Source organism: Limnobacter sp. CACIAM 66H1, from assembly GCF_001601825.1.
GTDB lineage: Bacteria > Pseudomonadota > Gammaproteobacteria > Burkholderiales > Burkholderiaceae_B > Limnobacter.
Window position 1 is genome coordinate 1 of sequence record NZ_LUJK01000004.1, and the last position, 99,229, is coordinate 99,229.

The 99,229-nt window shown below is 53.2% G+C and carries 106 protein-coding genes, 2 tRNA genes and 4 pseudogenes; 63 read left to right on the forward strand and 49 right to left on the reverse strand.

The features are described from left to right. Positions 1 to 372: 372 nt before the first annotated feature. From A0129_RS01760 to A0129_RS01790, 7 genes are all read left to right on the forward strand, one after another. Positions 373 to 1,512: a polysaccharide biosynthesis/export family protein gene (locus A0129_RS01760; protein ID WP_291711866.1), complete on the forward strand. Its 1,140-nt coding sequence runs from the start codon at positions 373 to 375 to the stop codon at positions 1,510 to 1,512. A gap of 1 nt (position 1,513) precedes the next feature. Next, positions 1,514 to 3,841 (forward strand): polysaccharide biosynthesis tyrosine autokinase, encoded by a 2,328-nt coding sequence (locus A0129_RS01765; RefSeq protein WP_291711868.1) that lies wholly within the window; start codon positions 1,514 to 1,516, stop codon positions 3,839 to 3,841. A 2-nt stretch (positions 3,842 to 3,843) separates the two neighbouring features. Then, positions 3,844 to 4,302, forward strand: coding sequence for a hypothetical protein (locus A0129_RS01770; RefSeq protein WP_291711871.1), 459 nt, complete (start codon positions 3,844 to 3,846; stop codon positions 4,300 to 4,302). Positions 4,303 to 4,439: 137 nt separating this feature from the next. Then, the gene (locus A0129_RS01775) at positions 4,440 to 4,724 is read left to right on the forward strand and encodes a hypothetical protein (protein ID WP_291711874.1); all 285 of its coding nucleotides are present in this window, start codon (positions 4,440 to 4,442) and stop codon (positions 4,722 to 4,724) included. A 117-nt stretch (positions 4,725 to 4,841) separates the two neighbouring features. Further along, positions 4,842 to 5,534, forward strand: a complete 693-nt coding sequence (locus A0129_RS01780; protein ID WP_291711877.1) for a hypothetical protein — start codon at positions 4,842 to 4,844, stop codon at positions 5,532 to 5,534. Next, on the forward strand, positions 5,531 to 8,479 hold the full coding sequence (locus A0129_RS01785; RefSeq protein ID WP_291711879.1) for a YjbH domain-containing protein: 2,949 nt from the start codon (positions 5,531 to 5,533) through the stop codon (positions 8,477 to 8,479). Before A0129_RS01780 ends, A0129_RS01785 begins: the two co-directional genes overlap by 4 nt. Positions 8,480 to 8,903: 424 nt before the next feature. Next, positions 8,904 to 10,151, forward strand: a complete 1,248-nt coding sequence (locus A0129_RS01790; RefSeq protein WP_291711881.1) for a glycosyltransferase — start codon at positions 8,904 to 8,906, stop codon at positions 10,149 to 10,151. A gap of 199 nt (positions 10,152 to 10,350) precedes the next feature. On the opposite strand, the gene A0129_RS01795 is transcribed toward A0129_RS01790, so the two are convergent. The 6 genes from A0129_RS01795 to A0129_RS01820 all read right to left on the reverse strand — a co-directional run bounded on the left by A0129_RS01795 (position 10,351) and on the right by A0129_RS01820 (position 15,797). Continuing rightward, positions 10,351 to 10,773 (reverse strand): hypothetical protein, encoded by a 423-nt coding sequence (locus A0129_RS01795; RefSeq protein ID WP_291711884.1) that lies wholly within the window; start codon positions 10,771 to 10,773, stop codon positions 10,351 to 10,353. A 236-nt stretch (positions 10,774 to 11,009) separates the two neighbouring features. After that, positions 11,010 to 13,586, reverse strand: a complete 2,577-nt coding sequence (locus A0129_RS01800; RefSeq protein WP_291711888.1) for a choice-of-anchor U domain-containing protein — start codon at positions 13,584 to 13,586, stop codon at positions 11,010 to 11,012. A gap of 165 nt (positions 13,587 to 13,751) precedes the next feature. Further along, entirely contained in the window at positions 13,752 to 14,597 is an 846-nt protein-coding gene (locus A0129_RS01805; protein WP_291711890.1) for a hypothetical protein, read from the reverse strand. After that, positions 14,594 to 14,869 carry a helix-turn-helix domain-containing protein gene (locus A0129_RS01810; RefSeq protein ID WP_291711893.1) on the reverse strand — a complete coding sequence of 92 codons (276 nt, stop codon included), beginning with the start codon at positions 14,867 to 14,869 and terminating at the stop codon, positions 14,594 to 14,596. Before A0129_RS01810 ends, A0129_RS01805 begins: the two co-directional genes overlap by 4 nt. Next, entirely contained in the window at positions 14,866 to 15,285 is a 420-nt protein-coding gene (locus A0129_RS01815; protein ID WP_291711897.1) for a hypothetical protein, read from the reverse strand. Before A0129_RS01815 ends, A0129_RS01810 begins: the two co-directional genes overlap by 4 nt. A gap of 59 nt (positions 15,286 to 15,344) precedes the next feature. Next, on the reverse strand, positions 15,345 to 15,797 hold the full coding sequence (locus tag A0129_RS01820; protein WP_291711899.1) for a nucleotidyltransferase domain-containing protein: 453 nt from the start codon (positions 15,795 to 15,797) through the stop codon (positions 15,345 to 15,347). Positions 15,798 to 16,130: 333 nt separating this feature from the next. Between A0129_RS01820 and gmd the strand changes: the two genes are divergently transcribed. Genes gmd through A0129_RS01850 form a run of 6 tightly spaced genes read left to right on the forward strand, consistent with a single transcriptional unit; the run spans position 16,131 to position 20,983 of the window. Then, positions 16,131 to 17,249, forward strand: a complete 1,119-nt coding sequence (gmd, locus tag A0129_RS01825) for a GDP-mannose 4,6-dehydratase (protein ID WP_291711902.1) — start codon at positions 16,131 to 16,133, stop codon at positions 17,247 to 17,249. 12 nt (positions 17,250 to 17,261) lie between these two features. Next, complete coding sequence (locus A0129_RS01830; protein ID WP_291711905.1) at positions 17,262 to 18,236, forward strand: GDP-L-fucose synthase; 975 nt, start codon at positions 17,262 to 17,264, stop codon at positions 18,234 to 18,236. Continuing rightward, on the forward strand, positions 18,236 to 18,724 hold the full coding sequence (locus tag A0129_RS01835; protein WP_291711908.1) for a GDP-mannose mannosyl hydrolase: 489 nt from the start codon (positions 18,236 to 18,238) through the stop codon (positions 18,722 to 18,724). Before A0129_RS01830 ends, A0129_RS01835 begins: the two co-directional genes overlap by 1 nt. A gap of 14 nt (positions 18,725 to 18,738) precedes the next feature. After that, the gene (locus tag A0129_RS01840; protein ID WP_291711910.1) at positions 18,739 to 20,241 is read left to right on the forward strand and encodes a mannose-1-phosphate guanylyltransferase/mannose-6-phosphate isomerase; all 1,503 of its coding nucleotides are present in this window, start codon (positions 18,739 to 18,741) and stop codon (positions 20,239 to 20,241) included. A 47-nt stretch (positions 20,242 to 20,288) separates the two neighbouring features. Further along, on the forward strand, positions 20,289 to 20,678 hold the full coding sequence (locus A0129_RS01845; protein WP_105027438.1) for an HI0074 family nucleotidyltransferase substrate-binding subunit: 390 nt from the start codon (positions 20,289 to 20,291) through the stop codon (positions 20,676 to 20,678). A gap of 2 nt (positions 20,679 to 20,680) precedes the next feature. Further along, positions 20,681 to 20,983, forward strand: coding sequence for a nucleotidyltransferase domain-containing protein (locus A0129_RS01850; RefSeq protein WP_240605753.1), 303 nt, complete (start codon positions 20,681 to 20,683; stop codon positions 20,981 to 20,983). A gap of 3 nt (positions 20,984 to 20,986) precedes the next feature. Here the strand turns inward: A0129_RS01850 and A0129_RS01855 are convergent, their stop codons facing one another. Further along, positions 20,987 to 22,732, reverse strand: a complete 1,746-nt coding sequence (locus A0129_RS01855; RefSeq protein ID WP_291711913.1) for a hybrid sensor histidine kinase/response regulator — start codon at positions 22,730 to 22,732, stop codon at positions 20,987 to 20,989. Positions 22,733 to 22,912: 180 nt separating this feature from the next. On the opposite strand from A0129_RS01855, the gene A0129_RS01860 reads away from it, so the two are divergent. The 3 genes from A0129_RS01860 (at position 22,913) to rfbA (ending at position 25,031) form a co-directional block, all read left to right on the forward strand. Further along, a complete protein-coding gene (locus A0129_RS01860) occupies positions 22,913 to 23,773 on the forward strand; it encodes a hypothetical protein (RefSeq protein ID WP_291711915.1) in 861 nt (286 codons plus the stop codon). Further along, positions 23,760 to 24,083: a hypothetical protein gene (locus A0129_RS01865; protein WP_291711917.1), complete on the forward strand. Its 324-nt coding sequence runs from the start codon at positions 23,760 to 23,762 to the stop codon at positions 24,081 to 24,083. Before A0129_RS01860 ends, A0129_RS01865 begins: the two co-directional genes overlap by 14 nt. Before the next feature lie 69 nt (positions 24,084 to 24,152). Beyond that, positions 24,153 to 25,031, forward strand: coding sequence for a glucose-1-phosphate thymidylyltransferase RfbA (gene rfbA / locus A0129_RS01870; protein WP_291711919.1), 879 nt, complete (start codon positions 24,153 to 24,155; stop codon positions 25,029 to 25,031). On the opposite strand, the gene A0129_RS01875 is transcribed toward rfbA, so the two are convergent. Further along, the gene (locus A0129_RS01875; protein ID WP_291711921.1) at positions 24,998 to 25,315 is read right to left on the reverse strand and encodes a nucleotidyltransferase family protein; all 318 of its coding nucleotides are present in this window, start codon (positions 25,313 to 25,315) and stop codon (positions 24,998 to 25,000) included. The genes rfbA and A0129_RS01875 overlap by 34 nt on opposite strands. Beyond that, complete coding sequence (locus A0129_RS01880; protein WP_291711922.1) at positions 25,312 to 25,716, reverse strand: nucleotidyltransferase substrate binding protein; 405 nt, start codon at positions 25,714 to 25,716, stop codon at positions 25,312 to 25,314. The genes A0129_RS01875 and A0129_RS01880 overlap by 4 nt, the downstream gene beginning before the upstream one ends. A 26-nt stretch (positions 25,717 to 25,742) precedes the next feature. Between A0129_RS01880 and rfbC the strand changes: the two genes are divergently transcribed. Further along, positions 25,743 to 26,294 (forward strand): dTDP-4-dehydrorhamnose 3,5-epimerase, encoded by a 552-nt coding sequence (rfbC, locus tag A0129_RS01885; protein ID WP_291711924.1) that lies wholly within the window; start codon positions 25,743 to 25,745, stop codon positions 26,292 to 26,294. Here rfbC and A0129_RS01890 read toward each other — a convergent pair whose 3' ends face one another. Then, on the reverse strand, positions 26,295 to 28,430 hold the full coding sequence (locus A0129_RS01890) for a TonB-dependent siderophore receptor (protein ID WP_291711926.1): 2,136 nt from the start codon (positions 28,428 to 28,430) through the stop codon (positions 26,295 to 26,297). It lies immediately after the preceding gene. Between the two features lie 117 nt (positions 28,431 to 28,547). Between A0129_RS01890 and A0129_RS01895 the strand changes: the two genes are divergently transcribed. After that, positions 28,548 to 29,087 (forward strand): transcriptional activator RfaH, encoded by a 540-nt coding sequence (locus A0129_RS01895; protein WP_291711928.1) that lies wholly within the window; start codon positions 28,548 to 28,550, stop codon positions 29,085 to 29,087. Here A0129_RS01895 and A0129_RS01900 read toward each other — a convergent pair. Both A0129_RS01900 and A0129_RS01905 read right to left on the reverse strand, forming a co-directional pair. Further along, positions 29,069 to 29,449, reverse strand: coding sequence for a response regulator transcription factor (locus A0129_RS01900; protein ID WP_291711930.1), 381 nt, complete (start codon positions 29,447 to 29,449; stop codon positions 29,069 to 29,071). The two genes, A0129_RS01895 and A0129_RS01900, sit on opposite strands and share 19 nt — an antisense overlap. Positions 29,450 to 29,553: 104 nt before the next feature. Then, positions 29,554 to 29,952 (reverse strand): hypothetical protein, encoded by a 399-nt coding sequence (locus A0129_RS01905; protein WP_291711932.1) that lies wholly within the window; start codon positions 29,950 to 29,952, stop codon positions 29,554 to 29,556. A 138-nt stretch (positions 29,953 to 30,090) separates the two neighbouring features. On the opposite strand from A0129_RS01905, the gene rfbB reads away from it, so the two are divergent. Together rfbB and rfbD are read left to right on the forward strand one after the other, a co-directional pair. Next, positions 30,091 to 31,119, forward strand: a complete 1,029-nt coding sequence (gene rfbB / locus A0129_RS01910; protein ID WP_291711934.1) for a dTDP-glucose 4,6-dehydratase — start codon at positions 30,091 to 30,093, stop codon at positions 31,117 to 31,119. 301 nt (positions 31,120 to 31,420) lie between these two features. Beyond that, positions 31,421 to 32,368: a dTDP-4-dehydrorhamnose reductase gene (gene rfbD, locus A0129_RS01915; RefSeq protein ID WP_291711936.1), complete on the forward strand. Its 948-nt coding sequence runs from the start codon at positions 31,421 to 31,423 to the stop codon at positions 32,366 to 32,368. Positions 32,369 to 32,383: 15 nt separating this feature from the next. Here the strand turns inward: rfbD and A0129_RS01920 are convergent, their stop codons facing one another. From A0129_RS01920 to ftsY, 3 genes and pseudogenes are all read right to left on the reverse strand, one after another. Continuing rightward, positions 32,384 to 33,292, reverse strand: coding sequence for an ABC transporter permease (locus tag A0129_RS01920; RefSeq protein WP_291711938.1), 909 nt, complete (start codon positions 33,290 to 33,292; stop codon positions 32,384 to 32,386). Positions 33,293 to 33,313: 21 nt separating this feature from the next. After that, positions 33,314 to 34,048 carry a cell division ATP-binding protein FtsE gene (locus A0129_RS01925; RefSeq protein WP_291711940.1) on the reverse strand — a complete coding sequence of 245 codons (735 nt, stop codon included), beginning with the start codon at positions 34,046 to 34,048 and terminating at the stop codon, positions 33,314 to 33,316. After that, positions 34,045 to 34,985 (reverse strand): annotated as a pseudogene (gene ftsY, locus A0129_RS01935) (signal recognition particle-docking protein FtsY). Before ftsY ends, A0129_RS01925 begins: the two are co-directional and overlap by 4 nt. 116 nt (positions 34,986 to 35,101) lie before the next feature. On the opposite strand from ftsY, the pseudogene A0129_RS01940 reads away from it, so the two are divergent. The 6 genes and pseudogenes from A0129_RS01940 (at position 35,102) to A0129_RS01965 (ending at position 40,215) form a co-directional block, all read left to right on the forward strand. Continuing rightward, a pseudogene (locus A0129_RS01940) lies at positions 35,102 to 36,515 on the forward strand (M16 family metallopeptidase). Between the two features lie 63 nt (positions 36,516 to 36,578). Then, positions 36,579 to 37,928 carry a pitrilysin family protein gene (locus A0129_RS01945; protein ID WP_291711946.1) on the forward strand — a complete coding sequence of 450 codons (1,350 nt, stop codon included), beginning with the start codon at positions 36,579 to 36,581 and terminating at the stop codon, positions 37,926 to 37,928. Between the two features lie 30 nt (positions 37,929 to 37,958). Next, positions 37,959 to 38,564, forward strand: a complete 606-nt coding sequence (gene rsmD / locus A0129_RS01950) for a 16S rRNA (guanine(966)-N(2))-methyltransferase RsmD (protein WP_291711948.1) — start codon at positions 37,959 to 37,961, stop codon at positions 38,562 to 38,564. A 59-nt stretch (positions 38,565 to 38,623) separates the two neighbouring features. Beyond that, positions 38,624 to 39,127 (forward strand): pantetheine-phosphate adenylyltransferase, encoded by a 504-nt coding sequence (gene coaD / locus A0129_RS01955; protein WP_291711950.1) that lies wholly within the window; start codon positions 38,624 to 38,626, stop codon positions 39,125 to 39,127. Positions 39,128 to 39,136: 9 nt separating this feature from the next. After that, complete coding sequence (locus tag A0129_RS01960; RefSeq protein ID WP_291711952.1) at positions 39,137 to 39,415, forward strand: YfhL family 4Fe-4S dicluster ferredoxin; 279 nt, start codon at positions 39,137 to 39,139, stop codon at positions 39,413 to 39,415. A gap of 239 nt (positions 39,416 to 39,654) precedes the next feature. Next, on the forward strand, positions 39,655 to 40,215 hold the full coding sequence (locus tag A0129_RS01965) for a hypothetical protein (protein ID WP_291711954.1): 561 nt from the start codon (positions 39,655 to 39,657) through the stop codon (positions 40,213 to 40,215). Here A0129_RS01965 and A0129_RS01970 read toward each other — a convergent pair. The 5 genes from A0129_RS01970 to leuA form a co-directional block, all read right to left on the reverse strand. Further along, positions 40,212 to 41,441 carry a hypothetical protein gene (locus A0129_RS01970; RefSeq protein ID WP_291711956.1) on the reverse strand — a complete coding sequence of 410 codons (1,230 nt, stop codon included), beginning with the start codon at positions 41,439 to 41,441 and terminating at the stop codon, positions 40,212 to 40,214. The two genes, A0129_RS01965 and A0129_RS01970, sit on opposite strands and share 4 nt — an antisense overlap. 95 nt (positions 41,442 to 41,536) lie before the next feature. Beyond that, a complete protein-coding gene (gene ychF / locus A0129_RS01975) occupies positions 41,537 to 42,628 on the reverse strand; it encodes a redox-regulated ATPase YchF (RefSeq protein ID WP_291711958.1) in 1,092 nt (363 codons plus the stop codon). A 46-nt stretch (positions 42,629 to 42,674) separates the two neighbouring features. Then, the gene (locus tag A0129_RS01980) at positions 42,675 to 43,787 is read right to left on the reverse strand and encodes a patatin-like phospholipase family protein (protein WP_291711960.1); all 1,113 of its coding nucleotides are present in this window, start codon (positions 43,785 to 43,787) and stop codon (positions 42,675 to 42,677) included. Beyond that, the gene (gene pth / locus A0129_RS01985; RefSeq protein WP_291711962.1) at positions 43,784 to 44,383 is read right to left on the reverse strand and encodes an aminoacyl-tRNA hydrolase; all 600 of its coding nucleotides are present in this window, start codon (positions 44,381 to 44,383) and stop codon (positions 43,784 to 43,786) included. Before pth ends, A0129_RS01980 begins: the two co-directional genes overlap by 4 nt. Positions 44,384 to 44,427: 44 nt before the next feature. Beyond that, a complete protein-coding gene (leuA, locus tag A0129_RS01990; RefSeq protein ID WP_291711964.1) occupies positions 44,428 to 46,110 on the reverse strand; it encodes a 2-isopropylmalate synthase in 1,683 nt (560 codons plus the stop codon). 141 nt (positions 46,111 to 46,251) lie between these two features. On the opposite strand from leuA, the gene A0129_RS01995 reads away from it, so the two are divergent. After that, complete coding sequence (locus A0129_RS01995) at positions 46,252 to 46,719, forward strand: Lrp/AsnC family transcriptional regulator (protein WP_291711967.1); 468 nt, start codon at positions 46,252 to 46,254, stop codon at positions 46,717 to 46,719. Positions 46,720 to 46,728: 9 nt separating this feature from the next. On the opposite strand, the gene A0129_RS02000 is transcribed toward A0129_RS01995, so the two are convergent. From A0129_RS02000 to A0129_RS02030, 7 genes are all read right to left on the reverse strand, one after another. Further along, a complete protein-coding gene (locus A0129_RS02000; RefSeq protein WP_291711969.1) occupies positions 46,729 to 47,361 on the reverse strand; it encodes an exopolysaccharide biosynthesis protein in 633 nt (210 codons plus the stop codon). 106 nt (positions 47,362 to 47,467) lie between these two features. Beyond that, entirely contained in the window at positions 47,468 to 48,055 is a 588-nt protein-coding gene (locus A0129_RS02005) for a 50S ribosomal protein L25/general stress protein Ctc (protein ID WP_291711971.1), read from the reverse strand. 119 nt (positions 48,056 to 48,174) lie between these two features. Continuing rightward, positions 48,175 to 49,128 carry a ribose-phosphate diphosphokinase gene (locus A0129_RS02010; protein ID WP_105027407.1) on the reverse strand — a complete coding sequence of 318 codons (954 nt, stop codon included), beginning with the start codon at positions 49,126 to 49,128 and terminating at the stop codon, positions 48,175 to 48,177. Positions 49,129 to 49,201: 73 nt separating this feature from the next. Further along, a tRNA-Gln gene (locus tag A0129_RS02015) sits at positions 49,202 to 49,278 on the reverse strand. A gap of 15 nt (positions 49,279 to 49,293) precedes the next feature. Beyond that, positions 49,294 to 50,211 carry a 4-(cytidine 5'-diphospho)-2-C-methyl-D-erythritol kinase gene (gene ispE, locus A0129_RS02020; protein ID WP_291711974.1) on the reverse strand — a complete coding sequence of 306 codons (918 nt, stop codon included), beginning with the start codon at positions 50,209 to 50,211 and terminating at the stop codon, positions 49,294 to 49,296. 3 nt (positions 50,212 to 50,214) lie between these two features. Then, positions 50,215 to 50,784 (reverse strand): hypothetical protein, encoded by a 570-nt coding sequence (locus tag A0129_RS02025; RefSeq protein WP_291711976.1) that lies wholly within the window; start codon positions 50,782 to 50,784, stop codon positions 50,215 to 50,217. A 4-nt stretch (positions 50,785 to 50,788) separates the two neighbouring features. Beyond that, the gene (locus A0129_RS02030; RefSeq protein WP_291711978.1) at positions 50,789 to 52,567 is read right to left on the reverse strand and encodes a tetratricopeptide repeat protein; all 1,779 of its coding nucleotides are present in this window, start codon (positions 52,565 to 52,567) and stop codon (positions 50,789 to 50,791) included. 77 nt (positions 52,568 to 52,644) lie between these two features. Here A0129_RS02030 and mutM point away from each other — a divergent pair, with 77 nt between their 5' ends. Continuing rightward, complete coding sequence (gene mutM / locus A0129_RS02035; RefSeq protein ID WP_291711980.1) at positions 52,645 to 53,463, forward strand: bifunctional DNA-formamidopyrimidine glycosylase/DNA-(apurinic or apyrimidinic site) lyase; 819 nt, start codon at positions 52,645 to 52,647, stop codon at positions 53,461 to 53,463. 7 nt (positions 53,464 to 53,470) lie between these two features. Next, positions 53,471 to 54,592 (forward strand): A/G-specific adenine glycosylase, encoded by a 1,122-nt coding sequence (gene mutY, locus A0129_RS02040; RefSeq protein ID WP_291711982.1) that lies wholly within the window; start codon positions 53,471 to 53,473, stop codon positions 54,590 to 54,592. Here mutY and rapZ read toward each other — a convergent pair. The 10 genes and pseudogenes from rapZ to A0129_RS02090 all read right to left on the reverse strand — a co-directional run bounded on the left by rapZ (position 54,545) and on the right by A0129_RS02090 (position 62,325). Next, positions 54,545 to 55,414, reverse strand: a complete 870-nt coding sequence (gene rapZ, locus A0129_RS02045; protein ID WP_291711984.1) for an RNase adapter RapZ — start codon at positions 55,412 to 55,414, stop codon at positions 54,545 to 54,547. The two genes, mutY and rapZ, sit on opposite strands and share 48 nt — an antisense overlap. Next, positions 55,407 to 56,390, reverse strand: a complete 984-nt coding sequence (gene hprK, locus A0129_RS02050) for an HPr(Ser) kinase/phosphatase (protein WP_291711986.1) — start codon at positions 56,388 to 56,390, stop codon at positions 55,407 to 55,409. Before hprK ends, rapZ begins: the two co-directional genes overlap by 8 nt. Before the next feature lie 4 nt (positions 56,391 to 56,394). Beyond that, positions 56,395 to 56,865 (reverse strand): PTS sugar transporter subunit IIA, encoded by a 471-nt coding sequence (locus tag A0129_RS02055; RefSeq protein WP_040512070.1) that lies wholly within the window; start codon positions 56,863 to 56,865, stop codon positions 56,395 to 56,397. Positions 56,866 to 56,975: 110 nt separating this feature from the next. Further along, entirely contained in the window at positions 56,976 to 57,305 is a 330-nt protein-coding gene (gene raiA / locus A0129_RS02060) for a ribosome-associated translation inhibitor RaiA (protein ID WP_105027399.1), read from the reverse strand. Positions 57,306 to 57,345: 40 nt separating this feature from the next. Continuing rightward, the gene (locus A0129_RS02065; protein ID WP_291711988.1) at positions 57,346 to 58,866 is read right to left on the reverse strand and encodes an RNA polymerase factor sigma-54; all 1,521 of its coding nucleotides are present in this window, start codon (positions 58,864 to 58,866) and stop codon (positions 57,346 to 57,348) included. Positions 58,867 to 58,878: 12 nt separating this feature from the next. Continuing rightward, a pseudogene (lptB, locus tag A0129_RS02070) lies at positions 58,879 to 59,635 on the reverse strand (LPS export ABC transporter ATP-binding protein). Further along, a complete protein-coding gene (gene lptA / locus A0129_RS02075) occupies positions 59,632 to 60,213 on the reverse strand; it encodes a lipopolysaccharide transport periplasmic protein LptA (protein ID WP_291711990.1) in 582 nt (193 codons plus the stop codon). The pseudogene lptB and the gene lptA overlap by 4 nt, the downstream one beginning before the upstream one ends. Next, on the reverse strand, positions 60,210 to 60,797 hold the full coding sequence (gene lptC, locus A0129_RS02080) for an LPS export ABC transporter periplasmic protein LptC (protein WP_291711992.1): 588 nt from the start codon (positions 60,795 to 60,797) through the stop codon (positions 60,210 to 60,212). The genes lptA and lptC overlap by 4 nt, the downstream gene beginning before the upstream one ends. Further along, on the reverse strand, positions 60,794 to 61,333 hold the full coding sequence (locus tag A0129_RS02085; RefSeq protein ID WP_291711994.1) for an HAD family hydrolase: 540 nt from the start codon (positions 61,331 to 61,333) through the stop codon (positions 60,794 to 60,796). Before A0129_RS02085 ends, lptC begins: the two co-directional genes overlap by 4 nt. After that, positions 61,333 to 62,325 carry an SIS domain-containing protein gene (locus A0129_RS02090; RefSeq protein WP_291711996.1) on the reverse strand — a complete coding sequence of 331 codons (993 nt, stop codon included), beginning with the start codon at positions 62,323 to 62,325 and terminating at the stop codon, positions 61,333 to 61,335. The genes A0129_RS02085 and A0129_RS02090 overlap by 1 nt, the downstream gene beginning before the upstream one ends. 106 nt (positions 62,326 to 62,431) lie before the next feature. Between A0129_RS02090 and A0129_RS02095 the strand changes: the two genes are divergently transcribed. After that, a complete protein-coding gene (locus tag A0129_RS02095; protein ID WP_291711998.1) occupies positions 62,432 to 64,432 on the forward strand; it encodes a monovalent cation:proton antiporter family protein in 2,001 nt (666 codons plus the stop codon). Positions 64,433 to 64,441: 9 nt separating this feature from the next. Here A0129_RS02095 and A0129_RS02100 read toward each other — a convergent pair whose 3' ends face one another. Next, positions 64,442 to 65,086, reverse strand: coding sequence for a type II secretion system protein (locus A0129_RS02100; RefSeq protein WP_291712000.1), 645 nt, complete (start codon positions 65,084 to 65,086; stop codon positions 64,442 to 64,444). Between the two features lies 1 nt (position 65,087). Then, positions 65,088 to 65,540 (reverse strand): hypothetical protein, encoded by a 453-nt coding sequence (locus A0129_RS02105; protein ID WP_291712002.1) that lies wholly within the window; start codon positions 65,538 to 65,540, stop codon positions 65,088 to 65,090. Positions 65,541 to 65,671: 131 nt separating this feature from the next. Here A0129_RS02105 and A0129_RS02110 point away from each other — a divergent pair, with 131 nt between their 5' ends. The 23 genes from A0129_RS02110 (at position 65,672) to tatC (ending at position 81,359) form a co-directional block, all read left to right on the forward strand. Further along, on the forward strand, positions 65,672 to 66,460 hold the full coding sequence (locus A0129_RS02110) for an ABC transporter ATP-binding protein (protein WP_291712004.1): 789 nt from the start codon (positions 65,672 to 65,674) through the stop codon (positions 66,458 to 66,460). Then, entirely contained in the window at positions 66,457 to 67,242 is a 786-nt protein-coding gene (mlaE, locus tag A0129_RS02115) for a lipid asymmetry maintenance ABC transporter permease subunit MlaE (RefSeq protein ID WP_291712007.1), read from the forward strand. The genes A0129_RS02110 and mlaE overlap by 4 nt, the downstream gene beginning before the upstream one ends. Before the next feature lie 12 nt (positions 67,243 to 67,254). Next, positions 67,255 to 67,728, forward strand: a complete 474-nt coding sequence (mlaD, locus tag A0129_RS02120; RefSeq protein WP_291712009.1) for an outer membrane lipid asymmetry maintenance protein MlaD — start codon at positions 67,255 to 67,257, stop codon at positions 67,726 to 67,728. Between the two features lie 21 nt (positions 67,729 to 67,749). Further along, on the forward strand, positions 67,750 to 68,640 hold the full coding sequence (locus A0129_RS02125) for a VacJ family lipoprotein (protein WP_291712011.1): 891 nt from the start codon (positions 67,750 to 67,752) through the stop codon (positions 68,638 to 68,640). 72 nt (positions 68,641 to 68,712) lie between these two features. Further along, positions 68,713 to 69,336, forward strand: a complete 624-nt coding sequence (locus A0129_RS02130; protein WP_291712013.1) for a phospholipid-binding protein MlaC — start codon at positions 68,713 to 68,715, stop codon at positions 69,334 to 69,336. A gap of 1 nt (position 69,337) precedes the next feature. Then, positions 69,338 to 69,589, forward strand: a complete 252-nt coding sequence (locus A0129_RS02135) for a lipid asymmetry maintenance protein MlaB (RefSeq protein WP_291712015.1) — start codon at positions 69,338 to 69,340, stop codon at positions 69,587 to 69,589. 33 nt (positions 69,590 to 69,622) lie between these two features. Continuing rightward, positions 69,623 to 70,531, forward strand: coding sequence for an ABC transporter ATP-binding protein (locus A0129_RS02140; protein ID WP_291712017.1), 909 nt, complete (start codon positions 69,623 to 69,625; stop codon positions 70,529 to 70,531). Then, positions 70,528 to 71,283 carry an ABC transporter permease gene (locus tag A0129_RS02145; RefSeq protein ID WP_291712019.1) on the forward strand — a complete coding sequence of 252 codons (756 nt, stop codon included), beginning with the start codon at positions 70,528 to 70,530 and terminating at the stop codon, positions 71,281 to 71,283. The genes A0129_RS02140 and A0129_RS02145 overlap by 4 nt, the downstream gene beginning before the upstream one ends. Positions 71,284 to 71,313: 30 nt before the next feature. Beyond that, positions 71,314 to 71,559, forward strand: coding sequence for a BolA/IbaG family iron-sulfur metabolism protein (locus tag A0129_RS02150; RefSeq protein WP_040512074.1), 246 nt, complete (start codon positions 71,314 to 71,316; stop codon positions 71,557 to 71,559). 17 nt (positions 71,560 to 71,576) lie between these two features. Then, entirely contained in the window at positions 71,577 to 72,833 is a 1,257-nt protein-coding gene (gene murA / locus A0129_RS02155; protein WP_291712021.1) for a UDP-N-acetylglucosamine 1-carboxyvinyltransferase, read from the forward strand. Continuing rightward, positions 72,830 to 73,465: an ATP phosphoribosyltransferase gene (gene hisG, locus A0129_RS02160; RefSeq protein ID WP_008247881.1), complete on the forward strand. Its 636-nt coding sequence runs from the start codon at positions 72,830 to 72,832 to the stop codon at positions 73,463 to 73,465. The genes murA and hisG overlap by 4 nt, the downstream gene beginning before the upstream one ends. Positions 73,466 to 73,485: 20 nt before the next feature. Further along, positions 73,486 to 74,808 (forward strand): histidinol dehydrogenase, encoded by a 1,323-nt coding sequence (hisD, locus tag A0129_RS02165; protein ID WP_291712024.1) that lies wholly within the window; start codon positions 73,486 to 73,488, stop codon positions 74,806 to 74,808. Between the two features lie 7 nt (positions 74,809 to 74,815). Further along, positions 74,816 to 75,916, forward strand: a complete 1,101-nt coding sequence (gene hisC, locus A0129_RS02170; RefSeq protein ID WP_291712026.1) for a histidinol-phosphate transaminase — start codon at positions 74,816 to 74,818, stop codon at positions 75,914 to 75,916. Between the two features lie 14 nt (positions 75,917 to 75,930). Next, positions 75,931 to 76,518 carry an imidazoleglycerol-phosphate dehydratase HisB gene (gene hisB / locus A0129_RS02175; RefSeq protein ID WP_291712028.1) on the forward strand — a complete coding sequence of 196 codons (588 nt, stop codon included), beginning with the start codon at positions 75,931 to 75,933 and terminating at the stop codon, positions 76,516 to 76,518. After that, a complete protein-coding gene (gene hisH, locus A0129_RS02180) occupies positions 76,515 to 77,147 on the forward strand; it encodes an imidazole glycerol phosphate synthase subunit HisH (RefSeq protein ID WP_291712030.1) in 633 nt (210 codons plus the stop codon). The genes hisB and hisH overlap by 4 nt, the downstream gene beginning before the upstream one ends. 51 nt (positions 77,148 to 77,198) lie before the next feature. Next, positions 77,199 to 77,948 (forward strand): 1-(5-phosphoribosyl)-5-[(5-phosphoribosylamino)methylideneamino]imidazole-4-carboxamide isomerase, encoded by a 750-nt coding sequence (gene hisA / locus A0129_RS02185; protein ID WP_138515702.1) that lies wholly within the window; start codon positions 77,199 to 77,201, stop codon positions 77,946 to 77,948. Next, positions 77,948 to 78,712 carry an imidazole glycerol phosphate synthase subunit HisF gene (gene hisF, locus A0129_RS02190; RefSeq protein WP_291712032.1) on the forward strand — a complete coding sequence of 255 codons (765 nt, stop codon included), beginning with the start codon at positions 77,948 to 77,950 and terminating at the stop codon, positions 78,710 to 78,712. Before hisA ends, hisF begins: the two co-directional genes overlap by 1 nt. A 14-nt stretch (positions 78,713 to 78,726) precedes the next feature. Further along, on the forward strand, positions 78,727 to 79,152 hold the full coding sequence (gene hisI / locus A0129_RS02195; RefSeq protein ID WP_291712034.1) for a phosphoribosyl-AMP cyclohydrolase: 426 nt from the start codon (positions 78,727 to 78,729) through the stop codon (positions 79,150 to 79,152). Between the two features lie 13 nt (positions 79,153 to 79,165). Beyond that, positions 79,166 to 79,504 (forward strand): phosphoribosyl-ATP diphosphatase, encoded by a 339-nt coding sequence (locus A0129_RS02200; protein WP_291712036.1) that lies wholly within the window; start codon positions 79,166 to 79,168, stop codon positions 79,502 to 79,504. A gap of 22 nt (positions 79,505 to 79,526) precedes the next feature. Further along, on the forward strand, positions 79,527 to 79,883 hold the full coding sequence (locus tag A0129_RS02205; RefSeq protein WP_275270366.1) for a histidine triad nucleotide-binding protein: 357 nt from the start codon (positions 79,527 to 79,529) through the stop codon (positions 79,881 to 79,883). Between the two features lie 36 nt (positions 79,884 to 79,919). After that, positions 79,920 to 80,156 (forward strand): Sec-independent protein translocase subunit TatA, encoded by a 237-nt coding sequence (tatA, locus tag A0129_RS02210; RefSeq protein ID WP_138515691.1) that lies wholly within the window; start codon positions 79,920 to 79,922, stop codon positions 80,154 to 80,156. Between the two features lie 24 nt (positions 80,157 to 80,180). After that, on the forward strand, positions 80,181 to 80,606 hold the full coding sequence (tatB, locus tag A0129_RS02215; protein ID WP_291712039.1) for a Sec-independent protein translocase protein TatB: 426 nt from the start codon (positions 80,181 to 80,183) through the stop codon (positions 80,604 to 80,606). Positions 80,607 to 80,621: 15 nt separating this feature from the next. Further along, on the forward strand, positions 80,622 to 81,359 hold the full coding sequence (gene tatC, locus A0129_RS02220; RefSeq protein ID WP_291712041.1) for a twin-arginine translocase subunit TatC: 738 nt from the start codon (positions 80,622 to 80,624) through the stop codon (positions 81,357 to 81,359). A gap of 41 nt (positions 81,360 to 81,400) precedes the next feature. On the opposite strand, the gene A0129_RS02225 is transcribed toward tatC, so the two are convergent. Further along, the gene (locus A0129_RS02225; protein WP_291712043.1) at positions 81,401 to 82,555 is read right to left on the reverse strand and encodes a S1C family serine protease; all 1,155 of its coding nucleotides are present in this window, start codon (positions 82,553 to 82,555) and stop codon (positions 81,401 to 81,403) included. 32 nt (positions 82,556 to 82,587) lie between these two features. Between A0129_RS02225 and A0129_RS02230 the strand changes: the two genes are divergently transcribed. From A0129_RS02230 to A0129_RS02265, 8 genes are all read left to right on the forward strand, one after another. Next, the gene (locus tag A0129_RS02230; RefSeq protein ID WP_291712068.1) at positions 82,588 to 83,340 is read left to right on the forward strand and encodes a Nif3-like dinuclear metal center hexameric protein; all 753 of its coding nucleotides are present in this window, start codon (positions 82,588 to 82,590) and stop codon (positions 83,338 to 83,340) included. Positions 83,341 to 83,485: 145 nt separating this feature from the next. Then, on the forward strand, positions 83,486 to 84,091 hold the full coding sequence (petA, locus tag A0129_RS02235) for a ubiquinol-cytochrome c reductase iron-sulfur subunit (protein WP_291712045.1): 606 nt from the start codon (positions 83,486 to 83,488) through the stop codon (positions 84,089 to 84,091). A 25-nt stretch (positions 84,092 to 84,116) separates the two neighbouring features. Next, positions 84,117 to 85,382 (forward strand): cytochrome bc complex cytochrome b subunit, encoded by a 1,266-nt coding sequence (locus A0129_RS02240; RefSeq protein ID WP_291712047.1) that lies wholly within the window; start codon positions 84,117 to 84,119, stop codon positions 85,380 to 85,382. Between the two features lie 50 nt (positions 85,383 to 85,432). Continuing rightward, the gene (locus tag A0129_RS02245) at positions 85,433 to 86,191 is read left to right on the forward strand and encodes a cytochrome c1 (protein ID WP_291712048.1); all 759 of its coding nucleotides are present in this window, start codon (positions 85,433 to 85,435) and stop codon (positions 86,189 to 86,191) included. 75 nt (positions 86,192 to 86,266) lie between these two features. Then, positions 86,267 to 86,869: a glutathione S-transferase N-terminal domain-containing protein gene (locus tag A0129_RS02250; protein WP_105029704.1), complete on the forward strand. Its 603-nt coding sequence runs from the start codon at positions 86,267 to 86,269 to the stop codon at positions 86,867 to 86,869. Between the two features lie 46 nt (positions 86,870 to 86,915). After that, the gene (locus A0129_RS02255) at positions 86,916 to 87,458 is read left to right on the forward strand and encodes a ClpXP protease specificity-enhancing factor (RefSeq protein WP_291712049.1); all 543 of its coding nucleotides are present in this window, start codon (positions 86,916 to 86,918) and stop codon (positions 87,456 to 87,458) included. Between the two features lie 14 nt (positions 87,459 to 87,472). Continuing rightward, positions 87,473 to 87,548: transfer RNA gene (locus tag A0129_RS02260), tRNA-Thr, on the forward strand. Positions 87,549 to 88,446: 898 nt separating this feature from the next. Further along, positions 88,447 to 89,352: an SAM-dependent methyltransferase gene (locus tag A0129_RS02265; RefSeq protein ID WP_291712051.1), complete on the forward strand. Its 906-nt coding sequence runs from the start codon at positions 88,447 to 88,449 to the stop codon at positions 89,350 to 89,352. 32 nt (positions 89,353 to 89,384) lie between these two features. On the opposite strand, the gene A0129_RS02270 is transcribed toward A0129_RS02265, so the two are convergent. The 7 genes from A0129_RS02270 to A0129_RS02300 form a co-directional block, all read right to left on the reverse strand. Next, complete coding sequence (locus A0129_RS02270; RefSeq protein ID WP_291712052.1) at positions 89,385 to 89,987, reverse strand: UbiX family flavin prenyltransferase; 603 nt, start codon at positions 89,985 to 89,987, stop codon at positions 89,385 to 89,387. Positions 89,988 to 90,040: 53 nt separating this feature from the next. Beyond that, on the reverse strand, positions 90,041 to 90,373 hold the full coding sequence (gene grxD / locus A0129_RS02275) for a Grx4 family monothiol glutaredoxin (RefSeq protein ID WP_291712054.1): 333 nt from the start codon (positions 90,371 to 90,373) through the stop codon (positions 90,041 to 90,043). Positions 90,374 to 90,476: 103 nt separating this feature from the next. Further along, positions 90,477 to 91,340: a peptide chain release factor N(5)-glutamine methyltransferase gene (gene prmC, locus A0129_RS02280; RefSeq protein ID WP_291712055.1), complete on the reverse strand. Its 864-nt coding sequence runs from the start codon at positions 91,338 to 91,340 to the stop codon at positions 90,477 to 90,479. After that, positions 91,337 to 92,419, reverse strand: a complete 1,083-nt coding sequence (gene prfA, locus A0129_RS02285; protein ID WP_291712057.1) for a peptide chain release factor 1 — start codon at positions 92,417 to 92,419, stop codon at positions 91,337 to 91,339. Before prfA ends, prmC begins: the two co-directional genes overlap by 4 nt. Beyond that, the gene (gene hemA / locus A0129_RS02290; protein WP_291712058.1) at positions 92,420 to 93,688 is read right to left on the reverse strand and encodes a glutamyl-tRNA reductase; all 1,269 of its coding nucleotides are present in this window, start codon (positions 93,686 to 93,688) and stop codon (positions 92,420 to 92,422) included. It abuts the gene before it with no gap. A 54-nt stretch (positions 93,689 to 93,742) separates the two neighbouring features. Continuing rightward, entirely contained in the window at positions 93,743 to 94,486 is a 744-nt protein-coding gene (locus A0129_RS02295) for a response regulator transcription factor (RefSeq protein ID WP_291712060.1), read from the reverse strand. A 131-nt stretch (positions 94,487 to 94,617) separates the two neighbouring features. Then, positions 94,618 to 95,259 carry a TetR/AcrR family transcriptional regulator gene (locus A0129_RS02300; RefSeq protein WP_291712061.1) on the reverse strand — a complete coding sequence of 214 codons (642 nt, stop codon included), beginning with the start codon at positions 95,257 to 95,259 and terminating at the stop codon, positions 94,618 to 94,620. A 180-nt stretch (positions 95,260 to 95,439) separates the two neighbouring features. Between A0129_RS02300 and A0129_RS02305 the strand changes: the two genes are divergently transcribed. Together A0129_RS02305 and A0129_RS02310 are read left to right on the forward strand one after the other, a co-directional pair. Beyond that, positions 95,440 to 96,642: an alkane 1-monooxygenase gene (locus tag A0129_RS02305; protein WP_291712063.1), complete on the forward strand. Its 1,203-nt coding sequence runs from the start codon at positions 95,440 to 95,442 to the stop codon at positions 96,640 to 96,642. A 12-nt stretch (positions 96,643 to 96,654) separates the two neighbouring features. Beyond that, positions 96,655 to 97,728, forward strand: a complete 1,074-nt coding sequence (locus A0129_RS02310) for a 2Fe-2S iron-sulfur cluster-binding protein (protein ID WP_291712064.1) — start codon at positions 96,655 to 96,657, stop codon at positions 97,726 to 97,728. 83 nt (positions 97,729 to 97,811) lie between these two features. Here A0129_RS02310 and A0129_RS02315 read toward each other — a convergent pair whose 3' ends face one another. Next, the gene (locus tag A0129_RS02315; protein ID WP_291712066.1) at positions 97,812 to 98,639 is read right to left on the reverse strand and encodes a hypothetical protein; all 828 of its coding nucleotides are present in this window, start codon (positions 98,637 to 98,639) and stop codon (positions 97,812 to 97,814) included. A 115-nt stretch (positions 98,640 to 98,754) separates the two neighbouring features. Then, positions 98,755 to 99,229 (reverse strand): annotated as a pseudogene (locus tag A0129_RS02320) (hypothetical protein); the annotation flags it as partial.

Here is a 99,229-nt window from a genome sequence, read left to right on the forward strand (position 1 = left end):
CTCAACACAGCTACATCAAAACGGAGAACCCCACCCCTTGGCAAGGCTTTTGTCAGATTAAGTCGGAACTACTGAAAATCAGGACGTCGGCCCTACCGTACGAACCCTTTAAGCTTCACAAACTCAGCATGTTCAGGCCTCACGACAAGTTAAACACGCTCGCATGTCACAAACTATCAATATCGTCTTCGCTTAATTCTCCTGATAAGGCGTTTTCAGCATGATGCAGTTCATGGCACCAATGTTGCTTACAAATTTCAAACCAGCCTGCATCCAAAACACACCGTAAGTGGTTAGCTGGTAAAGTATGATGTTGGCTAACGTATATTTCCAATCAGTATTATCGTTCCTTATACAGGAAGACAATTTCAAATGGTGTTTGCAAAAAAGTTTAGCCGCAGCGTGCTGTGGTGCCTGCCCCTGTTAAGTGCCTGCGCATACCCAGGGCAATATTTCGGAATTGACAACAAAGAGACAACCCAAGACACCGCGCCCAACGGGGTGGATTACCGCCTTACGCCCATTGATGCTATTTCAATCAAGGCGTTAGAGTCCGTCTATTTAACTAGCACACAAAACTTACCCGTTTCAACCAGCAATGATGTTGGCACCTATCAGTACAAAATAGGTGTGGGGGATTTGGTCCGAATCACAGTGTGGGATCACCCGGAGTTGACCAACCCTGCGGGAAATACCACAGGTCAACTTCAAGGCCAAGTGGTTTTACCCGACGGTACCTTTTACTTTCCGTTTTTAAACAAGGTAAGGGCTGTCGGCCGCACAACCGAAGAAATTCGCATCGAGATGACAAAAAATCTTGAGCAGTTTATTCGCAGCCCGCAGGTGGACGTCACAGTGCAGCAAGCAGGGTTTCGGTCTCAAAAATTTTATGTCAGCGGTGAAGTGGGCCAGCCCGGGTTTTTCCCGATCACCGATGTGCCCACCCGCTTAAGCGACGCGATTGCGCAGGCCCGTGGCTTAAACCGTGAAGCTGATTTAGACAACATTACCTTACAGCGAAACAATCAAACCTACGTGCTAAATGCCTACAAACTGTTGTACCAAGGTGACTTGTCGCAGAACATACTTTTGCAGGATGGCGACGTGTTAAACATTCCCGATCGCAGGCTTCGCAAAGTGTTCTTGATGGGCGAAGTAATTAAGCCTTCGTCTGTAGTTATGCCTGTAGGCAAGCTAACTTTGGCTGAAGTGTTAAGCGACGTGGGTGGCATTAACCAAAACACGGCCAACGCGCAGCAGGTGTACGTTATTCGGCAAAGAAATGCTGAGCTGGGCAATAGCGAGGTGGCGTCGCTTGACATTTTCCACTTGGACTCGACAAGCCCAACCAGTGTTTTGTACGCGGACCAATTTGAATTACAACCCCGAGACGTGGTGTATGTAGACCCAGTTAGGCTGGTACGCATTAATCGTTTGTTGGGCACCATATTGCCAAGCTTGCAGGTGTTGCCAGCGGTACGTTCCAACATTCGCGTGTTGGAAGGCGAGTAAATTGAACAAGCAGAACGACTCTATGAATATGCCTTTTGAAAATACGCGCAACGGTGGTACTTTTCAGTCCGCCGCAGCACATCCCGAGCTGGCGCAAGAATCTGGTGAAATTAACCTGCTCGACCTGTGGTACAACTTGCTCGATTTTAAGTGGGTCGCCGCTGCAATTGTTGCGGTGGCCACCGCAATTGGCCTGCTTTACGCCACGGTAGCCACGCCTATTTATTCTGCAGACGTGTTGCTGCAAGTGGAAACCAAGCAAACCGGTGGTTTGGCAGCGCTGGAAGACGTAAGCGGCGTGCTTGCTGCAGGTGGCAGCAATGTAACAGGCGAACTTGAAATTATCAAAAGCCGCACAGTGGTAGAAAGCGTGGCCCAAACATTGGGTTTGGCGCAATCTATTACTCCGCAGTATTTCCCGGTATTCGGCCAATGGCTGGCCAACCAACATGAAGCCGCTCTGGGCTTGGCTCAGCCTTTCATGGGTTTGAATCAATATGCCTGGGGTGGTGAACAATTAAAGTTGGCACAATTTAGTGTGCCAACCGAATTTACCGACCAAGCTTTTGTGGCGGTTAAAGGCGAGGGAAACACCTTCAGCTTGTACAGCCCCTTTGAGGAGCCATTGGGCCAAGGCACGGTAGGCCAACCCCTTACTTTCAAAATTGGATATGGCAGTGGCAGCATTACCATTTCTCAATTCGAAGCCAACCCGGGCATGCAAGCCAATGTGGTACGCCGGCACCCATTGAGTTTGCACAATGGTTTGGTGGCCCCACTCACGGCCGGTGAAGTGGGCCGAAACAGCAGCATGATTCGCGTAAGTTATGAAAGCCCCAACCCCGCGTTTGCAGTGCAGTTTTTGAATGAATTGGCCAATGCTTACTTGCGCCAAAACGTGGAGCGCAAGGGCCAGGAGGCCGAGCAGCAATTGGTGTTTTTGGACGAACAACTGCCCAGTATTAAAGAGCAGCTGCGCAAGGCCGAGGAGGCCTTGAATAACTTTGTGCAAAGTAAGGGTACCATCGACCCGACACTGGATACACAACGCATTTTGACCCAAGATGTGGCGCTGGAAACCAAAAAGGTAGAGCTAAACCTGGAGCGGGAAAAGCTGCTCCAACGCTTTCAACCCGGCCACCCTTTAATTCAGGCTATCGACGATCAGCTTGCACAACTGCGCAGTGTGCGTGGCGGCGTAGCAAGCCAAACTCAAGCCTTGCCTGAAGTGCAGCAAGAGTACTTGCGCCTGCGGCGCGATGTAGAGGTGAACCAGGCTTTGTATACTTCACTGCTAAACGGTGCGCAGCAATTGAAGGTGGCCAAGGCCGGTACCGTGGGTAATGTGGCTATAGTCGATTATGCCCAGCAACCCAAACGCCCGTTTAAACCTAATAAAGGCCAAGTAGTGGCTTTGGCGGTATTGGCGGGCATTTTTTTGGGTGTATTGGCCGCCCAAGCCTTGGCCATGCTACGCAGCGCTGTGCGAGACCCAAGCAAATTGGAACAAGCCACAGGTTTGTCGGTGTACTCCATTGTGCCACTTAGCCAGCAACAAACTGCTGCTGAAAAAGGCTTGCGCCGCCGTACCGACAAAGTTGGGTTACTTGCGGTTTCTGCGCCCAACGACCCTTCCATTGAAGCCTTGCGCAGCTTCCGCACGGGTTTGCAGTTTGCCACCATCGATTCGCCCAACAAGCGGGTGCTCATTACCGGCCCTGTGCCTGAAATTGGCAAGTCGTTTGTATCGGCCAACTTTGCGGCCATTATGGCCCAGGCCGGCAAGCGAGTGTTGTTGATTGATGGCGACATGCGTAAGGGCACGTTAAGCCGTTATTTCATCCAAGAAGAGCGGGGTGATGCCAAACACCCCGGCTTAAGCGATGTGGTGGCGGGTACTGTTGGCTTTGACAAAGCACTGATCAAAACTGAGTTGGAGGGCCTGCATGTGTTGGTGTCTGGCTCGGTGCCGCCCAACCCCAGCGAATTGCTGTTGCACCCCAACTTCATTGCCCTGCTTGAAAAAGCGGATGTGGAATACGACTATGTAATCATCGACAGCCCACCCGTGCTGTTGGTAAGCGATGCTTCCGTAATGGGCCAACACTGCTCCGCCACATTCATTGTGGCGCGCTACGGTGCAAGCAATGTGCGGCAGGTTAGCGACTCGCAAAAACGCCTGGCCCAAGCTGGCGTGCGGGTGAATGGCCTTATTTTCAACGGCTTTATTGCAAACAGGTCGGGCTATTATTACGGTTATGGCTATGGGTACGGATACAAGAATGCATACGGCACCTATGGCGATCCAGTGCAAGGCAAGAAGGCATAACAATGGCAACACCACTGGTAACCGTCATTTGCACTGCCAACATTTGCCGCAGCCCCATGGGCCAAGCCATATTGCAAACCAAAGCCGATGCCGCTGGTTTAAAAATAAATGTAAACAGTTGTGGCGTGCAGGCTTTGACGGGTAAGCGGCCTGACAAGCAGGCCTTGGGCGCCTTGGAGCGTGCGGGCTACTCAATTGGCGATGAAAAACGCGCCGAGCAGTTGTTGATGCCACAGGCCAATGCCGCCCAGCTAATGCTGGTGATGGAAAACCGGCACAAGCAGTGGATTATGCAAAACTTCCCAGCCTATTCGGGCAAGGTTTGGTTGATGGGGCATTGGAATGGGCAAACCGAAGTGGACGACCCCATTGGCAAAGGCCCAAGCGATTTTGACACTTGCCTGAAAGTGCTGGAACAAGATATTGACCTGTGGCTGCCCAAGCTGAAGGCAATTTTGTAGTGCATCGCAGTGTGTTTATTGCGTAAAACCCTTGATTTCAATTGGCATTGTTAAAAAATGTCATGGAAAAAAGGTGGCGCAATCAGGGTTTTTTGTTATACAGTTAAGTGAAGTTAAATTCTTTGGGGGTATTTATCATGAAAAAATTCTTGGCAATGTTGGCCATGGTGAGTTTGTCGGGCGTAGCCATTGCCCAGTCTGCAACCGGTGAAGCTGCTTCTGGTGGTCAAGCTGGCGGCGCTGGCGCTGGTGCAGGTGGTGGCGCGGGTGCCGGAGCTGGTGCTAGCGCAGGCGCAGGCGCAGCCGCTGGTGGTTTGGGCGTGGCTGGTGCCGTTGGCGTGGCCGCTGCTTTGGGTACAGTAATCGCCGTTTCTAACGACGACAACAACACCACAGGCACTACAGGTACTGTTACTCCTTAATTGAAGTAGTCTGTATCGAAAGCCCCTTCTTGTAAGGGGCTTTTTTATTGATACGCTAGGCACAAGCTGTGCAAATTTACACGCTTTAAAAGTTTTATTTTTCTGGATTAAACCCACATGCGGAATTGGCTTAAGTATGGGCCCGGCTGGCGGCTGTGCGCTCAATCGTTTTTGTGCGCCATGGCTGTGTTGGTATTGCCTGCCTGCACTGGCCTGAACCAAGCCGCGCTGAATAGCCTGCAAGCCGCATACCAAGGCCCCAACCGAAACTTTGAGGCGGTACCCCGCAACCCCGCTTACCAATACATGCAGGTGGAAGTGCCCGGCGCGGCATCGCTAACTGTGCTGGGCTATGTGTACCCCAACAATGTGCAGGTGTGGTACGCCGCGAAGGGTGAGGTGGTGCGCTTGCAAGGCAACCGGCTACTGGACACAACTGGTTTGAATGTGAACTTGGCCAATGTGCAATACACGCAAGGTGCACAGGCGCAGCAAACCAATGCCAGGTTTGATGTGCCCGAGCTGGGTTTGTTCAATGTTCAAGCCACGCTGCAATTGCAAGCCACCCAGCCACCCAAAAGCAATTTGGCTAAACGTGCCAGTGAGCAGGCCAACGCGGGAAAGGGTTTGTATTGGTACACCGAGACAGTGGCTGGCCCCTTGCCTGCCGCACTTGAAAACCTGCCGCCCGCCATTTACGGTTTTGCGCATCCCTTGTCCGAAGGTACCAATGCAAGCCAATTGCCGCTTGCTGTGTATGGCAAGCAATGCCTTGCCCCCACGTATTGCCTGGAATGGCACCGCCAATGAAATTGAAACGCAAACCCCTGGTGTTGGCCATTTGGGCCACTTTACTCAACTTACCGTTGGTACCCGCTGCGCATGCAGCAGGAACAGCGACAACATCCCTGCAAGCTGCACCGCAAGGCACAGAGCGCCTGTCGGCCCTGCTGGTTCGCCAAGGCTGGTTACCCGGTGTATTGCCCCCCGAATACCGGCTAAGCAGCCTCTTGGTGCTTGCCCCTGCAAGCGCTGATGCCATAGAGCAACAAATGGCCCGCGACAGAGCCATTCAGGCCCTGCGTTTGGCCAACCGCAACAACCCGGCATTGCAGCAGGTGTTGCAACGTGTGGGCGCCATGCCGGTGAATGGCCGCTTGAAGCTTGAAAGCACGGACGCCAATTACCTGGAGGCACGCCCCGAATTCGACCCCGTGTTGAAAAGCACCTACACCGTGGTGCTGCCCCTGGCCTCGAACACGGTGACCGTGCTGAGCGACCTTGGCACCTGTGTGGTTCCGCACCAGGCCACCGCACCTGCCAAGGCCTATATTGAAGCCTGTATTGGCAAGCAAAGCGCCTGGAAAAGCTGGCTGGGTGTAGACACCCCCGTGGACTGGGCCTGGGCTGCGCACCCCAATGGCACTGTGGAAAAGCTGGCCGTGAATGGTTGGAACCAACAACCCCAGGGTGGCCCAGCGCCCGGCAGTTGGCTTTGGGCACCCAGCCGCAAAGTAGAAGGCGAGCATAAACAGCATGACACCATTGCCGGTTTTTTGGCCACGCAGGGTGAGTTTGTGCAGCTTGTACAAACATCGGCGGCAGTCGATGTCTCCGCCGAGAATGCACCGATCCCGTTGGTGGAAAGCCGAGCTGATACCGCCTTGACACAGAAATCCTTGCTGCCTGAATTTGAGCCAGCCGATCCCAAACCGCTTGAAACCGGCGAGCCTTGGTACCTCAGCAGCAGCGACTGGGGTGTAGTAGGCCTGTTGCAAACACCCACAGCGCGCATGCGCCCGGCAGGCAGCTACAGCGCTACTTTTAGCCGTACCAGCCCTTACAGCCGCTACAGCTTTATGTTGCAGCCTTTCGATTGGATGGAGGCGGGTTTTCGCTACAACAATTTGACCAACCGGCGCTTTGGTGTTTCAACCACCAACCCTGATCAAAGTTTTAAAGACAAAAACTTTGACGTGAAATTTCGCTTGATGCAAGAAAGTGCACACCTGCCAGAATTGTCAGTCGGTTTTCGGGATGTGGCTGGTACAGGTTTGTTCAGCGGTGAATATTTGGTGGGCAGCAAGCGAGTGGGTGCAGTCGATTTCAGCTTGGGCATAGGTTGGGGCAGCTTGGGTGCAGGCGGTGGCATTACCAACCCATTCAAAGCCTTGGGTGATTCTTTCGAAACCCGCCCCAACGCCAGTTTTGGCCTTGGCGGCACCGTGGACACCAATACCTTTTTTAAAGGCCCCGCCGCCTTGTTTGGTGGTGCCCAGGTTCAATTGCCTTGGGAAGACTGGGTGTTAAAGCTGGAAGTAGAAGGCAATGATTACCAAAGCGAGCCCTTTGGCGACAACCAGGAACAGAAAACCAATGTGAATGTGGGCCTGCTGCACCGCGTAAACGACTACATGGACTTTACCCTGGGGTACGAGCGCGGCACCGAGGTAATGGTGGCCCTGAGCTTTCATGAAAAGCTGAACACCTTTGGTACACCCAAGCTAAGCGACCCGCCCAGCCCCAAAGTGAATGAAGCGGCGCCCACTGGCCCCGTGAGTTGGCCCACAGTGCTTGAGGAATTGAAGCAGCAAACCGGCTGGGTGGCCACCCAAGTGCAGGGCGACGAAGGCGAGCTGAAGCTGATTATTGATGAAGCCGATGCAGGTTACTGGCAATACACCATCGACCGTGCAACCGCTGTGCTGCACAAGCACGCGCCTGCGGAATATGCCTGGTTCAACTACGAGTACCGAGCCAAGGGCCAGAAAATCAGCCAGCACATTGTTGACCGCAACCTGTGGGTGCGCCAACGCACCACCTTGTTGCCCAACGCCTGGAGAGACATGCCCGCCACCAAGCAGCGTGAGCGTGTTAAATACCCGTACCAAACTTTGCACCTGAACCCGCAAAGCCCTTGGAACACCAGCGTAAGCGCAGGTTACCGCCAAATTTTGGGTGGGCCTGATGGCTTTATTCTTTACCAGCTTTCAGCCCTGGGCAATGTGAGCTACGAAATCACCGAGAGCACAGTGGCCAGTGGCCGTGTGCGCGCTGCGCTGTTGGACAACTTCGACAAGTTTACGTACACCGCGCCTAGCAACCTGCCGCGGGTGCGCACCTTCCAGCGCGAATACGCCACTACATCCGATTTCACCATTCCAAACCTGCAGTTAACCCATTACGGCAAACTGGGCAGTGATGTGTTTTACACCGCGTATGGCGGCTTGCTGGAAGACATGTTTGCTGGTGTGGGTGGTGAGGTGTTGTACCGCCCCATGAACAGCACGGTGGCTTTGGGCTTGGACATTAACAGCGTGAAGCAGCGTGACTTTGAGCAAGACTTTGGCCTGCGTGACTACCAGGTGAACACGGGCCACGCCACCCTGTATTGGGACACTGGCTTCGAAGACATTTTGGTGAAAACCAGTGTGGGCCAGTACCTGGCTGGCGACAAAGGCGCCACCGTGGACCTTAGCCGTGTATTCGACAACGGCGTAAAAATGGGTGCATTTTTTACCCGCACCAACGTAAGTGCTGAACAGTTTGGCGAAGGAAGTTTTGACAAAGGGGTGTATGTCACTTTGCCGTTTGACGCCTTCTTCACGCAAAGTGTGGCGGGCACGGCCAACCTGGTGTTTAACCCGCTGACGCGTGACGGTGGCGCAAAGTTGAGCCGCAGTGTTGAACTTTACGATTTCACCAATGCCCGCGACCCACGGTTGTTGACCTACCGAAACCCGGCGGCGCAATAAGCCTCATGCAAAAAGACTAGGCTTTCTGTATGATGCGTTGCAATATATTTCTGGAGTGTTTCCTCTAAGCCCTATAATTTGCAATAGGTTTGAGGTTACGCTAGCGCAATAAATTGTGGCGCTACCCCCTATTCATGGGGTGCTGTGAAGGCGGGTTTACTATTAATATTTAGCTTGAATATTTATGCAGGCTGAACCCAACGCGCCAATTTCGCTTTCAGTTGTGCGGTACTGGTGTTGTGGCCCAGCAGTTTGCTCAAGGCAAGTAAACCGTTAAACAACATATTTTTTTACTCCTGCAAATTGGTCGAATTTGTACTGATTGCAGTTTATAAAGTTGCGTAATTTTCAATGCCGGGAATAAAGGGTGTTTGTGCCCCTTAATTAAACAGCATTGGTCAAATAAGACAGGGACAGGTGCTTCATGAGTACCCCGATAAAAACACAGTCGCCCGGCTTTGGCGGGCGTGTCAGCTTGGTGTTCACTTCTCGCCTGTGGGTGTGGAGCGCATTCGCCGCATTTGTGGTTCTTGTATTGTCTGGAACCATTCACATCGCCAACCACATCAAGCTGACCGGTTCAACTACAAGCCCCATTCTATTGTTCGGTGGTTTGTTTGGGGTGAGTGTATTGGGTTGTGTGTCCGTTCTGCTGACTAAACAATGGCACGCCCGTTTTAGCCTTGACAATGACCTGAACGGGGTACAAAAGCTGCACCAGGTAGCAGTGCCCAGAATTGGTGGTTTGCCGATTTTCTTGGCTGTGGCTGCTGGTGTGGCCTGGATGGGGTTTCGCAATCACCCCCTGTTTGAGGTGAACTTGCTGCTGTTGGTGTGCGGTTTGCCTGTGTTCATGATCGGCTTTGCAGAAGACATCACCAAGAAAATTTCAGTCAAACTGCGTTTGCAGGCCACCTTTCTAGGTGGCTTTTTGGCATGTGCAGCCTTGGGCGCTGTAATTACATCGGTTAGCTTGGGGCCAGTGGACAAACTGTTGGCCTTTGCACCGGTGGCGTGGTGCTTTACTGCATTTGCGATGAGCGGTTACAGCAACGCCATTAACCTGATCGACGGTTTGAATGGTTTGGCTGCTGGCGTGGTGTGTATTTTGGCCCTGGGCTTGGGCCTGTTGGGCTTGCAGCACCAAGCCATGGACATGGCTTTGTATTCGCTGTTGCTAACCGCAGCTGTGTTGGGCTTTTGGGTGTTCAATTTCCCGGTGGGTCGCCTGTTTTTGGGCGACGGCGGCGCGTATTTTCTGGGCTTTGCCTTGGCCGTGTTGGCGGTGCTATTGCAGGCCAACTACAACGATGTAAATGCTTGGGCGGTGTTGTCGGTGTTGGCTTACCCGGTCATCGAAGTGTTGTACTCCATTTTGCGTCGCAAGCTTGTAAACGCCGACCCGGGGCAACCTGACCGATCACATTTCCATCAGTACTTTCAGCGCAGCCTGCAAATTATGGTGCGCAAGCGTGGCGGTGCGCACGGTATGTGTGTGAATTCTCAAGCCTCGCCTTTTTTGTGGTTGTTCGCCGCTGTGTCGGTGGCCATGGCGCTGTACTTTGACCATGCAGGCTTGCCTGCAATGGGTTTTGCATTGACTGCGGTGTTGTACGTGGTGTCGTATCAGGTACTAGGGCGCTACATTGCCAAGAATGCAGAGTGGGAATAACTAATAGAGGGTGTTGCACAGAATAATGGTGTTGATACCAAGTAACTTCGAATTAAGTGCGAATTAAGTGTTGAGTGTGCGTTTTTAAATAGGCTGTTTTAATGAAAAATTAAAGCGGTTATTTAGTTGCGCCTTTGAAAAATAAACATTAAAAAAGCCCTGTATTTTACGGGGCTTTTTTAGTTTGCTTAATACCTGTTCAAGCTGCAGATTTTTCCAGTTGAACAAACTGACTGGTGAAACGTTGGAATTTGTTTTGCGCGCTAGGCTTCAGGGTAAAGTCGCCGATGGTGGTGCGTAAAAATTCAGGGCTGGCTTTGCGTTGTACATGAACCAGCCGGTAAACCTTATAGCCCGCCTTGTCCAAGCCTTTATTCATGGGCCTGTGGCCGATGGCGAATGCAAACAGATCAATGTCGCTGGTGTGAAGTTTGATGTCAAACTTGTCAGTGAGCAAGCCACCGGTTGCCTTCAGGTGCAGTTCGCCTGTGGGCAGCTTTTTAAACCGCACGTTGTGCGTGATAAATTTCTCCCCATTGGCCAACAACAGCCCACTTTGTAGAATTTGCCTGCCGATTAACAGGGCCACAATTAACCCGGCCGCAATCGCAATAAGAGTCATGGCAATAACCTGGAATAATAAATGTTAAAAAATGTTTAATAGTGTTGTCAGGCATATTCTTACCCTTTGCTGTTAATTATGAAGTAGATTTTTAGAGGTGTTTGTTAAATTTTCAGTGATTTAGTCCCCATTCCGGGATTTGTCACGTATTTAGGGTACTACTAATTTTAAATTGTAAAAACAAGCCCGGCTTAAGCGCTTCAAGCCGGGCTTTTTTTACTACAACAAAGCTGGGTTTAACCAGCCTTGCGACGTACTCGCCACAACAGAAAACCAACCAGTGGCAACAGCATGGCATTCAAGCTGCCACCCCCACCGCCACCCACGCTGGCGCTACCCGGGGCCGCCGCCGGTGTTACAGCCGGTGCACCAGGGTCGCTAATGAAGCCCTCGCGTGGGTCGGTGTCACCCGCGCCATTGTCAGTCAGGGTTAGCACCACCACATTGTTGTTAAAAGTGGCACCCGCAAAGTCGGCGCAACTGCTGCCGTCTGCATTGCACTTCACATAGCTGGTGGGGCGTGCATCGGCCGGCAAGGTAATAGTTACGGTGACCGTGCTGTTGGCAGTCACATTATCAATGTTGAAGGCGAAGAAGCCGTTGGGGTATTCACGCGTGCTGGGCGCGCCCATCGGCGTGGCCACGGTGCGTAGGTTGTTCAGTGTGCCCTCGCTGCTCATGAACTCAACCGGGTTGTTGTCAACATCATCAACCATGGCGGTGGATGCACCGTCTGGCATGCGGGTGGTGACCGAGAAGTTGGTTGAAAAATCACCCACTGTCACTGTAGCCACCACGGTTTCGCCCGGCTCAGCAGAGGCAGTAACCCGCAATCGTAAAGTCTGCCCATTGCTGATGGTGCCCGCGGCCGAGGTGAATTGCGAGCCGTCGATACTGTAGGTACCACCGGTGATGCTCAGTGGCGCCGCAGCGTTCAAGCCAGCAATCGTGATGGTGTTGGATTGTGTGTCCAGCGAGGGGTTGCTGTCGGTAACTGCAGTAAAGCTGAAGGCATCGGGTGTGGTGTCGCTGGCCACGGTCACATCCACCGACTGCGTGGCGAATGGCCCGTTTTGGTTGCGGCAGGTAAGGGTGTATGTACGAGAGCCCGCGGTGGCAAAGGGCCCAACTGTTTCACTGCCATTCACGGCTTTGCTGCCAGTCCATTCACCACTTGCATCACAGGTGGTGGCGTTGGTGGTACTCCAGCTGAGCGTAGATGTTGCATTGCCCTGAAGGTTGGCGGGTGTGGCGGTGAAGTTGATGGTGGGCGTGGGTAGGGGTTGTTCGTTACTTTGAACATTCAGTGTCACCGACTGCCGCAGGTCGCCTGGGCCACACAGCAAGCCATAAGTACGGTCGCCAGCCACGGTGAATGTGCCCAGGTTTTGTTGGCCCGTGGGTGCCCGCAGGCTGCTGCCGAGATTAAATTCACTTTGGCAAGTGCCTCCTGCAGATGGGCCTATCGCATTGCTGATCCAGCGCAACACAATTTGATCGTCTGCACCTGCAACAATCGGGTTGCGGCTTAGCTGCATGTCCAGTTTCAGGGTGCCTTGCGGGCCGCCGTAGCGCAGCACATGAAGCAAGGTGGAGTCGTCGGTATCGCTTCGGTTATAAAGCACTGCGTAGTTGTTGCCGGGCAGGGTGGGGCTGATGGCCAAAGGCACAGTTTGCCAAAAGCCGTTGTTGTACACATTGGTGCCTTGGCGTATTTCACCGGCCACGCCTGCATCGCTGAAGCGATAAATGGTCCATGCGTCCTGGTTTTCCCTGCGGGTGAAAATTGCGTAATCGCCATCGGGTTCGGTGCTTAAGCCCAACAGTTCAGAACCGTTGACCAGCGCTACAGGCGATTCACTGAGCGCAGTGTTGTTGGAGTCGAAGCTGCGCATGCGCACGGCTGGGGCGCTAAATGTGCTGGTTTGGCCATCGAATGTGGCTGCTTGCCATACAGCTGTGGCGGTACCGCTGGTAGACCGATGCACAGCGAGTTGCCGAGAGCTGAAAATTCGAGCCTGAAATGTGGCCACATTCACCGTGTTTTGCTGTACGGTGCCGTTGTAACGGAACAGGGTCAATGTTTGATTGCCTGCTGGCAAACCAGTGCCGATGATGGTCACTGTACTGCCTTGGATATCAACAGCGGAGTAACGTGTGCGAGGTTCGGTATCGGTGGCGTCGGCTGAAGCAAAAGCCAAGGGTTCGGAGGCCGGGGCGCTTTTGGGCATGTAGCGGTATACCGCTTGGTTGCGTTGAATCACAGTGCCGCAATAGATCGCAGCATCGAATACCAGTGCAACATTGCCAGCAGTGTCCATATCCATGGCGGGCGCGCTGGTGCCCACTCGTCTGTCGCCACATTCGGGCAGGCCGACAACGCTGTAGGGGCGCATGCTTTGATTGTCGTACTCAATGGCCTCGGGGCTGCCATCGGCCAGAAATCGCCGGAAGTACACCACCGCATCGCGATCAAAACCCTTGGTGTAAGCCAGCGCAAAATTGGCGTCATTGTCCATCGCCACCAACACATCACGAACCTCACCAGTGCCCACTGCGTTGGCGTTAATCCGCGTGCCGTTGGCGGTGCCGTCGGCATTCAGCCTTTGCAGGTAAACAAAGCCACCTTCGGCCCAGGCCAGAATGCCGCGACCATCCGGGGCGGTGGCAATGTCGGCCGTGAAAATGCGCAACTGGTCGGGGTTTACTGGTGATATTACTGTGGGCGTTGAAAGCTGCGGGCCAGGTAATGTGTGGGCAACAAGGGGGGCAATGGTCAGCAGCATTGCTGACAATAGACGAGCGAATTTCATGGCGGTGCGGGCCTATTTAAAAATAAGTCAGATTTATGACAACATGGCGGCCCGGCTTGTTTTCGCCGGATAGTGATTGCTTTAATGATTGGAAAAATAGCAAATGATTTTGCTGTTCAACACCCCGCATTTAAAGGGTGTAAAAATACTGACTTTTTGCTGCCTTCAAGAAGGAAGGTACTCGATTCCCAATACTTTGGGCCGAGGCGGTTTGGTGTGTGCGGTGGCTTGTTCATACACAAGGTAGGCACTCAACTGGCTTTGCTGAATGTAGGGCAGCAAGTGTTGCAACAGGTCAATTTCAGCTGAAAAGTTTTTGCAGTAGGTGCGTGCAACTTCTTGCAGCACCAAAGCAAACCGGTTGCTGTTTTGCGTCAGTGTTGTGAACTGTTGCGGGTTTTGCTTGAGCACGGCGTGTAGTGCCTCGAAGCCATACAGGTGCTGATGATAAGGGGCCAGGTCAGGCCGAGGGTGTTGGACCCATTGGCCAGTGTGTAGAGCTTGATATGCCCAGCGAAGGCCGTGCAGGCGATTGTTGGGGTCGGTTTGCTTTTTGATGTGCAACAGGTTTTGAATCAGTGGCCAGGCGCTGGTGTGATGTACCAATGTATCAGCAAAGGGCCTGCGGGCTTGTGCAGTACTGGGGTTTGCAATCAGTGCGTGTTTTCCTGAAGCAAGCGTTGGCGGTGTGCGCAGCGGTGGAATGACCACGGGGTTGTCTGGGTTGGCGAAACTGAGTGAACCCAGTTGTTGACCATTGAGTTGGAGCAATTGGCTGAGCGCATCGGCCTCGGAGCTGGCACTTGCACCAAGGTGTTGAGCAAACACCGGAAACAAATCGCTTTGCTGATAAAAGTTGATGCGGGGTGGCATCAGCAAACTGACCCAGTGCTGTTGCGGATTGTTGCTGGCATAGTGAAACCAAAAGCCTGAGGGTGTTTGCCCCAACCAGCCGCAGGGTTTGCCGCCATTGAACACCTGCAGTGTTTGAATTCGTTGACGCGTTGTCACAGGGTTTTGAAATGTTCTTGTGCGCTGTTCAAGGTGGGCCATTCCACGGGCGCGGCACTGAGCCCCATGCCAAAAACCCGCAGCACAGCCATGGCTGTGGAAAAGGAAACATCTTCCCCGCGTTCAATGCGAAAAATCGTATCGCGGCTAACGCCCGCCATTTCCGCCAGCATGTGGGCCGTCATTTTCCCGCCTTTGGGGCCTGCTTGCAGGCGGTGGGTGCGAACCAGGGCGGCCAGGTCGAGTTGGTTTTTGAGAATTTCCTTGTTCAATTATTGTTCCTCAATATCAAATTGAGCTTCTCAATCGCATTGATCAGTGCCTCTAGCAATGACGATTCAATCTCAGTGAAACCTTCGTACTCTGCAAGGTTTCTTTTTTGATGCGCTGCGGCGAATATTCGCCAAATAGACGCTGGCAGACCAGCGGTACTCTCGAGTAACTGAAAAACGGTGTATTTGTTTTCTGAGCGATATCCAGCCTTGCGAAGCGCTGCCAGAGCGAGCGAGTGTGCGGCGTTGTAAGCAAGATCGAAGCGACTGTCTTTCGACAAGCTGGCGTTTTTGGAATCGTGGAGCTTACGATTTGCGGTGCTAATGAGTCCGTCAAATTCTGCTTGAATAAAAGCCTCTCGTTTTAGTTGCCCTATTTTGAGCAAATTATCAAACGGGTTGTTTTCTTTGTTCATTGATTACATCGAAGATGGAAATGGTTGGTGCGTCAAAAATTCGGCGCATAAATTCGGTGTCATTTTTTTTCTGCGAATTCTTGTGTGCGATACAGCGTGGGTTGAATGGTTCGCCCAAGTAGTTGTTCCGCAGGTTGCAGCAGGTCAAAAAGGTCATGGAAGTGAAGTTGATCGCTAACTACCATCAAATCAATGTCGCTTTTTGAATTGTCTGTTCCCTTCGCGATAGACCCGAATATGAAAGCACGGTCTATCTTGGTGGCGTGATTTTGCAGGCAGTTCGCGATTACTTCCCGTATGCCAAACGTTTTGATGATCAAGGAGCGGAGATCAGAAAAAACCGGATTCTGCCTGTTGGCCTGAAAGTGTTTTTGGTTGCCTTGTGGCGTTGAAAGAACAAGCCCGGAGGATTCCAGTTTAAGCAGCTCACGCTGCACGGCGCCTTTGCCAGCATTGGCATGTCGAACTACTTCATTGACATAGAAAGACCGTTCGGGATGCAAGAAAAGCAAGCCCAACACCTTTTGCTGTGTTTTGGAGAACAGACTATCTGATATTGAAATTGGAGTCATAATGGGTACGATAATACCTATTTTGGGTACTTATTGCAAGATTCGCCCTAAAATTCCCTCGACCTTGCCAGGATGGGTGAGTCAATATCTCTTTAAACACTCCTTGGCGATGCATCGACTTATTCCGAAAAAGTATTGTATATCCATCATATGTTGGAAATAAATAATAAATAAGCATATTCAATACTAAATTATGTGGTGCACTACTTGGAATTCAAATCTGGTTCACCTAAGCTTTCGCTTTGAATTCAATTAAAGCAAGGCACCCCTGCAATGACTAAAGTGGCGTTGATCACCGGTGTAACCGGGCAAGATGGTTCGTATTTGGCGGAATTTTTGTTGAGCAAAGGCTATGAAGTGCATGGTATTAAGCGCCGTGCATCGTTGTTCAACACCCAGCGCGTAGACCACATTTACGAAGACCCGCATGTTGAAAACGCTCGCTTTAAATTGCACTACGGCGACCTCACTGACAGCTCTAACCTGACCCGCATTATTCAGCAAGTGCAACCCGACGAGGTGTACAACCTGGGCGCGCAAAGCCATGTGGCGGTGAGTTTCGAAAGCCCGGAATACACCGCCGATGTAGATGCCATGGGCACGCTGCGTTTGCTGGAAGCGATCCGCTTTTTGGGCCTGGAAAAGAAGACCCGTTTTTACCAAGCCAGTACTTCAGAACTGTATGGTTTGGTGCAGGAAATTCCGCAAAAGGAAACCACGCCCTTTTACCCCCGCAGCCCGTATGCAGTGGCCAAAATGTACGCCTACTGGATTACGGTGAACTACCGAGAAAGCTATGGCATGTATGCCTGCAACGGCATTTTGTTTAACCACGAAAGCCCCCGCCGTGGCGAAACTTTTGTAACCCGAAAAATTACACGTGGCATGAGCAACATTGCAGTGGGCCTTGAGCAATGCCTGTACATGGGCAATATGGACGCGCTGCGCGATTGGGGCCATGCGAAAGACTACGTTGAAATGCAATGGCTAATGCTGCAACAGGACACACCTGACGATTTTGTAATTGCCACCGGTGTGCAATACAGTGTGCGCCAGTTTATTGAAATGACCGCCACTGAGTTGGGCGTAACCCTGCGCTGGGAAGGCAGTGGCGTGGATGAAAAAGGCATTGTGGTGAAAGTGCAGGGCGACAAAGCACCTGCCTTGAAAGAAGGCGATGTGGTGGTGCAGGTAGACCCGCGCTACTTCCGCCCTGCGGAAGTGGAAACCTTGTTGGGCGACCCCAGCAAAGCAAAAAACAAACTGGGTTGGACACCGAAAATTACTGTGCACGAGATGGTGAAAGAAATGGTGCAGGTAGACCTGGATGCCGCGCGCCAACATGCCCTGTTAAAGCAACACGGTTACAGCGTTGCAGTAAGCCGAGAGTAAAGGCTGCCCTTCATGCTGAACTTCAATTCAAAAATATATGTTGCGGGCCACCGGGGCATGGTGGGCAGCGCCATTGTGCGCCGCCTGAATGCTTTGGGTTACAGCAATATTGTGGTGCGCACCCACGCCGAACTTGACCTGTGCAACCAGGCTGCCGTGAATGAATTTTTCGCAGCTGAGAAGCCCGACGCCGTGGTGTTGGCCGCAGCCAAGGTAGGTGGCATACACGCCAACAACACCTACCCGGCCGAGTTTATTTTTCAGAACCTGATGATGGAATGCAATGTGGTGCATGCAGCCCATGCCAACAATTGCCAGCATTTGTTGTTTCTGGGTTCAAGCTGTATTTACCCCAAGTTGGCTGAGCAGCCGATGACAGAAACTGCGTTGCTGACAGGTACTTTGGAAAGCACCAACGAGCCCTATGCGGTGGCGAAAATTGCAGGCATTAAATTGTGCGAAAGTTACAACCGCCAGTATGGTCGCAACTATCGCAGTGTAATGCCCACCAATTTGTACGGTGAGAATGACAACTTTCACCCCGAGAACAGCCATGTGATACCGGCGATGATGCGCCGTTTTCATGAAGCCAAATTGCGGGGTGACGCCGAGGTGGTGGTGTGGGGTACAGGTACGCCCATGCGTGAATTTTTGTATGTCGACGACATGGCCGCAGCCAGTGTGCATGTGTTGTTGCTGGATGAGCAAACCTACAAAGCCAATACACAGCCCATGCTCAGCCACATCAATGTGGGTACTGGTGTGGATTGCACCATTCGTGAACTGGCAGAAACCATGCAGCGCGTGGTGGGCTTTGAAGGCAAGTTGGTGTTTGATACCACCAAGCCCGATGGTACCCCGCGCAAGTTGATGAACGTGGACCGTTTGAAAAGTTTGGGTTGGCAATACAGCATTAACCTGGAAGCTGGGTTGAAGAAAACCTATGCCTGGTTTTTGAACAATGTTGAAGGTTTGCGAGAAGCCTGATGGTGTGGTGGAACCCGCAGCAATGGGCTGAAGTGGTTGAACGCACGCCATTGGTTTCAATTGACCTTGTTGTAACCAATGCGCGCAGTGAAGTGTTACTGGGTTGGCGAAACAACAAACCCGCGCAACACTGCTGGTTTGTGCCCGGCGGCGTGGTGCGCAAAGGTGAAACATTGCAGCAGGCCTTTGAGCGCTTGTTGTGGGTTGAGCTGGGAGTGCAGGTGAAACTTGCCCGAACCGGTTTTTTTGCGGGTGTGTACGAACACCATTACCCCGACAACTTTGCGGGTACTGAAGGTGTTGGCACGCACTATGTGGTGTTGGCCCACCGCTTGAATGCCGAGCAGCATTTGCCGGCCTTGAGTGATTTGAATGGTCTGCCTAAAGACCAGCACAACAATTATCAATGGATGCACGTGGCCGAGTTGTTGAGTAATCCGCAAGTGCATGACCACACGAAAGCATATTTTCAGGAACAGGCAAAATAATGAGTAACAGCGCCATGAGTAACAGCACCATAAGCAACAGCACTCGAGTAATTCCCGTCATTCTGTGCGGCGGCGCAGGCACGCGCTTGTGGCCCTTGTCCCGCAAAAATTTTCCAAAGCCTTTTTTGAAGGTGGGTGCTGAAAGCCTGATTGCACAAACCGTACGGCGTGCTGCTTCTGTTGCAAAAGCTGCTGAATCGAGCGATGTGTTGTTGGTGAGCAATGAGAGCTATCAATTCCTGCTGCAAGATGAATGCATGCCTGTGTTGAAAAGCGAGGGTGGCAACATGGCCCTGCACCAGTTGCTGGAGCCACAGGGTCGCAACACTGCACCTGCAATTGCACTGGCTGCACAGTGGGTGCAGGCTCGTTACCCCGGTGAAAACCCGGTGTTGTTGGTGCTGCCCGCTGATCATTTAATTAACCCTGTTGCTGAGTTTGTGCGTGTGGCGCAGCAAGCTGTGGCCGCTGCACGCAAGGGCTGGCTCACTTGTTTTGGTATTACGCCCAGCACACCCGAGACTGGTTTTGGTTACATTCAGCAAGGTACGCCTGTCGACGAAATCAACGGTGCATTTGCTGTGCAGCGCTTTGTTGAAAAACCAAAACTTGAAGTGGCCATGGAATATTTGGCCAGTGGCCAGTATGTGTGGAATGGCGGCATGTTTGCGCTGCGCGCAAGCGACCTGTTACAGGCGCTCGAAAACAACGAGCCCAGCGTGGCTAGCCAGGCGAGTGTTGTTTGGGCCAGTGCCAAAGAAAGCAAAAATGCCAAGGCAAGCGGCAGCGTGTTTACCTTCAACAAAGATGCATTTGCACAATTGCCCGACATCAGCATTGACTATGCAGTGATGGAAAAGGCCAGCAATGTGGCGGTGGTGGCCGCCAGTTTTCAGTGGAGCGACATTGGCAGCTGGGCGGCCCTGGCTGAACAATGCACGCCCGACACACAGGGCAACACGGTGCAGCAGGAAGGCGAAGGCCAGTTGATTTCAATTGACAGCAGCAACACCCACGTGCGCTTGGGTAACCGGGCTGTGGCCACGTTGGGTGTTGAGAACCTGTTGATTGTGGACACGCCCGACGCTTTGCTGGTGGCTGACAAAAGCCGCCATCAGGATGTGAAAAAGGTGGTTGAAACCTTGAAGGCGCAGGGCAGTGAACTGGTGAACTTTCACCCCACCGTGCACCGGCCTTGGGGCACCTACACTGTGCTTGAAGATTCCGCAGGCTACAAAATCAAACGCATTGAAGTGAAGCCGGGTGCATCGCTTAGTTTGCAAATGCATCACCACCGAAGCGAACACTGGATTGTGGTCAGTGGTACAGCCGAGGTCACCAATGGCGAGAATGTGTTTTTGGTGCGCAAGAATGAATCAACCTACATTCCCGCAGGGAATAAACACCGCCTGGTCAACCCGGGCGTAATGAACCTCGTGATGATTGAAGTGCAAAGTGGCGACTACCTCGAAGAAGACGACATTGTGCGTTTTGACGATGTGTACGGGCGGGCTTGAATTAGAATTAAAGCCACCAGGGCGAGTATTTAGGGTATTGGGCAAATATGGAACGTTTGAATGAAAGATCAGCCGATTTTCTAAAAGCCAGTCAGAGGTTAACCGAGGCTTGTGAGCGGCCTCTGGATTCGTTCATTCGAGATTCGGTGATTCAACGCTTCGAGTTTTGTTGGGAGCTGGCCTGGAAAACACTAAAATTGCGACTTGAAGAGTTGGGTATTGTGGCCCTGAACCCCCGTGATGTTTTCAAAGAGGCTTTGGTTGCGGGGTTGATACACGATGGTAACGCCTGGAGCGAGGCCCAACGAATGCGGAATTTGTCCAGCCATACTTACGACGAGAAACTGGCGGATCAGGTGTACGAGTTTGTGAAAAACCGTGGTGACACGATGTTTCAGAATTTGGCCGGTGAAGTACGGCGATGGAGTGAAAATTGACTGTGAGGTATGGCTTGTCGAGCCAGGTAATTGAACAGTTGAGGACTGTATTCTCCAAATATCCGACTATTGAAGTGGTCTATTTGTTCGGTTCGCGTGCCTCGGGTCACTTTAAAGATGGCAGTGATATCGACCTTGCAGTGGTTGCGTCCGCAATGACCGAGTCGAATTTTAATTCCCTGTGGAATGAAATAGATGCTTTGCCCTTGGTGTTTAAAGTTGACTGCATTCACTTTGAGAAACTGGAAAACGAAGCCTTGAAAAAAAATATTCTGAAAAACGGCGTTCAGTTTTATCCCGCTTAATTTTTATCCCGTGGTTTGGGTACTCATCAATTCACTCAAAGTACTTCGCAGTTGCACACCACTGAGCGGTTTGTGCAAAATCAGGAAGCCTGAGTTTCTGGCCTCCTGAATTCGACTGGGTGCGGTGTCTCCGGTCAATATTACAGCGGGTACATTTCCAAGTTGTGCTTGTAATGATTGTATGGCTTGCACGCCGGTGCTTTTGTTGCGCAGGCGGTAGTCAGCCACAATCGCGTCGGGCATGCGGCCCCGGGCCATGAGTATACGCAAGGCAGTTTCCGCATCTTCTGCGGCAATGGTTGAACATTGCCAGCGGCTGAGCATTTCGGTGACGCTGGCACGCACCAAATCGTCATCATCAATCAACAACACAGTTTTGCCGGTCAATGGGGTTTTGCCGCCCGCCTGCACACGGCCGGGTTCATCCATCAAGTGGCTGGCATCACCTGCTGGCACCGTCACATAAAACATCGAGCCTTTGCCCACGGTAGAGTTCACGCCGATGTCGTGGTTCAGCAATTTGCCCAGGCTGTGCGCAATGTACAGGCCCAGCCCCAAGCCTTTGGCTTTGTCGCGCTCGGGGTTGCCCAGTTGATAGAACTCTTGAAACACGGTTTCTTGTGCGCTGGCGGGTATGCCAATACCGGTGTCGTGCACTTCAATCCGGATGTGCCCGCCCTGTTTGCGGCAACCAATCAGCACACGCCCCTCCGGTGTGTACTTGATCGCATTTTCTACATAGTTGCGAACAATCAGTTCAAGCAAGGCGGGGTCAGTGTAGGCGCAAGCTTTGGTTTTGGCCACGCGAATATCAAGGCCTTTGTGTTGTGCCTGGGTGGCCATTTCATTGCAAATGCGTTTGAGCAGCGGGGCCAACTGAACGTGGCGTGGCTTGGCAGTAATGGCAGCCGCGTTTATTTTTGCGGAATCCAACAGGGCATTCAGCAAGTTGCGCAAGCCATAGCCTGCTTCCTGAATTCGATCCAGCAAACCTTTGCTGGGGTGGTTGGCCAGGTCTTCGCCCAGTGCATCGACCAACAGTTCGATGGCTTGAACGGGTTGCCGAAGATCGTGGCTGGCTGCGGCCAAGAAGCGTGTTTTGGCCACACTGGCTTGCTCGGCCACTCGCTTTTGCAAGGTCAGCTCGCTGATGAGTTCTGCATTTTGAAAGCGCAAGCGAATGGACTGGATCACCATATTTTGCAGGTTGCGCCCGTAGTGAATATTGATCAATACATACACAAAGGCCACGGTACCCAGCACCCAGAAGAAGGGGGTGTTTTCCCACAAACAGCGTGCAATGAAAGGCAGTGAAGCGGGTAGCGCAAATGCTGCGTAAGCGGGTGTGTGACAGGCATGAGAGGACACTGCACCCGCCACCATGGCAGCCAGAAAAATGGCCAGGGTCATTAGCACCAAAGGGTTGGTGGAGAAAAACACGACACCTGCGAACCCCCACAAAATGCCGGATGCCGCTGTGAACTGAATGGCCACTTGTATCCAGTGATGTGGATCGAAATGGGCCCCGAGTTTGTTGAAATGCCGACGCACCCACCACCGCAAACCAGTCAGCATGTACACCGCCAACAACCACAACAGCAGCGCATTGCCCTGGCCAGTGTGCCAAAGCACTGCAACCAAGCCAGCCGATGAAGCCATCACGCCATACAAAACAAAAGGGAGGTGTTCGAATAGAAGTTTGGTTTGCTCTCGCAGAATGGTGAGTTGGTGCGGGTCTTCGGCTTTCATAAATAGAGCAATGAGAGAGAGCAATAAGTAGTTTGCACTAAGCATAAGTGGTGAGGCACTGGACAGGCAATGTCTAAATGGGTGACCCCTAGTCTTTGTAACCCAAATTAGTGGTTATCACCCTGGAAAGTTTCCACGTATCTTGGGTGCCCCATTCGATTTCAGGCTCTGGAGGTTTTCTTGCTTCAATTGATTTCACGATTTGCGGTGTGTTTTGCCTTGGTATTGACCGCGGCATGCGCCAGCAAAACTCCCTTGCAGGTGGATGGTTTGGCCGCCACGGGCAAGCAGTACGCCACCACCTTGAAAAAGGTAAACAGCTTTGCGCTGGACCACACGCTTGAATTTACAGCGGGCCTGCTGCCCAATTTGCCCCGCGACAATGCAACGCTGTTGGTGCACACGCAAGCCATGCAACAAAGGGCGGCCTTGCTGCAAACCACCAGCGATTACCTGGATATGCAAGCACTTTATTTTGCTGAGCTTAGTGCGCTGGCGAAAGGCGGCACCGGAACGGGTACCACGCGGGCCTTGCGAAAGCTGGTGGAGGCATTGAACAAAGCGCCCGATGTGGGCGGAATACCCCGTGTGAGCAAAGAGGCTGTGGCAGGTTTGGCCGGGCATGTGGCCAGTTGGAATCACAGTGCCCAAGTGCGCGAAGAATTGCAACGCAGCGCTGAGCCTGTGGCGCACGCCTTGTTGTTGAACCAGCACATTTTGCAGGAACAAATACAGTGGATTACCCAACGCGAGGAGCTGGCTCGCCAGGTTGAATATCGAGAGAAAGTATTGAAGCCTTTTGTGGAGGATAAAAAGCTGGGCGAAACCTGGAAGAACGCCTGGATGAAATACATCAAACAGGTGCCGACCATTGAACTGTTGGAGCAGGCCAAAGCAGCCAGCATTGACATGCAACAGGCCTGGGTGAATGTGCTGCGGGGCGAGGGAAGTTTTGAGCATTTGCAGGGCATTTTTGATCAACTCAATTCCAACATTCAGGCGGCCTATAACCGTGAGCCCATTACCCATGACCCCCAGTGATTTCCAGGATTTGCAAAACAATGTGCATGCCGTGTTTTCGGCTTTGTATTTGATTGATGTAGACCTGTTAAGCGTAGAGGAACGCAAACAACACCAACAGGTTTTGGCAGCGGCTTACCTTGCCTTCGTGAACGCCGAGAATGCCCGCTATACAGCTTTGAGCACCAAGGCGAAAAGCGAACTTGGCGAATTGGCTGGGCATGTAAAAACCATGCGTACGCAGTTGGCTGAGCTGGAAGCCCCGAGCGAACAACTGGGAGTTTTGGGCAAAGGCCTGGATGCCTTGGCACGGTTGGCGAAGCTGTTGTAGGTGCTAAGCGGTTTTCCTGGCCTACTTCACATAAGATATGAAACATGCAAGGTTAACCAAGGTGAAAACATGAACCGCAAAGGCATTGTGTTGGCCGGTGGGCAAGCCACCCGCTTGTACCCGGCCACTGCCGCTGTGAGCAAGCAGCTGCTGCCCGTTTACGACAAGCCCATGATTTACTACCCCCTGAGCACGCTGATGTTGGCAGGTGTACGGGAGGTGCTGGTGATTTCAACCCCGCACGACACTCCGCGATTTGAACAATTACTGGGCGATGGCAGCCGTTGGGGCATGCGAATTGATTATGCAGTGCAGGCCACACCCGGTGGTGTTGCGCAATCACTGATTGTGGCAGAACCTTTTTTGCAGGGCGCGCCCTGTGCCTTGGTGTTGGGTGACAACCTGTTTTATGGTCAAAACCTGGTGCGCCAAATGCAATATGCCTACGGGCAAAAACAGGGTGCCACCGTGTTTGCGTATTCCGTGGCCAACCCGCAAGCTTATGGCGTGCTTGAGCTGAACGCTGAAGGTTCAGTGATTGGTGTGGAAGAAAAACCTGCGCAGCCCAAAAGCAAACAGGCGGTGACCGGCTTGTATTTCTTTGACGGGCAGGCCTCTACCATTGCCAAAGGCTTGACACCCTCAGCACGAGGCGAGCTTGAAATCACCGATGTCATTCGAACCTACTTGACCATGGGGCAGCTTGAAGTGCAACAAATGGGCCGTGGGCAGGCCTGGCTTGATACGGGTACGGCAGACAGCTTACTGGACGCGGCCAACTTCATTCAAACGATTGAGCGCAGGCAAGGCTTAAAGGTCAGTTGCCCTGAAGAAATTGCCTGGCGCAACCAGTGGATTACTTCGGCTCAGTTGGCTACGCTGGCCAAGCCATTGCGCAACAGCGGTTATGGCGATTACTTGCTGGGCTTGCTGGAGGCGGGTATCTGAATAACCTCGTAATTTGTTTGAATGATTTTCTGAAATTGGGGCGAGATGCTGTGCCAGTCAACCAGGTCTACTTTCCAGGGTAAGTCTGATTCAGAAAAAGCCTCTGCCAAATTTGCACGAGTATCCAAGGGAATGGTCTGATGATCAATCAAGACAAGGTCGAGGTCTGAGAACGGCTTGGGGTTTCCGTTAACCCTGGATCCAAATGCCCACACTTCACACTGCGGCACTATTTCAGCAAGAATTTGTTGAATCAGGGCGAGCTGTTTGTCCAGTAGTTTCACTTGTTTCTCGCGTGAAGTTGCGCATTCAGAAACCTGGCCTCTTGCAAAAAAGCCGGAATTTCGGCCACCACTTGCAAGGCCACGGATTCGTCATAGGTGTGGCTGGTGCGCGATCGCATCTCCCTGTATTTTTTCCACCGTGCCCAGTCGCTCAAAAGCAGCCCTTGTTCGTTGCCAGTGCGAATTAGATCCTGGAAAGCCATTTCGTCAATGTTGGCTGGGCTGGCTGAAGTCGACTCCAGAAAACGTTTCAGCATTTTGTGACTCAGCTCATACGTGAACTCGAAGCGTTGGATTAGTCCGTCCCGAATCTGGGTATCGGTGATGTCTTTCTGGTAGCGTTGAATACCTTCGTCGAGTCGAAGTATGGCATTGTCGAAGGAGCTGAGTTCTAGGATCATTCTGGAATAATTAATTGGTGATATGCATGAATTGTAACCTTACTCCTTTAAAAGGCTTATTGCTTCTAACACCCACGGTGCACGCCGATGCACGCGGCCACTTTTTTGAAAGCTTCAACGCGAAAACTTTCAAGCAGGTGGCTGGCATTCAGCCCGAGTTTGTACAAACCAATGAATCGCTTTCAAAGCGCGGGGTGTTGCGCGGCCTGCACTGGCAAACTGCCCCCAAGGCCCAGGGCAAACTGGTGCGCGTGGTGTATGGTGCTGTGTTTGATGTGGCTGTGGACCTGCGCGAAAATTCGGAAACATTTGGCCAGTGGTATGGCTGTGAGTTAAGCGATACCAACCATGTGCAGTTGTGGATACCGCCTGGTTTTGCCCACGGTTTTTTAACGCTGAGCGACACCGCAATTACCAGTTACCAGGTGACTGAGCACCACAGCCCCGAACACGAGCATTGCATGGCCTGGAACGACCCGGTGTTGAACATTGAGTGGCCTTTGAGGCAGGCGGGTGTAGCGAAGCCAACCCTGTCGCCCAAGGACGAACAGGGTGTGGCGTTTACAAGTTTGGGTTGATTACAAATCGACGCTGACAATCGCCTTGATGGTTCGCGGTGTGCCCACACCAATCAAGCCGTTGCCGGCGGTGCTGTAGTAGTTTTTGTCGGTGGGGTTATCAACCACCAATTGGAACTGTGTGGGCGTACTGCCAATGACAGTGGAGTAACGTGCGCCTAGCGAGGCCACGGTATAGCCGCCAATAAATGCCTGGTTTTGATCGTTCACAGCGCGCTCGCCGGTGTAGTACAAACCGCCACTGAAGCTTAAGCCCGGTACACTGATTAAGCGATATTCCGCAAACAGGCTGGCGGTTTTTTCGGCGGTGTTTTCAGGCACACGCCCCACAGTGGCTGGGTTGCCGTCGTTTTGTAATTCCGCATCCATCAACAAGGCTGAGGCAGCAATGGACAATTGTTTGTTCAATTCGCCGGTCCAGGCCATTTCGAACCCGCTGTAGTTTGCTTTACCGTTCAGGCCAAATACGCCGGGTGTTCCGGGGGGTGAGCCCGCTGGGGCGGGTTGTAAAAATGTAGATGCACGATCAATGTCGAAATAGGCAATTTGTGCCAGGCTGTTTTGACCAATATTGAACTTGACACCCACTTCACGTTGTTCCGATTCTGCGGGGTCGAGCAACTGGAATGCATTGGCCGCATTGGCAGGTGCCTGGCCCGATTCCTCAAGGCCTTCCACATAGCTGGCATACAGCGACACATCCTGGCGAGGCTTGTACATGACAGCGAGTGAGGGGGTTGTTTCTTGTGCGTTGTACAGGCGAACAGTTCGGGTACCGTTGGCAGCCACGCTCAGGTTCTCAGTGCGGTAGTCGCCTCGGCGAAGACCAGCCAACACCTGCCATCGTTCTCCCAGTTGCATGCGGTCGAATACATACAAGCCTTGATCATCAATGGTGACTGATGAATAGGCACCTGTGAAGGTGACGCTTTGTGGCGCAATTTCTCGGGGGTTGTACAGGTTTTGATTGAAGATGCTTTGAGTACCAGTTACGCCCGGTGTGTTGCTGGCCCGGGTGTTGGTGGTGTAGCCAAAAGACAGGTTGTGCGTAACTGGCCCAGTGACCACTTCGCCGTAAACTTCACCCCGGTAGTTGGTGTTGTCGAATTGTTGGTCGCGGCTGTAGAAAATTCGCAGCTCGCCCTCGCCTGTGTTCAGGTCGTAGTTTTGAAATTGGGAAAAGGCACGATCGCGTGTGGTTTCGGCGTAACCGGCTTCAAACAACACCCCCCAGGAATCGCTCAACACATAGTCCACACGGGCCAGGTAGTTTTGTGCGTTGGCATCGTATTGTTGCCATTCGCCAGCCAGGTTGGTTTTGCTGTCGGGCACCGGGGGCAGGGTTACCCTGCCATTGACCGCGGGCAGCAAAGCAATGGCGGCCTGCTCGCTCACTGATTTCTCGTAATGTTCCACATCGAAGCGAAAGCTTAAGCGGTCGGTGATTTTCCAGTCGTAAGCAATGCTGGCCAATTCGCGTTCGCCGCTGTAGTTGTTCACGCCAATGTCTTCTGCGCCTTTCACCAAATTAACCCGCAGACCCTGGTTGTTGTTCTCGCCAAATTTGCGGCCCCAGTCCAGGTGGGTGGTGGCACCGCCATGTTCATTCACACTTTGGCTCAGGCTGAGCACGGGTTTGTTGCCCGCACGCTTGGTGACCAGGTTTACAACGCCCGAGGGTGGAATAAAACCGTAATACAGTGAAGATGCACCCTTCAGCACTTCCACTTGCTGTTTGTTTTCAAGGGGTACGTCGACCAGGTTGATAATGGGCAGGGAACCATTGAGGCGGTAGTTGCCCCGGTTCTCAACCAGAATGCCGCGAATGGCAATGTTGTCGTAAGTAGAGCCATTCAGTTGCGAGCGGGTAACGCCGGCGGTGTTGCGCAGTGCGCCGAACAGGGTGGTGGCTGATTGTGCATCCAGCACCTCGCGGGTTACCGAGTTCACGGTGAGCGGTACATCAATTGGGGCTGTGTCGCGGAAGGTGCCCACTTGTACGGCGTTGCTGGAGTAGCTGCCTTGTTCGCGGGCTTGAACTTCGACTTCTTCGAGCTGATTGTTGGTGGTTTGGGCCATGGCCAAAGCCGGCAGGCCCAGGCTGAGCAGGGCCAGTGAGACAGGTTTGAGTTTCATGTTGATTGCTGCGGTGGATTTATATTTTATGAAGATAGAATACTAAACGATAATGACTCGTATTACGAATATCAGTTATCAAAACTGTTGTTTATCCCGCGCTTTGAAGGGTTTAGAATGCGGCCTGTGCCTTATTTTGAAGAATGCAACACCATGGCCCAGTGGTATGTGATGTACACCAAGCCCCGCCAGGAAACAGTGGCGCTGGAAAACCTGCAACGCCAGAACTACAACGTGTTTTTTCCGCAAGCCCGCGTGCAAAAACGCAAGACCGGGCAGGGCACTGTGCAGGTAGTAGAGCCGCTGTTTCCCCGCTACATGTTTATTCACCTGGAAGTGGGTGTGAGCGATTTTTCAAAGCTGCGCTCCACCAAAGGTTGTGTGGATTTGGTGAAGTTTGGCGGCAAGCCTTCAGTGGTGCCTGTTGAGTTGATCGAGTTGATTCAACACCAGGTCGACTCCGATTCCGTGATCGATTTGCTGAAATTGAATGCGCTTGAAATAGGTGGTGAGGTGCGTGTGGCCGAGGGCCCGTTCGAAGGCATGATGGGCAAAATTGCAGCCCAAAAAAGTGATCAACGCGTGATTGTGCTGCTCAACGTACTGGGCGCCGAACGCAGCGTGGAACTGGCCCGTAGTCAGCTGGACAAGGCCTGAGTTTCACCGAGTATTGACTTGAGTTTATTCAAGAAGTATTCAGGTTCGACGGGTTTCAGCAGCCAGCCTTGAACGCCAAATGTTTTTGCCTCAGCCACCAGGCCTTTGTCTGACAGCGCGCTCATGACAATGATGGGTGTGTGCTTGGCCACATGCCGAACCCGTTTGCAAAACTCCATGCCGCTGATACCTGGCATGTTGATGTCGGTGATGATCAGGTCGGGCGCGCCATGGTCGACAATATATCGCAGACCCTCCTCGGCGCTGGATGCGGTTTGGGCTTCAAAACCGGCTTGGCGAATTACCTCGGCATACACGCTGCGAATGGAGCGTGCGTCATCAAGCAACAGGACTGTTTTCATACTGATTTTCCATTTCACTGAAAAGTAGCTACAACGGAATGTTAAATCAGTACGAAATGTCTAAGACAACTTTTAACTAAAGTTAACGATGGCTTACGCTGTCCTTACTTGGGGCGGTTCCAGTCGTTGATGCAACCTACTTGCACTGTGTTGCGCGCCACTGGGCCTGTTTGAGTCAGGGTACGGTTTTCACCGGGCATGATGTAAAGCTCGGTCATTTGTGCGCCCACCAGCACGCGGCAACGCTTGGGGTGCTCTTTGTGCTGGTTTTCAATGTAAATCACGGTTTCTTCGCAAGACTGAGTCACGTTGGCCTTGGTGGTGCCGTCGGACAAATCCTGTTGCTGCTTGCCTTCGATGTTGCACATTGTGGCCGATGTGCTGCTGTTCTCGGCAGGCGGATTGTTGTTGGGCAGTGGCGCTACAGCCACGCATGCGGCTGCAAGTGAAGAGGCCGCGGCGATGAAGCCCAGTTGAGTAATTCGGTTCCAATTGATGGTCATGTTCTGTCCCTAATAAATAAAAAAGCTGGCTGATGCCTGTGATAATTGAAATACTGCCCTGACCTGCACAATTGCTATTGTGACTTATTGTGTATTTTTTTAGTTCAGGTTTTATTCTAAGCAATTTACTGATCAATCATGACTTTACTTGTGACGGGTTCTGCCGGTTTTATTGGCTCGTGTTATGTGCGCCAACATTTTGAGCACAGCGCTGAGCCGGTTGTTAGCCTGGATGCGTTGACCTACGCAGGCCACTTGAGCACTTTGGGCCCTGTATTGAAGCGACCGGAGCACACCTTCGTGCATGCCTCGATTGGCGATATCCATGCCGTTCGCGCTATTTTTGAAAAGCACAAACCCCGCGCCGTGTTGAACTTTGCCGCAGAAAGTCATGTGGACAGGTCCATTCTTGGACCCGGTGAATTTATTGAAACCAATGTGGTGGGCACTTACCGTTTACTGGAATGCGCACGCGAATACTGGAATGGTTTGCAAGGTGAGGCCAAGGCGGGTTTTCGGTTTTTGCATGTGAGCACGGACGAGGTATACGGCACGCTAAAACCAGAAGACGCGCCATTCTCAGAAACCAACCGATACGAACCCAACAGCCCTTACTCGGCCAGCAAAGCAGCCAGCGACCACTTGGTGCGCGCCTGGCACCACACCTATGGCTTGCCCGTGCTGACCACCAATTGCAGCAACAATTATGGGCCTTATCATTTTCCGGAAAAGCTGATCCCGCTGTGCATCATGAATGCCTTGAACGGAAAGCAGTTACCCGTGTATGGCGATGGGCAGCAAATTCGCGACTGGCTTTTTGTGGAAGACCACACCCGCGGCATACGCACCGTGCTTGAAAACGGTGTGCTGGGTGAAACCTACAACATTGGTGGCTGGAATGAAAAAGCCAACATCGACGTCGTGAAATTGATTTGTGCCCTGCTGGATGAACTCCAACCCCGAGCAGATGGCGTTTCGTATTCAACGCAAATTGCCTTTGTGACCGATCGGCCCGGGCATGACCGTCGATACGCCATTGATGCACGAAAAATTGAACGCGAGTTGGGGTGGAAGCCGGTTGAAACTTTTGAGACGGGCATTCGAAAAACCGTGCAGTGGTATTTGGCAAACCAGGCCTGGGTTGCTGAAGTGACCGCTGAACGGTGACTTGGGAGCCAAACTTGAATGGTCACCGATGTATTCAGTGCCCAATCGGCGGCGGTGTTTCGATCGCCTCGCCTTCAAGAAAACCTGCCCTTGTGTCCCGAGCAGGGCCGGTGTTGCCCGGCATGGGCGACAGAGAACGGACCCGACCCGCAGTTTAGGAGGGTCGTTCTCAGGCATCGCAAGGCTCAGCAAGGGGAGTACAGGTTTTCTGGCGAGAGATTGAAATTCGCGCCGGGTGGGCCAAGCACACCTGCAATCAATACGGTTAAACTATCGCAACAGTTTTCAGGAGAGCTTCGTTTTGGGAATTCGCGTACTCGTGCTTGGCGCACAAGGCCAACTGGGCCACACCATTGGTCAACATGCCAAGCCCGCCTTGATGGAAACCATGGACGCGTGCATCAGCTACGGCCGCGACAAAGCGGACCTGGCCAAACCCGACACCCTGATCAATGCCCTGAAAGACGTACGCCCCGACGTAGTCATCAACGCTGCTGCCTACACCAACGTAGAAAAAGCAGAAACCGAAACTGAACTTGCACACGCCATCAATGCAAAAGCGGTGGGCATTTTGGCCGAGCAATGCAAAAAGCAGGGTGTGGCACTGGTGCACTACAGCACCGACTATGTGTTCGATGGAAAAGCCAGCCAACCCTATACAGAAACCGATGCCACCAACCCGCTAAACGCTTACGGAAAATCGAAACTGGAAGGTGAAAAATACCTGAAGGAAGTGGGCGGGAATTGGGTGGTGTTTCGCACCAGTTGGGTGTACGGCCAGCGCGGCAACAACTTCTGCCGAACCATGATCAAGCTGGCCCAGGAGCGCGACAAATTGCAGGTGGTTGATGATCAAGCCGGCGCGCCTACCCCGGCCAACTGGTTGGCTGAATTGGGACTGACGGTGGCTGGTGTTGTGGCCATGCACCGTTACAAAACCATGGGCAAACTGGCCCCCACTTTTCTGCCCGACTTTCCGTCCGAGATTCCCAGCGGTGAATTTTTCCATGCCAGTGCTGCGGGCGTGACTACCTGGTTCGATTACGCCTGCCTGGCCATCGAACACGCCCACAAACAAGGCATTGTTCAGCGCATGCCCAACATTGAACGCGTCAAAACCGCCAGCATGAATTTCGCAGCGCAGCGCCCGGCGTATTCAGTGTTGAATAACAGGAAATTGATGGACACCTTCCGCGTAAATCCACCGGAGTGGACGAAAGGTGTTCGAAATTTTGTGCTCAATTACTGAGCGAAGATTGTTGGGTCAATGAATCCGCAGCACTGTGCTTTTCACGGAGGCCCAGGCGCCCACCATCACCAGCACCACCCACACCAGAATCAGCCCCAGCGCGGTAATACCGCTGGGTTGTTCGAATCGGAAATCGCGGTCAAATTCACGAATGAATGTACCGGCGGCATCGTCGGCCAGGCCCATCGCACCACTTACCACGGCATAAGCCAAACCAAACGCCACCAGCGCCAGGCTGACTGACCACCACAGGGTGGGGCGGCCCACTTCGGTGTCGGTGGCACCCAGCGATTTCAACACATGCACTTCAGCCTGGTTGCGAATCAGCTGCAAACGCACTGTATTGAAGGTAACCACCAACACCATGCCTGCAATGAGCACGGCCAAAGCCATGGCAATAATTTGCGTGCCGTTCAATACCGATTGAAGGCGACGCACCCACTGTGCATCATATTGAACATGCTCAACACCAGTGAAGTTTTGCCATTCTGCGATTTTGCTTTCGATGGCCTGGGTGTCGGTGGTGGCATCCACTTCAAGCACCACCACCACGGTGTAGGGCAGGGGGTTTTCAGGTAGGGCTTGGGCCAAATCGGGTGTTTGGCTTTGCGTGCGCAAACGCTCCATGGCCTGCTCGGGTGTGACGATATTCACGCTGTCCAAATCGAAATCGCGCTTCAATTGTGCGGCTGCACTTTTTACGGAATCCAGTGTGGCATCGGGTTTGAAGTACAGGCTGATTTCAGGGTCGCCCACCCAACGGTCCATGCTGGGCACAATCGCGCTCAGCCCCTGTGCAATCGTCCATGGCATGGCCAGTGCGATCGCCAGTACCAGGGCGTTGAACAGGTGGCCCAGAGGTTCATCAAGCCACAGCTTTAAACCGGCAGAAATTGAAAACCACTGCAAACGTAACCAACGCATGTGTTGTCTCTTAAAAGTGGATCAAGCCCCGTAGGCCTTGTTCAGAAAGTCTTTGGAAAAAGTCTGCACGCCTGCCTCGCGACCACCGTTGTGCGACAAATCGGCGGGTGCCGGCAGCACTGCGCCTTCACCCAGTTTCAGGCGATGGGTAACACGGTTGAAGCGGTGTGCCTCGTGAGTGGCCACAATAATCGTGACCCCCGCGCGGTTGAACTCCTCCAGCAAACCCACCACGCGCGCGGCCGATTCATCGTCCAGTTGGGCGGTGGGCTCATCGGCCAACACAAGCGCTGGTCGATTAACCACGGCGCGTGCAATTTGCAAGCGCAACTGTTGTCCGCCCGACAATTCACTGGGCAGCATGCGGTCGGTGTGGCTTAAGCCTACGCGCGCCAATGCAGCCTTGACGCGGCTTTGAATATCGCTCTCGGAAAGCCCAACCACGCGCAGGGGCAGGGCCACGTTGTCAAAGCAATTGCGATTGTGCAGCAACTCCACGTCCATTCCCGTGTAGCCCACATTGCGCCGGTAGTGCGCACGTTCTCGCCGGTTCAGGCGTGCTATGGAGCTTTTGCCCACCAAAATGTCGCCACTGCTGGGTTGTTCAAACGTGGCCAGCAATCGCAATATAGAGCTTTTGCCCGCGCCGGAATGGCCTTCCAGCAGTGTGAATGAACCTTTGGGTAGCTGAAAATTCACGCCCTTCAAGGCGGCGTGGGTGCCGTACTTCAAAGTGACGTTTTTGAATTGGATCATGCGGTTTGGTTTCCGTCAGTGTCGATGCCAACCAAGGCGTTGGCGAATTCCCGGGGGCTGAAAGGGCGCAAATCGCCCAGCTTCTCGCCCACGCCAATAAAGGCAACTGGCACGCGGGTGCTCATGCTCATGGCTGCCAGGATTCCGCCTTTGGCCGTGCCGTCCAGTTTGGTGACCACCAGCGCGGTCAGTGTAAGTGCATCGTTGAATGCCTTGATTTGTTGCAAGGCGTTTGACCATTGGTGGCATCCACCACCAGCACAATTTCATGTGGCGCATCCATCTTGGCTTTGCCCAGCACTTTCTTGATTTTCTTCAACTCTTCCATCAGATGAAGCTGCGTGGGCAGGCGGCCAGCGGTGTCCACAATCACGATGTGGCTGTTGCGAGAAATTCCGGACTGCACCGAATCAAATGCCACTGCTGCGGGGTCTCCACCTTGCGCTGAAATGACGTCTACGCTGCTGCGATTGGCCCACACATCCAGTTGCTCGCGGGCTGCAGCGCGAAAGGTGTCGCCAGCGGCCAGCAGAACGGAGTAACCAATTTCCGCGTAATGATTGGCCAATTTGCCAATGCTGGTAGTTTTGCCTGCACCGTTCACACCCACCACCATCATGACCAAGGGGCGAGCGCGGTCTACACCCATGCTGGTTTCCAGGGGGCGGAGCAGGTCAAATACAGCGTCGCGCAGCACCAAGCGAACATCCTCAGGCCGGGTCAGGCCTTTCTGGTACACCGTGTCGCGTACTTTCTGCATCAGCAGTTCAGTGGCGGGCAAACCGCAATCGGCCAACAGAAGGCGCTCTTCCATTTCTTCGAAAAAGGCTTCATCGACTTTTTCGCCGGTGAACATGGAGGTGAGGCCGGAACGGGTTTTGGTCAAGCCCGATTTCAAACGACCAAGCCAGTCCTGTCTCTGCCCAGGAATCTGCATGTAAAACTCCAATTGAGGAAACTAAGCGGTGCGAACGACTGTCACACAGCGAGATGTTGAATGACTTATTCTACCATTGAGCTTAAAACGGACGTTTGCTGTAAAAGGTGTCTTGAATGATAAAAACAGGTTTTCAACTGAATAGGCGTTGGGCAGCACTGGCCACCGGTGCTTTGCTGATTGCAGGTTCTCAATTGTTGATGGTTAACGCTGCCCGGGCGGCAGATGGCGATGTCACCGAATACACACTGAAAAATGGCCTGCGTGTGGTGGTGAAGGAAGACCACCGCTCGCCCACAGTGGCGCACATGGTGTGGTACAAGGCCGGCTCGATTGACGAGTACAACGGCACCACAGGCGTGGCCCATGTGCTTGAGCACATGATGTTCAAGGAGACGAAAAACCTCAAGGTGGGTGAGTTCTCTGAAACCGTGGCGGCCTTGGGCGGACGGGACAACGCCTTTACCAGCCGTGATTACACCGCTTACTTTCAGCAGCTGCAGGCCAAAGACTTGAGCAAGGTCATGGCGCTTGAGGCGGACCGCATGGCCAACCTGGTGTTGAGCGAAAGCGAGTTTGAAAAAGAAATCAAGGTGGTGATGGAGGAGCGCCGTTACCGCACCGACGACCAAGCCACCGGCAAGCTCTATGAGGCTTTCATGGCAACCGCCTTCCAGGCCAACCCCACACGCACGCCGGTGATTGGCTGGATGAGCGACCTTGAAGCCATGACCTACAAGGATGCACGCAAATGGTATGACACCTGGTACACACCCCAGAATGCAGTACTGGTGGTGGTGGGCGATGTGCAACCCGCCGAGGTAAAAGCCATGGCTGAAAAAAACCTATGGCAAGGTAAAACCCAAGAAGCTGGAAGAGCGCAAGCCTCAAGAGGAGCCCAGGCAAGAGGGCATACGCCGTGTGCAGGTAAAGGCACCTGCTGAAAACCCCTACCTGATCATGGGTTTCAAAGTGCCCAAGCTGGAGAATGTGTTGAAAGACCGTGATGCCTATTCGCTGGCAGTGCTAAGTGCAGTGCTGGATGGCTATTCTGGTGCGCGTTTGAATCGCGAGTTGGTGCAAAACCAGAAAGTGGCCTTGCAGGCCGGAGCCAGCTATGACATGACAGGCCGTGGCCCGTCGCTGTTTTATTTGGACGGCGCACCTGCCCCAGGCCAGACCGTGGAGGCCTTGGAAAAAGCTTTGTTGGCCCAAGTGAAAAAGGTGGCTGATGAGGGCGTGAGTGAGGCTGAACTGGCCCGCGTGAAAGCGCAGCTGATTGCCAGCCAGGTGTACAAGCGGGATTCCGTGTATGGGCAGGCTGTTGAAATTGGCCAGAATGTGACCATCGGTTTTGAGGTGGGCGATATTGACCGGATGATTGAACAAATCAAAACCGTGACAGCTCAGGAAGTTCAGTATGCCGCGCAGAAATTCTTTGATCAGGACCAGTTGACAGTGGGCACCTTGTTCCCGCTGCCCATTGACCCCAACAAGAAAGATGCGCCACCCAAGGGTTTGACTCATTAAGTAACTGAGTGAGCAACTGAGTAAGCAATTGAGCACCAACAAGTCATGCAGGGATTTACAACCATGTTGAGTAGCAAGAACAAAGTATTCATTCGCGGCTTGTTTGCCGCTGGGGCCACCGCAGCTGCCGTGTTTGCAGCGCCTGCCAATGCCGCATTGCCGATTGAAAGCTGGACGGCGGCCAGCGGTGCGAAAGTGATGTTTATGCGCGCGGAAGCGTTGCCCATGCTGGATGTACGTGTGGACTTCCCGGCAGGTAGCCGTGCTGACCCCAAGGGCAAAGAGGGCTTGGCGAGCGCCACCGGCGACATGATTGGTCGGGGTGCAGAAGGCCTTTCCGAGAATGACATTGCCGATGGTTTTGCCGACACGGGCGCGCAGTTCTCTGGTGGGGCCAGCAGCGATTCCGCCGGGGTGCAATTGCGTACATTGACTTCCGAGCCCGAGTTTTCAAAAGCAATTTCCCTGATGAAAACCGTGCTTCAAAAGCCGGTTTTCAACGCCGACATTCTGGCGCGTGAAACAGCACGCAGTGTGGCTGGCCTGAAAGAGGCATTGACCAAGCCCGACACCTTGGCCGACCGTGCGTTTGCCACGGCGCTTTACCCGAATCACCCATACGGCACGCACACCACCGAAGCAAGCTTGAACGCCATTACCGTGGCTGATGTAGAGCAGTTTTACAAAACCCGCTACCTGGGTAACAAGGCGGTGGTCTCGCTCGTGGGCAACATTACCCGTGCACAGGCCGAGCAGCTGGCCAATGAACTCACCGCTGGTTTGCCAAAAGGTGAGCTACAAGGCAACCCCTTGGGAGGTGCCGACTATCAAGAATTGCAGGCGGCCATGAAAGGGCAAACCATTCAGATTGACCACCCTGCTGCGCAAAGCCATATTTTGATGGGCCTGCCTGCCATGCGCCGTGGCGCGCCGGATTATTTTGATTTGCTGGTGGCCAATCACATTCTGGGGGGCGGTGGTTTTGTGTCGCGCCTCATGGACGAAATTCGCGAGAAACGCGGCTTGGCCTACAGCACCTATTCTTACTTCATGCCGGCAGGCGATGCTGGCCCATTCCAGGCCGGCGTGCAGACCAAAAAAGAGTCGACTGCTGAGGCAGTACAAATCATGCGAAGAACCATTCTTGATTTTATCGAGAAGGGCCCCACACAAGCCGAACTGAACGCAGCCAAACAAAACCTGATTGGCGGCTTTCCCCTGCGGATCGACAGCAATGGCAAGTTGCTGGGCAATATCTCCATGATGGGCCTGCATGGCCTGCCACTGAACTACCTTGACAACTGGACTGCCGAGATTGAGAAGGTGACCGTTCAAAGCGCGCGGGAGGCCTTTGCCCGGCACGTGAAAGCGGACAAGCTGGTGACTGTGGTGGTGGGTGGAAAGGTTGAGTGAGAAGCTGAATGAGAAGGCTGGGCAAGCACGTTGAATAAGCTAAGAATAATCGGCGGGGTTTGGCGCCGACACATGCTGCCGATTGCGCCGGTCGAGGGTCTGAGGCCAACGCCGGATCGGGTGCGCGAGACTGTATTCAACTGGCTGGGACAAGACTGCACCGGCATGCAAGTGCTCGATTTGTACGCAGGCACAGGTGCTTTGGGTTTTGAGGCGGCCTCGCGTGGGGCAAGCGAGGTGCTGCTGGTAGAGCAAAACCGCCAGGTGGTTGCCCAGTTGCAGCAGAACAAAGCTTACCTGTTGTCGAAATGGCCTGCCGCAGAGGGCAATGCCCCGTCCGTCCAGGTTGACGCCAATGATGCACTCGCATGCCTGAAACGCTTGGCCGGTGGGGGTAAGCAATTCGACTTGGTGGCGCTTGACCCCCCCTTTCGAAGTGATTTGATGCAGTCCACCCTGCCGCTGATCAAAGCAGTGTTAAAGCCACAGGGCTTGGTGTACGCCGAATGGCATGAAAACCTGTTTGCCAATGAGGAAGCACTGTGCAAGGCGTTGAATGTTCAAGAAATTGATGCTTTGCGTCATTTAAAAGCAGGCCAAGTGCATGCGCATTTGTTCGCCCTGCCTGCTGTGTGATACAAAGCGGGGATAGAGCAGTATCACGCGAATAAAACCCTTTGATATGGAGATCAGCGATGCGCATTGCTGTATATCCCGGAACATTTGATCCACTGACCCGCGGCCATGAAGATTTGGTGCGTCGCGGCGCGAAAATATTCGACAAACTGGTGGTTGGTGTGGCCGATAGCCCCAACAAAAAACCTTTCTTCACCATGGATGAGCGCGTTCAAATTGCGCGCGAAGTACTGAGCCACTACCCCAATGTAGAGGTGAAAGGTTTCAAGGGTTTGCTCAAGGACTTTGTTCGCTCCAACAATGCCAATGTGATTATTCGTGGCTTGCGTGCGGTGAGCGATTTTGAGTACGAGTTTCAAATGGCGGGTATGAACCGGTATTTGCTGCCCGATGTGGAAACCATGTTCCTGACCCCTTCAGACCAGTACCAGTTTATTTCCGGCACCATTGTGCGTGAAATCGCCTCCCTGGGTGGCGATGTCAGCAAGTTTGTGTTTCCGTCGGTTGAACATTGGCTGAACCAGAAGCTGGGCCTGACCCCTCCGCAGGTGATCAACAAGTAAAGTGAGCGTATGGCTTTAATCATCACCGATGAATGCATCAATTGCGACGTGTGCGAGCCCGAGTGCCCGAACGGTGCAATCAGCATGGGTGAAGAAATTTATGAGATAGACCCCGGCAAATGCACTGAGTGCGTGGGGCATTTCGACGAGCCGCAATGCGTGGTGGTGTGCCCGGTTGAATGTATTCCCAAAGACCCGGCCCACCCCGACACCCAGCAGCAATTGCTGGGCAAGTTTTTCAAGCTGCACCCAGACAAAACCCCCTATTTACCAAAAGCTGGTGATTGATGGCTGTTGACAGAAGCAACCCTTCTTGTCTGATTAGAGAATCTTCCCTGGATTGTTGAAAAGCCGTTTCTATAATCATTCTTTGTAGAACTGGGCTTTGTACGAAATTTGTCGTACATTTTTTACTTTTTAGAGCCTGACGCTTGGTTTATCAGTGTTCATAAATAGATCTGGAAATTGTCATGAAACTGTTCATTGATGGCGAAAAAAGCCGTGCGATTTGTAGTCATTGAAAGGACATGGTTCCAGTCACTTTTATGCGCCGAGATGTGCCATTTAGTGATGGGAAAGGTGCGGCACAAGATATTTTGGTAGGTGTGTGTGATGTGTGTGACCAGGTGGTGTCAATACCGGCACAGTCCACTCCAGCTATTTCTGAATCGCGGAAAAAGGCACTGAAATCGATTGAAGTCCGATTGCCCGCTATCTATTTGGACGTGCTTGACCTCGCGGCCTTCACGCTCGAGCCTGAGTCTTCTCCAGATTTTCGAAAAGATCTGATTTGTTATTACATTCATGATTTGGCCCAAGATCCAAATCGGATACAACGGCTGTTCAATGCGCACAAGCTTTCAGTTGTCAATTTTTCTTCCAAGAACATAAAAATTCCGAGCAAGCGATTGTCGATGAAAGTATCTGAAAAATTGAAGACGGAACTCCGAAGTCTGGAAGATGAGACCGAGCTCAGTACTACTGAGCTCTTGAAGTCCGTGGTGTGCGACATTCAACGTGAAGTTTTGGAGAAGCCTAGATCAAGTAAAATCAAAACTTTGCAGTTTCTGGCATCCGTTGCTCTTTAGGGAGTTGCTGCGAGGATTGGACACAACACCAAACTCGAATTCTCCAACGGCTTTTCGTCAAGTACCCTAAACCAGCCTTCTTGCCAGGCCCAGTAAGGCTTGTCTTCCCGTATGGCAGCTTCATCCGCATTGCAGTTCAATTCACGAACTTGCGCTTCAGCAGGAATACCTTCGCTGCCCTTTATGGTTTCGGGTTGTAATTCAAGCAAACCTTCTGATGCCATGTAGTTCATGTTGAAGGTCCAGGCCTGGGCATCCTCGTGGGTGTAGGTCCATTCGGCTTTGTTCAGGGTCCAGTTTTGCGCGGGCAGGCCACCCTCAAATTGTTGGGCAGAAAATGCGGCCTGGTGTGTTTCAGGCAAATCGTCTCGACGCACATAGGTACGAAGGTTTTCACCATGCAATTTGATAAAAGGCGCACCTTCTCCGTTGTTGGCTTGCGCTAGCCGCAACACCAGCAGGTCTTGCTCGGCAGTGCCGGTCCACGGGAAACCATTCCATTGACCGTCAATATCGATTTTCAATTGTTTGAGTGAAATTTCGCGCATGGGGCCCGCTTCAGTTTGCGCATTCATGGCGATGTACAGCTGATTGTTCTCTTGTGGGGTGTTGATACTCACGCGCCAACCCAGATTGAACTGATTGTCTGGAGTGCTGTTGCCCACTTTAAACTTGAACTGCTCCAGTTTGCCGCTCAGTTCTTGCTGGGCTTCGGGGTTATTCACCATGAACTGGGCCTGTTCAAGTTCCAGTGAATTCAAAGCAAGTTCGGGCGTAAAAAAACCGGGGTTGGCCACTTGCGTGCTTTGCCAGGCCCGAGCAGCCAGCGCCACTGGCAGCACAGGTGTACAACTCAAGCTGGGTTGGCTGCAGTCGGAATCTTTCTCGGCCCGAGCCGCCAGGCCTTTGATGGTCAGTGACTCCACTTGAATTCGGCCCAGCTTGATCGACTCCATGGCGTTCATGCCCAGTCGGATCAAACCCACTTGCAGGTTCTCCTTGCGGGTGGGGTCATCCACTTCTATTTCAGAAATGATCAATTGCGGTTTCAAGGAAAGCGCTAGCACCACGCGTTTTACATCAATACGCTGGTCAGCGTACTGATTGCGAACGCTGTTGAGTTTGGGTTCCCAGAGGAAGCGTGGAACAACCACACCGTGAGCCAGTACGGCTCCAACAAGCAGGATGACAAGCGCGAGAATGGACCACTTCAGGGCTTTGGACATGGTGGGGTACTGCGAGTGAATACTTGCATTACCGTAGCACAGAAATGTGCAGGTAAAAAAACAAGGCCCCGAAGGGCCTGGTCTTATTGGTTCATTTACACATTGAACAGGAAGTTGAGTACGTCGCCGTCCTTCACCACATATTCTTTGCCTTCCGCTCGCATTTTGCCAGCTTCCTTGGCACCGTTTTCACCTTTGAACTGAATGTAGTCATCGAATGCAATGGTTTGGGCGCGAATAAAGCCACGTTCAAAATCGGTGTGAATGACGCCGGCGGCTTTGGGGGCCGTGTCGCCAATTTTGATGGTCCAGGCGCGTACTTCCTTGACACCCGCTGTGAAGTACGTTTGCAGACCCAGCAGTTTGAAACCCGCGCGAATGACGCGGTTCAGGCCAGGTTCAGTCATGCCCATGTCAGACAGAAATTCCATTTTATCGGCGTCGTCCAGATCGGCAATTTCCGCTTCAATGGCGGCGCACACCGCAACCACGGGTGCATTCTGCTTGGCGGCATATTCCTGCAAGCGCTCAAGGTACGGGTTGTTCTCGAAGCCGTCTTCTGCAACGTTGGCCACGTACATGGCGGGCTTGGCCGTGATCAAGCCGAAGCTTTTAATGGCGAACAGTTCCTCAGCGTCCAGGCCCAAGGCGCGCACAGGTTTGGCTTCGTTCAACTGGGCTTCACAGCGCTGCAGAATGGCCAGAATTTTTGCGGCGTCTTTGTCGTTTGCGCGAGCCTGTTTGGCATAACGGTGTACCGCTTTTTCCACCGTGCCCATGTCAGCCAAACACAATTCAGTTTCAATGGTTTCAATGTCGGAGAGCGGATCTACACGACCATTCACGTGAATCACATTGTCGTCTTCAAAACAACGCACCACGTTGACGATTGCGTCGGTTTCTCGAATGTGAGCCAAAAACTGATTGCCCAAGCCTTCGCCCTTTGATGCGCCCGCCACCAGGCCAGCGATGTCTACAAATTCAACAGTGGCTGGCACAATGCGCTCGGGTTTCACAATGTCGGCAAGCTGTTGCAAGCGTGCGTCGGGCACTTCAACCATGCCCACGTTCGGTTCGATTGTGCAGAAGGGATAGTTTTCTGCCGCAATGCCCGCTTTGGTCAGCGCGTTGAACAGGGTGGATTTACCGACGTTGGGAAGGCCAACGATGCCGCATTTGAGAGTCATGAGAATTCGCTAAGTGCTTAATTGAATGGGGTGAATTGTACCGCGCCTAGCGATTCACGTTGGCAAGCCAGGTTGAAAAGTCTTCTGCCATGCGTTCGCTTTCGCGAATTGCCGCCTGCCACAGTGGTATACGAATGCGGTGGTCAAATTTGTAGCGCTTGAAGTCACTTCGATCCGGAATTTTCTTGGCTGGCAGGCGCTTCACGAATTCAGGTGAGGGACACACCAGAATGACATTGCTCATCCACTCGGGTTTGGCTTTGCGTACTTTTAAAAACTTGTCCAGCCAACCCGGTGTAACTGTGGGCGCAAAGTGCGGGTATAGCACCAGACCGTCGAGTCGATGATAGGGTAGGGCCAGGTGATAATCGGTCAAGCCACCGTCCCAGAACGGGCCCTCGTGGTATTTCACTTCCGGGTGGTTTTCACGGAGGGCCAGTGCAATTTTATGAACCGGGTTCAGCACAAACGGAATACTGCCGCTGGCCAACAAGGCGTCGTGAATGTTCAATGCATCCAGATCTTCGATTCTGGTGGGAATGCGATCAAAGGGCTGCTTGAGCCAATCGGTGTGGGCTCCCGGGCTTTGAAACACCCATCGCTCGAAATAGCTGGAAAGGCGATTGCGGTTAACGCTGTTGGCCAATACTGCGCTGGCAAAGCCTCGCTTGCGGGCGCGCTGCTGCTGCGCGTGGTGCAGCGGTGTGAGCCCTTTGTTGACCCACACCAGCAATTCTTTGCCAGTCGGCTTTACCATGTGCTGCGCTTCCTCGGCCACCACGGCCTGCACCATGGCCTGGCACACTCGACTGATCTCGAATCGGTCCACCCCCTTGGTGTAATTTTGTGCCTCGACATAGTGCTGCGCCAACCGTTTGAGTGTGGCTGCCGGGTTGCTGCTGGCGGCGGCTGCCATGCGCCATGCACCGATGGAGGCACCAATCAATTGCAAGGGTTTTACACCATTGGCGGCACGGGTTTCGAGGTGGGACGCGCTCAACCACTCGTTGAACAAATACTGATCCAGCCCTTGCAAAATCAAACCTTTCGGACCCCCAGCAGCAGCGGGGATGGCGCAAATGTCTTCCGGCTTTAGGCCCTTGTTGGCAATGTGCGCTTTGGCGCGATCGCCCAAAATAATCTGTATGCTGCTTCTCATGCGCACTCCGTGTGAATGTGCGTGGTGGCCTGGCCAATTTGGCCCTTCAATATTAACTCGGTGTGTTTCAGCAGCACATCAATTGATTTGTCGATCACCTGCTGTTGATCGTTGCTGGGGCGATGCAATACAAAGTCGGCTACGCCTTGTTGAAGGTTGAGGCTACGTGGGTGGCCAATGCCAATGCGTGCGCGCCAGAATTCGTTGCTGCCCATGTGGGCATGAATGTCTTTCAAACCATTGTGACCCGCGTGGCCGCCGCCTTTCTTCATTTTGATTTGTCCCGGCAGCAGGTCCAGCTCATCGTGTGCGACCAGAATTTCCTCAGGCTTGATTTTGAAGAACTTGGCCAGAGCACCAACGGCCTGCCCGGAGCGGTTCATGAACGTGGTGGGAAACAGCAACCACACGTCTTCACCTGCAAATTTAATGCGCGCCATGTCGCCGAAAAACCGCTTGTCGCTTTGTAAAAATACATTGTGCTTGCGCGCAAGCGCCTCCAGATACCACACGCCTGCGTTGTGGCGAGTGTCGGCATACTGTGGGCCGGGGTTACCCAAGCCGACAATCAATTTGATGGGGGTGTTGCTGGACATGAAGAAATACAGCCCTTTGATTCACAAGGCTGTATTTTCACTGATTATTCGATTGCAGTGGCAGATTTGCTCGAAGAAGTTTGATCCACCCGTCTCCACGCACTCACCAGCGCCATCAGGCTGGCCGTGGTGATGTTGTCGTGAAACCCCACACCGAACTTGCTGCCGGGCATGTTGGGTACGCTTACCTCAATAATGGCCATGGCTTTTGATTTGGCACCCTGGCCGACGCTGCGTTCCTCAAACCCCACAATGTCCATGGGCACACCAAGGGCTTGCACAGCGGCATCCAGGGGGCCGTTGCCCACACCTTCAAGGCGAATGGTTTCACCTCGCTGTTGTACGGTAATCTCAATGCCTTGGCCACCTTCGGCATCAAACACTTTGTGGCTGATGTAGCGCGGCTGGCTGTCGTTGTTTTGCAAGTAGGTTTGCTCGAACAGTGCCCACAGGGCAGGCGACGTCATTTCCGCAGCTGTGCTGTCGCTGACCTTTTGTACCACGCCTGAAAATTCCACCTGCATGCGGCGTGGCATGACCACACCATGTTCACGTTCCAGAATGTAGGCAATGCCGCCTTTGCCAGACTGACTGTTGACACGAATCACGCTGTCGTAGGTGCGGCCCACATCCACCGGGTCGATGGGCAGGTAGGGTACCTCCCAAATGGCATCGGGCTTTTGAATATCGAACCCCTTTTTGATGGCATCCTGGTGCGAACCGGAAAAAGCGGTGTACACCAAATCGCCCACATAAGGGTGGCGTGGATGAATCGGCAACTGCGTGCAACTTTCCACCACTCGGGCCACTGCGTTGATGTCGGAGAAATCAAGGTTCGGGTGCACACCTTGGGTGTACATGTTCAAGGCCAAAGTCACGATATCGACATTGCCGCATCGTTCGCCATTGCCGAACAGGCAACCTTCAACACGTTGCGCGCCAGCCATCATGGCCAGTTCGGCGGTGGCCACACCCGTGCCGCGGTCATTGTGTGGGTGCACGGAAAGCACCACATGCTCACGACGGGCAAGGTGTCGGTTCATCCACTCAATTTGATCGGCGAACACATTGGGTGTGCTCCATTCCACGGTGGTGGGCAGGTTGATGATGATCTTGCGATTCGGCCCTGCATTCCACGCTTCAATGGCGGTGTTGCAAGCCTGCAAGGCCACATCCAGTTCCGTCATGTTGAAACACTCGGGCGAGTACTGCAAAACCCACTGTGTTTCCGGGTGAGCATCGGTGAGTTCTTTCACTTTTTGCACGCGCTTGTTCACCATGTCGATCACTTCGGGCACAGTCATGCGGAACACCGTATTTCTCCACACGGGTGCGGTGGAGTTGTAGATGTGGACGATGGCGCTTTTGGCACCAATCACCGATTCCACTGTTCGCTCAATGAGGTCATCACGAGCCTGGGTCATGACCATGGGGGTGACATCGTTCGGAATTAAATCGTTGTCGATCAAATGCCGTACCACGTCGAAGTCGATTTGAGAGGCGGCCGGAAAACCCACCTCAATTTCCTTGAAGCCAATGCGCACCAATTCCTTGAAGAAGTCCAGTTTGGTTGCCACGCTCATGGGCTCAAAAATCGCCTGGTTGCCGTCGCGCAAATCAGTGCTTAACCAGATTGGCGCTTGTTCAATGGCCTTGTTGGGCCAGGTTCTGTCGGGCAGGTCCACTTTGTAAGCGGGGCGATATTTGGTGGCGGGGTTCTTCAACATGCTTCGTTGGCCTGAAAGGTGAATCGATTAAACACAGTGTAGGTGTTTTGAGATGAAAGATGATTGCGTTTGTTGCTTGGATATTTATATAAATTGGCAGATAATTGCGTTGTTGGATTATTTGAAGACATTTATAGCCAAATGCAAGAGCTGGACCGCTATGACAAACGTATTTTGACCCTGCTACAGGCCGATGGGCGAATGAGCAATCAAGACCTCGCTGACGCGATTGGTTTGTCGCCATCGCCGTGTTTGCGCCGTGTCAAGGCGCTTGAAGACGCTGGCTTGATTACCGGTTACCGTGCCTTGGTGGATGCGAAAAAGCTGGGCTACAGTTTGATGGCCCTGATCTATATTTCAATGGATCAACACACGCCAGAACGCTTTGCCAGTTTTGAGGAGGCCATTGCCGCCATTCCCGAGGTGCTGGAATGTTTGCTGATTACTGGTCAGCAGGCCGATTACCAGTTGAAAGTGATTGTGGCCGACATGGATGGCTACCAGAACTTGCTGTTGAACAAAATTACCCGTATCAAAGGTGTGACGGGCGTACACACCAGTTTCGTGTTGCGCCGGGTGGTTGATAAAACCGAGGTGCCGATAGGCTGATTTGAACAATCAGTTTTGCAGCATGTTTTGAATCATCATGCCGCCGCCGCCAATGAGTACACCGAAGTACACGATTGAGGCCACATTGGCCAGATGCCCCAAGAGCACCGCAGCACCGTCGCGTTGAATCAGGCCCACTGCCAGAAAAAGCAAGGCAATGCCGGGCACTGTATTGGAAAACGGAATGAAGCCAAACGGGGCCATCAGCAACACGGCGCCCAGAATAAGACCCCCATCATTGATGAGGTTCATGCCTCGACCTGTGGTTAGCCAGGCCATGCGATGCGGTTTGCTGATCTTTTCAAGGCGCGGAATCCACACCAAACCTTTTTCAAGTGCATTGCGTAATTTGTCTGAAGGCAGGGCGCGTTCTTTGAAGCGCTTGGGCAGCCACAATGTGCGCCCAAATACCCGGCTGATGCCAATCAGCAAAATGGCTGCGCCAAAAATGGTGCTGACACCCGGAATGGAAACCGGCACCATGAAGACCAGCGTCAGGAATGCAACCAGCAGCAGCATGCCGTCCCGCCCTACCAGATTCAGAATTTCACCAAGGCTGACCGTGTTTGCGGGCAGTTGTGCGATCACTTGTTTGATTTGATCGCCCAGAGGCAATTCATCGAAATTGGGTGTGTTGTTCACTTCGGGTTTGGTGCTTGATTGATGAATGAGCCCACATTGTGCCCATAAAAAAAGCCGCTGAACTTCAGTGCAGCGGCTTTTTCGGTACTAATTGGACTTCGAGAGTTTACTCGTCGCCGCCTTTTGCAGCACCGGCCTTGATCTTCACTGTAACCAGTGACAGATCTTGCTGACCGTGGTTGGGAATGCCAACGCCAGCAGGCAGTTGCAAGTCAGTCACGTGTATTGAACGCTTGGTCACGTCCAGCACGCTGCAATCTACGGCGATGAATTCAGGCAGGTCTTTGGGCAAGCATTCGATTTCGATCTGATTGGCCACAAATGTAACCTGACCGGAGTACAGCTTGACCGCTGGGCTTTCCAGGTGACCTGAGTAGTGCAAAGGCACGTTCATGTGGATCTTCTGGTTACCGTCGATGCGCTGGAAGTCGATGTGCAGCAATTGTGGCTTGTAGGGGTGTGACTGGTAGTCACGCAACAATACCTGCTGTGACTTGCCGTCAATTTCCAGATCCAGAATGCTGGAGTGGAATTTTTCCTTTTGAATTGCGTGCCACAGGGGGTTGTGTTCAATTGACACAGCCTGAGCTTCCTGATTGGCGCCATAAACAATGCCAGGTACCTGGCCAGCACGACGCAGGCGGCGGCTCGCTCCGGAACCCTGCTCTGTGCGGGATGTTGCAACTACTTTCATGTTGATTCTCCAAATTTGACTTCACCGCGACCAGTGAAACCAAGTTATGCGGCACTTAAGGGCGTCCGCAAAAAAGCCCGTAAAACTTTGTGTTCAGTCGACGAAATTAGCTGACGAAATTAATCGATAAACAGCGAACTGACAGAATCAGAGCGAACAATGCGGCGAATGGTTTCGGCCAGCAGTTCATCAACACTGAGAACTCGAATGGTTTTGCTGTTGTTGGCTTCCTCGGACAAAGGAATGGTATCGGTCACCACCAGTTCGTCCAGGTCTGATTCTTCAACACGTTGAATGGCGCCACCTGACAATACAGGATGGGTACAGTAGGCCACTACCTTTTTGGCGCCGTTGGCTTTCAGTGCCGCAGCAGCTTTGCACAAGGTGTTGGCAGTGTCGACCATGTCGTCCATGATCACGCAGGTGCGGTCTTTCACGTCGCCAATAATGTTCATGACCTCTGCCACGTTGGCACGGGGGCGACGCTTGTCGATGATTGCCAAATCACAATTCAGTCGCTTGGCCAGGGCGCGGGCGCGGACCACGCCACCTACGTCAGGTGACACAACCATCAGGTTGTCGAGGTTTTGTTTCCACACATCGCCCAGCAAAACAGGCGATGCATAAATGTTGTCTACGGGGATGTCAAAGAAGCCCTGAATTTGGTCAGCGTGCAGGTCCATGGTCAGCACACGGTCGACACCCACCACCTGCAGCATATTTGCAACCACTTTGGCTGTAATCGCCACACGTGAAGAACGCACACGGCGGTCTTGGCGGGCATAGCCGAAGTAGGGAATTGCAGCGGTAATGCGGCCTGCCGATGCGCGCTTGAGCGCGTCGATCATGACCATCATTTCCATGAGGTTGTCGTTGGTGGGTGCGCAAGTGGATTGCAGCACAAACACGTCTTTGCCGCGCACGTTTTCGTTGATCTCGACCATGACTTCACCGTCTGAGAAACGACCCACGGTGGCTTTGCCCAGCGGAATGTTCAGCTGTTTGGCCACTGATTCGGCCAATGCTGGGTTTGCATTGCCGGTGAAGATCATTAGACTGCTGTCGGTTGCCATTGTTTACCCCAGGGCTTGACGTGTGCGTTGGCGAAATAAAAAAAGGGCCAACCTGTGGCTGGCCCTTTGGTTTTGGCAGGGGAGGAAGGACTCGAACCCTCGCATGCCGGAATCAAAATCCGGTGCCTTAACCAACTTGGCGACTCCCCTAAAACTTTTATCGATTCAGCTTGATTTGACTTTGCATTCAAACCACTGCCCACGCTGTAATTCAGGCGCATCGGCGACTGCTGCCATTGCATTGCTAAGCTGGCTTGGGCTGGCAAACAAAGCAAACATGGCGGAGCCGGAACCTGACATTCGAATCAATTGCGGGTTGAACCTTGCAACACAATTTGAAAAAACACCAAATTGCTGTTCCCATTCAGGGTAGTTGCGTGCCACAACAGCTTGTAAAACATTCTGTGTGTTGGCTTGCAGGCAAGCCATCAACTCACTATTCATTCGGCGGGCCGAATCGAAGACCGCTATTTTGACGTCACTTGAGTTGCGTGTCAATTGCGGATCGCTAAATATTTTGGGCGTGGGGCAAGAAAGTGGCGGTTTGTAGACAATTAAATGCCCTGAAACGCTTTGAATCGGGGTGATGACTTCACCGATGCCCTCAACAAAAGCACTGCTGTCCTGAAGAAAGAAGGGAACATCCGCCCCAAGCGCTTGGCCGATTGCAATCAGTTGTTCAGGTGTGACGGCTTGTTCGTGATGCTGTTGCAGCAGACGGAGCACGGTGGCTGCATTGCTGCTGCCCCCTCCCAAACCCGCCTGTTCGGGGACCTGCTTGCGGACATGAATGGTTACAGAGTAGCCCATGCCAATGTTGGCGTTTGCATAATAGGCCTTGCAGGCGCGAACGGTGAGGTCGATTTCTTCAGGAATATGAACGAGATCACCACTTCGTTGAACCACCAATTCACCACTTGAATTGGTTTGCACCGACATTGAAACCTGGTCCCCAAGCGTAATTGGGCAGAAAATACTTTGAAGCAGGTGATAACCGTCAGCCCTGCGGCCTGTGATGTGCAAAAACAGATTGATTTTCGCGGGCGAAAAGGCCGATAGTTCGGCCAGGCTGTTGAGGTTCACGCTTTATTTGCCCAAGGTGCCTTGCGGAATCAGGTCAATGCGACCGGAGGTCTTGTTTTCGATAAACACCACGCGGTAGCGGCCATTCTGGTTTTCCCACGACCAATTCGTGGGCAGGGTGGGCAATTCATCGGGATTGGGGTTTTCCATCCATTGCACCAAGGCTTCGGCAGGCAGTTCAACAGGGAACATGAGATCGAACAGGCTTTGCCAGTCTTTGGCCAGATAGACTCGACCGTCCGCAGCCCGGACTTCATAAAAATTACCCAGGCGCTTGGCGCTACCCAGCGAAGGCCCCAGTGTGGAATTGACTTCAAGATAGGCAATTTCAGGAGCCTGGCTCGGCCCGGACCGACCCGAGCGCCATTCATAGGTGCCAGAAATGGAATCGGCCTCCATTTTTCCGTCGGCTTGCTCCACTTTCCAGATCAGCCCAAAGCGCCCGTAATGGCAGCTCGACTGAATCGACTTGCAATCGACTTCAGTGCTTGGATTTTGGCCCACGGTGCTGCAGGCGGCCAAGCTTGCGCTGATCAAGCCGATACAGGCCAGGCGCAATGATGATAAAGACATGAACTTAAATTTCCTCAACCTGTTGAACCAGTTTCTTCAATGCTTTGCTGTCGGGGTATCGAACGGTCAAGCGGTTCCCAAGTTGACGCGCTTCCTCTTTCTTGCCCGCTTTTAGCAAGACCTCGAGCAAATGCAGGCCAATTTCCTCATCCTGGCGCAGATCGAATGCTTTTTTCAAGGTTGCTTCGGCGCTGTCCAGCTTGCCCAATCGGTAATGCACCCAGCCCAGAGAATCAAGAATGAAGGGATCGTTGGGCGCAAGTTCAACTGCCTTTTTAATCAACTCATAAGCTTCGTCAAGCCGAACGTTGTTCTCCGCCCAGGTGTAGCCCAGCGCATTGTATCCGTGTGGGTTTTCCGGGCGAACCGCGATGAGGCGCTTGAGGAATTGTTCAACACGTGGCAGGTCGTCTTGCCGCTCGGCAACCATGGCACGCTCATACAGCAGGTCTGGCTGATCCGGAAATTTGAGCAAGGCCAGTTCTAGCTCGGTGGCAGCCTCGGCAGGGGCTTTTTGCGACTCAGCCAGTTGCGATTTCGCAAGAGCGAGCCGCACGGACTCATCTTCGTTTTTGGGTTTGAACTGGTTCAGAACCCGCTTGGCTGACAGGGCATTGCCCTGTTTTTCGAACAAGGCCGACTTTTTCAGCTGGACATCCAGGTTGTCGGCGGCGTTCGGTGTGGTGTCGAGCCATTTCAGGGCCGCTACGTAATCTTTACGCTCAAGCGCCATGTCGGACAGGGTGGCATGAATCAGCGATTCATTCTGGCGCTCGGCGGGTGTGGTTTTGTCCAGATAAATCTTGAAATGCTGTTCGGCGGCTTTGTAGTCCTTGAGCTGAGTGAGCACAAAACCCTGACTGGAGTACAGGGGAATGTTGTCCGGTTGTAGTTCAATCATTTCCGCAAAACGTTGACGTGCCTGTGCCCACTGCCCGAGTTGGGTGTGATTGCGGGCCAGGTACAGGCGAGCACCAAACCAGTTGGGGTGTTGTTGCACCTGCTCATTCACCATTTGCATGGCGGCATCCAGGTTGCCGTCACGTTTTTCCATGAACTGGGCCATCAGCACATAAAAACGTTCCTGTGGCGATTTGCGCAATACGTTTTCCATGTGGCCCACAGCCTGTGGGTACAACTCGGAGTTGTTGGCAAGTTGGGCCAACAGGGTTTGCGCCTCAAGATCATCTGGATTGTTGCCAAACAGCTCAATACCGGTTTGATAGGCCTTGTTTTTGTCGGGGATGCGTTGGAGCATGTCCAGCGCAACCTTTTCGCTGCTGGAGCCGCCGAGCCCCGGGTTGGCAGTCTCAGCAGCTTTCACATCGGCCAAAAAAGCCCGGAGTGCGGGCATTGCTTGATCAACGCGGTTGGTGCCTAGTTGCAGCAGCATGATGGAGCGGCTGGCCTGCTTGTCGCCGGGCGACAATTCAGACCACACCTGCGCGGCATTCAAGGCCAGGTCCAACTGGCCTTCGGCAAGGCTGATCTCGACAGCCCGTTTCGCCAGCTCGGGATTGCGTTGCTGTTTGGCTGCTTCGGTGTAGGCCAGCGTGGCAGAATACGTGTCGCCTCGCTGACTGGCAATTTCAGCAGTGAGCAGGGCAAACAGCGGGTCTTGTTTCACCATGTCGGCCACGCGGGCTTCGTAGGCTTTTTGCTCGGCAGACATCGGCGGCACTGCCGGCTCGCCTTGATCCGCGGGCACGGTGGCGCAGCCTGTGGTCAGGCTGGCTGCCAGAAAAAATACCGGGCCTGCGATGGTCCATTTAAAACAAGTCATACTGTTGAACCCAATGAAAACTGGTGAATCCACTTTATTTTTATCACATTAACAGATGCGCGTGCGCGCTTTAGCTTATGCCTGAATTACCCGAGGTAGAAATCACCAAAAGAGGCGTAGACCTTCACTTTACAGGGCAGCGCCTGCTGGCTTGCACTGTGAGGCAACCCCGTTTGCGTTGGCCTGTGCCCGTGGAAGTGCAAAGTTGTGTAAAGCATATATTGCAAGGTGTGGAGCGTCGGTCGAAATACATGCTCATGGACTTTGGGGCGCAGGTGTTGGTGGTGCATTTGGGCATGTCGGGTTCACTGAAAATCGTAAACGCCAGCACCCCTTGGGACAAACACGATCACATTGAATGGAACTTCGGGGACAAGGTGTTGCGCTACAACGATCCGCGTCGCTTTGGGAGCGTGGAGTACGTCGAAAAAGTGCCTGGTTGGGAACACAGTTTTATACGGTTTGCAAAACTGGGGCCCGAGCCTTTCAGTGAGGCATTCACGCCCGACTCGTTTTTCAAGGCCACGCGAGGCAAAAAGGTGTCGATCAAGGCCTTGCTGTTAAGTGGGTTTGCTGTAGTTGGCGTGGGCAATATTTACGCATGCGAGGCCTTGTTTCGAAGTGCGATTCGCCCGGGTAAAGCAGCAGGGCGCTTAAGCAAGGCGAATGTACAGGCCTTGCATGCAGCGGTTGTGGCCGTGTTGACAGAGGCGATTGAGCGGGGTGGTTCAACTTTGCGTAATTTTCAGGCCATTGATGGCGAGCTGGGTCATTTTCAATTGCATTGTGATGTTTACGGCCGCGAGGGGCAGCCCTGCAAGCGCTGTGGCGCAACGGTAAAGAGGCGTGTGATGAATCAGCGAAGCACGTTTTATTGCGCGCAATGTCAGGAATGAGCGAGCCATGAACCCAATGAAAGGAAAGCCGTTTGGCGAGGTGTTGGTGCGTTGGCAAAAACAGCACGGCCGTCAAACCCTGCCATGGCAGCACACGGGAGATGCTTACAAGGTGTGGCTCAGTGAGGTGATGTTACAGCAAACCCAGGTGACCACCGTGCTGGGCTATTACAGCCGTTTTTTGCAGGCCTATCCAACCGTTTCAGATTTGGCCGCCGCACCGGAGCAGGATGTCATGCAGTTGTGGGCAGGTTTGGGTTACTACACCCGCGCACGCAATTTGCATGCTTGTGCCAAGCAAGTCGTGACTCGTTTCGGGGGGCAGTTTCCGCGCACGGTAAGCGAACTTGAAAGTTTGCCCGGCATAGGCCAGTCCACCGCGGGTGCAATCGCATCACTGGCCTATGGTGTGCAGGCGCCCATTCTGGATGGGAACGTAAAACGGGTGTTTTGCAGGTACTACGGCATCGAAGGTTACCCGGAGCAAACCACGATCAAGAAAACTTTGTGGGGAATTGCCGATGCGAACGTGCCAGCCCAACAACCGGGAGTTTACAACCAGGCTTTGATGGATCTTGGGGCCACCTGTTGTGTACCACGCAACCCGGCGTGTTCAGCTTGCCCCTTGATGGAAAGCTGTGTGGCCTTGCGAAAGGGCATGGTGAATTTGTTGCCGACACCAAAGCCTAAAAAGGTCCGACCTGAATTGCATTTCCTCAGCTTGGTTGTGGATGATGAGGAAGGTGGAGTGCTGCTGGAACTACAAACTGACAAAGGTGTTTGGCAAGGTTTGTGGACCACACCTTTTGTAGCTTGCGACAGTCAACTTGATTGTGAGGGCCTCACCGGAATTGCAACATCCTGGGTTGAACATTATGGCTTGCAGGCGCACCGTGCCGAAATTGAGCGACAGTTGACTGGTTTGCAGGGCCAACCTTGGCTGGTGCATGAATTAACTCACCGAAAAATGCATTTCAAGGTGTTGCGCCTGACGGTGCCTGGTTCCTGGGCAGCTTGCTACCCAATCAGTGACAAGCCCGTGCCAAAAATAGTGCACAAATTGCTGGACCAGGCGCGGGTATTAACCCAGGCTGCGGTGCCGAAGCAAAACACTCTCGATCTCGGGTAGTGGATCGGCGGTAAAGCGTTTGGCCAGTGTCTCGGCCACATACACAGAGCGGTGTTGTCCGCCGGTGCAGCCAATGGCCACCGTCACGTAGCTGCGTTGTTCATTCAAGTAAGACGGCAACCATCTTCTCAAATAGGTTTCGATGTCGCTGATCATTGGATTGCTTCGATCATCAGCCTGGATGTAACGTTGAACTTCCACATCCTTACCTGTCAGGGGACGCAGGCTTTTGTCGTAATAAGGATTGCTCAGGCAGCGCACATCAAACACCAGGTCAGCATCCGAGGGCAAGCCTTTCTTGAAGCCGAAAGTTTCAAATACCAAGGTGAGTTTGGCCGATTCTTCTTCGACGGTTTCAAGCACCCAGCGCCTCAGCACATTGGGTTGCAGGGCTGAGGTGTCAATGCAGCTCGCAATGTTTCTGAGGGGCTCGAGCGCTTCGCGTTCCGCATCCACACATTCCTGCACGGTGGCCTGTTCGCCAAGGCGAGCGCTCATGGGGTGGCGTCGGCGACTTTCCGAGTAGCGCGTGATCAGGGTTTCATCGTCTGCATCCAGAAACAGAATGCGGACATCGGTGCCTTCGGCTTTCAAAGCCTGAATGATTTGGGGTACATCGATGATGTCCCGCCCTGTGCGTGCGTCGGCCGCAATCGCAATTTGAGAAATTCCCTCGGCGGAGAGGCGTTCAATGACTTGCGGAATAAAAGAAGGCGGCAGGTTGTCGACGCAGTAAAAATGGGCGTCTTCCAGCGCACGAATTGCGACTGATTTCCCGGAGCCCGAAAGGCCGGTGACCAACACCACTTTCATGTTAATCATGTCCCATGTCCGCTTCCGTGTCAGGGTCCACCTGAAGATGATCGATACCACCGAGTTCGGTGAGCATGGCTTTCTGTTGACGCACCATGAATTCGTCCAGCGTATTGATGCCCCGCATCTGCAAAATGGTGTTGCGCACCGCTGCTTCCAGAAGCACCGCGAGGTTGCGGCCGGCCGCCACTGGCAATATGGCTTTGCGAATGGGCAAACCCAGCACTTCCTGGAATTGCTGCTCGGTGACCAGGCGTTCCTGGTGTAATTCAAGCGAAGCTTTGCGTACAAGGTGGACGATCAGTTTTAACCGCATTTTCCGGCGTACGGCCGTTTCACCAAAAATGGCCTTGATGTCGAGCAAGCCTACGCCGCGTACTTCCATCAGGTTACGAATCAGTTCCGGGCAGCGTCCCTCAATCAGATTGGGGGCCACGCGCGAGAATTCCACCACATCGTCGGCTACCAAACCGTGGCCACGCGAAATCAATTCCAGGCCCAGTTCGCTTTTGCCCAAGCCGGATTCGCCGCAAATGAGCACACCCATGCCAAGCACGTCCATGAACACACCATGCATCATGGTGGTGGGGGCGAGCCATTTGTTGATGTATACGCGCAGAAAGTCGATGATCTCGGCTGCCGACAACGGCGTGGCCAGCAGGGGAATGTTTGATTCGTCGCAGGCGGCTTTTAAAAGGGCGTGAGGCTGAAATGATTCAGCCACGATGATTGCAGGCGGATCGCCTTCGATAAGCTTGTCAATTTGGTGCTGTTTGCGCTCGTCGCTGATGCGAGCGAAGTATTCGATTTCCTGGCGACCAAACACCTGGATTCGACCGGGGTGAATGGTGTTGAGGTGGCCCACAAGATCAGAGGAAGCAAAACACTGAAGATCCAGGTGGCGGTCACCACCATTTAAACCGGCCAGCCAGTCAAGCTTGAGTTTGTTGCGGTTGGCTTCGATCAGTTCTTTCAGTTGCTTCACAGGCTTAACTCGCGGGTTGGTAGGGCTCCCAGTTGGCGATCAGTTGGTGAGTGGCGCCGGGGTCGGATTCTGTCATGAGTTTCTCACGGAAATCTTTGTCAGACAGCATTTGAGCCAGTTCTGACAGTATATCCAGATGATGCTGGTTTGCGCTTTCGGGCACCAGCAAAAACATGAGCAGCTTGACGGGTTGCCCATCAGGGGCATCAAAAGGGATTGGGTCTTGTACCCGCACCAGTGAGGCAATCGGTTCGCGCAAGCCTTTGATGCGGCCATGCGGTACGGCCACCTGCTGGCCAAGGCCAGTGGAGCCCAAACGTTCACGTGCAAACAGGCTGTCAAACACCTTGGATCTTGCGATGCCCTGGTTGTTCTCGAACACCAAACCGGCTTGCTCAAACACGCGCTTTTTGCTGGTGACCTGTGTGTCCAACAATATGTTGGATGGTGGAAGTAGATTTGCGATCAAGTTCATCGCTGTTGATTCCTGAGACCCGCTTCTAATCGTGGGGCCGATTATACGCCATAAAAACAGAAAAGGCGGACTGAAGTCCGCCTTTTGATTTTCCCTGAAATTACAGAGGTTTATTCAGCTTCTTCGACCACCTGGTGTTTCATGGGGGTGTGGTTGTGGTTGGTCAGTTTGTCTTTGTGACGCAGTACCTGGCGATCCAGTTTGTCAGCCAGCGCGTCGATGGCTGCGTAAAGGTTTTCATGACTTGCTTCAGCGTGAATGTCTTTGCCGCGGACGTGCAGCGTAACATCTGCCCTTTGAACCAGCTTGACCACCGAGATGGTCACCGATGCATCAATGACGTGATCAAAATGCCTTTTCACCCGATCCAGTTTTTCGATGACATAGTTTCGAATTGCTGGGGTAACTTCCAGATGATGACCATTGATGTTCAAGTTCATAAGGTATCTCCTTTCGTTGCTGCGGGGGGAAGCTTTACATTTAAAGCGACTTGCGCATGTTCACCGGGGGTATTTTCAGTGATTCCCGGTATTTAGCGACCGTGCGTCTTGCGACCACGATGCCCTGTTGACCGAGTAGGTCGGCGATTTGGCTGTCAGATATCGGCTGCTTGGCGTCCTCCGCAGAAATCAGTTGCTTGATGAGTGCACGGATGGCCGTGCTGGAAGCCTGACCACCTGAGTCGGTGGAAACATGACTTCCGAAGAAATACTTTAGCTCAACCAACCCATAGGGCGTCAACATATATTTTTGCGTGGTAACCCTTGACACGGTCGATTCATGCAGACCCAAAAGATCGGCAATTTCCCGCAGAACCAAGGGCTGCATTGCGATTTCGCCGTGATTGAAGTAGCCGATTTGACGTTCTACGATGGCTTGGCTCACCCGTAAAATAGTGTCAAATCGCTGCTGAACGTTTTTTAACAACCAGCGGGCCTCTTGAAGGTGGGCACTCAATTGGGCACTTTGGCCCCGGTGAGACCGCAAAATCGAGGCGTACATCTCATTGATTCGAATTTTCGGCATCACGTCCGGGTTCAACTGCACGTGCCACTGGCCGTTGAGTTTTTTGACGATCACGTCGGGCACAACATGATCATCATCGATGCGACGAAAGCGTGCACCAGGGAACGGCTCAAGTGAGCGGATGATCTGATGGCATGTTTTCAGCATGTCTTCATCCACGTTCAACGCTTTTTTCAGTTTGCTGAAGTCGCGTTGGGCAAGCAAACCCAGATGGTCGCTGATGATCAGTTGGCAGTTACTGTACAGGCTCGGCTGGCAGGTGATGTCTTGCCGCTGGGCCAGTTGCAGCAACAGGCACTCCGCGGCGTTGCGCGCACCCACGCCAGGTGGGTCAAAGCTTTGCAGCAGGCGCAAGGCAGCGCTGAGTTCCTCGAATTCCAGGTCGGGCTCATCTTGAAGGGTTTCCCACAGGTCTTCAAGTTCAACGGTCAGGTAACCATCGTCGCTGAGGTAGTCAATCAGCCACAGCACCAGGTTTTTGTCTCGTTCGCTGGCCTGTGTCATTCGCAACTGGTCGATCAAGTGCTGGTGCAGGCTGCTGTCCGGCGCGGCCAGTTGTAAACCGGGTTTCTCTTCATCCCCATCGGCACTCGCGCCGCTGTTGTCGCGCCAATCGCCTTCCCAGTTGTCCTGGATGGAGTCGATGGTTTCGCGTTGAACAATTTCTTCGCTTTGATTGTCTTGCTCAGCCTGCTGGTCGCTGACTGGTTCACTGACTTTTCGGGGGTCGGGTTCGGCCTCAAAGCTGTCGCCCTGAGGCTCGTGCAGTTCACCATTGCTGCTGTCCAGGCTAAGCGTGCGTTCGCCCTCCACAGCTTCTTCGTCAGCCAGTTCCAGCAAAGGGTTCTCGGCCAGCGCCTGCTGGATTTCCTGTTGCAACTCAAGCGTAGACAACTGCAGCAAGCGGATGGACTGCTGCAGCTGCGGCGTGAGCGTGAGGTTTTGTGAAACTTTAAGCTGAAGGGATTGTTTCATGGGGTTTCAGCTTTACATCCTGAAGTGTTCGCCAAGGTATACACGGCGGACATCGTCATTTTTTACAATTTGCTCTGGACTGCCCGAGGCCAGCACCCGGCCGGCACTGATGATGTAAGCGCGGTCACAGATACCCAAGGTTTCGCGCACATTGTGGTCGGTGATTAACACGCCGATGCCTTTGGATTTTAAAAAGGCCACAATGCGCTGAATTTCCAGCACAGCGATTGGATCTACGCCAGCAAAGGGCTCATCCAGCAACACAAACCGAGGTTGGCTTCCCAAAGCGCGGGCAATTTCGAGGCGGCGGCGTTCGCCACCCGAGAGGGAGGCCGCCAGCGAGGTGCGAATGTGCCCGATTTGCAGATCATCCAGCAGGTCTTCTACTGCCTGATCCACTGTTTTGTCCTTGGGTGGATTGATTTCCAGCACCGCACGAATGTTTTCTTCCACTGTCAGCTTGCGAAACACCGAGGCTTCTTGGGGGAAGATAGGAAAGACCCGCCCGAGCGCGTTCGTGAATGGGTTGCAAGGTGATATCCCGGCCTTCCAGGCAAATGTTGCCCTCGTCGGCGCTGACCAATCCCACGATCATGTAGAAGCACGTTGTTTTACCCGCGCCATTGGGGCCCAGCAGGCCGACCACTTCACCAGTGTCCACATGTAGCGAAACATCTTCAATCACGCGTTTGCTTCGGTAGGCTTTGCGAAGGCTAAGCGCCTGAAGTCGACCCTGTCCTGTCAAGGTGTGTGCTGGGGTGTTGCTCACTTGCTGCTCCCTTTAGGAGTGGGCTCAGGCGTGGGTTCTGTCGCTTGGGTTTTTGGTTTGATCACTGCCTGCACGCGGGAAGAGCCACTGCTGTTGGGTGTGCCCACTACATTCAGGAATTCTGTGTTTTGCTCATAGGTAATTTTGGTACCCGAAATTGATTCGGTCAGCTGACCATTGGTGCTTTTTTGAATGCTGGCTGCGCCAGTCAAGGTCACTACCGATTTATTGCCGTCGAATTCAATGGTGTTGCCGGTGCCGTTGATCAACAACACCTCATTTGGCTTGTCCGAATCGCGCTGCTGCTTGAAGCGGGCGGGTTTTCCTTCCACTGTGGCAAACTGGGTTCCATCGCTGCGTTCTGTCAGAGTCAGTTTGTCGCCGCGAATCACCAGGCTTCCACGCGTTAGCAGTACGTTGCCAGTAAACACGTTCACATTTGACTTTTCGTTGTAAGTCATCTGGTTGGCATCGATGGTCGTGGGTTGTTGTTTGTCTGATTCCAATGCAAGCGCGCTCAGCCCGAGGGCCAGTGCGGGCGCAGCCAGTGCGAGGGAAATCCATGAAGAGCGTTTCATCGTTTGGCCTCTATGCGAAACTTGACCGACCCTTGGGCCGTCAATTCTCCAGTGTCGTTGTTCAGCGTGGCACCTTGTGCTTCAAACCGTTGGCCCGGGCGGGTCACCAGCACATTCTTGTCGGTTGAAATTTCATTGGTGATGTTGTCGATTCGTATTTCTTCAGATTTCATGGTGGTCAGCAGCCCTTCGTTTTGACTGGTCACCACCACGTTGTCCCGCAAGAAAATTTCGTCAGTGTCAAGCAAGTACACACCTTTTTTGGCATTGCCTTTGATCATGCCATTGCCCGATTCAAACTGTTCCAGTTCGGGCTCGGTAATATTCCACACGTTGCCTTGCGGAATGTGCTCGGCTGCGCTGCTGCGGATGATTGAATATTTATTTTCAGCAAGGTCATGGCTTTGTACTGAAAAATTGCGCAGGTAGTAATCGCTGCTGGTCGGGTCGCTTTTGCCGCTGGCATTGAACAGGCTGAGTTCGGACTGAATCGCAAACCAGTATGAGGTGGCAGCGAGTGCGAACGTGAGCAGCAGCGGAATGAACTGCGATATCAGATTGAAAAAAGCCGCAACGGGTTTCACGATGCTTCCCAAGGGTTTTGATAGCCGGCTTGGTGACTCAAAATGAAGTCGCACAATTCGCGGGCCGCACCATCGCCAGGTGGACGGGTGTTAATCCAGTTGGCGGCGTTTTTCATGGCCGCTGGTGAGTGCTGAGTGGTGGCGGCCAGGGCTACCTGCTTCAGCACCGGATAGTCGGGCCAATCGTCTCCGAAAAAACCGCATTCGCTCCATTCAAGCCCCAATAGTTGACGTATGTCGTCGTAGGCCTGCAGTTTGGTTTTGCAACCTTGAACCAGTTGGTAGATACCAAGGTCCTTGGCACGTTTTTCCACAATGACGCTTGAGCGGGCAGTGATCCAGATCACCTTGATGCCATGGTCCATCAGCAATCGAAGACCCTGACCATCAAACACACTGAAGCGTTTCATGACCTCGCCTTCATTGCCGAAGTACAGGCCACCGTCAGTCAAAGTTCCATCTACATCAAAGCCCATCAGCTTAATTTGCGCAGCTGCTTGGGCAGCCGTGGGTTGGCGGTCGGTCAAAGGATCCATTACACCACCTTGGCTTCAAACAGGTCATGGAAATTCAGGGCACCGACAATGTGCCCTTGCTCGTCCGTTACCACCACTTGGCTAATGTGGCTGACCTCCATCATGCGAACCGCCTCTACGGCCAATTTGTCGGGCGAAATGCATTTGGGCGCACTGTTCATGACTTCACTCACCAACAAACCTCGCAAATCCAGGCCCTGTTCGATCAGGCGACGCAGGTCCCCATCGGTGAAAACGCCCAATAGTTTGTTGTTGGCGCCGACTACTGCGGTCATGCCCAAGCCTTTTTTGGTGATTTCCAGTATGGCGCTGGATATGCTGGCCGATGGCGACACAGTGGGAATTCGATCGCCTTTGCGCATCACATCGCTGACATGAGTCAGCAGTTTGCGGCCCAGGCTGCCACCAGGATGCGAGAGTGCAAAGTCTTCTTCGCTGAAACCGCGCGCCTTGAGAACCACCACGGCGAGGGCGTCGCCCAAGGCCAGCGCCGCAGTTGTACTGGCTGTGGGCGCCAAATTCAGGGGGCAGGCTTCCTTTTCAACACCACAATCCAACACCAGGTCGGCCTGGCGAGCGAGTGCTGAATCGAGTTTTCCGGTCATCGCGACTATTTTGGCGCCCCGACGCGCAATGGCTGGTAGCACTGCCACCAATTCTTCGGTGTTGCCGGAGTTGGACAGGGCAATCACCACGTCTTCCTGGGTGATCATCCCCAAATCGCCATGGGAGGCCTCAGTGGCATGCACGAAAAATGAGGGAGTGCCGGTACTTGCAAAGGTGGCCGCAATTTTTTTGGCAATGAGGCCCGACTTGCCCACACCAATCAAGATAACCCGTCCCTTGCAGTTCAGTATGGCGGTGGTGGCTTGGCTGAACTGCTGATTCAAGCGCTCGGCGAGCGCCGAGACAGCTTGTGCTTCAATGGCGAGCGCCTCCCTGGCCATGGCCAGAAAATCGTGCTTGTCATTATTCGACGGTGTTTTTGACATGGTAGACCCTGATAGACTTAAGCAACTTTAGTGCTTGAGGCTGTTTTCTTTTCAGGGCAGTATAGCAAAGCGCGTGCCAATTCTCTTCACTTCCTAAGCATTAAACGTGCCTAACGCTCTAGAGCTTTCTTTGATTCTGATGCTGGTCGCCGTGTTGGCGGTCTCGCTATTCCGTCACTGGAAGCTTCCAGCCATGCTGGGCTATCTGTTTGCAGGCACTCTGATCGGGCCATATTCGTTCGGCATCGTGCCCGATACACCCGAAACCCGGCACCTCGCGGAGTTTGGCGTTGTTTTCCTGATGTTTTCAATAGGGCTTGAGTTTAGCCTGCCCAAATTGCATGCCATGCGTCGCGTGGTGTTTGGCTTGGGTTTTGCTCAAGTTGGGTTGACCATGCTGGGCGTGATGGGCCTTGGCTTGTTGGCAGGCTATTTTCTGGGAGTGCCGCTGAGTACTGCATTTGTGCTGGCGGGGGCGGCTGCGATGTCTTCTACCGCTATTGTCAGCAAGTTGTTGTCAGAGCGACTTGAGCTGGATTCTCCCCACGGGCGTCAAATTATGGGCATTTTACTGTTTCAGGATTTGGCGGTAGTTCCGCTGCTCATCATCATTCCCGCGCTGGGACAGGGGGCCGAGAACCTGACCGTGACCTTGAGCCTGGCAGTGGTGAAGGCTGCCCTGGTGTTGGGGCTGATGTTGGTGTTTGGCCAGCGAATGATGAACTGGTGGATGACCTTCGTGGCCCGCAGCAAGTCGCAAGAATTGTTTGTACTGAATGTGCTGTTGATCACCTTGGGGTTGGCTTGGCTGACAGAATTGGCCGAATTGTCGTTGGCCCTTGGCGCCTTTGTGGCGGGTATTCTGATTGCAGAGACCCAATACAAACATCAGGTGGAAGAAGACATCAAACCCTTCCGCGATGTGCTGTTGGGTTTGTTCTTCGTGACCACTGGCATGCTGCTGAATCCGCAGGTGGTCATGCAGAATTGGCACTGGGTAATTGTGCTGGCCGTATTGCCCGTGTTGGCCAAGCTGGTGTTGATCGCTGCACTGGCGCGAATATTCGGTGCCAACATGGGCACCGCCATGAGAACCGGTATTTACCTGGCGCAGGCTGGTGAGTTTGGTTTTGTGTTGCTGGCCAACACAGGATCAGCTGGTTTCGGTTTGGTGCCCGACCCCTGGTTGCAAACCATCACGGCAAGCATGGTGCTTTCCATGTTGGCTGCGCCTTTCATGATTCAACATGCAGACCGGATCGTGCTGCGCTTTTCCAGTCAGGAGTGGTTGCAAAAGTCGCTTGAGTTGCACCAAATCGCCCAGAAAAGCCTTGCCACGACCAAGCATGTGCTGATTTGCGGTTTCGGCCGCAGTGGTCAGCACCTGGCCAGGTTGCTGGACCGCGAAGATCTGGATTATGTGGCTTTGGATTTGGATCCGGACCGTATTCGGGAGGCGACTGCTGCGGGTGACTCTGTGGTGTTTGGCGATGCCGCGAAGCGTGAAACACTGGTTGCCGCCGGTTTGCTGCGAGCATCGTGTGTGGTGGTTACCTTTGCGGAATTCAAGTCCGCTGAAAAAGTGCTGACTGCAGTGCGTGCCCTGGCACCCAACGTACCGGTGGTGGTGCGCACGTATGATGAAAGTGATCTGGAAAAACTGACAGCGGCCGGAGCCACCGAAGTGGTGCCCGAAATTCTTGAGGGCAGCTTGATGTTGGGTTCTCAGGCGTTGATGTTGCTGGGTGTGCCTGTCTCGCGGGTGGTCAAGCAGATTCGAGCCATTCGTGAATCACGTTACCAGATGTTTCGAGGGGTGTTTCGGGGTGTGGACGACGAGGCGGACAGGCCTGAAAATCAGTGGATTCGTTTGCACTCCGTGTTTGTGGAGCCGGGTGCCAGTGGCGTGGGCAAAAGTTTGGCCGAGTTAGGAATTCTCGATCTCGATATTGAAGTCAGCGCAATTCGACGGCGCGGTATTCGGGGTGGAGATCCTTCCCCGGACACGCAACTGGAGTCGGGGGATATTCTTGTACTGAAAGGTCAGCCGGATGCCTTGAGCTTGGCGGAAGCCATCATTCTTGGCCGCAAGTCCATGGGGCGTTAATCAGGCTTTTTAACGAATGATGTAGAGCGCCGCGCAGTCAGCGCCTTGTGCTTCGTCCCACTGGCCGGCTTCGGTGGTGCACAGGTCTTCTTCACCACTGAGCACTTGCACCGCACCGCGCAAGGGGTTGCCATCGTCGAGTTTTCGATCAATTTCTGCAAGCTGTGCGACAGGGATGGTTTCTCCGATGAGCAAGGCCATGGCATTTTCCCGAGAAGTAGGGCCTTGCATGGTGTGGTTCAGCTGATAGCGACCACTGAACTGATTGCTCATGGTGCTGCTTGCCGTGCAGTTTCCAGAGGCATCAATGCCACCGGTGAAATCGCCCTGAATAAAGCCAGACAACTGAAGGTGGGTGAATACATCGCACGATTCATTACCCTCAATCAGGCCATTGCCGTTTCCGCCGTTGTTTGACAGGCCCGCTGCGCTAGCAGCAATGAAGTCGCCGGGCAATGCTGAATAGCGAGCTTGAAATGCTGACAAGGCAGTTTCCAGGTTGGCGATGTCGGTGATGGTGGCTTGTACGCGGGCGCTGTTCAACAACTCACGTCCTTTCAGTACTCCGCCAGCGAGTATGGCCAGTACCGCCAAAGCGATGGCCAGTTCCAACAGTGAAAATCCGCGTTGAATGTGTTTGCGTGAATGTGTCAATTCAATTCTCCTGAATGTGTGGTGTGTCGAGTGCGCCGCGTTTCATCCAGAGCCAGTTCAGGCGCTCAAATGAGAGCCAGACCGGGTTGGCCGCGGGTTGATCTGGATTGATGAAAAACTGTTGATACCGGTTTTGGTTTGCCTGGTCGGTCGTGGGGTAGCCAAGCTGCAGTTCGCGCGAAATCAGTTCGAGCACCTGGCTGGCGGGTATGTTTTCAAGCCGAAAAGTGAATGTTTGTTGATGTCTTTGCCACGCGTTGTTGCTGTGTTGAACTTTGTCTGCCCAAAAAACTGCATTCAATTCGAGCGTGTGTTGTGCCTCAGGTAGGGCAATTGCAAGGCTTGGTGACGGTGGAGTGGCCACGCAAGCGGTCAAGGCGGTGCAAAGACCGATTAAAAACACACGCAGTGATGGCACGAGCAGGCTTTTCAGGGTTGAAGTGCTGCGGATCATACTTTGATGAAACCATTTCCACGCTTCGTGGTCATGCCTTGTGAGTGAGCCCATCACCATTTGGATGGTGGGCGCATGTCCTTCGGGGTACAATAGCCCCCAAATTCGTATTCGCCTACTAAGGAGCCCCCATGGGCTTTGTCGCTCAATTAAAAAACGTGGATTTCGGTTATGCCGATCGCCTCATCCTGGAAAACATTTCGCTGGACATTCCCAAGGGCAAAGTGGTTTCTGTCATGGGTGGCTCCGGTTCAGGCAAAACTACTTTGCTGCGCCTGATGTGCGGTCAGTACCCGGTGAATCGGGGTGAAGTGCAAGTTCTTGGCCAAAATGTGGTGACTGCAAGTACTCAGCAGCTTTATGCATTTCGAAAAAAAATCGGCGTGCTTTTTCAGTTTGGTGCCTTGTTTACTGACCTGAACGTGTTTGAGAATGTGGCGTTTCCGCTGCGCGAGCATACCAATCTGCCCGAGGCGGCCATTCGCGACCTGGTGTTGTTGAAGTTGCAAGCTGTGGGTCTTCGCGGCGCCAGCAAGCTTTTTCCTTCCGAAATTTCTGGCGGCATGAGCAGGCGCGTGGCCTTGGCCCGCGCCATCGCGCTGGATCCCGAACTGATTTTCTATGATGAACCATTTGCCGGGCTTGACCCGATTTCATTGGGCATTACGGCGAACCTCATTCGAACACTGAATGATGCTTTGGGCGCGACCTCGGTGGTGGTGACACACGATATTCATGAATCATTCGCCATCAGCGATCATGTCATCGTGATTGCAAACGGCAAAGTACTGGCACAAGGCACGCCGGCAGAGGTAGAGGCCAACGAGGACCCCTACGTTCAACAATTCATCAAGGGCTTGCCCGAAGGGCCAGTGAAGTTTCATTACCCTGCACCCGATTTGCAGGAGGACTTTGCATGAATCCGGTTCTTTGGGTGTCCAGGCTGGGTGCCAGCGTTATCGCAACAGTGGCAGGTTTGGGTGTTTTCGCGCGTTTCGTGGGCACTCTGTTCATGTTGCTTCCCAAAGCCTTGTTGCGCCCCCGGCTGATCATTGATCAAATCCATTTCATCGGCAATTACTCACTGGTCATTATTGTTGTTTCAGGGCTGTTTGTGGGTTTTGTGTTGGGCTTGCAGGGCTATTACACCTTGAACAGGTACGGTGCCGAGCAGGCCTTAGGCCTCTTGGTGGCCCTGTCACTGGTTCGTGAATTGGGTCCCGTGGTGTCTGCCTTGTTGTTTGCAGGCCGGGCTGGCACGTCGCTAACTGCCGAAATCGGTTTGATGAAAGCTGGCGAGCAGCTGACTGCCATGGAAATGATGGCGGTCGACCCCAAGGCCCGCATTGTCTCTCCACGATGGATCGCAGGTTTGATTTCCTTGCCTTTGTTGGCGGGGTTGTTCAGCGCCGTGGGCATTTTTGGCGGTTATGTGGTGGGTGTGTTGTTGATTGGTGTGGACGCGGGTGCATTTTGGTCCCAAATGCAGGCGGGCGTCGATGTGCGCGATGACATTCTCAACGGCGTGATCAAAAGCGTGGTGTTTGGTGTGGCTGTCAGCTCAATTGCCCTGTTTCAGGGCTATGCCTGTCAGCCGACACCTGAGGGCGTTTCCAGGGCGACCACCCGAACTGTGGTGATTTCTTCCCTGACCATTTTGGGTCTCGATTTCGTGCTTACAGCACTCATGTTCAGTATTTAACGGATTGAAGGTATGAAAAAGAACACGGTGGTGGATTTTTGGGTGGGCCTCTTTGTACTCATTGGTGCACTAGCCCTGGTATTTCTTGCCTTGAAGGCAGGCAATTTGAGTTCTTTCACTACAGGTGATCAATACCGGGTGACGGCTGAATTTGACAACATTGGTGGATTAAAGCCCCGTGCGCCAGTCAAAAGTGCGGGCGTCACCGTGGGTCGTGTGGCCAACATCAACCTTGATCCTGTCACTTTCCGTGCCGTAGTGGCTCTGGATTTGGAGGAGGGCTTCGAGTTTCCCAAGGACTCTTCAGCTAGAATTCTCACTTCGGGCTTGCTGGGCGAGCAATATGTCGGTATCGAGGCCGGTGGTGATCTCGAGAATTTGGCCGGTGGTGAAAAGTTTGCACGCACTCAATCCGCTGTGGTGCTTGAAAACCTGATCAGCCAGTTTTTGTTTAGCAAAGCCTCGGAAGGCGACTCCGAAAAGTGATGAAGGGGATTTGAAGTGTTAATGTCCATTCGTAAAGTGATTGTATTGCTTGGCGTGCTCGGCCTGTCCACCGCATGCACGAGCATGCGCGCCCCTTCCGAGTCAGACCCGCTGGAAGGATTCAACCGTTCCGTTGACGGATTTAACCAGGTAGTTGACAAGGCGGTGGTGAAGCCACTGGCGCAGGGTTACGACAAGGTAACGCCGCCAGAAATCAAAACCGTGATCGGAAATTTCTTTTCCAACCTTGATGACATCAGTGTTGCGGTCAACAACTTGCTGCAAGGCAAGCCCAGGGCTGCTGGAAGCGACATCACGCGTTTTGCCTTGAATACGACCATTGGTATTGTGGGCTTGGCCGATGTGGCCACCGAACTGGGGTTCCAGAAGAACGACGAGGATTTTGGCCAGACACTGGGGGTGTGGGGTGTGGGTTCAGGCCCTTACCTGGTGTTGCCCCTGCTTGGGCCCAGCACCCTGCGTGACGCACCTGCCCGGCTGGTTGATGCTCCGCTCGATCCCCTGTACCACTATGATGACGTGAGGGTTCGCAACAGTTTGCTGGTTGTGAATGTGGTGAATACGCGGGCCCGTCTGTTGCCAGCCACTGATCTGGTTGAACGTGTTGCGCTGGATCAATATGCCTTCGTGCGCGACGCCTACCTGAAACGCCGTGCCAGTTTGGTCCGAGATGGTGCCCCTGATCCCGATGAACAAGGCTATGACGATTTTGAAGAAGAGTCGCGTAGCGAGGTTCCTCAACATTTCCCACCCTTCAAGGCCGCGTTGCTACAACTTGAATCAAACAGCGCAACTTCAGGTGTGCAAGCTGGCGCGAATTCGCCAATCGGTTTGCCTGCCGACCTTCAGCAAAGCGAACGGGCCAAGACTGGCCTGGGCCTGTTGAACTGATTGGCCTTGCGCGGGTCAACCCTTGGGTAGGTGTTGCGTTTTTAGACTAATGACAAATGTTTTGGAAGAATCATGACTACAGCAGTGAATAAGTTGTTTAAATGGGTTTCGGCTGCGGCTTTGGGTTTTGGCTTGATTTCCCAGCCAGCCTTGGCGCAGGATGTGCCTGCCAACGAGTTTGTTGAAAAGTTCAGCAATGAAGTGTTGACAGAGATCAAGGCACGCAAACAAGAATTGCTGGCTGACCCCAAGAAGCTGGACGCATTGATTGACCAGAAAGTCATGCCCAATGTGAACTTTCGGAAAATGACCCAGTTGGTCGTCGGTCGTCCATGGCGAGAAGCCACGCCCGAGCAGCGTGAGCAAATTACCAAGGAGTTTCGTACCCTGTTGGTGAAAACCTATTCTGGCGCCTTGGCCCAGGTGGGTGATCAAACCCTGCAGGTAGACCGTTTGCGTGCCCGTCCCGAGGACACCGATGTGATCGTCAACAGCCGTGTTATTCAGAAAGGCGCGCCACCCGTGGATCTGGCTTACCGTGTGGAAAAGAAAGACGGCAAATGGCTGATTTATGACCTGAGTGTATTGGGTCTGTGGCTTGTTGATTCTTACAAGGCCCAATTCGGTACCGTGCTCTCCAATTCTGGCGTGGATGGTTTGATTCAGACCCTGAAAACCCTGAACGCAAAGGGTTGATATGAAAATATCGGCCGATCAGATTACCGTTCGAAACGGAGACCAGGTGATCGCCGAGGTCGCCAAGGCATTCGCCTTGGGCGACCATGTCATTGATTTTTCCGAAGTCAAGCATGTGGACTCCACTGCATTGGCCGTCCTGCTGGCGGCCAAGCGAGTGCTTAAATCAGACAAAACCCTTGAACTCCAACATCCTCCCGCGCAGCTGGACAGTTTGATCGCTGCCTACGGAGTACAATCTCTCTTCTCCTAAAACCTGTAGCACCTTTCTTGGGTGCGAGAAGTCATGTCGTTTGCGCTAGAGCTGAGCTCTGTATCCAAATATTTTGGTGAATTCCGTTCCTTGAACAATGTGTCACTCACAGTTCAGGAAGGGGAGTTTTTCGCCTTGCTCGGGCCAAACGGTGCCGGCAAAACAACGTTGATCAATATCATTGCCGGCCTAAGCCGTGCCAGTACAGGTATCGCCAAAGTCATGGGTTTTGATGTGGTGGATCAGTTTCGCGATGCGCGTCGCAGTATTGGTATCGTGCCCCAGGAATTGGTGTTTGATCCGTTTTTTTCGGTACGTGAAACCCTGCGTTTTCAGTCGGGTTACTTCGGCCTGAAGAAGAATGATGACTGGATCGACGAACTTCTGGATTCACTGAGCCTCGCAGACAAAGCCGACAACAACATGCGTACTTTGTCAGGAGGCATGAAGCGAAGGGTGATGGTTGCCCAGGCGCTTGTTCACAAACCTCCGGTGATTGTGCTGGATGAGCCTACTGCGGGTGTCGACGTGGAATTGCGTCAAACACTCTGGAAATTCATTGCAGGCTTGAACCAGAAAGGGCACACCATTCTATTGACCACCCATTACCTCGAAGAGGCGGAAACCCTGTGTAACCGCATCGCCATGTTGAAAAAGGGTGAGGTACTCACCGTGGACACCACGCCAAACCTGCTGAAGAAGCACGCCAATCAGACGCTGAACCTTCAGTTAAACGGTGTATTGCCCTCTGGTCTGCAAGCCAAGGTGTTGAAGGCCCAGGTCAGCGAAGGGCGCTACACTTTGGCATTGAATGGACCTGCAGAAATCGAGCAAATACTGGCGCAATGTCGCAAAGACCACCTGGACGTCTTGGAGTGCAGTATCGAAAAACCAGACCTCGAGGAAGTATTTGTGCAGCTGATGAGTGGGGGTTCCAAATGACTGGTTGGCAAACCCTGTTCAAAAAGGAAATTCTGCGCTTCTGGAAGGTCAGTTTTCAAACCGTGCTGGCCCCGGTGGTCACAGCTCTACTGTACCTCATGATTTTCTCGCATGTACTGGATGGCAAAGTCGAGCCTTACCCGGGCGTCAGCTATGCGGCCTTCTTGGTCCCTGGCCTGGTCATGATGTCAGTGCTTCAGAACGCATTTGCGAACTCATCCTCCAGCCTCATTCAATCAAAAATTACTGGCAACCTGGTGTTTGTGTTGTTGCCACCTTTGTCCCATCTCGAGTTTTTCTCGGCGTATGTTCTGGCCTCCATGGCCCGTGGCATTGCTGTTGGTTTGGGGGTGTTGTTGGTCACGGTCGCGTTCGTCGGTCTGCATGTGTACAACCCGGTGTGGATTCTCGTGCATGCATTGGTAGGTTCAGCCCTGCTGGGTACCATGGGCGTAATTGCAGGCATTTGGGCTGAAAAATTTGATCAGTTGGCCGCCTTCCAGAACTTCATCATTATGCCGGCTACTTTTTTGTCGGGTGTGTTCTATTCCATCCACTCCTTGCCAGCGGTGTGGCAAACCGTATCGCACTTCAATCCGTTTTTCTACCTCATAGATGGTTTTCGCTACGGCTTTTTCGGTGTAAGCGATGTCAGCCCCTGGTTTAGTCTGGCCATCGGCCTGTCCGCCTGGGCGGTTTTGACCGTAATTGCGATGCGCATGGTGACCTCTGGTTACAAATTGAGGGGATAATAGTGCTGTTGAATCAAAAGGATAGGAAAAATCATGTTGTTGCCTGAAACCGTTCGCGGCTATATTGCGCAGGGCTTGGAATGTGAGCACCTCACTGTGTCTGGTGACGGTCAGCATTTTGAGGCGGTCATCGTGGCCAGCGCATTTGAGGGACTGCGCGCCATTCAGCGCCATCAAAAAGTGTATGCAGTACTGGGTGACAGGATGCGTGCCGAAATTCACGCCCTGTCGATGAAAACATTGACGCCCGCGGAATGGGCTCAACAACAAGCGTAAAAAAGGACTGCCCTTCAATGGACTCATTTTTGGTTCGTGGCGGAAAGCCGCTTCACGGAGAAGTGTCGATTTCTGGTGCGAAGAATGCGGCCTTGCCCATTTTGTGTGCGAGTTTGCTGACTGCCGAGCCGGTCACCATTACCAACGTGCCGCGTCTTCGGGACATCAACACTTGCTTGCGTTTGCTGGGCTCTATGGGTGTTCAGTGTTTTTGGCACGGTGAGAATCAGTTGGCCTTGCGAGCAGAAGAGATTTCTGAGCCCATCGCCAGCTACGATCTGGTGAAAACCATGCGCGCCAGTATTCTGGTGCTAGGTCCCTTGGTGGCCCGCTTTGGTGAGGCCAGTGTGAGTTTGCCTGGTGGCTGTGCCATCGGGCAGCGCCCTGTTGATCAGCACATCAAAGGCCTGCAGGCAATGGGTGCCGAAATTACCATTGAAAAAGGCTACATTCATGCCAAGGCGAAGCGCCTGAAGGGCGCTCGGATTGTGACCGACATGGTAACTGTGACCGGTACCGAGAACCTGATGATGGCAGCCGCTTTGGCTGAGGGTACTACCATTATCGAAAATGCCGCCCGTGAGCCTGAAGTGGTGGACCTGGCGAAAATGCTCGTGAAGATGGGCGCAAAAATTGAAGGTATTGGCACCGACACCATTACCGTTCACGGCGTTGAAAAGCTGCATGGTTGTGAATACAAGGTGATGCCCGACCGAATCGAAGCAGGTACGTTTTTGTGTGCTGTAGCGGCTTGCGGTGGCAACATTACCTTGAACAACACCGATGCCGACAGCATGGACGCCACCATCGAAAAGCTTCGCGCCGCGGGCGTAAGCATTGAAGTGGAGGGGACAAAGATTCATGCCAGCATGAACACACGTCCCAAGGCTGTGGGCGCGCGCACAGCGCCATTTCCCGGCTTTGCAACCGACATGCAGGCCCAGTTAATGGCGGTGAACTGTGTGGCTGATGGCACAGCAGTGGTCAATGAAACCATTTTTGAGAACCGCTTTATGCACGTTCAGGAAATGGTGCGATTGGGTGCCAATATTGAAATTGAAGGCCACACGGCGATTATCAAAGGCGTTGAACGTCTCGATGGCGCCACTGTGATGGCCACCGACCTGCGCGCCTCTGCGGGCCTGGTGATTGTCGGCCTGGCGGCCAGCGATGAAACGCGAATCGACCGCATTTATCACCTGGATCGCGGGTATGACAGAATGGAAGAGAAATTGCGCAAACTGGGCGCAGATGTGACGAGAGTAGCCCAATGATTACACTGGCCCTGTCCAAGGGACGCATTTTTGAGGAAACGCTGCCCCTGCTGGAGAAAGCGGGCATTGTGCCGTCCGAAGACCCCGAAAAATCGCGCAAGCTGATTATTGGTACCAACCGTGCAGACGTACAAATCATCATCGTGCGTGCTACCGATGTGCCCACCTATGTGCAGCATGGGGCCGCCGATTTGGGTGTCGCGGGTAAAGACGTGCTGATTGAACATTCCGGTGCGGGCTTGTATCAACCACTCGATTTGAACATTGCCAAATGCCGCTTGTGTGTAGCGGCGCCTGAAGGCTTTGACTATGCCAGCGCAGTCAAGCAGGGTGCGCGTTTGCGCATCGCCACCAAGTATGTCAACAGTGCCCGCGAGCACTTCGCCAATCGCGGTGTGCATGTGGACTTGATCAAGTTGTATGGCTCTATGGAACTGGCACCATTGGTGGGCCTGGCCGATGCCATCGTGGATTTGGTCAGCACCGGCTCAACCTTGCGTGCCAACAAGCTGGTCGAGGTTGAGGAAATTTGTGAAATATCCTCCCGTTTGGTGGTCAACCAGGCGGCGTTGAAAATGAAGTACGAGGCTTTGCAACCAATTCTGGATGTGTTTACTCAAGCAGTAGCGTGAAATTTTAAAGGTAGTAGAAAATGTCTTCCCAAATTCGTCGATTGTCTACAGAAGATGCCAACTTTGCCGAGCAGTTTCGTGCATTGCTCGCTTATGAAGAACAACGCGATCCGCATGTAGAAGGTGCGGTGGCAGACATTATTCATGCGGTGCGCAAGCGCGGCGATGAGGCCTTGCTGGAGTTCACAGAAAAGTTCGATCGAGTGAAGGCCGATAGCGCAGCTGAGCTTGAAATTGGACAGGCCGAACTAAAGCAGGCTTTTGATACGCTTGACCCCGCGCAGCGCGAGGCTTTGAAAGTGGCTGCTCAGCGTGTGCGTGCTTTTCACGAGCGTCAGGTGGCAGAAAGCTGGGAATTCACTGAAGCGGACGGCACCCGCCTGGGGCAACGTATCACGCCACTTGATCGTGCCGGTTTGTATGTGCCGGGTGGCAAAGCAGCCTATCCCTCTTCGGTGTTGATGAATGCCGTACCCGCGAAAGTAGCGGGTGTGAAAGAGGTGGTCATGGTGGTGCCCACCCCCAGTGGTGTGAAAAACCAGATGGTGTTGGCCGCCGCACACCTGGCGGGTGTGGACCGCGTGTTCACCATCGGTGGAGCGCAGGCGGTGGCTGCCTTGGCCTATGGCACGCAAACCGTGCCGCGTGTAGACAAAATTGTGGGCCCGGGCAATGCCTATGTGGCTGAAGCCAAGCGTCGTGTGTTTGGTGCAGTGGGCATCGATATGATTGCAGGTCCTTCTGAAATTCTCGTGATTTGTGACGGTAGCACCAATGCCGACTGGATCGCCATGGATCTGTTCAGCCAGGCTGAACACGATGAAATGGCCCAGTCTATTTTGTTGAGCCCCAGCAAGGAATTTCTCGACAATGTGCAGGCCAGCATCAAGCGCCTCATGGACACCATGCCGCGTGCCACCGTGATTGCCACATCGCTCAAAAATCGCGGTGCCTTGATACAGGTGCGAGACATGGACGAAGCCTGCGAGCTTAGCAACCAGATTGCACCCGAACATCTGGAGTTGAGTGTGCAGGACCCGGACGCCTGGGTTGGGAAATTACGCCACGCCGGTGCCATTTTCATGGGCCCCTACAGCAGCGAATCGCTGGGCGATTATTGCGCAGGCCCCAACCACGTGTTGCCTACTGCGGGCACCGCGCGGTTTAGCTCGCCCTTGGGTGTGTACGATTTCCAAAAAAGAAGCAGCATTATTTTTGCCAGCCGTGAAGGCGCCAGCACGTTGGGTGAAGTGGCTGCCGAGTTGGCCTATGGTGAAGGCTTGCCAGCCCACGCGCGCTCTGCAGAGTATCGCGTAGGCCCGAAATTCAGAAAGGCAGACTAAGCGCACCATGAGCCTACTTCAAAAAACAATTCGTGCTGATGTGCAGGCCACCAATGCTTACGTGGTGGCTCCTTCGGCCGGCATGTTGAAGCTGGACGCCATGGAGAATCCCCAGGGCATGCCTGCAGCTTTGCTGGATGAGCTTGCGCAGCAGTTAAAAAATGCGGAGCTGAACCGATACCCCGCACCCAAGGCACTTGAGCTTGAAGCCGCCTTGCGCGCCTGCACGGCAATACCCAAAGCGGCCCATGTGCTGTTTGGCAATGGCTCCGACGAATTGATTGATCTGATCATTCGTGCCTGCTGCATGCCCGGCGATGCGGTGTTGTCGCCCGTGCCCACTTTTGTGATGTATGCGGTGTACAGCCAGTGGAGCCATGCCCGTTTTGTGGGTGTCGACCTCAATGCGGATTTCAGCCTGAATATGCCGGCCATGTTGAAGGCCATCGCAACCAACAAACCCAAGGTGGTGTTTTTGGCCTATCCCAACAACCCCACCGGTGTGGCCTTGCGCGAGGCAGAAATTGTTCAAATCATCGAAGCCACGCCGGGTTTGGTGGTTGTCGATGAGGCCTACGAGGCTTTTGCCGATGCATCCTTCATGGCCCGAGTGCTTGAATTTCCCAATGTGCTGGTCTTGCGAACCTTTTCCAAACTTGGCTTGGCCGGAGCGCGGTTGGGTTATGCCGTGGCCAGCCCTGCCTGGGTGGAGCAAATCGACAAAGTACGCCCACCGTACAACGTCAACGTACTGACGCGAATTGCGGTTCAATTTGCCCTCGAACATTTTGAAGCTTTTGAGGCCCAGGCCCGGTTGCTTCGGGATCAACGCGATGTGCTGACTGAATCCCTGAAAAACCTCAAAATACCCAACGGCGACGTTGAAGTGTTTGATTCTTACGCCAATTTTGTGCTTTTCCGCATCCCGAATGCGCTTGAAGTCTTTGAAGCCCTGAAAAACAAGGGTATCTTGGTGAAGTACGTGGGCAAGGCCCACCCTTTGTTGCAAAATTGCTTGCGCGTGACCGTGAGTACCCCGCAAGAGAATCAGCAGTTTTTGGTGGCTGTTCAACAATCCATCGACGAAGTGGCCACGAAGGCCGCATAACCTTTTAGACAATCATGAGAACCGCAGAAGTTACCCGCAATACCCTGGAAACCCAGATCACCGTGAAAATCAATCTGGACGGTACAGGCGAGCGCCACCTCGACACTGGCGTGCCATTTTTGGACCATATGCTGGAACAAATTTCGCGCCACGGCTTGTTCGATCTTCATATTGTGGCCAAGGGTGACCTGCACATTGATGCTCACCACACTGTGGAAGACACCGGAATTACGCTGGGCATGGCATTGACGAAAGCCTTGGGTGACAAGAAAGGAATTGTTCGCTACGGCCACAGCTATGTGCCGCTGGATGAGGCTTTGTCGCGCGTGGTGATCGATCTCTCCGGGCGTCCTGGTCTGCATCAGGATATTCCCTTCACACGAGCCAGCATCGGCCAATTTGATGTTGACCTGGTGTTTGAATTTTTCCAAGGGTTTGTGAACCACGCCCTGTGCACCCTGCACATCGACAACTTGAAGGGTGTGAACTCACACCATCAGTGTGAAACTGTATTCAAGGCTTTTGGTCGCGCCCTTCGCATGGCTGTGGCTATTGATGAACGTCAACAGGGAGCCATCCCCAGTACCAAGGGTGCTTTGTGAGTCTAGTTGCCGTTGTTGATTACGGCATGGGCAACCTGCGTTCGGTGGCCCAGGCCTTGCAGCACGTAAAGCTCGAAAACCAGGAAATCAGGATCACCGACGACCCCGCCTTGATTGATCAGGCCAGCAGGGTGGTATTGCCTGGTCAGGGCGCCATGCCGGATTGCATGAAAGCCCTGCGCGAATCGGGCTTGATGGAGGCTGTGTATCGCGCTGCTGAATCGAAACCCTTGTTTGGTGTGTGCGTTGGTGAGCAAATGATGATGGAACGCAGCGCTGAAGGTCCCGCCGAGTGTCTTGCCCTGTTTCCAGGCGATGTCGTGAGGTTCGACCCTCGTTTGACCGTGGAGTGCGGTCTGAAGGTGCCCCACATGGGCTGGAACCAGGTGAATCAGCGCATCAGGCACCCCATGTGGGACGGCATTGAAAACGGCGCGTGGTTTTATTTTGTGCACAGTTACCACGTCAACCCGGTCAATCCGGAACACGTTGCAGGCGAAACGGACTACGGTGTTCGCTTTACCTGCGCCATTGCACGGGATAACATCTTTGCAACACAGTTTCATCCTGAAAAAAGCGCTGAAGACGGCTTAAGGCTGTATTCAAACTTTTTAAGATGGAACCCCTGAGTTTTTACCGATCCTTTTTTCACTCACTTGAATAGTTAACAACACAGTCTCATGTTACTCATTCCAGCAATCGACCTGAAAGACGGTCAGTGTGTTCGCCTGAAGCAAGGCAATATGGACGATGCCACCATTTTCTCGGCAGACCCGGTCGAAATGGCCATGAAATGGGTTGAAAGTGGCGCGCGCCGCCTGCACCTGGTCGATTTGAACGGCGCCATAGCCGGCAAGCCTGTGAATGAGGGTGTCATTATTGACATTCTGGATGCTGTGGGTGGTGCCATTCCGGTGCAACTGGGTGGTGGTATTCGTGACCTCGACACGATTGAACGTTACCTGGACGATGGCCTGAGCTATGTGATCATTGGTACGGCCGCCGTGAAGAATCCTGGTTTTTTGCACGACGCGTGCGGTGCGTTTCCCGGTCAAATTATAGTGGGCCTGGATGCCAAAGACGGCAAAGTGGCCACTGATGGCTGGAGCAAGATTTCCGGCCATGATGTGGTTGATCTGGCCAAGAAGTACGAAGGTTATGGCGTGGAAGCCATTATTTACACCGACATTGGTCGCGACGGCATGTTGGGCGGTGTGAACATTGAAGCCACCGTCCGTCTGGCCAACGCCTTGACCATTCCCGTGATTGCATCAGGGGGTATTACCAATCTGGATGATGTCAAACAGTTGTGCGAAGTTGAGCATGAAGGTGTGATGGGTGCTATTTGCGGTCGCTCTATTTATGAGGGCACTCTTGATTTTGCCAAGGGTCAGGCCCTGGCCGATGAATTGAACGGAAAGTCTTACTAATGCTTGCCAGCCGCATCATTCCCTGCCTCGACGTCACAGCAGGCAGGGTGGTCAAAGGCGTCAATTTTGTAGAACTGCGCGATGCGGGCGATCCCGTAGAAATTGCGCGTCGCTATGACGAGCAGGGCGCTGACGAACTGACGTTTCTGGATATCACTGCCTCATCGGACGACCGGGACCTGATTTTGCATGTAATTGAAGCCGTGGCCAGTCAGGTGTTCATTCCATTGACCGTGGGCGGCGGAGTGCGAAAGGTAGAAGACGTGCGCAGGCTGCTGAATGCGGGCGCCGATAAAATCAGCATCAACACCTCTGCCGTTAACAATCCTGATCTGGTGGGCGAGGCGGCCACCAAGTACGGTTCCCAATGCATTGTCGTGGCGATTGATGCCAAGGCCAAAAGCAATGGAGAGCCGGGTTGGGAGGTTTACACCCATGGTGGACGAAAGCCCACTGGGCTTGATGCGGTTCAATGGGCCCGCAGAATGCAGGCCTTGGGCGCTGGGGAATTGTTATTGACCAGCATGGACCGCGATGGCACCAAAATCGGTTTCAATCTGGAATTGACCCGAGCAGTGTCCGATGCTGTGAGCATTCCTGTGATCGCCAGCGGTGGTGTGGGTAACCTGGACCATCTCGTGGATGGGGTGATCAAGGGCAAGGCCAGTGCAGTGTTGGCCGCCAGCATTTTCCACTACGGCGAGTACACGGTTCAGCAGGCCAAAGCCCACATGGCCAAGGCCGGCATTACAGTTCGGCTGTAAAAGGGGGTATCGCCATGAGCAAGGACGTAGTCCTCACCGAGAACTGGCTGGACAGTGTCAGTTTCGACGAAAAGGGGTTGGTGAATGTGGTTGCTCAAGACCACCTCAGTAAACGGGTGTTGATGGTCGCGTGGATGAACCGTGAGGCCCTTGAAATTACTGCCAGCACTGGTTTTGCAACGTATTTTTCACGTTCGCGCGGTAAACTGTGGCACAAGGGTGAAGAATCGGGCAACCAGCAAAAGGTGAAGGAAATTCGCCTGGACTGTGATGGCGACGTGCTGGTGCTGATGGTGGAACAAGTGGGCGGTGTCGCTTGTCACACAGGCCGTGAAAGCTGCTTTTATTATGCGCTGGAAGTTGAGCAGGGTGGAAAGCCAAAGTGGGTTGCCAAAGACCCAGTGCTCAAGAATCCTTCCGACATGTACGGCAAAAAATAAGGAATGAACAAGCATGACTGACCTTGAAAAAGCGTCTGGAGACTTGCTCGAGCGTCTGACGAGGGTATTGGAAGAACGCAAGCAGGCCAGTCCGGATCAGTCCTACGTGGCGAAGTTGCACCACAAGGGGCAGGATGCGATTTTGAAGAAGATCGGTGAGGAGTCTTGTGAACTGGTGATGGCGTCCAAAGATCAAGACCCCGCGAAAGTGATCGCTGAAACAGCCGACTTGTGGTTTCACAGCCTCGTGTTATTGGGCTGGCACGGTTTGACCGCTGCCGATGTACTGACCGAACTGGATCGCCGTATGGGTTTGTCGGGTTTGGTTGAAAAGGCCAACCGGCCCCAATAAATACTCGAATAAGGGATGAGACATGTCAGATTGCATTTTCTGCAAGATTGTCGCTGGGGAAATCCCTAGCAGAAAAGTATATGAAGACGAGGATATCCTCGCGTTTCACGACATCAAGCCAGCTGCACCCGTGCACTTTCTGATTATTCCGAAAAAGCACATTCCCACGCTGGCCGATGCCACTGAAGAAGACATTCCTGTGATGGGAAAAATAATGACCATCGCGGGTCAATTGGCCAAGCAAGAAGGGTGTCATGATGGTTTCAGGACCATTGTGAACACCGGGCGGGTAGGTTGCCAAGAGGTGTATCATGTTCATGTGCACATACTTGGCGGCAATAAACCATTGGGTGTGATGCTTGGCATGCCAGCCTTGTAACGCAACGAGACACGAAAAACATATCAGGAGTAAGTCATGGGTTCATTTAGCATTTGGCACTGGGTGATTGTGCTGGTTATCGTGATGTTGGTGTTTGGCACCAAGAAGTTGCGCAACATCGGATCTGATCTGGGTGGTGCAGTGAAGGGTTTCAAAGACGGCATGAAGGAAGGCGGTTCTGAGGGCGAGCAAAATGCCGCCAAACTCGCGGATGGCAATGCCAAGAAGTCCGACACGATTGATGTTGAAGCCAAAGAGAAATCCTCCAGCTAATTTTCCCTATTTGCGGCGCGCAGCATGTTCGACATTGCTTTCTCGGAAATGCTTATCATCGCAGTGATCGCGCTGCTGGTGATAGGCCCTGAAAAATTGCCCAAGGTGGCCAAAACGGTGGGCCACCTGTTGGGCAAGGCCCAGCGTTACGTGAGTGACGTGAAGTCTGAAATCAATCGGGAAATGGAAATCGACGAGTTGCGCAAGTTGCAGGCAGAAATGCAAACTGCAGCGCGTAAGGTTGAGGGCGATGTACAAACCACCTTGCGAGACACCGAGGCTGATTTGAACAAATCGGTAAAGTCGATCGAAGATGATATTGCGGAACTCGAGAACAGCAAGCCAGCCGCCTCGTCCGGGACCGCATCAACGACACAATCTCCGTCCAAGGCGGAAGAGCCAGCGCCAGCGCAATCCGTGGGGCCTGCCCCCAAGGTAGAGGCCAAATAACAAGGTGCATGGGTAATGAGTCAGCAAGAAAATTTTGTCAGCCACCTGGTCGAATTGCGCGATCGCTTGTTGCGTGCGGTGGTGGGTTTTTTGGTCGTTTTTATTGCCTTGATGGCTTACCCGGGTGCTGCCTATATCTTTGATTTGTTGGCCCTGCCCATTCAAAGCGCTCTGCCGGAAGGCACCAAGATGATTGCCACGGGTGTAATCACTCCCTTCATGGTGCCCGTAAAGCTCACTGCCATGGTGGCTTTTGTGATTTCTCTGCCCATCCTGCTGTATCAGGCTTGGGCTTTTATTGCGCCCGGTCTGTATCAACACGAGAAAAAAATGGCTTTGCCCATTATTTTTTCGAGCACAGTGCTGTTTCTCGTGGGTATCGCTTTCTGTCATTTCATTGTATTTGGCAAGGTGTTTGCCTTCATCAATGATTTTGCTCCGCAAAGTATTACGCCTGCACCGGACATCGAAGCCTACATGAGCTTCGTGTTGACCATGTTCATGGCCTTTGGCATGACTTTCGAGGTGCCCATTGTGGTGGTGGTGTTGGTCTACCTAGGCGTAGTGACCGTGGAAAAGCTGGTGGAAATTCGCGGGTATGTGATTGTGGGCGCATTTGTGATCGCTGCCATCGTCACGCCTCCCGATGTAATGTCTCAGTTATTTCTGGCCATTCCCATTTGTATTTTGTATGAGGTGGGCATTCTGTTTGCCAAAATTATCGGCAAACAGCGTCAGCAAATTCTGGAATAAGTCAGAACATAAGTCAGGCAGTGTGGGGCCTTGAGGATCTATCAAGGCCGTTTCAAAAAGTCACCTGGCTTTGGACGCACGCCGATCTCAATCATGACTGTTTCGGGTTTGCCATCGCGCAACAACTCCACTGATTTTTTCTCGCCCGGTGCGTAGGCCGCGATTTGGTTCAGCATCTGTGTAGTGTCGGTGATTTTTTTGTCGTCCAGCTTCAGCAGAATATCGCCCACTTTCAAGCCAGCCTTGTCGGCGGGCCCATCTTTCACGATACCCGCAATAATGACGCCGTCTTTTTGTGGCAAATCAAATGCCGAGGCCAGTTCTTCGGTGATGTTTTGTTGCTCCACACCGATGTAACCACGTGTCACCGTGCCGGTGCGCACAATCTGGTTCAACACGCCTTGAACAGTTTTGGCCGGGATGGCAAAGCCGATACCCAGTGAGCCCCCAGAACGGCTGTAGATGGCGGTGTTGATACCCAGCAGGTTACCTGCAGTGTCCACCAGCGCGCCACCCGAGTTGCCCGGGTTGATCGCCGCGTCGGTTTGAATGAAGTTTTCAAACGTATTAATGCCAACATGGTTTCGACCCAGCGCACTCACAATGCCCATAGTGACGGTTTGGCCCACGCCAAAGGGATTGCCCATGGCTAGAACCACGTCGCCCACCCGTACTGTCTCATCGGCGGCAAATTTCAGGCTAGGAAGGTTATCAAGTTTGATCCGAAGCACTGCAAGGTCAGTTTCGGGGTCGGTTCCCACCAGCTCGGCTTTGGTGGTTCGTCCATCGTTCAGGCTGACTTCAATTTCATCGGCTGCTTCAACCACATGCTGGTTGGTCACAATCAAACCATCGCTGTTCACAATGACGCCCGAGCCCAGGCTTGAGGCCTGTTCCTCTTGCTCAAACTGTTCTTCAAGTTCGTCTCCGAAAAACTTCCGAATTTCGGGATCTTCAAAGAAGGGGTGTTTGGGGAGATTGCCTGCGCGCTTGCTGGTGAAAATATTTACCACCGCAGGCATGGCTGTGTCCACGGCATGACGGTAGCCAGCCACTCCTTCAGGCTGGGCTGTTTGATAAGCCGGCTTTTGCAGCCAGTTGGGTACCCACTCTGGGCGCAGTACTTCGGTGATGAAATACAATGCAAGAAGTACGGTTAAGGCCTGAGCAAAGGTCAGCCAGAGTTTTTTCAACATATCAAGAATGCAGGGGTGCGCCGTTGGCTTCAGTGGATCGGAATTTACTGGAACATGACTTGCGGGAATTGCTGGATCAGGCTCGCATGTCAGATTATTGCCCAAATGGGCTGCAGTTGGAAGGCAGGCCCCGTATTCAACGGCTGTTGACGGGAGTCACTGCGTCCAAGGCGCTGATTGAACTGGCGATTGAATTGAATGCCGATGCAATTCTGGTGCACCATGGCCTGATGTGGAAAGGTGACCCCCAGGTCGTGACCGGGTTTCGCAAAGAACGACTCCAACTGGCGCTGGCTCATGATTTGAATGTGTTTGCGTACCACTTGCCGCTGGACAAACACCCTGAACTGGGCAACAACGCCCAGTTGGGGAAAATGCTGGGTTGGCCCAGCACCCGCGTTGTAGGCGACAAAGGCTTGATTCACATGGGTGAGTTACCCGCAGCAGTCCCATTGCAGCAATTGGTGGACAAGGTTGGTTCCGTGTTGGGGCATCGTGTCTGTGTGGAAGGGGCCGATGACCCACACCGTTTGATACGAACCGTGGCTTGGTGCACGGGTGGCGCACCAGGCTATGTCGAGGACTCTGCACTGCAAGGTGCTGATTTATACCTGACCGGTGAGTTGTCTGAGCCTGCCGTGCATGTGGCCCGTGAATGCAATGTCAGTTTGCTGGGCGCTGGTCACCATGCCACAGAACGTTGTGGTGTGAAGGCTTTGGGGGAATGGATTGCACAACGATATGGAATTGAAGTCACATTCCGGGATTTGTTCGTCGCGGTTTAGATGTTTTCTAATGTATGGCTGTAAATGTTTCTGTCGATTCGGCATTTGATGGAATTTCTCCCCAAAACTGTTCCTTGTTTCAAGCTTGGTGGGGTACAATCTCCGGTTGCATGGATCACTGGATTTTACTTTCGGGGTTATTTTGATGAGCAATAATCAACCTGTAGACAAAGAACGTCGCGTATGGATGATCGCTTGCGGCGCAGCGGGTGGTGTAGCGGCTGCAGCAACTGGTGGCGCGTTTCTGACTTCAATGGCACCTTCCGAGCGTGCGAAAGCCGCTGGTGCGCCCGTTGAGCTTGATATCTCTGGCATGCAGCCAGGCGACATGAAAACTGTCGAATGGCGTGGAAAGCCAGTGTGGGTGGTGCGTCGTGACCCCTCCATGGTTGAAGCCTTGCCTCAGTTGAATGACCAGCTGGCCGATCCCAACTCAGAACGCAGCCCAGATCAGTTGACACCCGAGTACGCACGTAACGTTCATCGCTCAATCAAGCCCGAATACCTGGTAGCCGTTGGCATTTGCTCACACCTCGGTTGTTCGCCCTCTGCGCGTTTTGAACCTGGCCCCCAGCCAAGCCTGCCTGATGACTGGCAAGGCGGCTTTTTCTGTCCTTGTCACGGTTCAACGTTCGATCTGGCTGGTCGCGTTTATGCTGGTAAGCCCGCTCCGGACAACTTGGAAGTGCCACCCCACAAATATTTGTCAGACACCAAGTTGTTGATCGGTGTAGACGAGAACAACGCCTGACATTTGAGAGCGAGGAGTAGTAATTATGGCGGCAGACAAAAAAGTCGAAACAACAGGCGTGTTGGGCTGGATTGACCAGCGCTTTCCCCTGACCTCGACCTACAAAGCGCATTTGTCCGAGTACTATGCGCCTAAAAACTTCAACTTCTGGTACTTCTTTGGCTCACTGGCCTTGCTGGTGTTGGTCATCCAGATCGTTACCGGTATTTTCCTGGTCATGCATTACAAGCCCGATGCGGCCAAGGCATTCCAGTCCGTGGAGTACATCATGCGCGATGTGCCTTGGGGCTGGCTTGTTCGTTACATGCACTCCACAGGCGCATCCATGTTCTTCGTGGTGGTTTATCTGCACATGATGCGTGGCTTGTTGTACGGCTCTTATCGCAAACCACGTGAACTGATCTGGATCTTCGGTGTTGCGATCTTCCTGTGTCTGATGGCCGAGGCGTTCTTTGGTTATCTGCTGCCTTGGGGTCAAATGAGCTACTGGGGTGCTCAGGTGATTGTGAACCTGTTCTCCGCCATTCCGGTGATTGGTCCTGATTTGGCCATCTGGATTCGTGGTGATTATGTGGTTTCCGATGCCACCTTGAACCGCTTCTTCTCCTTCCACGTCATCGCAATTCCACTGGTGTTGCTGGGCCTGGTTGCAGCTCACCTGGTTGCTTTGCACGAAGTGGGTTCGAACAACCCCGACGGTGTTGAAATCAAGGAAAAGAAAGACGCGAATGGCAAGCCTTTGGATGGCATTCCGTTCCACCCTTACTACACGGTGCATGACATTTTGGGTGTAGGCGTGTTCTTGATGGTGTTCTCAGCGATTGTATTTTTTGCGCCTGAAATGGGTGGTTACTTCCTGGAATATAACAACTTCATTCCGGCTGACCCATTGAAGACGCCTGCACACATTGCACCTGTCTGGTATTTCACACCGTTCTACTCCATTCTGCGTGCAATTACCTTCCCGTTCCTGGGTCTGGATGCGAAGTTTTGGGGTGTGGTGGCCATGGGTGGCGCAGTGGTGATCCTGTTCTTCCTGCCTTGGTTGGACAAGAGCCCCGTGAAGTCAATCCGTTATCGTCCAGCCATGCACAAGTGGATTTACGCAGTGTTCGTAATCAACTTCATCGTGTTGGGTTATCTGGGCGTGAAGCCACCATCAGATGTTGGTCAAATCGTTTCCCAGATTGGTACCCTGTACTATTTCCTGTTCTTCCTGGCCATGCCGTGGTGGTCAAAGCTGGGCACATTCAAGCCAGTGCCTGACCGTGTTGTGTTTCAACCGCACTGATGATTGCGCACCAAGCTGACTGGACGACGAACTGGAGAAGATAGGATTAAATGATGAAAAAAATACTGGCTTTGTTGGCGCTTGTTCCCTCACTGGTTTTCAGTGCGGGCAGTAATTACCCATTGGACAAGGCGCCTGACTTGACAAACGACCTGGCTGCGCTACAGCGCGGCGCCAAGTTGTTTTCCAACTACTGTTTGAATTGCCACTCTGCAGAGAGCATGCGCTACAACCGCTTGCGTGACATTGGTTTGACCGATGAGCAGATCAAGGAAAACCTGATGTTCGCCACGGACAATGTGGGCGATACCATGACCATTGCCATGGATCCAAAGGATGCCAAGAAGTGGTTCGGTGCAGCACCTCCCGATTTGTCCCTGATCGCACGTTCACGTGCCTCTGCAAACGGCCCCGGCGCTGACTACATTTACACTTACCTGCGTACTTATTACCGTGATCCTTCCAAGCCCACTGGCTGGAACAACATGGCTTTCCCGAACGTCGGCATGCCGCATGTGTTGTGGGAACTGCAGGGTGAACAAGTGGCCAAGTATGAAGAGGTGCCAGCCGGTTATGGCAAGGAAGGTACTGTTCAGAAGTTCGTTGGATTTGAGGTGACTAAGCCCGGCACCATGACTCAGGTGGAATACGACCAGGCCATGGCTGACCTCACCAGTTTCTTGGTGTATATGGCTGAACCTGTGCGCGAAGACCGCTTCAAGTTGGGCGTGATTGTGCTGTTGTTCTTCGGCGTGTTTACCATTTTTGCCTGGCGCTTGAACGCCGCTTACTGGAAAGACATCAAGTAAGCTTTTTGGCTTAATCATGTACAGGCTGGGGTGTTTGCTCGCCCCGGCCATTTTTTGTTTTGGGATGACAACATTATGATGGTTCTTTACTCTGGAACGACCTGCCCGTTTTCTCAGCGTTGCCGGTTCGTTTTGCATGAAAAAGGCATGGATTTCGAGATCAAGGACATTGATTTGTTCAACCGGCCTGATGACATCAGTGTGATGAACCCTTACAGTCAGGTGCCAATTCTTGTTGAACGTGATTTGATTCTGTACGAATCAAACATCATCAACGAGTATATCGACGAGCGTTTTCCCCATCCCCAACTGATGCCTGCGGACCCAGTGATGCGTGCGCGTACTCGCTTGTTCTTATTCAATTTCGAGCGAGAGTTGTTCCAACATGTGAGTGTGTTGGAGAAGGCCGGTAACCCCAAGGCCATGGACAAAGCCAAGTCGGCGATTCGCGAGCAGTTGACCCAACTTGCGCCGGTATTTGTGAAAAGCAAATACATGCTGGGAGAGGAGTTTTCCATGCTGGACGTTGCCTTGGCACCGCTGTTGTGGCGTTTGGAGCACTATGGCATTGAGTTGCCAAAGTCTGCTGCGCCATTGATGAAGTATGCCGAACGCATTTTCGCGAAACCTGCATTTATTGATGCATTGACACCCTCTGAAAAGGTAATGCGTCGTTAATTGAAGTTTCATTGCGAAGCTGTCCGGAAACGTCGAGGAAAAAGTTGTGACTGAAGTATCTACAAAGCCTTATTTGATTCGAGCCATTCACGAATGGTGTGTCGACAATGGCTACACGCCTTACCTCGCCGTGGCTGTGAATGAAAAAACCCAGGTGCCAAAAGAGTTTGTCAAGGCGGGGGAGATTGTGCTGAATACGTCTCCTTTGGCCACCAACAAATTGAGTCTTGGCAATGCCGCGATTGAGTTTGAGGCCCGGTTCGGTGGCGTGGTTCGAGAAATCTTTGTGCCGATCGAGCAGATCAGTGCTATTTACGCGCGCGAGAATGGCCACGGAATGGCTTTTGAAGTGTTGAAGCCATTGGCCGAGATTGAAGGTGATGGAAACGAGGCTGTTCAATTCATTCTCGATGAAGAGGATGAGCCAGTTTCACAGGATTCGGAAGATAAACCGGCGGGTTTGCGTTCAGTTTCCGGTGCATCGGAAGATCCGCAGCCTTTGTCTGTGGCTAAAACGGATAAATCTGATGAAAAAACACCAAAAAAACCCGGGCAGAAGAAAAAAAATCATCTGACTCGAGTAAAATAGCGCTTCTCTTAAGTGCCGCTTTAGCTCAGTTGGTAGAGCAACCGCCTTGTAAGCGGTAGGTCGTCAGTTCGAATCCGACAAGCGGCACCATTCTTCTCCCGGTTTCTTGGGAAATCATCCAAGCTTTTTTCTGTCGTACACGTGATGATGCGTCCTGCGTTGGCGTCTATTGCCAATTCGACGTGGTTTGCTTGTGCCCCTCTGGGTCGGTGACTTGGGAGCTGAACTTGAACGGTCGCTGCTGCTGTTTGTTGCGCAACTCGGCATGTGTTACTTGTGCCGCACTGAACTGGTGATTTAAGAGCTGAACTTGAAGGGTCCCCGCTGCCCGAAAACTTGGCATTTCGGCTTGTCGTCTTGAGCCTGCACTAAGCCAAGCCCTCCAAAAGTCACGGTCGGGTCTTGGCTTTCGCGCCAGGGCGCGATCGTTGGTCTCTGCGCGCCAAGCCGGCAAGTTTTCTGACTGGTCATCGTGCGACCCATTGCAAGTTCAGCTCCTCGCACTCCCGTGCAGCGCTTCGCCATCACCACGCAACTCGCAGCTGTGTTCAATGGTCAATCGGCACTGGCGAATCTGCACCACTTCACAGCTCACGTACGGATATGCTGCCCAATCGGCGGCGGTGTTTCGATCGCTTCGCCTTCAAGAAAACCTGCCCTTGCGTGCCGAGCAGTGCCGGTGTTGCCCAGCATGGGCAACAGAGAACGGACCCGACCCGCTTTTTTGGAGGGCCGTTCTCAGGCATCGCGAGGCTCAGCAAGGGGTCAACAGGTTTTCTGGCGAGAGATCGGAACCCAAGCCGATCGGGCAGTTAACCGGCAGGCGAGAGATCGGAACCCAAGCAGATTGGGCGATGAAGAGGCTGCAAGAGATCGGAACCCAAGCCGATTGGGCAGTTCACCGGCAGGTGAGAGATCAGAACCCACGCCAATTGCGCTCAAACCCTTTACACTGTGCGCATTGTATTTACCGCAGCAACCCACAGCGATGCCCAAACCCAAAAGAAACCCCCTAGATACACTTGAGCTTAAGCCAGGCCAGTCCATCGAACTGTTGAAGGCGTTGCACATTGTGACGCGAGAAGGTGGCATTAACCAGGACAGCCGGAGAAAGCTAAAGCAGGTGTATCACCTGACCCATTTCATTGAACCGTTGATTGACGAAGTGCGCAAAGCCAATCACGGTGGTTTGTATCTGGTAGATCATGGCGCCGGCAAGTCGTATCTCGGGTTTATTCTGTATGACCTTTACATGAAACAGAACCCAGAAGGCGCGATAGTGGCTGGTGTGGAAACACGGCAAGAGTTGGTTGACAAGTCCAATGCACTGGCAAAACAGCTTGGATTTGATGCTGGTATGCGGTTCATGAATTTGCCGGTTGCGCAGGCCACAGACCATCCTGATTTGCCTGACACAGTCGATATTGTGACGGCGCTTCACGCCTGCAATACCGCGACAGATGATGCGATCTCATTCGGGTTGAAAAAACAGGCGAAGTTTATGGCTTTGGTGCCATGTTGTCAGGCTGAAGTGGCGGCGCATTTGCGCAAAAACAAAGCCAGCCAGCTGGGTAAAACCAGTTTGGTGGAAATGTGGCGCCACCCCCTACACACCCGGGAATTCGGAAGCCAGCTCACCAATGTGCTGCGTTGCCTGCAACTGGAGGCCTATGGTTATCAGGTGACTGTGACCGAGTTGGTGGGTTGGGAGCACTCGATGAAAAATGAGTTGATTATTGCCAAGAAGCATCAGCGGTCGAACCCCAAGGCTGCGCAGCGATTGCGCAGTATGTTGGTTGAGTTGGGGCTGGATGGTGAAGAGGTTTTGCAGGAGCGCTTTCACGTGCCAGCCTGGAACGATGAGGTGGATGAGGCTGCCCGAAACGTTGTTTGATCACCCAGAAAACGCTGGCAAAGCGCAATCAGTCAGGTGCTGTTTTTGAGCCCTTGCCATTCGCTGCGCTGCACATTGGGTAGCCCCAGTAGTTGGAGCGCATGCTGGGCGGTGTCAGTTACCATGGCGTCGATGTTGGCCGGGCGCTGGTACAGTGCCGGCACCGGTGGCATGATGATTCCACCCATTTCCGTCACGCTGACCATGTTGCGAAGATGCGCCAAATTCAGCGGAGTTTCTCGAGGCAGCAAGACCAGGCGGCGTCGCTCTTTCAGCACAACATCCGCGGCACGGGTAATCAGGTTGTTCGACAAGCCGTGCGCCACAGCAGCCAAAGTGTGCATGGAGCAGGGCGCAATCACCATGCCCATGGACGGGTAGGAGCCACTGGCGATGCAGTTGCCCACTTGTTTGGGTGAGTGCACCACATGGGCTTTCGCTTCAATCTCCTCCTTGCTCAAGTCGCTTTCACTGGCCACGGTAAGCCAGCCAGAAGACGAGACGACCAGATGAATTTCCGTGTCGCCACGGGCTCTGAGCAAGTCGAGAATTTTCAAACCGTACAACGCACCGCTGGCACCTGTGATGGCCACAGTGATGGATTGTTTGAATTGGGGGGCGAGGGTGCTGCTCAAGATGGGGTGCCTGAAGGTGGCCGCACGTCAATTCGCGCGACCAGTTTCACGATTTACTCAGATTTGGTGGATGCATTGGCGGCGGCGATCAATGCCTGCAGCTCGCCGCTTTGGTACATCTCGGTCATGATGTCACAACCGCCCAAAAACTCACCGTTCACGTAAAGCTGTGGAATGGTGGGCCAGTTGGCGTAGTCCTTGATGCCCTGACGAATTTCGGGGTCGTCCAGTACGTTTACCGTGACTACTTTTTCAGCCTCGCAGGCTTTCAGGATTTGAATGGCGCGACCAGAAAACCCGCACATGGGGAACTGCGCTGTTCCTTTCATGAACAAAACCACGGGATGGCTGGTAACGGTTTCGTGAATGGAATCGCGAACGCTCATAAAAACTTCCTTTCAGTTGGATGAATTGCTACAACCCTGTAGTGTAATGGAAGTGGGTATAAAACGCTCGTTTTCAATGCCTTGCGCGCATTTGCCCTGCAAATTAGATGTGGGCAAACACAAAGCGCGGAGTGCCCGCCAGGTCGGACAGGCCTTGAACATGCACATAAGGCCCCTTTGAAAACAGGGCTTTCACGGCCTCCTGTTGCAGGTGGCCGTGTTCAACCAGCACGCCGCCGCCTGCACGCAACAGGCTAGGGCTGTGTTGGGCAATTTCACGGTAAAAGCGCAGGCCGTCGCCACCATCCGTCAAGGCTTGCTGGGGCTCGAAACGCAGATCGCCTTGTGAGAGGTGTTCGTCACCCTGTTCAATGTAGGGCGGGTTGCTGCAAATGAGGTCGAATGCCAAGGACGGTGTTTGATTCAGCAAATTCTCGAAGAGATCAGATTGAACGAACCGGATGTTTTTCGCACCCAGCTCATTGGCGTTGAATTGGGCCACCCACAACGCGTCTGCAGAAATGTCGGTGGCCGTCACCTCAAGTATTGGGTTTTCAAGCGCCAGTGACACCGCAATGGCACCACTGCCGCAACCAATGTCGAGCACTCGCGTGAGCAGGTTTTCAGTCGATTTGCTTTGCAAAAAACCAAGGGCATGTTCGACCAGTTCTTCGGTTTCGGGGCGGGGTATCAATACCCTTGAGTCGACGAAAAATGGGCGTGAATAGAATTCCTTTTGTTGTACCAAATAGGCGATGGGTTCGCCTTGCTGCCTTTTGGCGGCCAGTGATTTGAAGGCGCTGAGTTGGTCCATTGGCAATTCGCGGTTACCCTTGGTCACCAGATTGACCCGGTCAAACCCGGTGATGTGGGTCATCAGGATCCGCAGCTCGCTGGGCGCAAGCCCGGTTTCTTCGCGCGTTTGCTGCAACACCGATTCAATGGTGGGCTTGGGCAGTGTGCTCATTCTTTGGCGGTGATTTCGGCCAGCAATTCGGCTTCGTGAAATGCAGTCAGACCGTTCATCAGGTCGGTTAGATCCCCATCCATGATGTAGTCGAGTTTGTACAGGGTCAAGTTGATTCGGTGGTCGGTCATTCGCCCTTGCGGGAAGTTGTAGGTGCGTATGCGCTCGGACCGGTCGCCGGAGCCCACCAGGCTGCGGCGTTCGCTGGCTTCAGCCGCCTGGCGTTCGCGGTCGATTTTGTCTTGAAGGCGTACATTCAGTACCTTCATGGCCTTGGCCTTGTTTTTGTGCTGGCTGCGTTCGTCCTGACATTCCACCACCAGGCCTGTGGGCAAGTGAGTAATGCGAACGGCGGAATCGGTTTTGTTGATGTGCTGACCGCCTGCTCCGCTGGCACGGTAGGTGTCGATTCGTAAATCAGCCGGATTGATTTCAACGGTTTCTGCTTCGTCAGGTTCAGCCATCACCGCTACAGTGCAGGCCGAAGTGTGAATGCGGCCTTGGCTTTCGGTGGCAGGAACACGTTGCACTCGATGACCGCCTGATTCAAATTTCAGGTGCTTGTACACATGGTCGCCAACCAGGCGAATGATCACTTCTTTGTAGCCACCCAGTTCCGATTCACTGGCGCTCATGACCTCGATTTGCCAACCCTGGCGTTCCGCGTACCGGGTGTACATTCGAAACAGGTCGCCTGCGAACAGCGCGGATTCGTCACCACCGGTGCCAGCGCGAATTTCAAGCATGGCGTTGCGATGATCGTTCGGGTCTTTGGGCAGCAGCAGACGTTGAAGATCGGCTTCGAGTTGCGCAAGTTTCGCTTCATTTTGCGCGATTTCCTCACGGGCCATGTCGCGCATGTCGGGGTCGGAAAGCCATTCCCGTGCGGTATTCAAGTCGGCTTCAATACTTTGGTATTCTGCAAAGCGTTCGGTGGCGGGCAGCAATTCAGAGCGTTCGCGCGTGATGGCCTTGAACTGCGCCATGTCATTGGCAGCGTTTTGGGACGACAAGAATTCTTCAAGGTCGGCAAGGCGCTCGGCGAGGCGCGTTAGCCGGTTCCGCATGCTGTCTTTCATCTATTTGTCGGTGTTTTTGATGTTGAATAGCTGAGGTAGCCACTTTAGCAGGGCTTCCCGTTCGGCCGGACTGGCGTGGTGAAGCGCTTGCATGGGGCCGTGCATGAATTTTGCGCTCATGCGGTGGGCCATTAATTGCAGCACTTCGTCCGCAGGTGTGCCTTTGGCCAGTTGCTTGCGGGCGTGGTCAAGTTCAAGCTGCGCAATGTCATCGGCTTTCTGGTGAATTTCCTGGATCGTGGGGACCAGTGAACGTTCACTCATCCAGCGCATGAAGCCTTGTACCTGGGATTCAATGATGGCCTCGGCTTGCTCCACGGCGGCGGCCCGTTGCTCTCGGCCTTCCTGCACGATTTGACTGAGGTCGTCGACTGAATACAGAAATACGTCGTCGAGTTTGCTGACCTGTGCCTCGATGTCGCGGGGCACTGCCAGATCGAGCATGAAAATGGGTTCATGCTTGCGCTTTTTGCACGCGGCTTCGACCATGCCCAGGCCAATGATCGGAAGGGTGCTGGCGGTGCATGAAATGACGATGTCCGATTTGGCGAGTTGCTCTGGCACCTGAGCCAACCCGATGACCTGGGCGCCATGGGCTTGCGCCAATTGGTGCGCGCGTTCGGCGCTCCGGTTGGCAATAGTGATGCTTTTTGGATTCTGGGCCGCAAAATGGGTGGCGCACAGCTGAATCATTTCGCCGGCACCAATAAACAGTACATGGCGCTTGCTGAGGTCTCCAAAAATTCGGCTCGCCAGTTTTACGGCAGCCGACGCCATGGAAACTGAGTGGGCGCCAATTTCGGTGTGTGAACGCACTTCTTTGGCAACGGAGAAGGTGCGTTGAAACAGCTGGTGCAGCATTTGGCCAAGCGTCCCGGCCTCTTCGGCGGTTCGTGCAGCCTGTTTCATTTGACCCAGAATTTGTGCTTCGCCCAGCACCATGGAGTCCAGGCCACTGGCCACGCGGAATGCATGGCGTATCACTTCCTGCTGGGGAAGGATGTACAAATGTGGGCCCAGTTCAGTGGTGGGAATGTTGCGGTTGACTGCTAGCCATTCGAGCAGGTCGACTTTCAGTTGTTCGATGTTGCTGGCTGCGCAATAGACTTCAGTGCGGTTGCAGGTTGAGAGAATGGCTGCCTCGGGGGCTTGAACGCGCTGGGCCAGCGCGCGAAGTGCTTCTTGCAATTGCTCGGCCGGAAACGCCAAACGCTCGCGAAGTGCGAGCGGTGCGGATTGATAATTCAGGCCGACTGCGAAAAGCTCCATAATACCTACTGGGCGGAAAACCCTTCATTATAACCCGCGATGGCGGATACTCTCTCAATCGTTCTCAGCGAGTTGCCGTTTGATTTTTGCCAGATCAGCAGATTTGCCTTCGTGATCAACCTGTTCCAGTTTGTAGCCAAAGCCATATACAGGGGTCAGACGGAAGCCTTGCTCGGGCCGCAAAGCCAATTTGGAGCGAACTCGGGAGATGTGAGTATCCATGGTTCTCGAAGGTAGATCGGTGTCGCGCCCCCATACGCTTTCCTGAATATGCGAGCGTGACAGCGGCTTGCCCAGGTTACGGAACAGCAAGAGGGCCAAGTCGAATTCTTTTTGGGTCATGATCACGCGCTTGGTATGGCGCACAATGGTCGAGAATTTTGGATGAAATTCCAGGTCGGAGATTTCAAATACTTCCGGCGCGGTTAACTCAGGATAAGCGCGACGCAGCAGGGCATTGACCCGGGCAATCAGTTCGCCACGACGTATGGGTTTGATCATGTAGTCATCAGCGCCGGCATTCAGCGCTTCAACAATGTTCTCCTCGTCGGTTTTGGATGTGATGAACAACACTGGCACCTTGATGTGCAGGGTTTCACGAATCCAGTGCATGACCTTGGGGCCAGAGCTGTCGGGCAACACCCAATCCAGAAGCACCAAGTCGAAGCTGTCGCGGTACAGGGCCGTTTGAAAGCTTTTGAAAGTGGCAAAACAATGGCATTTGTGGTTGACCGATTCAAGCACCCAGCGCAGCATTTCGCTTTGTGTCAGGTCGTCTTCGAGGATGGCGATGCGCATGGGTGTGGCTCCTGTTTCGGAATATTTGTTACCACAATGTTAATTTGTGTGTTGACAGTTTAATCGTTTAAACAGGATAGGAAACACAATGTTGCTTTTTTGTTAAATTGAGCGAGCGCCCAATTTATCAATCACGTGTTGTGGGTGTTTTCCTGTTCCAGCTTCATGGCGTGTGTGGCGTGGGCGCCAGCAAAGATGACAGCCACGATGCGTAGTGCCTTGTCGTAGATGGCCTGACGCTGGTCGGGCTTTTCTACATACTCTACGGCCATGAACAGCACGTTCTGAGCGAGTACTTCCAGCACCTCGATCATTTCTTCTTTGGGCAAACCGGGCAGCAGGGCGGCGATGCGATCGTCACTGCAGATGTCTTCGCTGATTGCGCGAATTGTTTTTTTGAGCCCGTCGCGCATTCGTTCCAGGGCACCGAAAGCTTCTGAGGCGCCCACCACGACCGGTTTTGGGTTCTCGGCTGCCCAGTCAAAAAAACGTTTGACCAGCATAGGACGAATGTCGAGATCCGCTTCTTTGGCGGTGCTGATGCGTACTTCGGTGAATGCTTCCAGTACTGCTTTTTCAACTTCAAGAATGACGGCGGTGCCCAAATCGGCCAGGTCTTCAAAGTGTCTGTAAAACGCAGGCGCGGACAGTTTGGCTTCGCGCGTGATTTCGCGAATGCCGAGGCTGGAGAAACTTCGCCGGTGATAGCTCAGGTTCAGCGCAGCTTCAATAAGCCGGGTGCGGCCGTGGATATTGGATGCGGAGGAGGTCATAAGCCATCGATTATAGCGAAAACCCGAACATCTGTTATGAATCCTTGATTTTGAAGTTTTATCCAATTTTAGGGGGATGGGTATTGACGAGTATGTTTACAATCGTTAACATGATTTTCATCGGGATAGAACTTGCCCTTCCAAAAACAACTATTGGGCATTCATGACGGGAGACCACCTATGTTGCACTACCTCAAATTCACCACTTTTCCGCTGATTGCGATTGGCGTGATGCATGCCATGATGCAGGGCGGTCCTTGGATGTACACCGGCATCGCCGCTTTGGTGCTTGTTGTGGCTTTGGGCGATATTCTGCTTCCAGATGATCGTAGTGAGCCTAGGATGGAAGGCGAGTTTTTTCTGAACCTGATGTTGTGGTTGACCTTGCCGATCTTGATGTGGGTAACACTTTGCTTTACCTGGGCTGTGGCGCCGGTCGATGTGCTGGGCATCGATGCATTCATGAAAAACACATTTGGCTATGACCGCGTGCAGTTGCAGGCAGACACTACTTGGTACCAATGGTTTGTGGGTGCGGTGGCGGGTGCATTCCTGTTCGGTGCCGGTGGCACGAATGTCGGCCATGAGCTGACCCATCGCACCTACAGCATGCGCGATATGATTCTGGGTCGCTGGATGCTGGCGTTCACTTGCGACGCATCTTTTGCGATTGAGCATGTGTACGGACACCACAAGAATTTGGGTACGCCGGCTGACCCTGCCACCGCGCAGCGCGGTGAGAATGTGTATGGCTTTGTATTGAAAAGCACGATTGGTGGATACAAGTCGGCCTGGAAGCTGGAGAAGCAGCGTTTGGCCAAGTTCAACCAGTCAGTCTGGAACCCGATTTACAGCCGCATGATGCGTGGCAATTTGATGAGCTTGAGCTTGTTTGCTGCCTCGTACTACATCGGTGGATGGGCTGGGGTGGTGATGTTCTGGATCATGAGTGCGGGTGGTAAAACCTTGCTTGAAATCGTGAATTACATGGAGCATTACGGGATTGTTCGTCGTCCGGAAGACAAGGTGGAACCTCGCCACAGCTGGAACACCAACGCTTCAGTGTCGACTGCCCTGCTGTACGCGCTGACTCGCCATTCGCACCACCATGCCGAGGCCGACCAGGAGTATTGGAACCTGCGAAGCTACCGCCACGCGCCCATGCTGCCCACTGGCTATCTGGGTACCATTTTGTTGGCCTTGGTGCCGCCGCTTTACAAGAAGGTGATGACACCTTTGTTGAATCACTGGGATGAAACATTCGCCACGCCGGAAGAGAAAAAACTGGCGATTGAGGCCAGTGTGAAAAGCGGAATGAAAGGCTTGAAATCGGCCCAGCTGGCGCAACAGGCCAGCCAACAATTGAATCGCGCTGCTGCGTAAAAGGAGGGAATCATGAAATTGCTTGAATGGTTCGGATTGCAGGGCGGTGTAGCGGCGGGCAAGAAAGGCAAAGTGACCCACAAGGTAAGTGTTGCGCCTGGGGGCCAAAGCTTTGAGGTGGAAAAAGGCCGCAAGGTGATTTTGAATTCGGCCTTGTCTGCCGGTTTGGGGTTTCCCCACAATTGCAGAGTGGGCAGTTGTACCCAATGCAAGTGCAAACTGAAAAGCGGCAAGGTGCGCGAATTGACCGATTCCAGTTACGTATTGAGTGCTGAGGATTTGAAGGCCGGAATGATTCTGGCATGTCAGTCAATTCCAGAAACTGACCTCGAAATCGAAGTGGAGTTGACCTCGGGCGGTGATCGTTTGGTTGAGACTCGCGGAACGATTGTTGGTCAAAAAGACCTGACCCATGACATTGTGGAATTGCGGGTTGCGCTGGATGACCCCATGCCCTTCAAGGCAGGGCAGTATGCAGAAATTCGACTTGAAGAATTCAGCTTGTCACGTAACTACAGCTTTGCAATGGCGCCGAAAGGTCAGGAAGCCAATGAACTGGTTTTTCATGTTCGCAAGGTGCCAGGTGGCAAGTTCACTGAATGGTTGTTTGCGGCCAACAGACAGGAAACCCGGCTGAGCATGAGCGGGCCGTTTGGTGATTTCTACTTGCGCCCGGCGCAGGGTGAAAAGCCTGCACCGATTGTGTGTGTGGCGGGCGGCAGTGGTATGGCGCCTATTTTGAGCTTGCTGGAACAGGCCAAGTGGGCGGGTGAAACGCGCGACGCGGTTTATCTGTTTGGTGCACGCACTCAACGCGATCTTTATGCCAGTGAAGAGATCAGTCGAATTCAGCAGGGCTGGCGAGGTTCACTGAACTTCAAGCAGGTGTTGTCAGAGGAGCCGGCCAATTCAAGCTGGAACGGTGCGCGTGGTTATGTCACAGACGAACTTGACAAGCTTGAATTGGATTGGCCGCAGGTACAGGCTTACCTGTGTGGACCCCCCGCGATGATTGATGCTGCGATCGCGAAGTTTTCAAACTTGGGCGTGAAGGCTGAGAACATTCGCTATGACAAATTCGAGTGATTGGCGCAAGTCGTAAGTGATTCACTTGGATTGAATAAGAAAAGGCCACCCTCGGTGGCCTTTTTTATGTCAGAAACTCTCACTCAGATTAGTAAGTTGCCTGTAACGGCGTCCAATGGCAATGAATCTGCAGGGTTGGGTGCTGAGCCGATTGGGAGGGACCCCAAAGCATCAAACAAGGGATCGGAAATCACCGACAAGGGGGTGCCTCCAAGTGCATCAGCCAAAGGGTCAAGCACGGCGTCCAAAGGTGTGCCAGTGGTTCCCTCGTCCACAGGATCTGTGGGCTCCTGCGGTTCCTCCGGATTTTCGGGATCTTCTGGATTCTCTGAGTCGTCGGGATTTTCGCTTTCGTCGGGATTTTCAGTGTCGTCGACAGGCTCTGTCGTTTCGTCGCCATTGTCCACTCGCACATCGGTAAAGGCAGAGCCTTGGACGTTGGTATCATCCCCGGAAGAGGCGGCCAGTGCAGCAACACCGACGCCGCCGCCAATTGCAGTGGCGATACCGCTGACGCCGCCTGCAGAGCCCGCCGAAAGCAGGCCTGCACCAACCAGTCCACTAAAGCCTGTGCCAGCATCGGCAAGCAAAACAGCACCATCCGTACCCTCACTGACCGCGAAAAGTTCGACGCCTTCGGTTAAGGAGGTTACTTCTATCACGCCGCCTTCAGCGCCGGAGCTTGTGGCGATTTGAGCCGCTGATTCCGGCGCCAAGGTCACCAGTGAGTCGGCTTGGCCAGCAGCCTGCCCAGGAAGTTCGATGTCCACGGCGACCAGGTCTTTGTTCTGAATGACATCACCAGCCAAAATTGCATCGCCTTGACGCAAGGTGAGTTGCTCGCCTTGGCGCTGAACCAGTAGCTTGTCAGTTTTTGAGGCGATGGTGCCGATTTGAGGTGCCGTGCTCATAAGTTGATGTCCGTTGGATTGTCAGTAAAGTTATTAGTTTTACTATGCTGAACCAAGATTTGGATTCAAATAAAAAACCCCTCCGGAGAGGGGTTTTTATTGACCAGTATGCAGATTATGCAGTTGGCAGACCTGGAATGGTCGGCAGATCGTCTGCACCGGGCAGTGAGCCCAGTGGTGAGCCGGTGCCGCCCAGCAGATCTGTCAGTGCAGTAGGATCTGTCGGGATTGGCAGACCTGTGTCACCGCCAGGAATGCCACCAGCCAGCAGGCCGTCCAGTGCAGCAGCACCAGTGATGATACCGTCTTCAATTGGTTGACCAATTGTTGGGATCATCTCGATTGGAGCTGCATCCACGAACTGCTGGGCTGCGCTTTCAATCGGACCGGCATCTGGGTTAGGTGCAGGTGTTTCACCACCAGTGTCACCACCAGGCAGGCCTGGCAGTTCTGGCAAGCCACCTTCAGCCAGGCCAGCCAATGGAGCCAATACTGCGTCCAGAGGTGTGCCTGTTGGGCCTTCACCTTCGTCACCACCAGGCAGGCCTGGGAGTGCAGGTGCGCCTGGGATGCCACCAGCCAGCAGGCCG

Coding starts and splice junctions, on each gene's coding strand:
- A0129_RS02300 (WP_291712061.1), bottom strand. CDS start 95,259: ATGACCTCCTCCGCATCCAATATCCACGGCCGCACCCGGCTTATTGAA.
- hisB (WP_291712028.1), top strand. CDS start 75,931: ATGAGAACCGCAGAAGTTACCCGCAATACCCTGGAAACCCAGATCACC.
- A0129_RS02130 (WP_291712013.1), top strand. CDS start 68,713: ATGACTACAGCAGTGAATAAGTTGTTTAAATGGGTTTCGGCTGCGGCT.
- hisA (WP_138515702.1), top strand. CDS start 77,199: ATGTTACTCATTCCAGCAATCGACCTGAAAGACGGTCAGTGTGTTCGC.
- hisC (WP_291712026.1), top strand. CDS start 74,816: ATGAGCCTACTTCAAAAAACAATTCGTGCTGATGTGCAGGCCACCAAT.
- mutM (WP_291711980.1), top strand. CDS start 52,645: ATGCCTGAATTACCCGAGGTAGAAATCACCAAAAGAGGCGTAGACCTT.
- A0129_RS01775 (WP_291711874.1), top strand. CDS start 4,440: ATGAAAAAATTCTTGGCAATGTTGGCCATGGTGAGTTTGTCGGGCGTA.
- A0129_RS01880 (WP_291711922.1), bottom strand. CDS start 25,716: ATGATCCTAGAACTCAGCTCCTTCGACAATGCCATACTTCGACTCGAC.
- A0129_RS02305 (WP_291712063.1), top strand. CDS start 95,440: ATGTTGCACTACCTCAAATTCACCACTTTTCCGCTGATTGCGATTGGC.
- A0129_RS01905 (WP_291711932.1), bottom strand. CDS start 29,952: ATGACCATCAATTGGAACCGAATTACTCAACTGGGCTTCATCGCCGCG.
- A0129_RS01865 (WP_291711917.1), top strand. CDS start 23,760: ATGACCCCCAGTGATTTCCAGGATTTGCAAAACAATGTGCATGCCGTG.
- tatC (WP_291712041.1), top strand. CDS start 80,622: ATGAGTCAGCAAGAAAATTTTGTCAGCCACCTGGTCGAATTGCGCGAT.
- hisI (WP_291712034.1), top strand. CDS start 78,727: ATGAGCAAGGACGTAGTCCTCACCGAGAACTGGCTGGACAGTGTCAGT.
- A0129_RS01925 (WP_291711940.1), bottom strand. CDS start 34,048: ATGATCCAATTCAAAAACGTCACTTTGAAGTACGGCACCCACGCCGCC.
- A0129_RS01890 (WP_291711926.1), bottom strand. CDS start 28,430: ATGAAACTCAAACCTGTCTCACTGGCCCTGCTCAGCCTGGGCCTGCCG.
- A0129_RS01780 (WP_291711877.1), top strand. CDS start 4,842: ATGCGGAATTGGCTTAAGTATGGGCCCGGCTGGCGGCTGTGCGCTCAA.
- A0129_RS01995 (WP_291711967.1), top strand. CDS start 46,252: ATGCAAGAGCTGGACCGCTATGACAAACGTATTTTGACCCTGCTACAG.
- A0129_RS01855 (WP_291711913.1), bottom strand. CDS start 22,732: ATGAAAGCCGAAGACCCGCACCAACTCACCATTCTGCGAGAGCAAACC.
- A0129_RS02065 (WP_291711988.1), bottom strand. CDS start 58,866: ATGAAACAATCCCTTCAGCTTAAAGTTTCACAAAACCTCACGCTCACG.
- grxD (WP_291712054.1), bottom strand. CDS start 90,373: ATGAGCGTTCGCGATTCCATTCACGAAACCGTTACCAGCCATCCCGTG.
- A0129_RS02140 (WP_291712017.1), top strand. CDS start 69,623: ATGTCGTTTGCGCTAGAGCTGAGCTCTGTATCCAAATATTTTGGTGAA.
- hisG (WP_008247881.1), top strand. CDS start 72,830: ATGATTACACTGGCCCTGTCCAAGGGACGCATTTTTGAGGAAACGCTG.
- hisD (WP_291712024.1), top strand. CDS start 73,486: ATGTCTTCCCAAATTCGTCGATTGTCTACAGAAGATGCCAACTTTGCC.
- tatA (WP_138515691.1), top strand. CDS start 79,920: ATGGGTTCATTTAGCATTTGGCACTGGGTGATTGTGCTGGTTATCGTG.
- rfbA (WP_291711919.1), top strand. CDS start 24,153: ATGAACCGCAAAGGCATTGTGTTGGCCGGTGGGCAAGCCACCCGCTTG.
- A0129_RS02265 (WP_291712051.1), top strand. CDS start 88,447: ATGCCCAAACCCAAAAGAAACCCCCTAGATACACTTGAGCTTAAGCCA.
- A0129_RS01785 (WP_291711879.1), top strand. CDS start 5,531: ATGAAATTGAAACGCAAACCCCTGGTGTTGGCCATTTGGGCCACTTTA.
- A0129_RS02310 (WP_291712064.1), top strand. CDS start 96,655: ATGAAATTGCTTGAATGGTTCGGATTGCAGGGCGGTGTAGCGGCGGGC.
- A0129_RS01845 (WP_105027438.1), top strand. CDS start 20,289: ATGGAACGTTTGAATGAAAGATCAGCCGATTTTCTAAAAGCCAGTCAG.
- A0129_RS02315 (WP_291712066.1), bottom strand. CDS start 98,639: ATGAGCACGGCACCTCAAATCGGCACCATCGCCTCAAAAACTGACAAG.
- A0129_RS01790 (WP_291711881.1), top strand. CDS start 8,904: ATGAGTACCCCGATAAAAACACAGTCGCCCGGCTTTGGCGGGCGTGTC.
- A0129_RS01900 (WP_291711930.1), bottom strand. CDS start 29,449: ATGAAAACAGTCCTGTTGCTTGATGACGCACGCTCCATTCGCAGCGTG.
- A0129_RS01960 (WP_291711952.1), top strand. CDS start 39,137: ATGGCTTTAATCATCACCGATGAATGCATCAATTGCGACGTGTGCGAG.
- rfbB (WP_291711934.1), top strand. CDS start 30,091: ATGACTTTACTTGTGACGGGTTCTGCCGGTTTTATTGGCTCGTGTTAT.
- A0129_RS02225 (WP_291712043.1), bottom strand. CDS start 82,555: ATGTTGAAAAAACTCTGGCTGACCTTTGCTCAGGCCTTAACCGTACTT.
- A0129_RS01830 (WP_291711905.1), top strand. CDS start 17,262: ATGCTGAACTTCAATTCAAAAATATATGTTGCGGGCCACCGGGGCATG.
- A0129_RS01970 (WP_291711956.1), bottom strand. CDS start 41,441: ATGTCCAAAGCCCTGAAGTGGTCCATTCTCGCGCTTGTCATCCTGCTT.
- A0129_RS02295 (WP_291712060.1), bottom strand. CDS start 94,486: ATGCGCATCGCCATCCTCGAAGACGACCTGACACAAAGCGAAATGCTG.
- tatB (WP_291712039.1), top strand. CDS start 80,181: ATGTTCGACATTGCTTTCTCGGAAATGCTTATCATCGCAGTGATCGCG.
- A0129_RS02055 (WP_040512070.1), bottom strand. CDS start 56,865: ATGAACTTGATCGCAAATCTACTTCCACCATCCAACATATTGTTGGAC.
- A0129_RS02010 (WP_105027407.1), bottom strand. CDS start 49,128: ATGGCAACCGACAGCAGTCTAATGATCTTCACCGGCAATGCAAACCCA.
- rapZ (WP_291711984.1), bottom strand. CDS start 55,414: ATGATTAACATGAAAGTGGTGTTGGTCACCGGCCTTTCGGGCTCCGGG.
- mlaE (WP_291712007.1), top strand. CDS start 66,457: ATGAATCCGGTTCTTTGGGTGTCCAGGCTGGGTGCCAGCGTTATCGCA.
- mlaD (WP_291712009.1), top strand. CDS start 67,255: ATGAAAAAGAACACGGTGGTGGATTTTTGGGTGGGCCTCTTTGTACTC.
- A0129_RS02200 (WP_291712036.1), top strand. CDS start 79,166: ATGACTGACCTTGAAAAAGCGTCTGGAGACTTGCTCGAGCGTCTGACG.
- rfbC (WP_291711924.1), top strand. CDS start 25,743: ATGAATTGTAACCTTACTCCTTTAAAAGGCTTATTGCTTCTAACACCC.
- A0129_RS01920 (WP_291711938.1), bottom strand. CDS start 33,292: ATGCGTTGGTTACGTTTGCAGTGGTTTTCAATTTCTGCCGGTTTAAAG.
- A0129_RS02085 (WP_291711994.1), bottom strand. CDS start 61,333: ATGGATCCTTTGACCGACCGCCAACCCACGGCTGCCCAAGCAGCTGCG.
- petA (WP_291712045.1), top strand. CDS start 83,486: ATGAGCAATAATCAACCTGTAGACAAAGAACGTCGCGTATGGATGATC.
- lptA (WP_291711990.1), bottom strand. CDS start 60,213: ATGAAACGCTCTTCATGGATTTCCCTCGCACTGGCTGCGCCCGCACTG.
- A0129_RS01835 (WP_291711908.1), top strand. CDS start 18,236: ATGGTGTGGTGGAACCCGCAGCAATGGGCTGAAGTGGTTGAACGCACG.
- raiA (WP_105027399.1), bottom strand. CDS start 57,305: ATGAACTTGAACATCAATGGTCATCATCTGGAAGTTACCCCAGCAATT.
- A0129_RS02250 (WP_105029704.1), top strand. CDS start 86,267: ATGATGGTTCTTTACTCTGGAACGACCTGCCCGTTTTCTCAGCGTTGC.
- A0129_RS01945 (WP_291711946.1), top strand. CDS start 36,579: ATGTTGAGTAGCAAGAACAAAGTATTCATTCGCGGCTTGTTTGCCGCT.
- prmC (WP_291712055.1), bottom strand. CDS start 91,340: ATGAGCACACTGCCCAAGCCCACCATTGAATCGGTGTTGCAGCAAACG.
- A0129_RS02240 (WP_291712047.1), top strand. CDS start 84,117: ATGGCGGCAGACAAAAAAGTCGAAACAACAGGCGTGTTGGGCTGGATT.
- A0129_RS01965 (WP_291711954.1), top strand. CDS start 39,655: ATGGTTCCAGTCACTTTTATGCGCCGAGATGTGCCATTTAGTGATGGG.
- mutY (WP_291711982.1), top strand. CDS start 53,471: ATGAACCCAATGAAAGGAAAGCCGTTTGGCGAGGTGTTGGTGCGTTGG.
- A0129_RS02205 (WP_275270366.1), top strand. CDS start 79,527: ATGTCAGATTGCATTTTCTGCAAGATTGTCGCTGGGGAAATCCCTAGC.
- pth (WP_291711962.1), bottom strand. CDS start 44,383: ATGTCCAGCAACACCCCCATCAAATTGATTGTCGGCTTGGGTAACCCC.
- A0129_RS01895 (WP_291711928.1), top strand. CDS start 28,548: ATGCGGCCTGTGCCTTATTTTGAAGAATGCAACACCATGGCCCAGTGG.
- A0129_RS02090 (WP_291711996.1), bottom strand. CDS start 62,325: ATGTCAAAAACACCGTCGAATAATGACAAGCACGATTTTCTGGCCATG.
- A0129_RS01770 (WP_291711871.1), top strand. CDS start 3,844: ATGGCAACACCACTGGTAACCGTCATTTGCACTGCCAACATTTGCCGC.
- prfA (WP_291712057.1), bottom strand. CDS start 92,419: ATGAAAGACAGCATGCGGAACCGGCTAACGCGCCTCGCCGAGCGCCTT.
- A0129_RS02005 (WP_291711971.1), bottom strand. CDS start 48,055: ATGAAAGTAGTTGCAACATCCCGCACAGAGCAGGGTTCCGGAGCGAGC.
- hisF (WP_291712032.1), top strand. CDS start 77,948: ATGCTTGCCAGCCGCATCATTCCCTGCCTCGACGTCACAGCAGGCAGG.
- ychF (WP_291711958.1), bottom strand. CDS start 42,628: ATGACTCTCAAATGCGGCATCGTTGGCCTTCCCAACGTCGGTAAATCC.
- gmd (WP_291711902.1), top strand. CDS start 16,131: ATGACTAAAGTGGCGTTGATCACCGGTGTAACCGGGCAAGATGGTTCG.
- A0129_RS02145 (WP_291712019.1), top strand. CDS start 70,528: ATGACTGGTTGGCAAACCCTGTTCAAAAAGGAAATTCTGCGCTTCTGG.
- A0129_RS01815 (WP_291711897.1), bottom strand. CDS start 15,285: ATGAACAAAGAAAACAACCCGTTTGATAATTTGCTCAAAATAGGGCAA.
- A0129_RS01795 (WP_291711884.1), bottom strand. CDS start 10,773: ATGACTCTTATTGCGATTGCGGCCGGGTTAATTGTGGCCCTGTTAATC.
- A0129_RS02025 (WP_291711976.1), bottom strand. CDS start 50,784: ATGTCTTTATCATCATTGCGCCTGGCCTGTATCGGCTTGATCAGCGCA.
- murA (WP_291712021.1), top strand. CDS start 71,577: ATGGACTCATTTTTGGTTCGTGGCGGAAAGCCGCTTCACGGAGAAGTG.
- A0129_RS02135 (WP_291712015.1), top strand. CDS start 69,338: ATGAAAATATCGGCCGATCAGATTACCGTTCGAAACGGAGACCAGGTG.
- A0129_RS02125 (WP_291712011.1), top strand. CDS start 67,750: ATGTCCATTCGTAAAGTGATTGTATTGCTTGGCGTGCTCGGCCTGTCC.
- A0129_RS02245 (WP_291712048.1), top strand. CDS start 85,433: ATGATGAAAAAAATACTGGCTTTGTTGGCGCTTGTTCCCTCACTGGTT.
- A0129_RS01800 (WP_291711888.1), bottom strand. CDS start 13,586: ATGAAATTCGCTCGTCTATTGTCAGCAATGCTGCTGACCATTGCCCCC.
- A0129_RS02110 (WP_291712004.1), top strand. CDS start 65,672: ATGGGCTTTGTCGCTCAATTAAAAAACGTGGATTTCGGTTATGCCGAT.
- A0129_RS02030 (WP_291711978.1), bottom strand. CDS start 52,567: ATGACTTGTTTTAAATGGACCATCGCAGGCCCGGTATTTTTTCTGGCA.
- A0129_RS01980 (WP_291711960.1), bottom strand. CDS start 43,787: ATGAGAAGCAGCATACAGATTATTTTGGGCGATCGCGCCAAAGCGCAC.
- hemA (WP_291712058.1), bottom strand. CDS start 93,688: ATGGAGCTTTTCGCAGTCGGCCTGAATTATCAATCCGCACCGCTCGCA.
- leuA (WP_291711964.1), bottom strand. CDS start 46,110: ATGTTGAAGAACCCCGCCACCAAATATCGCCCCGCTTACAAAGTGGAC.
- coaD (WP_291711950.1), top strand. CDS start 38,624: ATGCGCATTGCTGTATATCCCGGAACATTTGATCCACTGACCCGCGGC.
- A0129_RS01760 (WP_291711866.1), top strand. CDS start 373: ATGGTGTTTGCAAAAAAGTTTAGCCGCAGCGTGCTGTGGTGCCTGCCC.
- A0129_RS01840 (WP_291711910.1), top strand. CDS start 18,739: ATGAGTAACAGCACCATAAGCAACAGCACTCGAGTAATTCCCGTCATT.
- A0129_RS02105 (WP_291712002.1), bottom strand. CDS start 65,540: ATGATCCGCAGCACTTCAACCCTGAAAAGCCTGCTCGTGCCATCACTG.